100 protein-coding genes, 1 pseudogene and 2 riboswitches (2 of these 103 cut by a window edge) are annotated in these 114,333 nt (G+C 71.3%); of the genes and pseudogenes, 45 read left to right on the top strand and 56 right to left on the bottom strand.

Translation table 11 applies throughout. The features are described 5' to 3' along the window. The 5 genes in view from ACKTSN_RS34045 to rsmH are tightly spaced (at most 55 nt apart) and all read right to left on the bottom strand, a layout consistent with a single transcriptional unit that may run on beyond the window. A protein-coding gene (locus tag ACKTSN_RS34045; protein WP_409472629.1) for a UDP-N-acetylmuramoyl-tripeptide--D-alanyl-D-alanine ligase crosses the window boundary here: on the bottom strand, nt 1–1,320 show its 5' portion. It extends 87 nt beyond the left edge of the window; 1,320 of the gene's 1,407 nt are visible here — the first part of the coding sequence; it begins with the start codon at nt 1,318–1,320; its stop codon lies beyond the left edge, outside the window. A gap of 4 nt (nt 1,321–1,324) precedes the next feature. After that, nucleotides 1,325–2,983 carry a UDP-N-acetylmuramoyl-L-alanyl-D-glutamate--2,6-diaminopimelate ligase gene (locus tag ACKTSN_RS34040; protein WP_409472628.1) on the bottom strand — a complete coding sequence of 553 codons (1,659 nt, stop codon included), beginning with the start codon at nt 2,981–2,983 and terminating at the stop codon, nt 1,325–1,327. A gap of 55 nt (nt 2,984–3,038) precedes the next feature. Next, complete coding sequence (locus tag ACKTSN_RS34035) at nt 3,039–4,997, bottom strand: peptidoglycan D,D-transpeptidase FtsI family protein (protein ID WP_409472627.1); 1,959 nt, start codon at nt 4,995–4,997, stop codon at nt 3,039–3,041. A gap of 5 nt (nt 4,998–5,002) precedes the next feature. Next, nucleotides 5,003–5,587 (bottom strand): FtsB family cell division protein, encoded by a 585-nt coding sequence (locus ACKTSN_RS34030; RefSeq protein ID WP_409472626.1) that lies wholly within the window; start codon nt 5,585–5,587, stop codon nt 5,003–5,005. 48 nt (nt 5,588–5,635) lie between these two features. Next, a complete protein-coding gene (rsmH, locus tag ACKTSN_RS34025) occupies nt 5,636–6,592 on the bottom strand; it encodes a 16S rRNA (cytosine(1402)-N(4))-methyltransferase RsmH (protein WP_409472625.1) in 957 nt (318 codons plus the stop codon). A gap of 421 nt (nt 6,593–7,013) precedes the next feature. Here rsmH and ACKTSN_RS34020 point away from each other — a divergent pair, with 421 nt between their 5' ends. From ACKTSN_RS34020 to ACKTSN_RS34005, 4 genes are all read left to right on the top strand, one after another. After that, on the top strand, nt 7,014–7,562 hold the full coding sequence (locus ACKTSN_RS34020; protein ID WP_409472624.1) for a beta-class carbonic anhydrase: 549 nt from the start codon (nt 7,014–7,016) through the stop codon (nt 7,560–7,562). 241 nt (nt 7,563–7,803) lie between these two features. After that, nucleotides 7,804–8,838 (top strand): AAA family ATPase, encoded by a 1,035-nt coding sequence (locus tag ACKTSN_RS34015; protein ID WP_409472623.1) that lies wholly within the window; start codon nt 7,804–7,806, stop codon nt 8,836–8,838. Next, a complete protein-coding gene (locus ACKTSN_RS34010) occupies nt 8,838–10,211 on the top strand; it encodes a DUF58 domain-containing protein (RefSeq protein WP_409472622.1) in 1,374 nt (457 codons plus the stop codon). The genes ACKTSN_RS34015 and ACKTSN_RS34010 overlap by 1 nt, the downstream gene beginning before the upstream one ends. Further along, nucleotides 10,211–12,706 (top strand): transglutaminase TgpA family protein, encoded by a 2,496-nt coding sequence (locus ACKTSN_RS34005; protein ID WP_409472621.1) that lies wholly within the window; start codon nt 10,211–10,213, stop codon nt 12,704–12,706. The genes ACKTSN_RS34010 and ACKTSN_RS34005 overlap by 1 nt, the downstream gene beginning before the upstream one ends. 107 nt (nt 12,707–12,813) lie before the next feature. Here ACKTSN_RS34005 and ACKTSN_RS34000 read toward each other — a convergent pair whose 3' ends face one another. The 3 genes from ACKTSN_RS34000 to ACKTSN_RS33990 all read right to left on the bottom strand — a co-directional run bounded on the left by ACKTSN_RS34000 (nt 12,814) and on the right by ACKTSN_RS33990 (nt 14,957). After that, nucleotides 12,814–13,209, bottom strand: a complete 396-nt coding sequence (locus ACKTSN_RS34000; RefSeq protein ID WP_409472620.1) for a DUF3040 domain-containing protein — start codon at nt 13,207–13,209, stop codon at nt 12,814–12,816. A 276-nt stretch (nt 13,210–13,485) separates the two neighbouring features. Continuing rightward, nucleotides 13,486–14,256, bottom strand: a complete 771-nt coding sequence (locus tag ACKTSN_RS33995) for a methyltransferase (protein WP_409472619.1) — start codon at nt 14,254–14,256, stop codon at nt 13,486–13,488. A gap of 86 nt (nt 14,257–14,342) precedes the next feature. Next, complete coding sequence (locus ACKTSN_RS33990) at nt 14,343–14,957, bottom strand: SAV_6107 family HEPN domain-containing protein (protein WP_409472618.1); 615 nt, start codon at nt 14,955–14,957, stop codon at nt 14,343–14,345. Nucleotides 14,958–15,125: 168 nt separating this feature from the next. On the opposite strand from ACKTSN_RS33990, the gene ACKTSN_RS33985 reads away from it, so the two are divergent. The 5 genes from ACKTSN_RS33985 (at nt 15,126) to ACKTSN_RS33965 (ending at nt 21,280) form a co-directional block, all read left to right on the top strand. Beyond that, nucleotides 15,126–15,926 carry an ATP-binding cassette domain-containing protein gene (locus tag ACKTSN_RS33985; protein ID WP_409472617.1) on the top strand — a complete coding sequence of 267 codons (801 nt, stop codon included), beginning with the start codon at nt 15,126–15,128 and terminating at the stop codon, nt 15,924–15,926. Beyond that, nucleotides 15,898–17,982, top strand: coding sequence for a YhgE/Pip family protein (locus ACKTSN_RS33980; RefSeq protein ID WP_409472616.1), 2,085 nt, complete (start codon nt 15,898–15,900; stop codon nt 17,980–17,982). The genes ACKTSN_RS33985 and ACKTSN_RS33980 overlap by 29 nt, the downstream gene beginning before the upstream one ends. Before the next feature lie 50 nt (nt 17,983–18,032). Next, nucleotides 18,033–18,662 carry a TetR/AcrR family transcriptional regulator gene (locus tag ACKTSN_RS33975; RefSeq protein ID WP_409472615.1) on the top strand — a complete coding sequence of 210 codons (630 nt, stop codon included), beginning with the start codon at nt 18,033–18,035 and terminating at the stop codon, nt 18,660–18,662. A 411-nt stretch (nt 18,663–19,073) separates the two neighbouring features. Next, complete coding sequence (locus ACKTSN_RS33970; RefSeq protein WP_409472614.1) at nt 19,074–19,688, top strand: DUF4126 domain-containing protein; 615 nt, start codon at nt 19,074–19,076, stop codon at nt 19,686–19,688. A gap of 74 nt (nt 19,689–19,762) precedes the next feature. Further along, entirely contained in the window at nt 19,763–21,280 is a 1,518-nt protein-coding gene (locus tag ACKTSN_RS33965; RefSeq protein ID WP_409472613.1) for a phytoene desaturase family protein, read from the top strand. A 10-nt stretch (nt 21,281–21,290) separates the two neighbouring features. On the opposite strand, the gene ACKTSN_RS33960 is transcribed toward ACKTSN_RS33965, so the two are convergent. From ACKTSN_RS33960 to ACKTSN_RS33940, 5 genes are all read right to left on the bottom strand, one after another. Then, a complete protein-coding gene (locus tag ACKTSN_RS33960) occupies nt 21,291–22,229 on the bottom strand; it encodes a hypothetical protein (RefSeq protein ID WP_409472612.1) in 939 nt (312 codons plus the stop codon). Nucleotides 22,230–22,285: 56 nt separating this feature from the next. After that, nucleotides 22,286–23,209, bottom strand: coding sequence for a methylenetetrahydrofolate reductase [NAD(P)H] (gene metF / locus ACKTSN_RS33955; protein ID WP_409472611.1), 924 nt, complete (start codon nt 23,207–23,209; stop codon nt 22,286–22,288). A gap of 107 nt (nt 23,210–23,316) precedes the next feature. Beyond that, nucleotides 23,317–23,979 carry a thiamine phosphate synthase gene (thiE, locus tag ACKTSN_RS33950; RefSeq protein WP_409472610.1) on the bottom strand — a complete coding sequence of 221 codons (663 nt, stop codon included), beginning with the start codon at nt 23,977–23,979 and terminating at the stop codon, nt 23,317–23,319. A 100-nt stretch (nt 23,980–24,079) separates the two neighbouring features. After that, complete coding sequence (locus tag ACKTSN_RS33945; RefSeq protein ID WP_385258703.1) at nt 24,080–24,445, bottom strand: Rv2175c family DNA-binding protein; 366 nt, start codon at nt 24,443–24,445, stop codon at nt 24,080–24,082. A 106-nt stretch (nt 24,446–24,551) separates the two neighbouring features. Next, on the bottom strand, nt 24,552–25,802 hold the full coding sequence (locus ACKTSN_RS33940; RefSeq protein WP_409472609.1) for an NAD(P)/FAD-dependent oxidoreductase: 1,251 nt from the start codon (nt 25,800–25,802) through the stop codon (nt 24,552–24,554). 435 nt (nt 25,803–26,237) lie between these two features. Beyond that, a riboswitch (TPP riboswitch) is annotated at nt 26,238–26,350 on the top strand. On the opposite strand from ACKTSN_RS33940, the gene thiO reads away from it, so the two are divergent. From thiO to ACKTSN_RS33915, 5 genes are all read left to right on the top strand, one after another. Continuing rightward, nucleotides 26,347–27,513 carry a glycine oxidase ThiO gene (gene thiO, locus ACKTSN_RS33935; protein WP_409472608.1) on the top strand — a complete coding sequence of 389 codons (1,167 nt, stop codon included), beginning with the start codon at nt 26,347–26,349 and terminating at the stop codon, nt 27,511–27,513. It overlaps the preceding riboswitch by 4 nt. A gap of 20 nt (nt 27,514–27,533) precedes the next feature. After that, nucleotides 27,534–27,734: a sulfur carrier protein ThiS gene (gene thiS, locus ACKTSN_RS33930; protein ID WP_385258713.1), complete on the top strand. Its 201-nt coding sequence runs from the start codon at nt 27,534–27,536 to the stop codon at nt 27,732–27,734. 3 nt (nt 27,735–27,737) lie between these two features. Continuing rightward, complete coding sequence (locus tag ACKTSN_RS33925) at nt 27,738–28,532, top strand: thiazole synthase (protein ID WP_224739039.1); 795 nt, start codon at nt 27,738–27,740, stop codon at nt 28,530–28,532. Nucleotides 28,533–28,624: 92 nt separating this feature from the next. Continuing rightward, nucleotides 28,625–30,547 carry a Stk1 family PASTA domain-containing Ser/Thr kinase gene (gene pknB, locus ACKTSN_RS33920; protein WP_409472607.1) on the top strand — a complete coding sequence of 641 codons (1,923 nt, stop codon included), beginning with the start codon at nt 28,625–28,627 and terminating at the stop codon, nt 30,545–30,547. Between the two features lie 34 nt (nt 30,548–30,581). Then, a complete protein-coding gene (locus ACKTSN_RS33915; protein WP_409472606.1) occupies nt 30,582–31,454 on the top strand; it encodes a deoxyribonuclease IV in 873 nt (290 codons plus the stop codon). Nucleotides 31,455–31,463: 9 nt separating this feature from the next. On the opposite strand, the gene ACKTSN_RS33910 is transcribed toward ACKTSN_RS33915, so the two are convergent. Continuing rightward, complete coding sequence (locus tag ACKTSN_RS33910; protein WP_409472605.1) at nt 31,464–32,096, bottom strand: sulfite oxidase-like oxidoreductase; 633 nt, start codon at nt 32,094–32,096, stop codon at nt 31,464–31,466. Between the two features lie 174 nt (nt 32,097–32,270). Here ACKTSN_RS33910 and bfr point away from each other — a divergent pair, with 174 nt between their 5' ends. After that, nucleotides 32,271–32,750, top strand: a complete 480-nt coding sequence (gene bfr / locus ACKTSN_RS33905; protein ID WP_129797434.1) for a bacterioferritin — start codon at nt 32,271–32,273, stop codon at nt 32,748–32,750. A 15-nt stretch (nt 32,751–32,765) separates the two neighbouring features. Here bfr and ACKTSN_RS33900 read toward each other — a convergent pair whose 3' ends face one another. Together ACKTSN_RS33900 and ACKTSN_RS33895 are read right to left on the bottom strand one after the other, a co-directional pair. Then, nucleotides 32,766–32,999 (bottom strand): (2Fe-2S)-binding protein, encoded by a 234-nt coding sequence (locus ACKTSN_RS33900; RefSeq protein WP_224739035.1) that lies wholly within the window; start codon nt 32,997–32,999, stop codon nt 32,766–32,768. Between the two features lie 174 nt (nt 33,000–33,173). Further along, the gene (locus tag ACKTSN_RS33895) at nt 33,174–34,526 is read right to left on the bottom strand and encodes a class II 3-deoxy-7-phosphoheptulonate synthase (protein ID WP_409472604.1); all 1,353 of its coding nucleotides are present in this window, start codon (nt 34,524–34,526) and stop codon (nt 33,174–33,176) included. A gap of 84 nt (nt 34,527–34,610) precedes the next feature. On the opposite strand from ACKTSN_RS33895, the gene ACKTSN_RS33890 reads away from it, so the two are divergent. Both ACKTSN_RS33890 and ACKTSN_RS33885 read left to right on the top strand, forming a co-directional pair. Continuing rightward, the gene (locus ACKTSN_RS33890) at nt 34,611–34,679 is read left to right on the top strand and encodes a trp operon leader peptide (RefSeq protein WP_409474987.1); all 69 of its coding nucleotides are present in this window, start codon (nt 34,611–34,613) and stop codon (nt 34,677–34,679) included. Nucleotides 34,680–34,782: 103 nt separating this feature from the next. After that, complete coding sequence (locus ACKTSN_RS33885; protein ID WP_409472603.1) at nt 34,783–36,717, top strand: anthranilate synthase family protein; 1,935 nt, start codon at nt 34,783–34,785, stop codon at nt 36,715–36,717. A gap of 355 nt (nt 36,718–37,072) precedes the next feature. Here ACKTSN_RS33885 and ACKTSN_RS33880 read toward each other — a convergent pair. The 5 genes and pseudogenes from ACKTSN_RS33880 to ACKTSN_RS33860 form a co-directional block, all read right to left on the bottom strand. Next, nucleotides 37,073–37,609: pseudogene (locus tag ACKTSN_RS33880) on the bottom strand (NAD(P)-dependent oxidoreductase); the annotation flags it as partial. 288 nt (nt 37,610–37,897) lie between these two features. After that, on the bottom strand, nt 37,898–38,926 hold the full coding sequence (locus ACKTSN_RS33875) for a 6-phosphofructokinase (RefSeq protein ID WP_409472602.1): 1,029 nt from the start codon (nt 38,924–38,926) through the stop codon (nt 37,898–37,900). A gap of 146 nt (nt 38,927–39,072) precedes the next feature. Next, a complete protein-coding gene (locus ACKTSN_RS33870) occupies nt 39,073–39,756 on the bottom strand; it encodes a response regulator (protein WP_409472601.1) in 684 nt (227 codons plus the stop codon). Then, the gene (macS, locus tag ACKTSN_RS33865; RefSeq protein ID WP_409472600.1) at nt 39,753–40,970 is read right to left on the bottom strand and encodes a MacS family sensor histidine kinase; all 1,218 of its coding nucleotides are present in this window, start codon (nt 40,968–40,970) and stop codon (nt 39,753–39,755) included. Before macS ends, ACKTSN_RS33870 begins: the two co-directional genes overlap by 4 nt. Before the next feature lie 47 nt (nt 40,971–41,017). Beyond that, nucleotides 41,018–41,785 carry a lysophospholipid acyltransferase family protein gene (locus tag ACKTSN_RS33860; RefSeq protein ID WP_409472599.1) on the bottom strand — a complete coding sequence of 256 codons (768 nt, stop codon included), beginning with the start codon at nt 41,783–41,785 and terminating at the stop codon, nt 41,018–41,020. A 160-nt stretch (nt 41,786–41,945) separates the two neighbouring features. Between ACKTSN_RS33860 and ACKTSN_RS33855 the strand changes: the two genes are divergently transcribed. Together ACKTSN_RS33855 and ACKTSN_RS33850 are read left to right on the top strand one after the other, a co-directional pair. Beyond that, nucleotides 41,946–42,725, top strand: a complete 780-nt coding sequence (locus ACKTSN_RS33855; RefSeq protein ID WP_409472598.1) for an alpha/beta hydrolase — start codon at nt 41,946–41,948, stop codon at nt 42,723–42,725. After that, nucleotides 42,718–43,377, top strand: a complete 660-nt coding sequence (locus ACKTSN_RS33850; RefSeq protein WP_409472597.1) for a hypothetical protein — start codon at nt 42,718–42,720, stop codon at nt 43,375–43,377. The genes ACKTSN_RS33855 and ACKTSN_RS33850 overlap by 8 nt, the downstream gene beginning before the upstream one ends. 5 nt (nt 43,378–43,382) lie before the next feature. On the opposite strand, the gene ACKTSN_RS33845 is transcribed toward ACKTSN_RS33850, so the two are convergent. The 6 genes from ACKTSN_RS33845 to ACKTSN_RS33820 form a co-directional block, all read right to left on the bottom strand. Continuing rightward, complete coding sequence (locus ACKTSN_RS33845) at nt 43,383–44,171, bottom strand: endonuclease/exonuclease/phosphatase family protein (RefSeq protein WP_409472596.1); 789 nt, start codon at nt 44,169–44,171, stop codon at nt 43,383–43,385. Between the two features lie 73 nt (nt 44,172–44,244). Beyond that, nucleotides 44,245–45,198: an ROK family glucokinase gene (locus tag ACKTSN_RS33840; RefSeq protein WP_409472595.1), complete on the bottom strand. Its 954-nt coding sequence runs from the start codon at nt 45,196–45,198 to the stop codon at nt 44,245–44,247. 114 nt (nt 45,199–45,312) lie between these two features. After that, nucleotides 45,313–45,810 carry a DUF5304 domain-containing protein gene (locus tag ACKTSN_RS33835; RefSeq protein WP_409472594.1) on the bottom strand — a complete coding sequence of 166 codons (498 nt, stop codon included), beginning with the start codon at nt 45,808–45,810 and terminating at the stop codon, nt 45,313–45,315. A gap of 57 nt (nt 45,811–45,867) precedes the next feature. Beyond that, complete coding sequence (locus tag ACKTSN_RS33830) at nt 45,868–47,037, bottom strand: ArsA family ATPase (protein WP_409472593.1); 1,170 nt, start codon at nt 47,035–47,037, stop codon at nt 45,868–45,870. A 177-nt stretch (nt 47,038–47,214) separates the two neighbouring features. Further along, nucleotides 47,215–47,652 carry an SRPBCC family protein gene (locus ACKTSN_RS33825; RefSeq protein WP_409472592.1) on the bottom strand — a complete coding sequence of 146 codons (438 nt, stop codon included), beginning with the start codon at nt 47,650–47,652 and terminating at the stop codon, nt 47,215–47,217. Nucleotides 47,653–47,774: 122 nt separating this feature from the next. After that, complete coding sequence (locus ACKTSN_RS33820; RefSeq protein ID WP_409472591.1) at nt 47,775–48,572, bottom strand: metallophosphoesterase family protein; 798 nt, start codon at nt 48,570–48,572, stop codon at nt 47,775–47,777. Nucleotides 48,573–48,887: 315 nt separating this feature from the next. Here ACKTSN_RS33820 and ACKTSN_RS33815 point away from each other — a divergent pair, with 315 nt between their 5' ends. Further along, nucleotides 48,888–50,684: an AMP-dependent synthetase/ligase gene (locus tag ACKTSN_RS33815; protein WP_409472590.1), complete on the top strand. Its 1,797-nt coding sequence runs from the start codon at nt 48,888–48,890 to the stop codon at nt 50,682–50,684. 103 nt (nt 50,685–50,787) lie between these two features. On the opposite strand, the gene ACKTSN_RS33810 is transcribed toward ACKTSN_RS33815, so the two are convergent. Then, nucleotides 50,788–51,930 carry a glycosyltransferase family 4 protein gene (locus ACKTSN_RS33810; protein ID WP_409472589.1) on the bottom strand — a complete coding sequence of 381 codons (1,143 nt, stop codon included), beginning with the start codon at nt 51,928–51,930 and terminating at the stop codon, nt 50,788–50,790. Between the two features lie 142 nt (nt 51,931–52,072). Here ACKTSN_RS33810 and ACKTSN_RS33805 point away from each other — a divergent pair, with 142 nt between their 5' ends. Next, a complete protein-coding gene (locus ACKTSN_RS33805; RefSeq protein ID WP_409472588.1) occupies nt 52,073–53,311 on the top strand; it encodes a glycosyltransferase 87 family protein in 1,239 nt (412 codons plus the stop codon). Here ACKTSN_RS33805 and ACKTSN_RS33800 read toward each other — a convergent pair. Beyond that, nucleotides 53,272–54,594: an MATE family efflux transporter gene (locus ACKTSN_RS33800; protein WP_409472587.1), complete on the bottom strand. Its 1,323-nt coding sequence runs from the start codon at nt 54,592–54,594 to the stop codon at nt 53,272–53,274. The two genes, ACKTSN_RS33805 and ACKTSN_RS33800, sit on opposite strands and share 40 nt — an antisense overlap. 91 nt (nt 54,595–54,685) lie before the next feature. Between ACKTSN_RS33800 and ACKTSN_RS33795 the strand changes: the two genes are divergently transcribed. Then, nucleotides 54,686–55,222: a PadR family transcriptional regulator gene (locus ACKTSN_RS33795; RefSeq protein ID WP_409472586.1), complete on the top strand. Its 537-nt coding sequence runs from the start codon at nt 54,686–54,688 to the stop codon at nt 55,220–55,222. Here ACKTSN_RS33795 and ACKTSN_RS33790 read toward each other — a convergent pair. The 5 genes from ACKTSN_RS33790 to ACKTSN_RS33770 form a co-directional block, all read right to left on the bottom strand. After that, a complete protein-coding gene (locus ACKTSN_RS33790) occupies nt 55,210–56,409 on the bottom strand; it encodes a hypothetical protein (protein WP_409472585.1) in 1,200 nt (399 codons plus the stop codon). The genes ACKTSN_RS33795 and ACKTSN_RS33790 overlap by 13 nt on opposite strands. 30 nt (nt 56,410–56,439) lie before the next feature. Then, nucleotides 56,440–57,453: an NlpC/P60 family protein gene (locus tag ACKTSN_RS33785; RefSeq protein ID WP_409472584.1), complete on the bottom strand. Its 1,014-nt coding sequence runs from the start codon at nt 57,451–57,453 to the stop codon at nt 56,440–56,442. A gap of 248 nt (nt 57,454–57,701) precedes the next feature. Further along, the gene (locus tag ACKTSN_RS33780; protein WP_409472583.1) at nt 57,702–58,736 is read right to left on the bottom strand and encodes an NlpC/P60 family protein; all 1,035 of its coding nucleotides are present in this window, start codon (nt 58,734–58,736) and stop codon (nt 57,702–57,704) included. A gap of 268 nt (nt 58,737–59,004) precedes the next feature. Further along, nucleotides 59,005–60,354: an NYN domain-containing protein gene (locus ACKTSN_RS33775; protein WP_409472582.1), complete on the bottom strand. Its 1,350-nt coding sequence runs from the start codon at nt 60,352–60,354 to the stop codon at nt 59,005–59,007. A 35-nt stretch (nt 60,355–60,389) separates the two neighbouring features. Continuing rightward, nucleotides 60,390–60,629 (bottom strand): hypothetical protein, encoded by a 240-nt coding sequence (locus ACKTSN_RS33770; protein WP_055541554.1) that lies wholly within the window; start codon nt 60,627–60,629, stop codon nt 60,390–60,392. 157 nt (nt 60,630–60,786) lie between these two features. Between ACKTSN_RS33770 and ACKTSN_RS33765 the strand changes: the two genes are divergently transcribed. After that, on the top strand, nt 60,787–61,521 hold the full coding sequence (locus tag ACKTSN_RS33765) for a rhomboid family intramembrane serine protease (protein WP_409472581.1): 735 nt from the start codon (nt 60,787–60,789) through the stop codon (nt 61,519–61,521). Then, nucleotides 61,518–61,799, top strand: coding sequence for an Lrp/AsnC family transcriptional regulator (locus ACKTSN_RS33760; RefSeq protein ID WP_224734452.1), 282 nt, complete (start codon nt 61,518–61,520; stop codon nt 61,797–61,799). Before ACKTSN_RS33765 ends, ACKTSN_RS33760 begins: the two co-directional genes overlap by 4 nt. Before the next feature lie 19 nt (nt 61,800–61,818). Here the strand turns inward: ACKTSN_RS33760 and ACKTSN_RS33755 are convergent, their stop codons facing one another. The 6 genes from ACKTSN_RS33755 to ctaE all read right to left on the bottom strand — a co-directional run bounded on the left by ACKTSN_RS33755 (nt 61,819) and on the right by ctaE (nt 68,946). Beyond that, nucleotides 61,819–63,180, bottom strand: a complete 1,362-nt coding sequence (locus ACKTSN_RS33755) for an aminotransferase class V-fold PLP-dependent enzyme (RefSeq protein WP_409472580.1) — start codon at nt 63,178–63,180, stop codon at nt 61,819–61,821. A 180-nt stretch (nt 63,181–63,360) separates the two neighbouring features. Then, a riboswitch (SAM riboswitch) is annotated at nt 63,361–63,477 on the bottom strand. A gap of 86 nt (nt 63,478–63,563) precedes the next feature. Further along, nucleotides 63,564–64,628: an anthranilate phosphoribosyltransferase gene (trpD, locus tag ACKTSN_RS33750; RefSeq protein WP_409472579.1), complete on the bottom strand. Its 1,065-nt coding sequence runs from the start codon at nt 64,626–64,628 to the stop codon at nt 63,564–63,566. Nucleotides 64,629–64,764: 136 nt separating this feature from the next. After that, complete coding sequence (gene qcrB, locus ACKTSN_RS33745; RefSeq protein ID WP_409472578.1) at nt 64,765–66,402, bottom strand: cytochrome bc1 complex cytochrome b subunit; 1,638 nt, start codon at nt 66,400–66,402, stop codon at nt 64,765–64,767. Continuing rightward, the gene (gene qcrA / locus ACKTSN_RS33740; protein ID WP_409472577.1) at nt 66,399–67,448 is read right to left on the bottom strand and encodes a cytochrome bc1 complex Rieske iron-sulfur subunit; all 1,050 of its coding nucleotides are present in this window, start codon (nt 67,446–67,448) and stop codon (nt 66,399–66,401) included. The genes qcrB and qcrA overlap by 4 nt, the downstream gene beginning before the upstream one ends. Then, on the bottom strand, nt 67,445–68,257 hold the full coding sequence (gene qcrC, locus ACKTSN_RS33735; protein WP_409472576.1) for a cytochrome bc1 complex diheme cytochrome c subunit: 813 nt from the start codon (nt 68,255–68,257) through the stop codon (nt 67,445–67,447). The genes qcrA and qcrC overlap by 4 nt, the downstream gene beginning before the upstream one ends. 68 nt (nt 68,258–68,325) lie before the next feature. Continuing rightward, nucleotides 68,326–68,946, bottom strand: coding sequence for an aa3-type cytochrome oxidase subunit III (ctaE, locus tag ACKTSN_RS33730; RefSeq protein WP_409472575.1), 621 nt, complete (start codon nt 68,944–68,946; stop codon nt 68,326–68,328). 191 nt (nt 68,947–69,137) lie between these two features. Between ctaE and ACKTSN_RS33725 the strand changes: the two genes are divergently transcribed. Continuing rightward, nucleotides 69,138–69,539, top strand: a complete 402-nt coding sequence (locus ACKTSN_RS33725; RefSeq protein ID WP_409472574.1) for a hypothetical protein — start codon at nt 69,138–69,140, stop codon at nt 69,537–69,539. Between the two features lie 8 nt (nt 69,540–69,547). Here the strand turns inward: ACKTSN_RS33725 and ACKTSN_RS33720 are convergent, their stop codons facing one another. From ACKTSN_RS33720 to ctaC, 4 genes are all read right to left on the bottom strand, one after another. Then, the gene (locus ACKTSN_RS33720; RefSeq protein ID WP_409472573.1) at nt 69,548–70,819 is read right to left on the bottom strand and encodes a L,D-transpeptidase; all 1,272 of its coding nucleotides are present in this window, start codon (nt 70,817–70,819) and stop codon (nt 69,548–69,550) included. Between the two features lie 142 nt (nt 70,820–70,961). Beyond that, entirely contained in the window at nt 70,962–71,360 is a 399-nt protein-coding gene (locus tag ACKTSN_RS33715) for a cytochrome c oxidase subunit 4 (RefSeq protein ID WP_385509425.1), read from the bottom strand. Beyond that, nucleotides 71,357–73,090: an aa3-type cytochrome oxidase subunit I gene (gene ctaD / locus ACKTSN_RS33710; RefSeq protein ID WP_409472572.1), complete on the bottom strand. Its 1,734-nt coding sequence runs from the start codon at nt 73,088–73,090 to the stop codon at nt 71,357–71,359. The genes ACKTSN_RS33715 and ctaD overlap by 4 nt, the downstream gene beginning before the upstream one ends. Then, nucleotides 73,087–74,046 (bottom strand): aa3-type cytochrome oxidase subunit II, encoded by a 960-nt coding sequence (ctaC, locus tag ACKTSN_RS33705; RefSeq protein WP_224734462.1) that lies wholly within the window; start codon nt 74,044–74,046, stop codon nt 73,087–73,089. The genes ctaD and ctaC overlap by 4 nt, the downstream gene beginning before the upstream one ends. A gap of 268 nt (nt 74,047–74,314) precedes the next feature. On the opposite strand from ctaC, the gene ACKTSN_RS33700 reads away from it, so the two are divergent. Further along, nucleotides 74,315–75,691: a cysteine desulfurase/sulfurtransferase TusA family protein gene (locus tag ACKTSN_RS33700; RefSeq protein WP_409472571.1), complete on the top strand. Its 1,377-nt coding sequence runs from the start codon at nt 74,315–74,317 to the stop codon at nt 75,689–75,691. A 20-nt stretch (nt 75,692–75,711) separates the two neighbouring features. On the opposite strand, the gene ACKTSN_RS33695 is transcribed toward ACKTSN_RS33700, so the two are convergent. Then, a complete protein-coding gene (locus tag ACKTSN_RS33695; protein ID WP_409472570.1) occupies nt 75,712–76,686 on the bottom strand; it encodes a carbohydrate kinase family protein in 975 nt (324 codons plus the stop codon). Nucleotides 76,687–76,869: 183 nt separating this feature from the next. Between ACKTSN_RS33695 and ACKTSN_RS33690 the strand changes: the two genes are divergently transcribed. Both ACKTSN_RS33690 and ACKTSN_RS33685 read left to right on the top strand, forming a co-directional pair. Further along, on the top strand, nt 76,870–77,079 hold the full coding sequence (locus ACKTSN_RS33690) for a hypothetical protein (RefSeq protein ID WP_224734465.1): 210 nt from the start codon (nt 76,870–76,872) through the stop codon (nt 77,077–77,079). 145 nt (nt 77,080–77,224) lie between these two features. After that, nucleotides 77,225–78,940 (top strand): hypothetical protein, encoded by a 1,716-nt coding sequence (locus ACKTSN_RS33685; RefSeq protein ID WP_409472569.1) that lies wholly within the window; start codon nt 77,225–77,227, stop codon nt 78,938–78,940. Nucleotides 78,941–79,028: 88 nt separating this feature from the next. On the opposite strand, the gene ACKTSN_RS33680 is transcribed toward ACKTSN_RS33685, so the two are convergent. Beyond that, nucleotides 79,029–79,385 carry a HesB/IscA family protein gene (locus ACKTSN_RS33680; protein ID WP_006135694.1) on the bottom strand — a complete coding sequence of 119 codons (357 nt, stop codon included), beginning with the start codon at nt 79,383–79,385 and terminating at the stop codon, nt 79,029–79,031. Between the two features lie 331 nt (nt 79,386–79,716). Here ACKTSN_RS33680 and nadA point away from each other — a divergent pair, with 331 nt between their 5' ends. Further along, on the top strand, nt 79,717–80,901 hold the full coding sequence (nadA, locus tag ACKTSN_RS33675) for a quinolinate synthase NadA (RefSeq protein WP_409472568.1): 1,185 nt from the start codon (nt 79,717–79,719) through the stop codon (nt 80,899–80,901). 82 nt (nt 80,902–80,983) lie between these two features. Here the strand turns inward: nadA and ACKTSN_RS33670 are convergent, their stop codons facing one another. The 5 genes from ACKTSN_RS33670 to ACKTSN_RS33650 form a co-directional block, all read right to left on the bottom strand. Further along, the gene (locus ACKTSN_RS33670) at nt 80,984–84,109 is read right to left on the bottom strand and encodes an efflux RND transporter permease subunit (RefSeq protein ID WP_409472567.1); all 3,126 of its coding nucleotides are present in this window, start codon (nt 84,107–84,109) and stop codon (nt 80,984–80,986) included. 157 nt (nt 84,110–84,266) lie between these two features. Then, nucleotides 84,267–84,947, bottom strand: coding sequence for a response regulator (locus tag ACKTSN_RS33665; protein ID WP_409472566.1), 681 nt, complete (start codon nt 84,945–84,947; stop codon nt 84,267–84,269). Next, complete coding sequence (locus ACKTSN_RS33660; RefSeq protein WP_409472565.1) at nt 84,944–86,164, bottom strand: sensor histidine kinase; 1,221 nt, start codon at nt 86,162–86,164, stop codon at nt 84,944–84,946. Before ACKTSN_RS33660 ends, ACKTSN_RS33665 begins: the two co-directional genes overlap by 4 nt. Before the next feature lie 197 nt (nt 86,165–86,361). Further along, nucleotides 86,362–86,640 (bottom strand): PspA-associated protein PspAA, encoded by a 279-nt coding sequence (gene pspAA / locus ACKTSN_RS33655; protein WP_409472564.1) that lies wholly within the window; start codon nt 86,638–86,640, stop codon nt 86,362–86,364. A gap of 22 nt (nt 86,641–86,662) precedes the next feature. Next, nucleotides 86,663–87,466 (bottom strand): PspA/IM30 family protein, encoded by an 804-nt coding sequence (locus tag ACKTSN_RS33650; RefSeq protein WP_129803841.1) that lies wholly within the window; start codon nt 87,464–87,466, stop codon nt 86,663–86,665. Between the two features lie 262 nt (nt 87,467–87,728). Here ACKTSN_RS33650 and ACKTSN_RS33645 point away from each other — a divergent pair, with 262 nt between their 5' ends. From ACKTSN_RS33645 to ACKTSN_RS33635, 3 genes are all read left to right on the top strand, one after another. Then, nucleotides 87,729–88,358: a DUF3043 domain-containing protein gene (locus tag ACKTSN_RS33645; RefSeq protein WP_409472563.1), complete on the top strand. Its 630-nt coding sequence runs from the start codon at nt 87,729–87,731 to the stop codon at nt 88,356–88,358. 83 nt (nt 88,359–88,441) lie between these two features. Continuing rightward, nucleotides 88,442–89,143 (top strand): class I SAM-dependent methyltransferase, encoded by a 702-nt coding sequence (locus ACKTSN_RS33640; protein ID WP_409472562.1) that lies wholly within the window; start codon nt 88,442–88,444, stop codon nt 89,141–89,143. A gap of 70 nt (nt 89,144–89,213) precedes the next feature. Further along, on the top strand, nt 89,214–90,296 hold the full coding sequence (locus tag ACKTSN_RS33635) for a S1C family serine protease (protein ID WP_409472561.1): 1,083 nt from the start codon (nt 89,214–89,216) through the stop codon (nt 90,294–90,296). Nucleotides 90,297–90,336: 40 nt separating this feature from the next. Here the strand turns inward: ACKTSN_RS33635 and ACKTSN_RS33630 are convergent, their stop codons facing one another. Beyond that, on the bottom strand, nt 90,337–90,549 hold the full coding sequence (locus tag ACKTSN_RS33630) for a hypothetical protein (protein WP_224737563.1): 213 nt from the start codon (nt 90,547–90,549) through the stop codon (nt 90,337–90,339). Between the two features lie 299 nt (nt 90,550–90,848). On the opposite strand from ACKTSN_RS33630, the gene ACKTSN_RS33625 reads away from it, so the two are divergent. Further along, complete coding sequence (locus tag ACKTSN_RS33625; protein WP_409472560.1) at nt 90,849–92,057, top strand: bifunctional adenosylcobinamide kinase/adenosylcobinamide-phosphate guanylyltransferase; 1,209 nt, start codon at nt 90,849–90,851, stop codon at nt 92,055–92,057. A gap of 21 nt (nt 92,058–92,078) precedes the next feature. Here the strand turns inward: ACKTSN_RS33625 and ACKTSN_RS33620 are convergent, their stop codons facing one another. Continuing rightward, on the bottom strand, nt 92,079–93,116 hold the full coding sequence (locus ACKTSN_RS33620) for a class I SAM-dependent methyltransferase (RefSeq protein WP_409472559.1): 1,038 nt from the start codon (nt 93,114–93,116) through the stop codon (nt 92,079–92,081). Nucleotides 93,117–93,268: 152 nt separating this feature from the next. Between ACKTSN_RS33620 and cobT the strand changes: the two genes are divergently transcribed. After that, nucleotides 93,269–94,372 carry a nicotinate-nucleotide--dimethylbenzimidazole phosphoribosyltransferase gene (cobT, locus tag ACKTSN_RS33615; RefSeq protein WP_409472558.1) on the top strand — a complete coding sequence of 368 codons (1,104 nt, stop codon included), beginning with the start codon at nt 93,269–93,271 and terminating at the stop codon, nt 94,370–94,372. Between the two features lie 153 nt (nt 94,373–94,525). Here the strand turns inward: cobT and ACKTSN_RS33610 are convergent, their stop codons facing one another. Further along, a complete protein-coding gene (locus ACKTSN_RS33610; protein ID WP_409472557.1) occupies nt 94,526–95,290 on the bottom strand; it encodes a hypothetical protein in 765 nt (254 codons plus the stop codon). Between the two features lie 61 nt (nt 95,291–95,351). Between ACKTSN_RS33610 and ACKTSN_RS33605 the strand changes: the two genes are divergently transcribed. From ACKTSN_RS33605 to ACKTSN_RS33560, 10 genes are all read left to right on the top strand, one after another. Then, a complete protein-coding gene (locus ACKTSN_RS33605) occupies nt 95,352–96,134 on the top strand; it encodes an adenosylcobinamide-GDP ribazoletransferase (protein ID WP_409472556.1) in 783 nt (260 codons plus the stop codon). A 239-nt stretch (nt 96,135–96,373) separates the two neighbouring features. After that, nucleotides 96,374–97,921, top strand: coding sequence for a leucyl aminopeptidase (locus ACKTSN_RS33600; RefSeq protein ID WP_409472555.1), 1,548 nt, complete (start codon nt 96,374–96,376; stop codon nt 97,919–97,921). 268 nt (nt 97,922–98,189) lie between these two features. Beyond that, entirely contained in the window at nt 98,190–99,578 is a 1,389-nt protein-coding gene (gene lpdA / locus ACKTSN_RS33595; RefSeq protein ID WP_409472554.1) for a dihydrolipoyl dehydrogenase, read from the top strand. A gap of 62 nt (nt 99,579–99,640) precedes the next feature. Beyond that, nucleotides 99,641–101,443 (top strand): 2-oxoglutarate dehydrogenase, E2 component, dihydrolipoamide succinyltransferase, encoded by a 1,803-nt coding sequence (gene sucB / locus ACKTSN_RS33590; protein WP_409472553.1) that lies wholly within the window; start codon nt 99,641–99,643, stop codon nt 101,441–101,443. Between the two features lie 203 nt (nt 101,444–101,646). Then, nucleotides 101,647–102,285, top strand: a complete 639-nt coding sequence (locus ACKTSN_RS33585) for a GntR family transcriptional regulator (protein WP_224739404.1) — start codon at nt 101,647–101,649, stop codon at nt 102,283–102,285. Nucleotides 102,286–102,357: 72 nt separating this feature from the next. Further along, the gene (locus ACKTSN_RS33580; RefSeq protein ID WP_409472552.1) at nt 102,358–107,040 is read left to right on the top strand and encodes a cation-translocating P-type ATPase; all 4,683 of its coding nucleotides are present in this window, start codon (nt 102,358–102,360) and stop codon (nt 107,038–107,040) included. Between the two features lie 57 nt (nt 107,041–107,097). Next, nucleotides 107,098–107,229: a hypothetical protein gene (locus ACKTSN_RS33575; protein ID WP_409472551.1), complete on the top strand. Its 132-nt coding sequence runs from the start codon at nt 107,098–107,100 to the stop codon at nt 107,227–107,229. A gap of 349 nt (nt 107,230–107,578) precedes the next feature. Beyond that, on the top strand, nt 107,579–110,281 hold the full coding sequence (gene aceE / locus ACKTSN_RS33570; protein ID WP_409472550.1) for a pyruvate dehydrogenase (acetyl-transferring), homodimeric type: 2,703 nt from the start codon (nt 107,579–107,581) through the stop codon (nt 110,279–110,281). Nucleotides 110,282–110,352: 71 nt separating this feature from the next. After that, on the top strand, nt 110,353–111,384 hold the full coding sequence (locus ACKTSN_RS33565) for a helix-turn-helix transcriptional regulator (RefSeq protein ID WP_409472549.1): 1,032 nt from the start codon (nt 110,353–110,355) through the stop codon (nt 111,382–111,384). After that, entirely contained in the window at nt 111,384–111,902 is a 519-nt protein-coding gene (locus ACKTSN_RS33560) for a DUF4240 domain-containing protein (RefSeq protein WP_409474986.1), read from the top strand. The genes ACKTSN_RS33565 and ACKTSN_RS33560 overlap by 1 nt, the downstream gene beginning before the upstream one ends. 7 nt (nt 111,903–111,909) lie before the next feature. Here ACKTSN_RS33560 and ACKTSN_RS33555 read toward each other — a convergent pair whose 3' ends face one another. Both ACKTSN_RS33555 and ACKTSN_RS33550 read right to left on the bottom strand, forming a co-directional pair. Further along, complete coding sequence (locus ACKTSN_RS33555; protein ID WP_409472548.1) at nt 111,910–112,134, bottom strand: hypothetical protein; 225 nt, start codon at nt 112,132–112,134, stop codon at nt 111,910–111,912. 89 nt (nt 112,135–112,223) lie between these two features. Further along, the gene (locus ACKTSN_RS33550) at nt 112,224–113,048 is read right to left on the bottom strand and encodes a peptidoglycan recognition protein family protein (RefSeq protein ID WP_409472547.1); all 825 of its coding nucleotides are present in this window, start codon (nt 113,046–113,048) and stop codon (nt 112,224–112,226) included. A gap of 219 nt (nt 113,049–113,267) precedes the next feature. Between ACKTSN_RS33550 and ACKTSN_RS33545 the strand changes: the two genes are divergently transcribed. Next, on the top strand, nt 113,268–114,333 hold the 5' portion of the coding sequence (locus tag ACKTSN_RS33545) for a MarP family serine protease (protein WP_409472546.1). The gene runs 119 nt beyond the window's last position; the window shows 1,066 of its 1,185 coding nt (coding positions 1–1,066); its start codon is at nt 113,268–113,270; the stop codon falls past the right edge of the window.

Raw genomic sequence — 114,333 nt, 5'->3', positions numbered from 1 at the left:
GAGTACGACGTCTCCCGGGCGCAACTCGCTGCGCAACAGGTCGACCGCCGCCTGTGCGTCGGACACGTGCACCGACTCCTCACCCCACGAACCCTCGTTATATGCGCCCAGTTGCAGCCAGGACGCTTCCCTGCCCCCGACCGCGACGAGCTTGCTGACGTTGAGCCGGACGGCGAGCCGTCCGACCGCGTCGTGCTCGGCGAGCGCCTCGTCCCCGAGCTCGGCCATCTTGCCGAGCACCGCCCACGTACGGCGCCCCTTGCCCATGGCCACGAGGGCGCGCAGGGCGGCCCGCATGGACTCGGGGTTCGCGTTGTAGGCGTCGTTGACGACCGTCACGCCGTCCGGGCGCTCGGTGACCTCCATGCGCCAGCGGGAGAGGGAGCCTGCCTCGGAGAGCGCGGTGGCGATCTCTTCCGCGGGCATGTCCAGCTCATGGGCGACGGCGGCCGCGGCGAGCGCGTTCGACACGTGGTGCTCACCGTACAGGCGCATGGTCACATCACTGCACCCGGAGGGTGTGTGAAGGGTGAAAGAGGGCTGCCCGGTGTCCGTCAGGTGCACGTTCTCGGCGCGTACGTCCGCTTCGTCGGCCTCTCCGAAGAGGATCACCTTCGCCTTCGTACGGGATGCCATGGCGCGTACGAGGGGGTCGTCGGCGTTGAGGATCGCGGCTCCCTCTTCGGGGAGCGCCTCGACCAACTCGCCCTTCGCCTGGGCGATCTGCTCGCGGCCGCCGAACTCGCCGATGTGCGCGGTGCCGACGTTCAGCACCAGGCCGATGTGCGGGGGCGTCAGGCCGGTGAGGTAGCGGATGTGGCCGAGGCCGCGGGCACCCATCTCCAGGACGAGGAACCTCGTCTCCTCGGTGGCACTCAGTGCGGTCAGCGGCAGCCCGATCTCGTTGTTGAACGATCCCGGCGTCCACACCGTCGGTGCCTTGCGCTGGAGCACCTGGGCGATGAGGTCCTTGGTGCTGGTCTTGCCCGCGGAGCCGGTGAGCGCCACCAGGGTGGTGCCGAGCTTGCGTACGACGTGCCGGGCGAGGGCGCCGAGGGCCGTCTGGACGTCGTCGACGACGATCGCGGGCACACCGACGGGGCGGGAGCCCAGAATCGCGGCTGCGCCCGCCTCGATCACGGCCTCGGCGTAGTCGTGGCCGTCCACGCGCTCGCCGACGAAGGCGGCGAAGAGGCTGCCGGGCTCCACCTCGCGGGAGTCCCGGACGACCGGTCCGGTCACCTGCACCGACGGATCCGGTATGTCGTACGTCTGCCCGCCGACGACTTCTGCGATCTCGGCGAGAGAGAGGGCGATCACAAGTTCATCCCTGGGTCTTCTGGATAGCTTCGCGAAGCACCTGGCGGTCGTCGAAGGGACGGACCACCCCGGCGATGTCCTGGCCCTGCTCGTGGCCCTTGCCCGCGACCAGCACGGTGTCCCCGGGCTGTGCGCGGTCGACGGCGGCGGCGATCGCGGCGGCCCGGTCCTCGAAGAGGAGCACTTCGCCGCGTTCGTGCGCGGGCACCGACGCCGCGCCCTCGAGCATGGTCGCGAGGATCGCGAGGGGGTCCTCGGAGCGGGGGTTGTCGGAGGTCAGTACGGCGATGTCGGCGAGCCGGGCCGCGGCGGCGCCCATCGGGCCCCGCTTGTTCCTGTCCCGGTCGCCGCCGCAGCCGAGGACGACGTGCAGCCGGCCCTTGGTGACCTTGCGCAGCGCCTTGAGCACCGATTCGACCGCGTCGGTCTTGTGGGCGTAGTCGACGACCGCGAGGTACGGCTGTCCGGCGTCCACACGCTCCAGGCGGCCGGGCACGCCCGGCACGGCGGCGATGCCGTCGGCGGCGGTCTGCGGGTCGAGGCCGGCGGCGGCGAGGGCGACGATCGCGGCGAGGGTGTTGGCCACGTTGAAGGGGCCCGGCAGCGGCGACCTGGCGCCGATCCGCTCGCCGTTCGGGCCGATCACGGTGAACGGCGAGTCCAGCGGGCCGACCGTGACGTCCTCGGCGCGCCAGTCGGCGTCGGGGTGGCCCTCGGCGGAGTAGGTGACGACCGGGACGGTGGCCTCGCGGGCGAGCCTGCGGCCGTACTCGTCGTCGATGTTGACGACGCCGAGACGGCTGCGTTTCGGCGTGAACAGCTGTGCCTTGGCCCGGAAGTAGTCCTCCATGTCGGAGTGGAACTCCATGTGTTCCGGGCTGAGGTTGGTGAAGACGGCCACGTCGAAGATGCAGCCGTCGACCCGGCCGAGGACCAGCGCGTGGCTGGAGACCTCCATGGCGACCGCCTGGACGCCGCGTTCGCGCATGACGGCGAACAGGGCCTGGAGGTCGGTGGCTTCGGGGGTGGTGCGCTCGGACTTGATGCGCTCGTCGCCGATGCGCGTCTCGACGGTGCCGATCAGTCCGGCCGAACGGCCGCCCGTCCGCAGACCGCCCTCGACGAGGTAGGCGGTCGTGGTCTTGCCGGACGTGCCGGTGATGCCGATCTGCAGCAGATCGTGGCCGGGTCGGCCGTAGATCGTGGCCGCCAGTTCGCCCATCCGCGCGCGCGGGTCGTCGACGGTGAGGACCGGCAGGCCCGTGGCGGCGGCGCGTTCGGTGCCGGCCGGGTCGGTGAGCACGGCGACCGCGCCGAGGCCGACGGCCTGGGTGACGAAGTCGGCGCCGTGCACGCGGGCGCCGGGCAGGGCGGCGTACAGGTCGCCGGGGCGGACGGCCCGCGAGTCGTGGGTGATGCCGGTGACCTCGACGGTGTCGGCCGGTGCGGCGACACCCAGCTGGTCGGCGAGCTCCGCGAGGGGTGTGGCAGAGACCCGTTCCGGCCGTGGCGGGCCCGGATATGTCACGGGAACGCCCTTCTGGGTGGTTTGGGACTGATCAGCATGTGGCACGGCGGTGAGCGTACCGGGCGCACCCGCTCCGGAGCGAAGTGAGGGGCGAGGGACGCTCTGGTCCCCGGGATCGGGGGTGATCGTTGTCACGGGTGGTTCCTGGGTGCTCGGTGCTGAACGGATGGTTCCGGCTGCTCGCCGCTGATCAAGATTTGAAGGTGACCGGGAGTTTCGCAGGCGGCGTCCCGGTCGGCGGGACCTGGAGGGTCTTCAGGGCGAACTCCATCACCTTCTTGTAGACGGGGCCGCAGATCTGGCCGCCGAAGTAGCTGCCCTTGGTGGCGTTCTGGATGGCGCAGTACACGGTGACACGGGGCTTGTCCGCAGGTGCGAATCCGGCGAAGGACGAGGTGTAGCCGCGGTACTTGCCGGTGGCCGGATCCACGCGGTTGGCCGTGCCGGTCTTGCCCGCCACCCGGTAGCCGGGGATACGGGCCTTGGTGCCGGTGCCCTCCTCGTCGTCGACGACCGACTCCAGCATCCGGGCAAGCGTCCTGGCCGTCTTCTCGCTGACGACCCGCGTCTTCTCGGGCTTCGGGGCGGGCGTGAAGACGCCGTCGGGTCCCTGCGTGCCGCGCACGAGCGAGGGTTCGACGCGGACGCCGCCGTTGGCGATCGTCGAGTAGACGGACGCCGCCTGCATCGCGTTGATGGAGACGCCCTGGCCGAAAGGAATCGTGTACTGCTGCGACGTCGACCAGGTGTCCGGGGAGGCGAGGATGCCCTTGGTCTCGCCGGGGAAACCGAGCCCGCTGTAGCTGCCGATGCCGAACTTGCGCAGGTACTTGTACAGCACCCGGTTGGCCTCCACCTGGTTCTTGCCGAGCTGGCCGGTCGCCAGGATGGTGCCGATGTTGCTGGACTTGGCGAGCACGCCGTTGAGCGTCAGGTACCAGGTCTCGTGGTCGATGTCGTCCCGGAAGAGCCGGTCGCCGCGGTGCAGCCGGTTGGGTACGACGACATGCGTGGCGGGCGTGGCGACGTTCTCCTCCAGTACGGCGGCCATCGACATCACCTTGGCGGTGGAACCGGGCTCGTAGGCGTCCTGGACGGCCGCGTTGCCCATGGCGGTCGCGTCGGCCGTGGTGAGGTCGTTGGGGTCGAAGCCGGGTGAGTTGGCCATGGCGAGGATCTCGCCGGTGCGGGTGTCCTGCACGATGACATAGCCGCGGTCCGCCTTGGACTCCTTCACCTGTTCGGCGATGGCGTTCTGCGCGGCCCACTGGATGTCCCGGTCGATGGTCAGCTCGATGTCGGAGCCGGGCACCGCGGGGGTCTCGGTGGAGCCGACGGTGGGCACCTGGTGGCCGCCGGACTGGGCGTAGCGGATCTTGCCGTCCTCGCCGGCCAGCTGTTCGTTCAGCTGCTGCTCGATGCCGCCGCCGCCCTTGCCCTCGGCGTTGACCCAGCCCAGTATCCCGGCGGCCAGGTCGCCGTTCGGGTACACGCGCTTGCTGCTGGGTTCGGCGAGGACACCGGCGAGGACGTTGACCGTGCTCTTGTCGGTCTCCGCCTTGGCGGCGAGCGCGGTCCTGAGGTCCTTGATCTGCTTCCAGACCTGCGGGGTCTGCCGGCCGGCGAGCTTGACGTAGCGGAGCTTCTTGTCCTCGGGCCGGAGCTTGCGGGCGAGCTCGGCCTGGTCCTGGCCGAGGATCGGGGCGAGGAGGGCGGCCGCCTGCTCGGGCCCGTCGTCGATCTTCAGCTGCTCGGGGGTGAACAGCGTGGGGTCGGCCGTGATGTCGTACGCGTCCACGCTGGTCGCCAGGGCCACGCCGGTGCGGTCGGTGATCTCGCCGCGCTGGGCGGCGAGGGTGTGCACCACGTACCGGTTCCGCTCGGCCTTCGCGGCGTATGCGCTCGCATCGACGGCCTGCACCTGGAGCAGCCGTACGACGAACACGAGCAGTACGAGGGTCAGCGCCAGGCCGACCATGCGCAGGCGGGGCCGGGGGCTGCCGAGCCGGATGACGCGCGGTGCCGGAGAGCGGGGCGGGGCCGGACGGCGGGCCGGGCGGGCGCCGGGGCCGGGGCGCCGTGCGCTGCCGGAGCGGTCGGGCCGTGCGGGTCCGGGCACGCGGCGGTGCGGCGCTTCCCTGTCGGTCACTTCCGTCACCTGCCGGGGGTCGTGGTCGGGGTGGAGGTGGAGCGGGGTGTGGGGATGGATGCCGAGCGGGGTGTGGCGGGAGCCGTGCGAGTGGCCGGGGTGGGGCTCGGGGCCGGGGAGCCGAACGGCGTCGGGCTGGCCGCGCCCGGCGGGGGCTCGGCGGTCATCGCTTCCGGGGCCAGGACGAGGGGCGTGCGCGCGGAGGCCGGCTCGGCGGCGGAGGGGACGCCCTTGACGGTGCCGTCGGGGTCGAGGAAGGCGGGGTCTCCGCCGGGCACCATGCCGAGCTCGCGGGCGCGGCGCTGGAGGGCGTCGGGGGCGGAGTAGGCGTCGATGTCCCGCTGGAGGGCCTGTTCCTCGTCGGTGAGGTTCTTGGTCTCCTTCTGCAGGTCGTCGAGTCGGAACGACCCTTCGCTGAGTGCCGAGTTCAGCACCAGCAGTCCGATGAGACCGCCGCCCAGCAGAAGGACGACCAGCAGGACGAACGGAGTCCGGGCGGCCTGCCCCCGACCGGTGGGAAGAAGCCGCGCGAGGCGGGCGGCCCTCCCCTTCAGCTCGGGTTTCCTGGTCGGTTCGGGTTTCCTACTCACTCGCCCTCCCCCGGGCTCGGAACCCGAACGCCCGCCTCTGCCGCAGCCTCACTCGACGTCCTCCCTGATGCGCTGGGCCGCGCGCAGTCGCGCCGGGGCCGCCCTGCGGTTCTCGGCGACCTCTTCCTCGCTGGGAAGTTCGGCACCGCGCGTGAGCAGCTTGAGCCGGGGCTGGTACTGCTCGGGCACGACCGGCAGCCCGGGCGGCGCGGTGCTGGCGGCGCCGGCCGCGAACACCTGCTTGACCAGCCGGTCCTCCAGCGAGTGGTACGACAGCACGGCGATCCGCCCGCCCACGTCGAGGGCCTGCACAGCGGCCGGGATCGCGCGCTCCAGCACGGAGAGTTCGCCGTTGACCTCGATACGCAGGGCCTGGAAGGTGCGCTTGGCCGGGTTGCCGCCGGTTCGCTTGGCGGCCTGCGGCAGCGCGTCCCGGATCACCTCGACGAGCCGCCCGCTGTTCGTGAACGGCTCCTTCTCCCGTTCGCGTACGACGGCGGCGACGATCCGCTTGGCCTGCTTCTCCTCGCCGTACGCGCGCAGGATCCGCACCAGTTCGCCGGCCGGGTAGGTGTTGAGGACCTCGGCGGCGCTGATGCCGGTCGTCTGGTCCATGCGCATGTCGAGCGGGGCGTCCTGCGCGTAGGCAAAGCCGCGGTCGGCCTCGTCGAGCTGCATCGAGGAGACTCCGAGGTCGAACAGAACGCCCTGCACACGCGCGATGCCGAGCCGGTCGAGGACGTCGGGCAGCTCGTCGTAGACGGCGTGCACGAGCGTGGCGCGGTCGCCGTACGGGGCGAGGCGCTCGCCGGACAGGCGCAGCGCCTCCTTGTCGCGGTCGAGGGCGACGAGCCGGGCCTCGGGGAAGCGGGCGAGCAGCGCCTCGCTGTGGCCGCCGAGGCCGAGCGTGCAGTCGACGACGACCGCTCCGGGGGCCTGGAGGGCGGGGGCCAACAGGTCCAGGCACCGCTGGAGCATCACCGGGACGTGTCGACTCTTGCTCAAGGGGCCCTCTCAGGTCCGGCGGGCGGTACGCACCGCCGGGTCCCCGCCCGCTCGTGAAGGGGAGGCCTGCCGGCGCCGGAAGCGTCAGCCGGCCGGGAGCGGGTGGAGGCCGAGCCGTACGTACGCGCCGCGCACGTGGGGAGATCTCCGGCAGCAGCGCCGGGGTCTTCGGGAAGTTCAGTCCAGCGGGGAGAGCCTCGCCTCCCGCTTTCGCGTCACTTTAGTCCACCCTGTCTCGCGGTCAATCAACCGGCCTGCGCGTCGCGGCGGCCGACGGCGAGGAAGCGGCGAACCGGAAAGAACCACTCGAACGGGTGCGCCCTTCTCACACCTGTGGGTTAGCTCACAACACGGCGTGATGACGCTCTTTGTCCTCCCTCACAACAGGACCAGATCGCCGGTGACCAGTACCGTCGTCACCATGACGACTTCCGCATCGGTTCCCGCCGGCTCCGAGGACGCCATAACGCGCGTCGGCACTGTCACCGACCGTCTCGTCGAGGCGAACGAGCGGTATGCCGCCGCCTTCACCGACCCGGGTATGGACGCCCGTCCCGTCCTGCACGTGGCCGTCGTGGCCTGCATGGACGCCCGGCTCGACCTGCACGCCGCGCTCGGCCTGGAGCTCGGCGACTGTCACACCATCCGCAACGCGGGCGGTGTCGTCACCGACGACGTGATCCGCTCGCTCACCATCAGCCAGCGCAAGCTCGGCACGCGCAGCATCGTCCTCATCCACCACACCGGATGCGGTCTGGAGAGCCTCACCGAGGACTTCCGCACCGAGCTGGAGCTGGAGGTGGGCCAGCGCCCCGCCTGGGCGGTGGAGTCCTTCCGGAACGTCGACCAGGACGTACGGCAGTCGATGCAGCGCGTGCGCACCTCGCCGTTCCTGCTGCACACCGACGACGTGCGCGGCTTTGTCTTCGACGTGCGGACGGGTCTGCTGCGCGAGATCGACCCGGCGTGACCGTCACCCGGGGTTCTCGGTTTCCGAGAACCCCGGGCTTCGGATGGAACAAACTGTCGTAAGGCCTGACATATCGCGGCCAGTTGTCCACAGGCGAGTGACACGAATCGGTAACGGCAGCAAGAATGCGGGTTGTGGCGTCGCGCGGAACTTTTCACGCGTGGTGTCCGTGTTTCGGGGTGGGCCGGTTACGCGTCACAGAGCGTCGGCCCGTAAGAAAGAACGGGCCGAGGAGGGCCGGGTGACGACCTATGACGATCGAGCGAGCCTTACTGATCTGACTGCCACCGTGGATCGGGTCCGCAGTTCGGTGGAAGAAGTGATCGAGGGCAAGCCCGAGGTCGTACGGCTTTCGCTGACCGTACTGCTCGCCGAGGGGCACCTCCTGATCGAGGACGTCCCAGGGGTGGGCAAGACGATGCTGGCCAAGACGCTGGCGCGGTCCATCGACTGTTCGGTGCGGCGTATCCAGTTCACGCCCGACCTGCTGCCCTCGGACATCACCGGTGTGTCGATCTGGGATCAGCAGCGCCGGGATTTCGAGTTCAAGCCGGGCGCGATCTTCGCGCAGATCGTGATCGGCGACGAGATCAACCGCGCCTCGCCCAAGACGCAGTCCGCGCTGCTGGAGTCGATGGAGGAGCGTCAGGTCACCATCGACGGGCAGACCTACGAGCTGCCCAGCCCCTTCATGGTGGTGGCCACGCAGAACCCGGTCGAGATGGAGGGCACCTACCCGTTGCCGGAGGCCCAGCGCGACCGCTTCATGGCCCGTGTCTCCATCGGCTACCCCAGCGCGGAGGCCGAGCTGCAGATGCTGGACGTGCACGGCGGGGTGAACCCGCTGGACGACCTCCAGCCGGTGGCGCACGCGCACGAGGTCGTGAAGCTGATCGAGGCGGTACGCGGCGTCCACGTCGCCGACACGGTCCGGCGGTACGCCGTGGACCTGGTCGCCGCCACGCGCAACCACCCCGACCTCAGACTCGGCGCCTCCCCGCGCGCGACGCTGCACCTGCTGCGCGCGGCGAAGGCGTCCGCCGCCCTCAGCGGCCGGGAGTACGCCCTGCCGGACGACGTGCAGGCCCTCGCCGTCGCCGTGCTGGCCCACCGTCTGCTGCCCACCGCCCAGGCCCAGCTCAACCGCCGCACCGCGGAGCAGGTGGTCCAGGAGATCCTGCAGCACACCCCCGTGCCGGCGGCGCCCCAGCAGAACGGTTTCGGCCTGGGGCACGGCTCGCCGGCCTACGGCCAGCAGCCGCCCCGGAGGCTGTGATGTCCACCGCGGCGGGCCCGGGCCATGCCGAGACCGACCGGGGCGACAAGGGCGGCGTGCGCACGGCCCTGGCCGGTCTGACCACCCGCGGCCGCTCGTTCCTGGCCGCCGGGGTCGCCGCCGCCGTCTGCGCCTACGTCCTGGGCCAGAGCGACCTGCTCCGGGTGGGGCTGCTGCTGGCGGTCCTGCCGCTGGTGTGCGCGACGGTGCTGTACCGCACCCGCTACCGGGTCGCCGGCAGCCGCAGGCTCTCCCCCGCGCGCGTGTCCGCCGGTGCCGAGGCCCGCGTCCATCTGCGGATGGACAACGTCTCGCGGCTGCCCACGGGTCTGCTGATGCTCCAGGACCGGGTGCCGTACGTGCTCGGCCCGCGCCCCCGCTTCGTACTCGACCGGGTGGAGGCCGGCGGCCGCCGCGAGGTGTCGTACCGGGTCCGCTCCGATCTGCGCGGCCGCTATCCGCTGGGCCCGCTGCAGTTGCGCCTGACCGACCCGTTCGGGATGTGTGAGCTGACCCGGTCCTTCTCGACGTACGACACGCTGACGGTGATCCCGCGCGTGGAGCCGCTTCCGCCGGTGCGGTTCAGCGGGGAGGCGAAGGGGTACGGCGACGGGCGGCAGCGCTCGCTCGCCCTGGCCGGCGAGGACGACGTGATCCCGCGCGGCTACCGCTACGGCGACGACCTGCGCCGGGTGCACTGGCGCTCCACCGCCCGGTACGGCGAGTTGATGGTGCGCCGCGAGGAACAGCCGCAGCGTTCCCGCTGCACGGTGCTGCTCGACACCCGGGGCATAGCCTTCCGCGGTGCGGGCCCGGACTCGGCCTTCGAGTGGGCGGTGGGCGGCGCCGCGTCGGTGCTGGTGCACATGCTCGAACGGGGCTTCTCCGTACGGCTGTTGACGGACACCGGCAGCTCGGTGCCCGGTGAGGGTGCCGACGGGTTCGCGGGCGCGAGCCAGGAGTCGGCGGACGCGGCGGGGCTGATGATGGACACCCTCGCGGTGATCGACCACTCCGACGGCACCGGCCTGTCCCGTGCCTACGACGTGCTGCGCGGCGGGAACGAAGGGCTGTTGGTGGCCTTCTTCGGCGACCTCGACGAGGAGCAGGCCACGGTGGCCGCGAAGATGCGCCAGCGCAGCGGCGGCGCGCTCGCCTTCGTCCTGGACAGCGAGGCATGGCGGCGGGAACCGACCGATGTGCCCGGCCCGTTGGACGGGAACGAGGAGCGGCTGCGAATGCTGCGCGAGGCCGGCTGGACGGTCGTGAGCGTTCCGCGGGGCGCTTCGCTGCACGACCTGTGGCGTCAGGCCGACCGCGAGCGTACGGGCATTGTGGCGGCGGGCGGGGCCAGCGGCGGGGAGGGGCGTTGATGAGCGGGCAGGCACGTATGGCGCTGTGCGCGACGGCGGCGACGCTGATGGCCGCGTGCGCCCTGCTGCCGTTGGTCGACGAACCCATGTGGTTCCTGCAGGCGGCCGTGCTGCTCGCGATCCAGGCCGGCGTGGGCGCGGCGGCCCGGCGGGTGCCGCTGGCCCGCCCCCTGACGGTGGCCGTGCAGGCTCTGGTCACGCTGATGCTGCTGACCCTGGTGTTCGCCCGGGAGTACGCGCTCGCGGGGCTGCTCCCGGGTCCGGACGCCTTCGTGCACTTCGCCGACCTGCTCCAGCAGGGCACGGACGACGTCGGGCGGTATGCCATCCCCGCGCCGCTGTCCGACGGCATCAAGCTGATGCTCATCGGCGGTGTTCTGGTGATCGGCCTGGCCGTGGACGTCCTCGCGGTGACCTTCCGCAGCGCGGCTCCGGCCGGGCTGCCGCTGCTCGCGCTGTACTCGGTGGCCGCGGGGCTGTCCGACGGCGCCGGCGGCTGGGTGTGGTTCCTGATCGCGGCGGCCGGCTATCTGATGCTGCTGCTCGCCGAGGGGCGGGAGCGGCTCTCGCAGTGGGGCCGGGTCTTCGGCGGGGCACCGCGCACTCCGGGCGGGGAGCCCGGTTCTCCGGTGGCGCCGGTGCGCACCGGGCGGCGGATCGGCGTGGTCGCGCTGGGCGTCGCCCTGGTGGTGCCGCTGGCCCTGCCCGCCATGAACGGCGGACTGCTGGACAGCGCCGGGACGGGCGTGGGCTCGGGCAGCGGAGGCGGCGGCACGATCTCCGCGGTGAACCCGCTGGTGTCGCTGCGCGACAGTCTGAACGTCGACGAGGACCGCACGGTCATGACCGTGCGCACCAGCACCAACGACATCTCCAACCTGTACCTGCGGATCGTCTCGCTGGACGATTTCGACGGCACGACCTGGAAGCCGTCCCGCCGGAACATCGTCGCGGTGCCGGACGAGTTGCCCACGCCCACCGGCCTGGGACCCGACGTCCGGCGCTCGGAGGTCCGTACGCGCGTCGCTGCCGCGGACTGGTATGCGCAGGACTGGCTGCCGATGCCGTACCCGCCGAGCGGCGTGCAGGTCGACGGCAGCTGGCGGTACGAGCCGGTGGGTATGACGCTGGTCGGCGACCACGGTCAGAACACCCGGGGCGCGAACTACGAGGTGACCAGCCTCGATGTGCGCCCGACCGCCGAGCAGCTCGCCTCGGCGCCGGCGCCGCCCGGCGCCCTGGAGCGCGAGTTCACCGAGGTGCCCGATTCCCTGCCGTCCGTGGTGTCGAGGACGGCCCGCCAGATCACGGACGGCGCGGCCAACCCTTATGAGCAGGCGGTCAAGCTCCAGGAGCACTTCGCCCTGACCGGCGGGTTCCAGTACGACACCGAGGTGGAGGTCGGCGGCGGCTCCGACGCGATCGCCCGCTTCCTGCGGGACAAGCGGGGCTTCTGCGTCCACTTCTCCTTCGCGATGGCGTCAATGGCCCGCACGCTCGGGATACCGGCCCGCGTCGCGGTGGGCTTCGCACCCGGTACGCCGCAGGCGGACGGCACGGTGACGGTGGGGCTGCGCGACGCGCACGCATGGCCCGAGCTGTACTTCGAGGGCGTGGGCTGGACCCGCTTCGAGCCGACGCCGAACCGGGGCACGACGCCCACATACACGCAGCCGGAGATACCGGGCAGCAGTGTCCCGGACCTGCCGGAGGCCTCCAGCTCGGCGGACGCGGCTCCTTCGGCGGCGCCGTCGACGAGCGAGAGCTGCTCGGCGGACGACAAGCGGCTCGAGGTGTGCGGTGGGGCGCTGCCGCTGGACCCGGGGACCTCGGACGACGAGGGCCGGCCCTGGTATCAGACCGCGGGCTGGATACTCCTGGGGCTGGCGGTGGTCGTGATACCGCTGCTGCCGATGTTGTGGCGGCTGAGAAGGCGGTCGGTGCGGCTGGCGTCGGCCCGGCACACAGCGGCGGCAGCGCAGGGTGTGCTCACCAGGGAGCGGGGCGGCGCGGGCCGTGGCGACGTGGTGGAGGCGTCGGCTCTGCAGGTGGAGCCTTCCGAGCAGCACGTCGCCGAGGTGACCGCCGGACATGTGCTGGCGGTGTGGCGCGAACTCACGGACACGGCCTGGGACTACGGCATCGTGCCGGACGACGCGCTGACTCCGCGGAAGGCGGCCGCCCGGATCGTGCGGCTCGGGCATCTGGACGAACGGACGGCCGAGTCGGTGCACCGGGTGGCGAGTGCCGTGGAGCAGGTGCTGTTCGCACCACGGCCGCGGGCCGAGGCCGGGCTGGCGGACGAGGTGCGCAGGCTGCGCGTGGCGCTAGGGTCCAGGGCGGGCTGGCGGACCCGGGTGCGGGCGGTCGTCGCGCCCCGTTCGGCCATCCGCGCCGTCTGGGACCTCACCGACCGCTGGGCGGCCGTCAAGGCCCGTCTGGCCACCCGCTGGGCGGCGCTGGTACGGCGCCCGTCCGGTCAGCAGAGCGGCTGAGGCGACAGGGCGACAGACAGCCGTGGCCCCGTCAGGGCATGCGTGAGGGGTTGCCGCCCGTCGGGCGGCAACCCCTCACCTACGTCATCGGGAGCTGATCGTGGGAATCAATGGCCCTGTTGTTCGTCGCGGCGTCGCTGCCAGCGCTGTTCGATGCGATCCATCATCGAGCGTCGCTGGCGTCCCTGACGGCCGGCCTGCTGACCACCGTCGGCGGGCTGTTCCCCCGGCCTGGGGGCCTTGCGCCAGCCGGTCACGGCGAGTACCGCGCAGCCCAGCATGACCAGGAAGCCCACCACGCTGAGCCAGACCTGCTTGGCGACCATTCCGGCCATGAGGAGCGCGATACCTACGAGGAAGCCCGCGACCGCCTGGTAGACCCGTCGCCGGGTGTACGTACGCAGCCCGCTTCCCTCAAGCGCTGTCGCGAACTTGGGATCTTCGGCGTACAGCGCTCGCTCCATCTGCTCGAGCATGCGCTGCTCGTGCTCTGAGAGCGGCACGGAGTCCTCCTCATCGTGCAGTCGCCGGGGCGACCCGGGGGTCCCTTCAGGATAGGCAGGGAATCGCCCCCGTGAAACCCGCCCCTCTGCGCCATTTGGCCAACCGGAATCCGCCATGGTCGGACCGGCCCGCTGAGGCTTCCATTCCCCGACGGCCGCCCCGTCATGCCGGTCGGTCTCCCTCGATCATACGGCGGGAAGGCCCCGATCGGGGGGCCTGTGGCGTACTCCATCTGCAACCAACGCGCTGATCAGCGGCGCGCCCCGGCAGGCTGCTCAGGCTTCGGCAGCCCCTGGCGTCTCGCCGAGCACATGAAGCTGCGTGGCCACCGCGTGGAACGCCGGCACCTCGGCCGCCGCGGCCTCCAGCTTCAGCAGGGCGTCCATGGCTCCGGGCTCGGTGTCCACCAGCACTCCGGGCACGAGGTCGGCGAAGACCCGTACGCCGTGCACGGCGCCGACCCGGAGGCCGGCGGCCTCGACCAGTTCGGTCAGCTGGTCGGCGGTGAAGCGGCGGGGCATCGGATCGCCGGCTCCCCAGCGGCCGTGCGGATCGTCGAGGGCCTGCTTGGCCTCCTTGAAGTGGCCCGCGAGGGCGCGCGCGAGGACGGCACCGCCCAGACCGGCGGCGAGCAGGCTGAGGACGCCTTCGGGGCGCAGCGCGGCCACCGCGTTGCGGATGCCCTCGGCCGGGTCGTCGACGTACTCCAGGACGCCGTGGCACAGCACCGCGTCGTAGCCGCCGCGCTCGACCACGTCGAACAGGCCGTGGGCGTCGCCCTGCACACCCCGCACCCGGTCGGCGACGCCGGCCTCGGCGGCACGGCGCTCCAGGGCGAACAGCGCGTTCGGGCTGGGGTCCACGACCGTGACCCGGTGTCCGAGGCGGGCGACAGGCACCGCGAAGTTGCCACTGCCGCCTCCGGTGTCGAGGACGTCCAGCGACTCCCGGCCCGTGGCCTTGACCCGGCGGTCCAGGGCGTCCTGGAGGACCTCCCAGACCACGGCTGTACGGAGAGAAGCGCGGGGGCGCATCGGGTCCGACACGGCAGTTGACTCCATCGGCGCGGCACCGCCTCGGGGCGGAGCGAACGGGCTGCCTTCCCGGACCCGGGGTGCGGGAGGGGATGGCTTCAGGCGCTCTCCACCCTATTGCCTCCACGGCCCTGCCTGGTCACTCCTGTGGTCCCGCCCTGGTGGTGATCCGAGCCGGGGTCGCGGTCCGCCGCCTCGTCCGCGTCCGGACTTGGCTGGGGCAGGACCGGCTGGAGTACCAGCATCCGCTCGACGAGGCGGATGAACATCGCCACGTCGCGTATCAGGTCGTCGGCGTCCCGGCGGCTGGCCGCGCCCTTGATGCCCGCTTCGGCCCGGGCGCGGCGTCGGGCCCCCGAGGCGAACAGGGCGCTCCACTCCGTGAGTTCGGGCGCGATTTCGGGGAGCACTTCCCACGCGCTCCGGATCCGGGCCCGGCGTCGGGGGTTGGTCTCCGGGCGTCCCCGCGCGGCGAGGACGGCGGCGGCGGTGCGCAGGGCGGCGAGGTGGGCCGTCGCGTAGCGCTCGTTCGGCGTTTCGAGGACGGTTGCCTCGTCGAGTCCGGCACGGGCCTGGGCGAGCAGGTCGAGGGCGGCGGGCGGGGCCGTGGCCCGGCGGAGCACGGGGTGCACATCGCTCGCCGGGCCGGTCAGTGAGGGGGCAGGGCCGGTGGCGCGGCGCCGGCGTGCGGCGGCTGCGGACGAGTTGGCCATGACGAACCTCCTGTCGTCTGTGTGACGGCACGCCCTGATAAGGGGTGCCGTATGTGCCCATCGTGAGGTATGGCACTGACAATCCGTCTGACCTGGGCTTTTGCTTCGATCGAAGGTTCGGGCTAGATTTTGCACTGACCAGTCAGTTCAAAAATTCCTGGGGGAACTGTGGGGGGACTCGCCGTCACTGCCCGCGACTTCGGGCTCAGAGGGCCTCGCGGCTGGGCCTTCCGCGGCGTCTCCTTCACCACGGAGCCCGGCTCGCTGATCGCGGTCGCGGGACCGTCGGGCTCGGGCCGTACGAGCCTGCTGCTCGCGCTGACCGGACGGATGAAGGCCACCGAGGGGACGGCGACCGTCGGCGAGGCCCGGCTGCCGAAGCAGTCGGCGGCCCTGCGCCGGGTCAGCGGGCTCGCGCACGTTCCCGGCGTGACCGACCTCGACCCCGCCCTGACCGTGGCGGAGCACCTGCACGAACGGGCCTTGCTGCAGAGCCGCTTCGGGGACTCGCTGCGGGGGCTGCTGCGGCCGCGCGCCGAACGCGCGAACGAGGCGAAACTGCGGATCGACACCGCCCTGGCCGCCGCGGGCCTCGACCGGCAGGCCCTGCCCAAGGGCTCCCGGACCGCCGTACGCGACCTGGAGCGCCTGGAGGCGCTGCGCCTGTCCGTTGCCCTGGCCCTCATCGGACGCCCGCGACTGCTGGGCGTGGACGACACCGACCTGAAGCTCTCCCCCGCCGAACAGGGCGAGGTCTGGGCCCTGTTGAGGTCGATCGCCGAGGCCGGGACGACGGTGCTGGCGGTGTGCAGCGAGGCTCCGGAGGACGCGGTCGTGGTGTCCACGCAGACCCGCGACAACGACGTACGGGCGCCCGAAGACCAGCCGGAAGACCAGCCGGAAGACCAGGCTCTGGACCACGAGGTGAAGGAGGCGTCGAATGCGCTCGCCGAAACTGGCCGCTCTTGAGCTGCGCCGCTTCGGGCGCGGCAAGCTGCCCCGCGCCGCCCTGGTGGCGCTCCTGCTGCTGCCCCTGCTGTACGGCGCGCTCTACCTGTGGTCCTTCTGGGACCCGTACGGCCGCCTCGACCGGCTCCCCGTGGCGCTGGTCAACGACGACAAGGGGGCGACCGCGGACGGGAAGAAGGTCAACGCGGGCGACGACATCGTGGCGGGGCTGCGCGACAGCGAGGTCTTCGACTGGCATGAGGTGAGCGCCGCCGAGGCCCGCGCGGGCGTCGAGGACGGCACGTACTACCTGTCGCTGACCATGCCGGCCGACTTCAGTGCGCGCATCGCCTCCAGCGCGGGCGACTCTCCCGAGACGGGCGCCCTTCAGGTCCGTACGAACGACGCGAACAACTACATCGTCGGCCAGATCTCCCAAACGGTGTTCAGCGAGGTGCGTACGGCGGCGTCCACGAAGGCGTCGCGGTCGTTCCTGGACCGGATCTTCATTTCGTTCTCCGACATCCACGGCGAGACGGTCAAGGCCGCGAGCGGCGCCGACAAGCTCAGGAGCGGCATCGGCACGGCGGAGAAGGGCTCTAAGGATCTCGCTGACGGCCTGAAGGACGCCGAGGACGGCAGCGGGAAGCTGGCCAAGGGCCTGAAGAAGCTCAACAAGGGCGCCGACGACCTGGAGGACGGTTCGAAGCGGGTCGCGGAGGGGACGCAGGCTCTTGCGGACAAGGTGAACGGGGTCGCGGACAAGGTGGGGCCCTTCCTCAAGGACAACGAGAAGACCATCGGGGACACGGCCCAGCTCGTCGCCGACTCGTCCGGGGCGATCCGCGACAACCTCGAGACCCTGGTGAAGCGGGCGCCGACGGCCGCCAAGGATGCCCGGGCGGCCTCCGACACGCTGAACGACGTCCACAAGAGGCGCTGCGAGACTCCCGTACTGCCCGATGCGGCCTGCTCCGACCTGGAGAAGGCCAAGGACGCGGCGGCCGACGCGGCGACGATCGCCGACGACGTCAACACACTGATCACCGATCACGACAGCGACCTGAAGAAGCTGGACGACCATCTCGCCACCCTGGAGGAGCAGTCCCAGGCCCTCGCCGACCGCGCCCCGCACCTCTCCGAGAACCTCGACGACGCCGTCTCCAGGATCAACAAGCTGAACGAAGGGGCAGGAAAGGTCGCCACGGGTGCGAAGTCGCTGCACACCGGGCTCGGTACCGCCAAGACCGGCGCCGTGGACCTCGACAAGGGCGTCGGCGACCTCAGGACGGGCGCGGACGACCTCAGCGGTGGCATGTTCAAGCTCGTCGACGGTTCCGGGAAGCTCGCGAACGGGCTGCACGACGGCGCCGAGCAGATTCCCGACTACGACAAGCAGCAGCGCGACGCGCGGACGGAGGTCATGGCGGACCCCGTCCAGCTCGCCTCCAAGACGCTGCACAAGGCGCCCAACTACGGCACCGGTTTCGCCCCGTACTTCATCCCGCTGTCCCTGTGGGTGGGTGCGATGGTGGCGTACATGCTGATCCCGCCGCTCAACCGGCGGGCGCTGGCCACCGGCGCCTCGGCCTGGCGGATCGCCCTGGCGGGCTGGCTGCCGGTGCTGGCGATCGGCGTACTCCAGACGGTGGCCCTGATGTCGGTGCTGCACTGGGCGGTCGGGCTGGAGATGGCGCGGGCGGCCGGGACGGTGGGCTTCCTGTTCCTGGTGACGGCGTGCTTCGCGGCGCTGATCCAGTGGCTGAACGCCCGCTTCGGAGCCGCCGGCCGCATCCTGGTTCTCGCCCTGCTGATGCTGCAACTGACATCCGCGGGCGGCACCTATCCCGTGCAGACCAGCCCGGACTTCTTCAACGCGCTGCACCCCTTCTTACCGATGAGTCACGTCGTCGAGGCCCTCAGGAGGCTCATCTCGGGTGGTGGCCTGGAACCCGTGTGGCACGCGTGCGTGGTGCTGGCCGCCTTCACCGCGGGCGCCCTCGCGCTCACCGCGCTGTCGGCCCGGCGCCGGCAGGTGTGGACCCTGGACCGGCTGCACCCGGAGCTGAGCCTGTGAACGCACCTCCCGCCGCTGCGAGGGAGCGGCTTCCTGTGACAATCGGGGCCATGGAAAGCAGCAGCACCGCCTCGGGGGCCAGCACACGCCGAGAGGCCACCCGGCAGAAGCTCTACGAAGCGGCCGTCACGCTCATTGCGGAGCAGGGCTTCTCCGCCACCACGGTGGACGAGATCGCCGAGCGGGCCGGGGTCGCGAAGGGCACGGTCTACTACAACTTCGCCAGCAAGTCCGTCCTCTTCGAGGAGCTGCTGCGGCACGGCGTGGGCCTCCTCACCGCCTCCCTCCGGGAGGCGGCCGAGCAGACGGCGAAGGAGGGCGGCACCAAGGTGGCCGCCCTGGATGCGATGATCCGGGCCGGGCTCGTCTTCATCGACCGGTATCCGGCCTTCACCCAGCTGTACGTGGCCGAGCTGTGGCGTACCAACCGGGCCTGGCAGTCCACCCTGCTGGTGGTCCGGCAGAAGGCGGTGGCGGTCGTCGAGGACGTGCTGCGCGAGGGCATCGAGAACGGCGAGTTCAGCGAGGAGATCGACGTGCCGCTGACGGCGGCGGCGCTCGTCGGCATGGTGCTGGTGGCCGCACTGGACTGGCAGGCGTTCCAGCCGGAGCGTTCCCTGGACGACGTCCACGCAGCCCTCTCACGGCTGCTCCAGGGGCGGGTCAGCGGGCGCCCCTAGGCAGCGGGTCAACGGGCGCCCTTAGGCAGCACGAACAGGCAGCACGAAAGCGCCGGTCCGAGATGGCCGCGTCCCCCGCGGGCCACTCGAACCGGCGCTTCCCTGTGCGCCCCCGTTTCCCCCGTTGGGCCCTCTTCTCCCCCGTCGGGCCCCTTCGGTCCTCCCCCGGACTCCCCCGTGCCTCGCTCCCGCCGACCGGGGCCGGCGGAAGGAGCGGATCGTGGGCCGGGCCGTTCCGGCGCCCCGTGTCGCCGGTGCCGGCGCCGTGCCCCTCTCCGTGCCTCCACTCTCTCGTTCGCGCAGGTCGGCCCCCATCCGCGCGCGTACTCATCTCGTCGCCTGAGTACGGATACTCAGCCGTACGCACTCGCCCCCAGGACGCGTCGGCCACGGCTGGTCACGATCGCGTCCGTGTCCGTGCTCCCCCTGGTGTTCACCAGCGGCTGGGCCAGCGGCGTCAACGCGTACGCGGTGGTGCTGGTGCTCGGCTTCTTCGGTGCGACGGGACTGAGCGACGAGGTCCCCGAGTCGCTGCAGCGCCCCGAGGTGCTGATCACGGCGGGTGTGCTGTTCCTGGGCGAGGCGGTCGCCGACAAGATCCCCTACGTCGACTCGGCGTGGGACTCGGTGCACACGCTGATCCGGCCGGCCAGCGGGGCCTGGATCGGGGCGCTGCTCGCGGGCCAGAGCGGTTCGCTTTCCGATCTGACGGCGGGCGCCATCGGCGGTTCGACGGCGCCGGCCAGCCATGCGGTCAAGGCCGGCACGCGGATGGCGGTCAACAGCTCGCCGGAACCCATCAGCAACGTGATCATCAGCGTGGCCGAGGATCTCGGGGTCGGTGGGATCGTCACGTTCGCGATGTTCCATCCGGAGGCGGCGGCCGTCATCGCCGGCGTGCTGCTGGTCGCCGGGCTGATCATGCTGTACTTCCTCGTCTCTCGTATCCGCCGCTTCCAGCGCCGCAGGGCGCAGCGCCGGGAGGAACGGCGACTGGCGGCGCGGGCCGGACCACCGCCCAGCTGACCTCCGGGCCATGGGAGCGTGCAGGTCACAGGCCCGCGGGCGGATTGTCAGCGGCGGCCGATAAAGTCGCAGGCATGGCACGGATTGCGGTGATCGGCGCCGGGATGGGCGCGATGGCGGCTGCTGCCCGGCTGGCCGTCGCGGGCCACCGGGTTGCGGTGTACGAGCGGACGGAGACGTACGGCGGCGCGGTGCGCCGACTGGAGCGGGAGGGGTTCTCCTTCGACACCGGCCCCGGGCTGCTGCCTCTGCCCGCGGTCCACCGCGACCTGTTCCTCAAGACCGGCAAGGAGCCGCTGGAGGCGTGCGTCGAGCTGATCCAGGTCGACCCGTCGGCCCGGCATGTCTTCGCGGACGGCACCGAGGTGTCGCTGCCGAACGCCTCGCGCGCGGGAGCGGTCGCCGCCCTGGACGAGGCGCTGGGGTCGGGGGCGGGCGGACGCTGGGGCGACTTCCTGGTGCGGGCCCGCGAGGCCTGGGACCGGACCCGCAGGCCTCTCCTGGAGGAGCCCCTGTGGCCGAACTGGCCGGTGCTGGCAGAGCGTGAGCCCTACCCCGCCGTCCCGCACAAGCGGCTGCTGCGCACCCGCCGGGCCGGCACGCTCGCCGAGGTCGGCGCCTGGGAGCTGCGCGATCCCCGGCTGATCGCCCTGCTGGAGAGCCAGGCCCTCGCGTACGGCCTGGACCCGCGCGTCGCTCCGGCCGCCGCCGCCGTGCTGCCGTACATGGATCACGCCTTCGGCACCTGGTACGTGCGCGGTGGCATCCGGGAGCTCGCACGCGCGGTGTACGAGCGTTGCCTGGCCCGGCGGGTCGAGTTCGTCTTCGACGCCGAGGTGACGACGGTGCTGGAGAAGGACGGCCGGGCCGCGGGGGTGGAACTCGCCGACGGGACGGTGGCGGAGGCGGACTTCGTGGTCGCCGGTGTCGCACCGGAGGTGCTGAGCCGTGCCGTGCCCGCTACGGCGATACGGGGGGCAGGCGAGGTCCCGGGGCAGCGCGGGCTGCCGAGCCGTCTGACGGTGCTGCTGGCGCTGCGCGGCAGGCGTCCGGAGGGGACGGTTCATCGGACGGTGGTGCACGCGGAGGACCGCGAGCTCGAGCTGGAGTCCCTGTTCGGCACGCCCGCGGGGATGGCCGCCCGTCCCACGGTCACGGTGCTGCGGCCCGACGATCCCCAGCTGGTCCCGGACCCCGCGCACGAGGCGGTCACGCTGACCGCCACGGTCGCCTCCATGCCGGGTGAGCGGAGCCGGGCCGACGCGGAGGTCCTCGACCGGCACACAGAGGCCATGATCACCGTCGCCGAACGCGTCATACCCGACCTGCGGGACCGCCTCCTCTGGCGCGAGCTGCGTACTCCGGCCGACATCGCGGAGGTGACCGGCGCGGAGGGCGGGGCGGTGCCGGCACCGGCTCTGGCGGCGGCCGGGGGCCGGCTGCTGCACCCGTCGAACACGACCGGGCTGCCTGGCCTGTTCACCGTCGGCGGCTGGTCTCACCCGGGCGGCGGTCTCCCCCATGCCGGCATGTCGGGCGCCCTGGTGGCGGGGCTGATCGTGGAGGGTCCTGACTTCCGCGGATCTCAGTGAGAGGCGGCGTTCAGAAGCGGTACCGCTCGTCGTACTCGTTCCCCTGCGCCTGACCGTCGCCCTGGTACGGGTAGGGCTGCTCGGGCGGGAGTTCCCCGCCGTAGGCGTCGTCGGTGCTGCGCTGCTGCGGTACCCACACGCCGCCGGGCGGCGTGTGGCCGCCGTAGCTGCCGGTGGCGTACTGGTCCTGGCCGTAGGCCTGCTGACCGTACTGCTGCTGGTCGTAGCCGGTGTCGTACGCGGCACCGCCGTAGGTCTGGGTGCCGATGTACGGGTCGGAGTACGCGGCGTACTGCTGCTGGCCGGTGGTGTCGTAGCCGTACTGCTGCTGGCCGTAGGAGTAACCGTCGTAGGCGTAGTTCTGATCGGCACTCTGGGCGGCCGTCGCGTACTGGTCCTGGGTCTGCCCCGCGGCGTACGCGGTGTCGCCGTATATGCCGTACGAGCCGGTGTCGTCGGGCATCGGCTGCGGTTCGTACACGGCGGTGGTTTCGGCGGCCGCGGAAGCGGCGGCGGAGCGGGCGGGTGTGAAGACGTCGTCGCGGTCGTGGTCGTCCTGGCCTTGGGCGCCGCCCGCGTGACCGTACTGGGCGTCGGCGTCGCCGTAGTCGCCCGCTTCCAGATCGGAGACCTCGAGGGTCGGGTCCTGGTGCTCCGGCTCGCCGCGGCGGCGCTTGCTGCCGCCCAGGCCCGAACGCCCGGTGACCGCCCAGCCGGCGGCGAAACCGCGGCGGAACGACAGCGTGACGTATGTCTGCCCGACCGCGAAGGCGGCGGCGCCCAGTCCGATCACGACGACGGACGGGATCAGTACACCGACGACGACACCGAGGAAGCCGACGAACGCCAGCAGCCGCCAGCGAAGCCGTGCCTTGTACTGCAGCAGCACCTCGCCGAGCAGCCACAGCGCGACGATGCCGAACGCGATGTAGAGGACCGTCCAGCCCATGTACGCCCCTCTCCCAGTGGCCGCTACGCAGTGTGTCGTATGAGCGTGCGACCGGTCTAGGCCCGCGGTGGGTGGTGCAGGCCCAGATTCTCGTAGATTTCCAGCGTCGCCGTGGAGTTGTTGAGCGTGATGAAGTGCAGTCCGGGCACTCCCTCGGCCAGCAGCCGCGCGCAGAACTCCGTGGCGAACTCGATCCCCATGGAGCGTACAGCGGCCGGATTGTCTTTTGCTGTGAGGATTCGCTCTTTCAAGGTGGACGGAAGGTGAGCGTTACTGAGCTGCGGCAGTCGTTCCAGCATCCGGAGGCTGGTCACGGGCATGACCTCCGGGATGACCGGGGTCTCACAGCCGGCCACCGCGACCCGGTCGCGCAGCCGGAGATAGGACTCCGGCTGGAAGAACATCTGGGTGATCGCGTAGTCGGCGCCGGCGCGGCACTTGTCGACGAAGTGCGTGACGTCCGTGTCCCAGTCGCTGGAGCGTGGGTGCATCTCCGGGAAAGCCGCGACGCCGACGCAGAAGTCGCCCGACTCCTTGATGAGCCGGACAAGTTCGGCGGCGTAGGTGAGGCCCTTGGGATGCGGCACCCACTCTCCCATCGGGTCGCCGGGCGGGTCGCCGCGCAGAGCGAGCATGTTGCGGATGCCGGCGTCGGCGAACTGGCCGATGACGTTGCGCAGTTCGGTGATGGAGTGGTCGACCGCGGTGAGGTGGGCGACCGGGGTGAGGGTGGTGTCGGCGACGATCTGCTCGGTCTCCTTGACCGTGCTCGCGCGCGTTGAACCGCCGGCACCGTACGTCACGGAGACGAAGTCGGGGGCCACCGCCTCGACCCTGCGGAGGGCGTTCCACAGGCTGCGCTCACCCTTGGCGGTCTTCGGCGCGTAGAACTCGAACGAGTACGTCGTCTTGCCGGTGGCGAGCATGTCGCGCACGGTACGTGCGCGATCAGTCCTGGTGGATGCAGTTCCGAGGGCCATACGGGCAGGTTAGCCAGGGGGCGGCGGTCCCCCAACCGGATGCCGTAAATTTGCCCGATTTGTCGGCTTGTTGTCCATCCCTTGGACACCTTGGACAAACGTGCGTGTCACGCCTGCCGCAGCCGCTTGGCGAACTCCGCCGCGGCCGCACCAGGGTCGTCCGCCTCCGTGATGGCCCGTACGACCACGACCCGGCGGGCGCCCGCGTCGAGCACCTGGTCGAGGTTGCCGAGGTCGATGCCGCCGATGGCGAACCAGGGGCGGTCGGTGCCGAGCCCCGCCGTGTACCGCACCAGGTCGAGGCCGGGGGCATGGCGGCCGGGCTTGGTGGGGGTGGGCCAGCAGGGGCCGGTGCAGAAGTAGTCCACGCCGTCCTGGACGTCGGCCGCGGCGGCCTCGGACTCCGCGTGTGTGGAACGGCCTATGAGGATGTCGTCGCCGAGGATCGCCCGGGCGGCGGGGACAGGGAGATCGCCCTGGCCGAGGTGGAGTACGTCCGAGCCGGCGGCGTGCGCGACATCCGCGCGGTCGTTGACCGCGAGGAGCCTGCCGTGCCGGGCGCAGGCCTCGGCGAACACCTTCAGGTGCTCCAGCTCCTCGGCCGCCTCCATGTCCTTGTCGCGCAGCTGCACGATGTCGACCCCGCCCGCCAGGACCGCGTCCAGGAACTCCGGCAGATCGCCCTGGCGCTTGCGCGCGTCCGTGCACAGGTACACCCGGGCGTCGGCGAGCCTGGCGCGGGCGGTGGCGGCGGTGGCGGTGGCGGTCATGTGTCCCCCGTTGTGGGTGGCGTACGGGCTGCGGGTGAGCGCGCTGGACAGCGGCCGTGGCCTGCGCGCGCCGCGGCCCGTACGCCGGACGGTTTTCGGATCAGACGGCGAGCGCCTGGGCGCGGCGCTTCACCTCCGTGCCGCGATTCTCGCTCAGCGCCTGCGCGGGGGTGCCGGGCAGGGTGGGGTCGGGGGTGAACAGCCACTCCAGCATCTCTTCGACCGTGAAGCCGTCGTCCCGCAGGAGCGTCAGGGTCCCGGACAGGCCCTTGACGACCTTGTCCCCGTCGATAAAGGCGGCGGGGACGTGCAGCGCGCGGTTCTCGCCGCGGCGTACGGCGATGAGCTGGCCATCCTTGACCAGCTGTCGCACGCGCGTCACCTCGACACCGAGCTTTTCGGCGATATCGGGAAGGGTGAGCCAGGCGGGGACGAGAGCGTCGATCTTTGTGTCAATCTCGGTCACGGAAACTAGCCTGCCATCCCCCACTGACAGTCGGAAGCCAGACCGGTCCGACCTGGGGCGACGACCACTGGGACGGACCGGGAGCAAGGGGCCGTCCGGGCGGTGCCTACGACGGCTGCGCCACCGCAGATTTCAGCGGCCGCGCCGGGTCCGCCAGCAGTTCCGGGTTCATCGGTGTGCCGGCCTCGATCAGCCGTCGTCCCTGGGCCAGATCCCTCGGGCGGCCCACCGCCAGCAGGGCGACGAGCCGGTTCTCGCGCAGCCAGCAGACGGTCCAGGCGGGGCCGGACGGGTCGCCGCGCCATACGGTGCGGTCGGCGGACGTGTGGTGGCCGGCGTACTGGACGAAGCGGCCGAACTGCTCGGACCAGAAGTACGGCACCGGGTCGTAGACCACCGGGGCCTCGCCGGTCGCCTCGCCGATGATGTTCGCGGCCACCGTACGAGGGCCCTGCAGGGCGTTGTCCCAGTGGTGGACCAGAAGGCGCTCGCCATACCTTCCCGAAGGGAAGGAGGCGCAGTCTCCCACCGCGTAGACGTCCGGCGCGGAGGTGCGCAGGTGCTGGTCGGCCACGACCTCGCCGGATGCGCCGAGCTCGATGTCGGCGCCGGTGAGCCAGGCGGTGGCGGGCCGGGCGCCGATACCGACCACGACCGCACCGGCGGGCAGCCGCGAACCGTCGTCGAGCACGACCGCGCCGGGCTCGATCCGCGCCACGCGCGCGTGCGTGCGCAGTACGGCACCGCTGTCCGCGTACCAGTCCGCCATCGGCGCGGCCACCTCGGCGGGCAGCGCCCCGGCGAGCGGGCGGTCCGCGGCCTCCACGACCGTCACGGCGCAGCCCGCCTCGCGCGCGGCCGTGGCGAACTCCGCGCCGATCCAGCCCGCACCGACCACGACGATGTCGTGCTGGCGGGCGAGCACGGGCCGCAGCCGCTCGGCGTCGTCCAGGGTGCGCAGCAGATGCACGCCGGGGACGCCCTCCGCGCCCGGCAGCGTGATCGGTTCGGCACCGGTCGCGAGGACCAGGACGTCGTACGGCACCGGCCCGGCGGCCGTGTCGAGCTCGTGCTCGTCGGGGCGGACGCCGAGGACGTCGCGCCCGAGGTGCAGCTCGATGTCGAGCGCCTCGAAGTCGACATCGAAGGCGGAGCCCTCCGCCGTGCCGAGCAGGACGGCCTTGGACAGCGGCGGACGGTCGTACGGCTGGTGGGGCTCGGCGCCGATCAGTGTCACGGTGCCGGTGAAGCCCTGTTCCCGCAGGGCGACCGCGGTCTGCACACCGGCCATGCCCGCACCGACCACGACCACGCGCCGCGGCTGCGACAGCCCCGTCTCCTGCGTCTGCTCGCTCACTTGATCACCATAGTCAACTGACTTTCTGTCAGTCAGGGGGTGGGCTCGGTGACCTGCTCCACAGCGCCGGAAGTCCAGGCGATCGCCGGGCCGAGCACCGGGTCAGATGGCTGCCCGCGCACTCGGCCCAGATATCGCGCGCGTGTCCCGCTCGTGGTACTTGAACCCTCCCCCTGCTGAAGACAGGGGGATTCCTGGCTCAGGAAGCCGCCCGAAGCAGCGCCTCGGAAGGTCTTACTCCCTCAACACCAGCCGGGTTGGAACCAGCCCGGTTGCCCCAGAGACTGGGAGGTTGTTGCACTGGCTTGGTTCTCGCACAGCACGCCGTAACACTACCACTACCGCGCGTAGGTGTAAGCGAGGCCGTCGAGCGGGCGGGGCATGACAACAGGCTCCCTTACAGAGGCGTGGATTCAGAGGCTAGGGTGGCCAACGTAGAGCACTCGCGGGAGCCCGGACGCACCGGGCTGAGAGGGAGGCTGGCGGCCTCCGACCGTACGAACCTGATCCGGGTCATGCCGGCGAAGGGAGGGGCGCAGCGCCTGTGTCGTCATCCACACGTACGTCAGAAGTCCTCGTCATCGGGGGCGGAATCATCGGTCTGGTCACGGCCTGGCGGGCCGCGCAACGCGGCTTCGCCACCGCCGTCGTGGACCCCGAACCCGGCGGCGGGGCCGCCCAGGTGGCGGCGGGGATGCTGGCCGCCGTCACGGAACTGCACTACGGCGAGCAGACCCTGCTCGGCCTGAACCTGGCCTCGGCCCGCCGCTATCCGGACTTCGCGGCCGAGCTCACCGACCTCACCGGCCACGACCTCGGCTACCGCCAGTGCGGCACGCTCGCCGTCGCCCTGGACGCCGACGACCGCGCCCATCTGCGGGAACTGCACGCACTGCAACGGCAGTCGGGCCTGGACTCGGAGTGGCTGTCCGGACGGGACTGCCGGCGCCTGGAACCGATGCTCGCGCCGGGGGTGCGCGGCGGGCTGCGGGTCGACGGCGACCACCAGATCGACCCGCGGCGGCTCACGGGGGCGCTGGTGACCGCGTGCGAGCGGGCGGGCGTGGTCTTCCGCCGGGAGTGGGCGGAAAGGCTCGTGGTCGTACGGGACCGGGCCGCGGGAGCCGTCACGCGCGCGGGCACCTACCTGGCCGCCGGGCAGGTGGTCCTGGCCGCGGGGAGCCTCAGCGGGCGGCTCGCGGGCGTCCCGGACGCCGTCCTGCCTCCGGTACGGCCCGTGAAGGGACAGGTGCTGCGGCTGACCGTGCCGAAGCGGTACGCGCCGTTCCTGAGCCGGACCGTGCGCGCGGTCGTCCGCGGCAGCCATGTCTACCTGGTGCCGCGCGAGAGCGGCGAGCTGGTCGTCGGGGCGACCAGTGAGGAGCTCGGCTGGGACACGACGGTCACGGCCGGGGGCGTGTACCAGCTGCTGCGGGACGCGCACGAGCTGGTGCCCGGCATCACCGAGCTGCCGCTGACCGAGACGCGGGCCGGACTGCGCCCCGGCTCGCCCGACAACGCGCCCCTGCTCGGACCGACCGGGCTGGACGGACTGCTGCTGGCCACCGGGCACTACCGCAACGGCGTCCTGCTGACCCCCGTCACCGGCGACGTCATGGCGCATCTGCTCACCACCGGCGAACTCCCGGACGTGGCCCGCCCCTTCACCCCGAAACGCTTCAGCGCAGTACTCACGGAGCAGCCCGCATGAACATGCACGGAGCAGCCCGCATGACCATCTCCGTCAACGGCGAGCCGCGCGAGGTCGAGCCCGGCACGGCTCTCGACGTCCTGGTGAAGACCCTCACGGCAGCCCCCTCCGGAGTGGCCGCCGCCCTCAACGAAACCGTCGTCCCGCGCGCGCAGTGGCCGACCACACCCCTCTCCGAGGGGGACCGTGTCGAAGTCCTCACCGCCGTCCAAGGAGGCTGACCCATGGCCGACGATCCCTTTGTCCTGGGTGGTACGACCTTCACGTCCCGGCTGATCATGGGCACCGGGGGTGCGCCCAGCCTCGACGTGCTGGAGCGGGCGCTGGTGGCTTCCGGAACGGAGCTGACCACGGTGGCCATGCGGCGGGTGAATCCCGACGTGCACGGGTCCGTGCTGTCGGTGCTGGACCGGCTGGGGATTCGGGTGCTGCCGAACACCGCGGGGTGTTTCACCGCGGGTGAGGCCGTGCTCACGGCCCGGCTGGCGCGGGAGGCGCTCGGGACGGAGCTGGTCAAGCTGGAGGTCATCGCCGACGAGCGGACGCTGCTGCCGGATCCGATCGAGCTGCTGGAGGCGGCGGAGACGCTGGTGGACGACGGGTTCACGGTGCTGCCGTACACGAACGACGATCCCGTGCTGGCGCGGAAGCTTCAGGACGTGGGGTGTGCCGCGATCATGCCGCTGGGGTCGCCGATCGGGTCGGGGCTCGGGATTCGCAATCCGCACAACTTCCAGTTGATCGTGGAGCACGCGCGTGTGCCGGTGATTCTGGATGCGGGGGCCGGTACGGCGTCGGACGCGGCGTTCGCGATGGAGCTGGGGTGCGCGGGTGTGATGCTCGCCTCGGCCGTGACGCGGGCGCAGGAGCCGGTGCTGATGGCTGACGCCATGCGGCATGCGGTGGAGGCGGGGCGGCTGGCGTTCCGGGCGGGGCGGATCCCTCGGCGGCACTTCGCGGAGGCGTCTTCTCCTGTGGAGGGGATCGCTGCGCTGGACCCTGAGCGGCCTGCCTTTTGAGTTCGTGGGTTCCGTCACAGGTGCGCTTCAAGTGGGCCCTCAACGGGGCTGAACGGGGCGGCGTGTCGGTGGCTGCTCGTACACTCGCCTGCGTGGACACGACCCTTCAGGACCCTCTGGTCGGGCAGCTGCTCGACGGCCGTTATCGCGTCGACGCGAGGATCGCGGTCGGCGGGATGGCCACGGTCTACCGGGCCGTGGACACCCGTCTGGACCGCGTCCTCGCGCTCAAGGTGATGCACCCGGCGCTCGCGACGGACGGCACGTTCGTCGAGCGGTTCATCCGCGAGGCCAAGTCGGTCGCCCGGCTCGCCCACCCCAATGTCGTCCAGGTGTTCGACCAGGGCGCCGACGGGTCGTACGTCTATCTGGCCATGGAGTACGTCTCCGGCTGCACCCTGCGTGATGTGCTGCGCGAGCGCGGAGCACTGCAGCCGCGGGCCGCGCTGGACATCCTGGAGCCGGTCCTCGCCGCGCTCGGCGCCGCGCACCGCGCCGGGTTCGTGCACCGCGACATGAAGCCGGAGAACGTCCTGATAGGGGACGACGGCCGGGTCAAGGTCGCCGACTTCGGGCTGGTCCGGGCGGTGGACACGGTCACCAGCACCACCGGGTCCGTCCTCGGCACGGTGTCCTACCTCGCACCGGAGCAGATCGAGCAGGGCAGCGCCGACCCCCGCGTCGACGTGTACGCGTGCGGTGTCGTGCTGTACGAGATGCTGACCGGCGCCAAGCCGCACTCCGGGGACTCCCCCGCCCAGGTGCTCTACAAGCACATCCACGACGACGTCCCGCCGCCCTCGGCCGCCGTGCCGGGCCTGGCGTACGAGCTGGACGAGCTGGTCGCCTCGGCGACCTCGCGCACCCCGGACGTCCGCCCGCACGACGCGGTGGCGCTGCTCGCCCAGGTCCGCGAGGCGCGCGGCGCGCTCGGCGCGGACCAGCTCGACGCGATCCCGCCGCAGGCGCTCACCGCGGAACACGACAACGCCGACGACCGTACGAGCGTGATCCCGCGCGCGCTGACCGCGCTGCGGCAGCTGCCCGTCAACGAGGACGACGAACCCCGGCTCAACCGGACCAGCCGACTGCAGGCCCCGCCGGCTCCGGCTCCGCGGCGCTCGGCCCCGCCCCGGCGCACGATGTTCACGATCATCGCCGCCGTCCTGCTGGTGCTCGGCGTCGGCACGGGTGTCTGGTACATCAACTCCGGCCAGTTCACCAAGGTCCCGCCGCTGCTGGCGAAGACCGAGGCCGAGGCCAAGGACCGGCTCGCGGACGCCGGGCTGGAGGTCGGGCAGATCGAGCACGCCTACAGCGACACCGTGAAGCGCGGCACGGTCATCAGCACCGACCCGGCGCCGGGCGCCCGGATCCGGCAGAACGACTCCGTCGCACTCACCATCTCCGACGGCCCGGAGATCGTGAAGGTGCCTGATCTGGCGGGCTACCGGCTGGACAAGGCGCGCGACCTGCTGAAGGACAGCGGGTTGGAGCCGGGCATGGTGACCCGGGAGTTCAGCGACGACGTCACCAAGGGGTTCGTGATCAGCTCGGACCCGCAGACGGGCACGAAGACCCGCGCGGGCACGGCGATCGCGCTCACCGTCAGCAAGGGCAGCCCGGTGGACGTCCCGGACGTCACCGGCCGCGACCTTGACGACGCCCGGGACGAACTCCAGGAGGCCGGCCTCAAGGTGCGCATCGCGTCCCAGCGGGTCAACTCGGAGTACGACGCGGGCCAGGTCGCCCGGCAGTCGCCGCAGGCCGACAGCCGGGCCGCCGAGGGCGACACGGTGACGCTGACGCTGTCCAAGGGCCCGGAGATGGTCGAGGTTCCGGACGTGGTCGGTGACAGCGTCGACGAGGCCAGGCAGCAGCTGGAGGACGCCGGCTTCCAGGTCGACGAGGACCGCGGTCTGCTCGGGCTGTTCGGCGACGAGGTGCAGGGCCAGTCGGTGGAGGGCGGCGAGACGGCTCCCAAGGGGTCGACGATCACCATCGAGATCGGCTGACGGGGCACGCTCGGGGACGTGACACCCTGAACGCGTGAAGAGTCAACACCCCTCCCGCAATCCCGTCGGCGGTCACGTCCCCGTCGCCGGCGGCCTGCACTCCGTAGGCCTGACGTACGCCCACGATCTCAAGGCCGAGACCGTGCAGGTCTTCGTCGCCAACCCGCGCGGCTGGGCCACGCCCGTCGGGAACCCGGCACAGGACGAGGAGTTCCGGGCGACGTGCGCAGCAGAGTCGATACCGGCGTATGTGCATGCGCCGTACCTGATCAACTTCGGCTCACACACCGAGGCCACCGTGGAGAGGTCGGTGGAGTCGCTGCGGCACTCGCTGCGGCGTGGACGGGAGATCGGCGCGCTGGGTGTGGTCGTGCACACCGGGAGCGCGACCGGTGGCCGGGACCGCTCGGTGGCCCTGAAGCAGGTACGGGAGTACCTGCTGCCGCTGCTGGACGAGCTCACCCATGACGACGATCCGTACCTGCTGCTGGAGTCCACGGCGGGACAGGGCGCCTCCCTGTGTTCGCGCACCTGGGACTTCGGGCCGTACTTCGAGGCCCTGGACGCCCATCCGAAGCTGGGGGTCTGTCTCGACACCTGCCATGTCTTCGCCGCCGGACACGACCTGACCGGCCCGAGCGGCATGCACCAGACGCTGGACCTGCTGGTGGACACGGTCGGCGAGGGCCGGCTGAAACTGATCCATGCCAACGACTCCAAGGACGTGGTGGGCGCACACAAGGACCGGCACGAGAACATTGGCGCCGGACACATCGGCGAGGACCCGTTCCGGGCGCTGATGGCCCACCCCGCCACCGAGGGCGTACCGCTGATCATCGAGACACCCGGCGGCAAGGAGGGGCACGCGGCGGACGTGGCCCGGCTGAAGAGGCTCAGGGACGGCTGACGCCGAACGTCACAGCTCGGGGCCGTCCCCGGGCTCCTCCTGGTAGGAGTAGCGCTGTTCCTTCCAGGGGTCGCCGATGTTGTGGTAGCCGCGCTCCTCCCAGAAGCCACGGCGGTCGGTGGTCATGTACTCCACCCCGCGGACCCACTTGGGGCCTTTCCAGGCGTACAGGTGCGGGACGATGAGCCGCAGCGGGAAGCCGTGCTCCGCGGTCAGCAGTTCGCCGTCCTTGTGGGTGGCGAAAATCGTGCGCTCGGACGCGAAGTCCGACAGGCGCAGATTGGAGCTGAAGCCGTACTCCGCCCACACCATCACATGGGTGACATTCGGGGCGGGCGGGGCGATCTCCAGGATCGTCCGCGCGGGGATTCCACCCCACTCCGCGCCGAGCATGCTGAACTTCGTGACGCAGTGCAGATCGGCCACTACGGTGGTGTAGGGCAGGGCCGTGAACTCGTCGTGGTTCCAGCAGTGCTTCTCACCGTCGGCGGTGGCGCCGAAGACCCTGAACTCCCACCGCTCGGGCCGGAACTTGGGCACCGGCCCGTAGTGCGTGACCGGCCAGCCGCGCTGCACTCGCTGCCCCGGTGGAAGCTCGCACTGTGCTGCTTCTCCAGATTCGCGCTCCACCGGATGACCCATGGCTCCATCCTGACAGACCCGACACAGTGCACTTGACCAGGCCGGTCCAGAATCGGGCAACCCGCACTAAGCATGGACTTACTTACTAAGTCCTCACTTACTGGACGGTCTTCGACACCCGGTGCAATCATGCGGCGGCAACCTCCCATTCCTCACGCGGAAGGAGCCACTGCCATGCAGGGCGACCCTGAGGTCATCGAGTTTCTCAACGAGCAGCTCACCGGCGAGCTGACCGCGATCAACCAGTACTTCCTGCACGCGAAGATGCAGGAGAACCTCGGCTGGTACAAGCTCGCGAAGTACACCCGGAGCGAGTCGTTCGACGAGATGAAGCACGCCGAGATGCTCACCGACCGGATCCTGTTCCTGGAGGGACTGCCCAACTACCAGCGGCTGTTCCACGTACGGGTGGGGCAGACCGTCAAGGAGATGTTCGAGGCGGACCGGCAGGTCGAGGTGGAGGCGATGGACCGGCTCAAGCGCGGTATCGAGGTGATGCGCAACAAGGGCGACATCACGTCCGCGAACATCTTCGAATCGATCCTCGCGGACGAGGAACACCACATCGACTATCTCGACACCCAGCTGGATCTGGTGGAGAAGCTCGGTGAGGCGCTGTACATCTCGCAGCTGGTCGAGCAGCCGGACAGCTGAGCGACCGCCCGAAGGCTACGCGGCCTCGTCCAGGCCTGCGATCTCGGACAGCACCGGCTTGCCCTGGTCGGCCAGCTCCCGGCGCGGGCACGCACCCCTGCCCAGGAGCGCCTGGATCCGGCGTACGCACGAGCCGCAGTCGGTGCCCGCCTTGCAGGCCGACGCTATCTGGCGTGGGGTGCAGGCGCCGTTCTCCGCGTGCTGCTTGACCTGCTGCTCGGTGATGCCGAAGCAACTGCAGACGAACACGCGGTCCACCTCCCGCCGGGATCAAAGGTTCGTGCCGTAACCGATGGAGCACGGGCCCGCTTGATCGGTGAGGCAAACCTAACCTTACCCGTCGCGGGGGTGCCGTAAAAGTGGGAGGGGGCGCGGATCGTATGTGATCCACGCCCCACCACACCGTCCGTAACAGGTCGACCGCTACTGGTCCCGGTACATCTCCGCGACGAGGAACGCCAGGTCCAGCGACTGGCTGCGGTTCAGCCGCGGGTCGCAAGCCGTCTCGTAGCGCTGGTGCAGATCGTCGACGAAGATCTCGTCGCCGCCGCCCACGCACTCGGTGACGTCGTCGCCGGTCAGCTCCACGTGGATGCCGCCCGGGTGGGTGCCCAGCGCCTTGTGGACCTCGAAGAAGCCCTTGACCTCGTCGAGCACGTCGTCGAAGCGGCGGGTCTTGTGACCGGAGGCCGCCTCGAAGGTGTTGCCGTGCATCGGGTCGGTCACCCAGGCCACGGTCGCGCCCGAGGCGGTGACCTTCTCGACCAGCTCGGGCAGCTTGTCGCGGACCTTGTCGGCGCCCATGCGGACGATGAAGGTCAGTCGGCCCGGCTCACGCTCCGGGTCGAGGCGCTCGATGTACTGCAGCGTCTCCTCGGCCGTCGTCGTCGGGCCGAGCTTGACGCCGATCGGGTTGCGGATCTTCGACGCGAACTCGATGTGCGCGCCGTCCAGCTGGCGGGTGCGCTCACCGATCCACACCATGTGCCCGGAGACGTCGTACAGCTGCCCGGTGCGCGAGTCGACCCTGGTGAGGGCGGACTCGTAGTCGAGCAGCAGCGCCTCGTGCGAGGAGTAGAACTCGACGGTCTTGAACTCCTCCGGGTCGGCCCCGCAGGCGTGCATGAAGTTCAGCGCCTGGTCGATCTCGCGCGCCAGCTGCTCGTAGCGCTGCCCGGACGGGGACGACTTCACGAAGTCCTGGTTCCAGGCGTGCACCTGGCGCAGGTCGGCGTAGCCGCCGGTGGTGAAGGCGCGCACCAGGTTCAGCGTGGAGGCGGACGCGTGGTACATCCGCTTCAGCCGCTCGGGGTCCGGGACGCGGGCCGCCTCCGTGAAGTCGAAGCCGTTGACGGAGTCGCCGCGGTAGGACGGCAGCGTCACGCCGTCACGGGTCTCGGTCGGCTTGGAGCGCGGCTTGGAGTACTGGCCGGCGATCCGGCCCACCTTCACGACGGGCACGGACGCGGCGTACGTCAGCACCGCGCCCATCTGGAGCAGGGTCTTGAGCTTGTTGCGGATCTGGTCCGCGGACACCGCGTCGAAGGCCTCGGCGCAGTCGCCGCCCTGGAGGAGGAACGCCTCTCCCTTGGCGACGGCCGCCATCCGGGCGCGCAGCTGGTCGCACTCGCCCGCGAAGACGAGCGGCGGATACGACTCGAGGTCCGCGATCACTGCGCGCAGAGCCTCGGCGTCGGGGTACTCGGGCTGCTGCGCCGCGGGCAGGTTTCGCCAGGTGTTGCCAGCGCTCGCGCTGGTCTTAGCGTTCACGGTCACGACGTCAACATTACGGGGTGATGTCCGGCTTCCGGCCCCGTGCCCAGCAAATGAGACGCCAGTTACGGTCTGCGGACATGGGGTATGGTTCGGCTCATGTTCGCGCACTCGCACCAGACCTGGTGGTGGACCGCTTCTCCGGCGGCCCACTGACTGCGCGTACGCAAGACTTCGCGAAGGCCGCCCGAGGGGCGGCCTTCGGTGTTTTCGCGACCGGGCCGCTCCTCTCTCAGAGACCCTCAGAGAAGGAGCTCCCGTGAACCTGCTCGAACTGCTCGACGATCCCCGCCCCTTCGCCCTGCTCCGCCGCCGCACTCCCGGCCACGACCACGACGTGGTGGAGCTGCTGCTCGGCCCGGTCAGGACGTACGACCGGCTCGCCGACCTCCCCGACGAGGGCCTGGCCCTGGTGCCCTTCCGTCAGATCCGCGAGCGTGGTTTCGACGTCCGCGACGACGGCACGCCGCTGGTGGCGCTGACGCCGGAGGAGACGTACGAGATCCCGCTCGCCGAGGCCCTGACCCGGCTCCCGGCGCACGAGGTGCGGGTCGAGGGCGGCGGGTTCGACGTCGGCGACGAGGAGTACGCGGAGATCGTCGGGCGTGTGCTGCGGGAGGAGATCGGGCGGGGCGAGGGCGCGAACTTCGTGATCCGGCGGACGTACGGAGGCCGGATCCCGGGGTTCGGCAGGGCCGATGCCCTCGCTCTCTTCCGGCGGCTCCTCGAGGGCGAGCGGGGCGCGTACTGGACGTTCGTCGTGCACACCGGAAATCAAAAAGGGCCCGAAGGGCCTTCCTTGGAAGGGCGGGGGCGGGAGACGGGTGGGCGCACGCTGGTCGGCGCCAGCCCCGAAGTACATGTACGCATGTCGGGCGGCACGGTCGTGATGAACCCGATCAGCGGGACGTACCGCTATCCCGCCGAAGGGCCGACGCCCGAGCACCTGCTCGGCTTTCTCGCCGACGGCAAGGAGATCGAGGAGCTGTCGATGGTCGTCGACGAGGAGCTGAAGATGATGTGCACCGTCGGCGACATGGGCGGGGTCGTCGTCGGGCCTCGACTGAAGGAGATGGCGCACCTCGCGCACACCGAGTACGAGCTGCGCGGGCGGTCGTCGCTGGATGTGCGGGAGGTGCTGAAGGAGACCATGTTCGCGGCGACCGTGACCGGCTCACCCGTGCAGAACGCCTGCCGGGTCATCGAGCGGCACGAGATCGGCGGGCGGGGTTACTACGCCGGTGCGCTGGCGCTGATCGGGCGTGACGCCGGGGGTGCCCAGACCCTCGACTCCCCCATCCTCATCCGCACCGCCGACATCGACGCGGACGGGCGGCTGCGGGTGCCGGTCGGCGCGACGCTGGTACGGGGCTCGGACCCGGCGGGCGAGGTCGCGGAGACGCACGCGAAGGCGGCGGGCGTGCTGACGGCTCTGGGGGTACGGCCGTCCAGGCCACGCGAGGAGCGGGCGCGGCCCCGGCTGGCCGACGACCCTCGGGTGCGGGCGGCGCTGGACGGGCGGCGGGCCGCGCTCGCACCCTTCTGGCTGCGGATGCAGAAGAGGTCGGACGCCCTGGCGGGCCACGCGCTGGTCGTCGACGGCGAGGACACCTTCACGGCCATGCTCGCGCATGTGCTGCGGTCGTCGGGGCTCACGGTCACCGTGCGGCGGTACGACGAGCCGGGGCTGCGGGATGCCGTGCTCGCGCACGAGGGGCCGCTCGTGCTCGGCCCCGGGCCCGGTGACCCGTCCGACCTGACCGATCCCAAGATGCGGTTCCTGCGGGACCTCACCGCCGAGGTGTTGCGGGGACACCGGCACGGTGTGCTCGGTGTGTGCCTCGGGCACGAGCTGATCGCGGCCGAGCTGGGCCTGGAGATCGTACGGAAGGACGTGCCGTACCAGGGGGCGCAGACGACGATCGACCTGTTCGGGCGGGCCGAGACCGTCGGCTTCTACAACAGCTTCGTGGCGCGCTGCGACGACGAGGCGGCCGTGGAGCTGGCCGCGCACGGCATCGAGCTCAGCCGGAGCGCGACCGGCGAGGTGCACGCGCTGCGCGGGCCCTCCTTTGCCGGGGTGCAGTTCCACCCGGAGTCGCTGCTGACGCTGAACGGCGCCGCGGTCGTGGAGGAGCTGGTCGGTCAGCTGCGCGGCACCAGCACGTTCTCGGAGCGGCGGCCCGTCGTGTAGTCGAGGACGCTGTGCGCTGAGGGCGCCGCCGATGTAATCGACGACGCCCTCCGCATGGCGTGCGGTTGTGTACGCCTGATGGGAGTTGAACCCTCCCCCTCGGTATCCGAGGGGGATTCCTGGCTCACGCCGCTCGGTCGCTCAGCGAACGGCCAAGTCTTACGCGATCGACACCAGCCGGGTTGGAACCAGCCCGGTTTCCCTAAGGAATGAGGGTTGCTGTGCCAGCTTGGTTCTCGCTTGGCACGCTGTGACCGTACCAGCCGAGAGGACGCCCCACTCCGGCCTGATCGGAGCTGACGGGTCCTGCTCCCTGAGGGCCTAATTCACGATGCTTCGTGCCGAGTTCCGCTCAGGCGGGGTTCTCGGCGATGTCCCAGCCGAGCAGCCGCATGCCGAAGCCGTGCGCGATCCGGGCGAACGCCTCGCCGATCTTGCCGGTGCCGAGGACGCCCGCGGTGCGGCCGTGCATGTCGCGGCCCATCAGGCCGTCGAGGCGGAAGTCGAAGTCGCGGGTGCGGGTGGAGGCGCGGACGATACGGCGGTTGACCGCCATGGCGAGGGTCCAGGCGAACTCGGCGACCGCGTACGGGGAGTAGTACGAGACACGGGCGACCGTCATGCCGAGGCGTTCGGCGACGGTGAGGTCGATGTTGTTGAAGCCGGTGGAACGCTGGGCGATCATGCGGGTTCCGGCTGCGGCGAGGGCTTCCAGGACGCGCGGGCCGAGGTCGGCGTTGACGCTGGTGGAGATCACCTCGTGGCCGGCCGCGATGGGGGCGGTGTCCTCGTTGAGGAAGACGTCCAGACAGCGGACCTCGTGGTGGGCCTGGAAGGCCTGCTCGATCAGGGGCTTTTCGTCGGCCTGTACGCCGAAGGCCAGGATCTCCACGGGTGCCCTCCGGGGATTCACCGGAATTGTTGCCGTACGAGGCGAATATACGGGGCTGTGGGTGGGCGTGCTCGGGGGTTGGTTCGCTTGCCGGCGCCGGCAGGGGGCCGCCTGAGTGGCGGCGAGGACGACCACAGCGTGCTCGGGCGACCCCGCATCCGTACCCCGGCCCGCCCTGGCCGCCGCCCGGACCAGCGCGGTGAGCGCACGTGCCTGGGGCGGGATCCGGGGCGGGCAGGGCCGTGCCGTCGCGCACGGCGGGCCGGACGGTGGCGAGTTGACGAGGTGTCAGCCGAAGAACACCCCGACCTCCTCGTACAGCTTCAGGTCGACCGTCTTCAGCCGGGCCGTGGCCTCGGCGATCGGGACGCGGACGATGTCCGTGCCGCGCAGGGCGACCATCGTGCCGAAGTCGCCGTCGCGGACGCAGTCGATGGCGTGCAGTCCGAAGCGGGTGGCGAGCCAGCGGTCGAAGGCGCTGGGGGTGCCGCCGCGCTGGACGTGCCCGAGGACCGTGGTGCGGGCCTCCTTGCCGGTCCGTTTCTCGATCTCCTTGGCCAGCCACTCGCCGACGCCGGACAGTCGCACATGCCCGAAGGAGTCGAGGGACTCGTCCTTGAGCACCATGTCGCCGTCCTTCGGCACGGCCCCTTCCGCGACGACCACGATGGGCGCGTACGACGCCTTGAAGCGGGAGGTCACCCAGGCGCACACCTGGTCGACGTCGAAACGCTGCTCGGGGATGAGGATGACGTTGGCGCCGCCGGCCAGTCCCGAGTGGATCGCTATCCAGCCGGTGTGACGGCCCATCACCTCAACGACCAGGACGCGCATATGGGACTCGGCGGTGGTGTGCAGCCGGTCGATGGCCTCGGTCGCGATGCCGACCGCCGTGTTGAAGCCGAAGGTGTAGTCCGTGGCGGACAGGTCGTTGTCTATCGTCTTCGGGACCCCGACGCAGGGCACGCCGTACTCGTCGGACAGCCGTGCGGCGACGCCCAGGGTGTCCTCGCCGCCGATCGTGATGAGCGCGTCGACCTCCTGCTTGGCGAGGTTCTCCTTGATCCGGGCGATACCGCCCTCGTGCTGGAACGGATTTGTGCGCGAGGAGCCGAGGATGGTGCCGCCGCGGGGCAGGATGCCGCGCACGGCCGGGATGTCGAGGCGCATGAGGTCACCGTCGAGCGGACCGCGCCAGCCGTCCCGGTAACCGACGAAGTCATAGCCGTACTCCTGCACGCCCTTGCGGACGATGCCCCGGATGACGGCGTTGAGCCCGGGGCAGTCGCCGCCTCCGGTCAGTACTCCGACCCGCATGGAATTGTCCCTTCGCCGCGGTGGTCGTATGCCCTGCGAGCACGCTAATGGTGATGCAGGTCACTACGGCATGGTCCGTGCGGGCAATTCCGGGAAATGGCCCAGCGGTTGGAGCCACGTGGCTCACTCCTCGGAGCCCAGGCGGATCACTCCTCGTCGAGTCCACGCTCTATCGCGTACCGCACCAGCTCCACCCGGTTGTGCAACTGGAGCTTGCCGAGGGTGTTCTGGACGTGGTTCTGCACCGTGCGGTGGGAGATCACCAGTCGTTCCGCGATCTGCTTGTAGCTCAGGCCCTTGGCGACCAGCCGCAGCACCTCGGTCTCGCGTTCGGTCAGCCGCGGCGCCCTGGGCTCGTCGGTGTCCGGTCCCGCGCCGGGTGCCGGGTCGGAGGCGAGGCGGCGGTACTCGCCGAGGACCAGGCCGGCGAGGCCCGGTGTGAAGACCGGGTCGCCGACCGCCGTGCGGCGCACCGCGTCCAGCAGCTCCTCGGTGGAGGCCGACTTCAGCAGATAGCCGGTGGCGCCGGACTTCACGGCCTCCAGTACGTCGGCGTGCTCGCCGCTCGCGGACAGGACCAGGACCCGCAGGGCGGGGTTGTGGGCCACCAGCTCCTTGCAGACCTGGACGCCGGGCTTGGCGGGCAGATTGAGGTCGAGGACGAGGACGTCGGGCGCGGCGGCCCGGGCACGCCGGACCGCCTGTTCGCCGTCGCCCGCGGTGGCGACCACCTCGAAGCCGGACTCGGTCAGGTCGCGGGCGACGGCATCGCGCCACATGGGGTGGTCGTCGACCACCATCACCTTGATCGTGCCCTGTTGCTCACTCATCGCCGCCCCCGCGCCATCGTCGTGTCCTTCGGTACCTTCAGCTCGACTTCCGTGCCCTGTCCAGGTGTTGAGACCAGCTCGGTCGTGCCGCCCAGGTCGCGCAGCCGGCCGCGGATCGACAGGGCCACCCCGAGCCGCCCCTCACCCTCGGCCTGGGCGAGCCGGCCCTCGGGGATGCCCGGTCCGTCGTCGCGTACGGTCACGATCACCGAGTCGGGTTCGTCCTCGACGAGGATCCAGGCCCGGGCGCCCTCCCCGGCGTGCTTGCGGACGTTGTCCAGGGCGGCCGCGACGGCCGCGGCCAGCTCCCGCGCGGCGGTCGGCGGCAGCAGCACGGGGGCGCCGGGCTCGGCGAGGCTGGTCCGGGCGTCGGCATACGGGACGAGCAGCGCGCGCACATCGACCGGGCCGTCGGCCTCCGGTTCCTCGACGGTGCGTACGACCGCCCCCTCGGCGGCGTCCTCCGACACCCGGGAGACGGGCACCAGCCCGCCGGAGACCAGGGTGCGCAGCGCCACCTCCTGCTCGCCGGCCAGCCGGCCCAGCTCGGCCGCCTCACCGCCGATCACCGCTCCGCGCCGCTGCACCATCGCCAGCACCTGGAGGACGCTGTCATGGATGTCCCGGGCGAGCCGTTCCCGCTCCCGGGTCGCGGCCTCGATCTCCAGGGCGCGGGCGAGGGTGCGCTCGGAGGCGCGGGCGACCTCGACGACGTAGCCGATGGCGATGGAGGCGATCCAGACGAGCAGCACCATGTGGACGGTGTCGCGGGTCGGTACGCCGGACCGGTGGACCAGGTTGGCGGCGGCGACCAGCGTGGAGGCGAAGGCCGCCCAGCGCCAGCCCCCCTTGATCGCGAACGCCAGCACGGCACCCGCGGTCCAGATCGACGGCAGGGTCGGCGCACTGGCGTCGATCCGCTCGGGGGTCTCGGCGACCCGGGTGAGCAGGATGCCGGTCAGGGCGATGGTGAGGTCGACGGTGAGGAAGGGCTTGGTGCAGCTCGCGGCGCTCGCGACCCTGGGCAGGGTGGCCAGGGTCCAGACGGCCAGTACCGCGAAGTAGGCGATGGCCACCCGAGGGCGGGCGACCTCGTCGTACGCGCTGATGAAGAGCCCGATCGCGTACACCATCGTCAGGACGCGGTAGCCCATGAGCGCACGCCACAGCGGCTGCTCGACCGACATCCTCATGACTCGCTCGCGCCTGGCCATGTCCCCCCCCACCCCGGCTCGGCCCGTCCCTGCTGGAAGGCCTGTTCCTACTGGTCGGCCTGATCCTTTTCCTTCTGCGCCTGTTCCTTCTCGGCCTGCGCGAGCGCGGCCTTGGCCGCCTTGGCCGCTTCCTTCTCCGCCTTGGCCGCCTCCGCGATCTGCCGCTTGGCGGCGGTCGCGTACATGTCGACGTACTCCTGGCCGGAGAGCTTCATGATTTCGTACATGACCTCGTCGGTCACCGCGCGGAGCACGAATCGGTCGTGCTCCATGCCCTGGTAGCGGCTGAAGTCCAGCGGCTTGCCGATGCGGATGCCCGGCCGCATCAGCTTCGGCATGACCTTCCCGGGCGGCTGGATCTTCTCCGTGTCGATCATCGCGACCGGGATGACGGGCGCACCGGTGGCCAGCGCGACGCGCGCGAGGCCGCCGGGCTTGCCGCGGTAGAGGCGACCGTCCGGTGAGCGGGTGCCCTCCGGATAGATGCCGAACAGCTCACCTCGCTCGATGACCTCGATCCCGCTCCTGATCGCCGCCTCGCCCGCGCCGCGGGCGCCGGAACGGTCCACCGGCAGCTGGCCGAGGCCCTTGAAGATGGCGGCGGTCAGCCGGCCCTTGATGCCGGGGGTGGTGAAGTACTCGGCCTTCGCGATGAAGGTGACCTTGCGGTCGAGGACCGCGGGCAGGAAGAACGAGTCGGAGAAGGAGAGGTGATTGCTCGCCAGGATCGCGGGGCCCTCGGCGGGTACGTTCTCCAGGCCCTCCACCCAGGGCCGGAAGACGAGCTTCAGCGGACCCCCGACGGAAACCTTCATCGCGCCGTACAACAACCGAGTGCCTCCTGTGTCTGTAAATCAGACCTTAACCCGGCGGCCGGGCGAAGAGTCCGACGGCCCTGGTCGGTGTCAGTGCGGTCGCGTACGGTGATGCACACCTGGACTCGTTCTCGCCCCTCTCATGAACAGGAGACCGAAGGTGCCGGTCCTTCCTGGAGCCGAGCCGTACCGCCATGACGGCGGGGAGGTCGGCGTCCTGCTCTGCCACGGCTTCACCGGTTCACCCCAGTCACTGCGCCCCTGGGCGGAGTATCTCGCCGGGCACGGTCTGACCGTCGCCCTGCCGCTGCTTCCCGGGCACGGCACACGCTGGGAGGACATGCAGCTCACGGGCTGGCAGGACTGGTACGCCGAGGTGGACCGCGAGCTGCGTGCCCTGCGCGAGCGCTGCGCGCAGGTGTTCGTGTTCGGCCTGTCCATGGGCGGCGCCCTGGCCCTGCGGCTCGCCGCCAGGCACGGGGACGCGGTCAGCGGCGTCGTGGTCGTCAACCCGGGGAACAAGGTGCACGGCCTGTCGGCGTACGCCCTTCCGGTGGCCCGGCATCTCGTCCGGACGACGAAGGGCATCACCAGCGACATAGCCAAGCCGGGCATGGAGGAGATCGGCTACGACCGGGTGCCACTGCACGCGGCGCACTCCCTGCGGACCTTCTTCCGCCTGGTCGACGGCGAGTTGCCGCAGGTCACCCAGCCGCTGCTGCTTCTGCACAGCCCGCAGGACCATGTGGTGCCGCCGGCCGACTCGGCGCGCATCCTCAGCCGGGTCTCGTCGACGGACGTGACGGAGCTGCTGCTGGAACAGAGCTACCACGTGGCGACGTTGGACCACGATGCGGACCGGATCTTCGAGGAGAGTCTCGCGTTCATCGGCCGGCTCGCACCCAGTGTCGGCAAGGAAGGGACGGCGGCAGGTGGCTGAGCACGACTCCGACCGCGAGGACCGCGAGGAGCGCGACGAGCGGCAGGAGCGGGAGGACCGCGCCGGCCGGCCGGACCGGGAGCATCGCGAGCCCGGCGAGCAGAACGTGCCGTTCGACGAGGAGGCCGCCTGGGCGGCGATCGTCGCCGGATACGGGGAGGAGCCGCCGGACCCGCCGGGCGCCAAGCCGTTCAAGTCGGTCGAGGACCTGGCGCTGCTGGAGCCCGAGACCAACGACAGCAAGGGCAGCAGCAAGGGCGACACGGCCCAGAATGAGCCGGAGCCCAAGCAGGAGACGCCCAAGCCGCTCGGCAGCTCCGTCAGCTTCGCCCCCGGCGTGAGCGGCGGCCCGCGCGACTACAGCCTGCAGGAGCCGTCCGACGACGACCTCGGTGAGGACGACGAGGGCCACTTCGTGCCGCCGGAGCCGCCACCGCTGCCCTCCGCCGACGCCACCGCCAAGTTCGCGTGGCTGGGTGTGATCGGCGGCCCCGTACTGCTTCTGCTGGCGGTGCTGCTCGGCTGGGACATGACGTGGTGGCTGACCACACTCGGCATCGGCGGCTTCCTGGGCGGCTTCGCGACGCTGGTGACGCGGATGCGCACGGACGACGAGGACGACGACGATCCGGGTCGGGGCGCGGTGGTCTGACCCGCTTACGCCGGTGGAATTCTGAGGGCGGCGAGGACCGGAAGGTGATCCGTGGCCGCCCTCAAATCTCGCTCCGTCACCCCCCGGTACCCATGGGGGTCCCCCCGCTCGAGCGGAGCCGAGAGTGGGGGAGGAACCCCACAGCCCAGGACTTCGATGCCCTCGGTCGCGAAGATCGCGTCGATGCGCTGATGGGGGTCGGTCGGTGTCGAGGTGTACTCGCTGCCCCAGGGGGCGACGGCCCAGCAGTCCTGGAGTCTGTCGGCCAGGCGTCGGAAGGTGGGTCCGCCGGGGCGTTCGTTGAGGTCGCCGCCGGCGATGGCGTGCTCGACTCCCAGCCCGGCGAGCCGGTCCAGGAGCATGCCGCCCTGCTCGTACCGCTCGTCCTTCTGCAGCGAGAGATGGCAGCTCAGGACGCCGAGGCGGGCGCCGCCGAAGCGGACCACCGCGGTCGCGAAACCTCGCCGGTGCAGGCCGGGGGTGAGCGGCAGCAGGACGTCCTCGGTGCGCTCGACCGTGGCGCGCAGGGAGCACAGCAGGGCGGGCCCCGCCGCGGGGGCGCCGCCCGAGAGGATCACCTGTCCCGACGCGGCCGCGAGCCGGGCCAGCTTCTTGCGCCAGCGGAAGAACCGCGGGGCCTCCTGAACGAGGACGAGGTCGGGCTCGCAGGCGCTGATCACCCGGGCGAGCGCGTCGGTGTCGTCGCGCATGGAGCGGATGTTGTAGCTGAGCACCCGGATCACGGCCGAACCGTCGGCTCCGGTACCGGAGTTGGGCAGCAGACTCGTCGCCATGGCGATCAAGATACGACGGAACCCGCCGTCCCCGGGCGGGGCTCGGCGGGCACGGTCGTACCGGACTGCGGCGTCACATGATCGGGTCGGGCTCGCGGGCCAGGTCCGCGGCGCCGACCAGGCCGGCCTTGTTGCCGAGCTGCGCGGCGATCACATCGGCGACCGGGCGCCAGTTGCCGCCGACCAGCCAGCGCTTGTACGACTTGCGGATGGGGTCGAGGACCAGCTCGCCCTCCTCCGACAGGCCGCCGCCGACGATGAAGGCGGAGGGGTCGAAGAGGGAGGCCAGGTCGGCGAGGCCGGCGCCGGCCCAGCGGGCGAGCTCGCGGTAGGAGTCGACGGCGACCGGGTCGCCCTGGCGGGCGGCCATGGAGATGTGCTTGCCCTCGATGCCCTCGGGGGTGCCGTCACCGAGGGAGAGCAGCAGCTCGGCGTTCTCGGGGGTGGCGTTGGCGCGCTGCTTGGCGTACCGGACGAGGGCGCGCCCGGAGGCGTACTGCTCCCAGCAGCCCTGCGAGCCGCAGCCGCACAGCAGACCGTCCGGCACCATCCGGATGTGGCCGAACTCGGCGGCCACGCCGTAGTGCCCGCGGCGCAGCTTGTTGCCGATGATGATGCCGCCGCCGAGGCCGGTGCCGAGCGTGATGCAGATGACGTTGCGGTGGCCCTTGCCCGCGCCGAACTTGTACTCGCCCCAGGCGGCGGCGTTGGCGTCGTTCTCCACGACGACGGGCAGGTCGACGCGCGCCTCGACCTTCTCCTTCAGCGGCTCCTGGCGCCAGTCGATGTTGGGCGCGAAGTAGACCGTCGAGCGCTGGCGGTTGACGTACCCGGCGGCACCGATGCCCACGCCGACGATCTCGTGCCCCGCGCGTGCGCCCTCCACCGCCGAGGCGATGGCGTCCACGATGGCCTCGGGCGTGGTGGGGGTCGGCACCTTGAAGGTCGAGAGGATGTTGCCTTCCTCGTCGACCACGCCGGCCGCGATCTTCGTGCCGCCGATGTCGACGCCGATGGTGAGTCCCATGAATCCCTCAGTTTCGGTCGAGCCCCGCTATGGCCAACCGTACCCGAGGCCCTGTCGTCGGGTGCCCGCCGTCCGCCCGGAGGGCGGGACCGGTGACGACCGGGTCAGTGGCCGTCAGTCCAAGTCGATGCGTTGGCCGGGGCCGGTGCCCTCGCCCCGGTCGTCGCGGTCGTCGGTCTCGTCCAGCTCGTCCATGCGGCCGGTCCAGCGGCGCTCCTGTGCCTCGACCGCGGAGCGGTAGGCGGCGAGCAGCTCGTTGCCGGCCGCTGCCAGGTGCTCGAAGACATCCGGATTGCGTTCGATGACGGGCTCGACGGCGGCCCTCGCCTGCTGGACGACCTGCTGCAGCACCTGCTGGGCGGCGGGCCCGGCGACCGCCCCGAGCAGCGGGGACTGCAGGCCGGACAGCTTGTCTGCGACGGTGTCGACGAGCCGGCGCAGCTCCTCGGCGGCCGAGCCCGCGGGCGGACCGTACTGGGCACGGATGCGGGCCTTCTCCGCTGCGAGGTCCTCGGCACACGCGGTCGCCCAGGCGTCGTCCTCGGTGACCGACGGCACCTCGTCGGCCGCCTGCTCCTGAGCGGCGTCGGACGGGGGGCGCTCTTCGCTCATGGTGGACTCCTGACTACGGCTTGTCCCTACGACGTTACCCGAACGGCGGTAGCCGCTTCACCGTGCCGCGGGCCACAGCCCGGGGTCCGGTGCGAAGCGGATGCGTAGCTCGTCGTCGCGCAGGGCCGCGCCGTCGACGGTGCAGCGGCGCAGGGCGGACGGCAGTGGGAGGACTCGGCGGAACTGTCCGGCGGTGACGACGAGTTCGTCGCCGCGCCGGACGAGGTCGAGGTCCTCGCGTACGGCTCCGGGCAGCGGGATGTGCCAGACCAGCACGCCGTCCGGGGCGAGCCGGTCGACGACGGGCCAGTCGACCCTGGCGTCGGCCGGCCCGGCCTCCGGTACGGCGAGCGCCAGCAGATCGTCAGGGCCGCGCGGGTCGCGGCCCAGGTGGGCGACGGTGCGGACGTCGTACGACGTCTGCCATTCGTCGATGACCTTGCGCTGCTGGGCGAGCGGACCGGCGAGCCAGCCGTCCCCTCCCTCTTCCGGGAACACCCGGTTGGCGATCAGCCGGTCCGGGCGCAGGCCGCGCAGGGCGAGGCCGAGGGCGGCGGTGTGGACGGCTTCGGCGCCCGCCGGGGAAGGTTCGGCGACCAGCCGTACGGTCGTGTCCCGGTCCGCGAGGACCGCCTCCACGGCGGCGAGTTCGACGTCCCAGCGGGCGGCCGTCTCGTACAGCCACTCCGCGGGCATGGGGACGCCGGCGAGCCGGCCGAGGACGGGGCGCAGGGCGCGGGCCGCCTGGCGTTCGGGCGGAAGCAGACGGCGCAGATAGCGGCGGAGTTCCTCAGGGAGGGCGAGCAGGTCGAGGGCGTGTGGGAGGGGCGGCAGGTCCACGACGAGGAGGTCGTGGCTCTCGGCGAGGGCGGCGTCGCGCAGGGCGCGGAGTACGGCGATCTCCTCGGCGCCGGGCAGGGGGGTGAGCTCCTCCGGGTCGAGGCGGGGGGCGCCGAGGAGGTCGAGGGCGGCGGAGGCGCGGTCCTGGAGGGCGGCGAGGTCGTCCCGGAAGCCGGCGACCGGGTCGGGGCGCCAGGCGGCGAGGTGCGGGGCGATCTCCACCGGGGCCGGGCCGGTCGCCGCGCCCAGGGCCGCGCCGAGGGTGTCGGTGCGGTCGGTGCCCAGGAGGAGGGTGCGGGTGCCCTCGCGGGCGGCGGCGAGCGCGGTGGCTGCGGCGACGGTGGTACGGCCGGTGCCGCCTGGGCCGGTGATCAGGATGGTGCGCATGGGGCTGAACGGTAACGGACGTTGCCGCTCAACCCGGTTTCGTGGACACCCGGCGTCGCAGCTGAGCGCGGGGCGTTGCGCAGCCCGGCGCTACGGGGTGCCGCCTGCGCCCACCCGTGCCGCCCTGGGGGTCCCCCAGGCCGTTCAGGCACCGGGGGAGGCACGACTGCCCGCAGGCTACGCCGACTCCACGCGCTTCTTCAGGCCCGCCAGTGCCCGGTCGATGATGACCTTCTCGGCCTTGCGCTTGATCATGCCCAGCATGGGGATCTTGACGTCGACGGTGAGCTGGTAGGTCACCTCGGTGGCGCCCGTGCCCGCCGGCTTCAGGAGGTACGAGCCGTCCAGCGACCGCAGCATCTGGGACTTCACCAGCGTCCAGGAGACCTCGTGGTCGCCGGTCCAGGTGTACGCCAGCACCTGGTCGTCCTTGATCGCGCCGGCGTCCATGACGAGGCGGACCTGCTCGGCGCGTCCCTGGGCGTCGGTCTCGAGGACCGCGGCCTCCTTCACCTCACCGGTCCAGTCCGGGTAGCGGGCGAAGTCGGCGATCACCGCCATGACGTCGGCCGGGGACGCCTCGATCTCGATGCTCGAGCTGGTGTGTTCCGCCATCGCCGTGGCTCCTCCAGATGCGGTCCGGCAAGAGGTGGTCGTGCGCACGTGTGTGCAGCGTGAAGGCTACCGCGCGCCGACCGGCCCGACGTCACCCCTACCTGGGCATACCGGAGGCGGACTCACCATTCCAGCGCCCACGGCCGCCCCGTCCCGGCGAAGTGCCCCACGTTCACGCACTCGGTCGCCCCGATCCGCATCCGCGAGGCGAGCGGCTGGTGCACATGGCCGAAGAGTGAATAGCGGGGCCGGGTGCGGCGGATGGCGTCGAGCAACGCCCGGCTGCCCCGCTCGAAGCGCCGCGCCACCGTGTCGTAGACCAGCTCCGGCACCTCCGGCGGGATGTGCGTGCACAGCACGTCGACCTCGCCCACCGCCTCGATCTTCGCCGCGTACTCCTCGTCGCTGATCTCGTACGGCGTCCGCATCGGTGTGCGCAGCCCGCCGCCGACGAAGCCGAAGACCCAGCCCCCGATCTCCACCCGCTCCCCGTCGAGCACGGTCGTACCGGGACCGGCGTACTCCCGCCACAGTGGCGGCATGTCGACATTGCCGTAGGTGGCGTACGTCGGCGTGGGGAACGCGGCGAACAGTTCGGCGTACTGCTTGCGCACCGCCTGTTCGATCACCACCGCCCGGTCCTCCCCGACCCCGGCCCACAGCCGGGCACCGAACTCACGTGCCTCCTCGTAGCGGCGGGCAGTGCGCAGGGCGACGATGCGGTCCGCGTTCTCGACGCCGAACAGGTCGGGGAAGATGCCGCGCGAGTGGTCGGCGTAGTCGAGGAAGAGGACCAGGTCCCCGAGGCAGACGAGCGCGTCCGCGCCGTCCCCGGCCCGTGCCAGGTCACGCGCGTTGCCGTGCACATCGCTGACCACGTGGATGCGCGTCCTGCGGTTACCGGCTGGTGTGGGTGCCATGGCGATCAAGGGTAAGCGTGTGGGACATACGTGAACAGTGACGGCCGGACCTGCGATTACTCGCCAGTGGGGAAATCCGTGGACTACTGTGCGCGCAGGAATACCAATCAGTGTGACGCAGCGAACATCTCGCCGGGCCCCCCTGTCGTAGACGCCATACCGGCGGGTAACGTCCGGGCGGTCCAGTCGTGCTCAGGTTTTCAACAAGTGGGCCCCACGGCTCATGCCGGATCCCTGAGCACCTGCCCGAGCCTTGGACCGGACCGTCGCATCACACAACGTCGTGGCGCCGGCGCCCTATGAGGAGCAGCAGTCTTGCGCGAGTTCAGCCTTCCGGCTTTGTACGAGGTCCCCTCGGACGGCAACCTGACCGACATCGTCCGCAGAAACGCCGCGCAGCATCCCGACGTCGCCGTGATCGCCCGCAAGGTCGGCGGCAGCTGGCAGGACGTGACGGCCACCGCCTTCCTCGCCGAGGTACGAGCCGCCGCCAAGGGGCTCATCGCCGCCGGCGTCCAGCCGGGCGACCGGGTCGGCCTGATGTCCCGGACGCGTTACGAGTGGACGCTCCTCGACTTCGCGATCTGGAGCGCGGGCGCGGTCACCGTGCCGGTGTACGAGACCAGTTCGCCGGAGCAGGTGGCCTGGATCCTCGGCGACTCGGGCGCGACGGCCTGCATCGTGGAGCTGGACGGCCACGCGGCCGCCGTCGAGTCGGTGCGCGACCGGCTGCCCGCCCTCAAGCACGTCTGGCAGATCGAGGCCAGCGGTGTCGAGGAGCTGGGCCGCCTGGGCAGGGACCTCAGCGACGACACGGTCGAGGAGCGCAGCTCGCTGGCGAAGGCCGACGACCCGGCGACGATCGTCTACACCTCCGGCACCACCGGCCGCCCCAAGGGCTGTGTGCTCACCCACCGCAGCTTCTTCGCCGAGTGCGGCAACATCGTCGAGCGGCTGCGCCCGCTGTTCCGTACCGGCGAGTGCAGCGTGCTGCTGTTCCTGCCGCTGGCGCATGTCTTCGGCCGGCTGGTCCAGGTCGCGCCGATGATGGCGCCGATCAAGCTGGGCTGCGTCCCGGACATCAAGAACCTCACCGACGAACTGGCCGCGTTCCGGCCGACGCTGATCCTGGGCGTGCCGCGCGTCTTCGAGAAGGTCTACAACTCCGCCCGCGCCAAGGCCCAGGCGGACGGCAAGGGCAAGATCTTCGACAAGGTGGCGGACACGGCGATCGCGTACAGCAAGGCGCTGGACACCCCGTCCGGTCCGTCGCTCGGTCTGAAGATCAAGCACAAGGCCTTCGACAAGCTCGTCTACAGCAAGCTGCGCGCGGTGCTCGGCGGTCGTGGTGAGTACGCCATCTCCGGCGGCGCCCCGCTGGGCGAGCGCCTCGGCCACTTCTTCCGCGGTATCGGCTTCACGGTCCTGGAGGGCTACGGCCTGACCGAGTCCTGTGCCGCCACCGCCTTCAACCCCTGGGACCGGCAGAAGATCGGCACGGTCGGCCAGCCGCTGCCGGGTTCGGTGGTGCGGATCGCGGACGACGGGGAGGTGCTGCTGCACGGTGAGCACCTGTTCAAGGGGTACTGGAACAACCCGGGCGCGACCGAGGAGGCCCTGGCCGACGGCTGGTTCCACACCGGCGACATCGGCACTCTCGACGAGGACGGCTACCTCAGGATCACCGGCCGCAAGAAGGAGATCATCGTCACCGCCGGCGGCAAGAACGTCGCCCCGGCCGTGATCGAGGACCGTATCCGCGCGCACGCCCTCGTGGCGGAGTGCATGGTGGTCGGCGACGCGCGGCCGTTCGTGGGCGCGCTGGTCACCATCGACGAGGAGTTCCTGGGCCGTTGGGTGGCCGAGCACGGCAAGCCGGCCGGTTCCACCGCGGCCTCGCTGAAGGACGACCCCGATCTGCTGACCGCGATCCAGGCCGCGGTCGACGACGGCAACGCCGCGGTGTCCAAGGCGGAGTCGGTGCGCAAGTTCCGCATCCTGCCCTCGCAGTTCACCGAGGAGTCGGGCCACCTCACGCCGTCGCTGAAGCTGAAGCGGAACGTGGTGGCGAAGGACTTCGCGGCCGAGATCGAGGCGATCTACCAGAAGTAGCAAGGCATGTGACGCAACGGCATGGCGCGGGCCCCCGGGTGAGGGGATCCGCGCCATCGTGCGCAGGGGCTGCTCAGCGCTCCGCTGAAAGAGCCCGCTCTGCTCAGAGCAGCTCCTCGAGCCGCTCCGCGAGCAGATCCCAGCGCCACTTCTCCTCGACCCAACTCCGGCCCCGCTCCCCCATCCTGTGGCGCAGTTCGGGGTCCCCGAGGAGGGTGATGATCCGGTCGGCGGCGTCCTCGGCGGAGTCGCCCCGTACGACCCAGCCGGTCTCCCCGTCGAGCACCGCGTCGGGCGCGCCGCCGGAGTCCCCGGCGACGACGGGCAGACCGGTCGCGGACGCCTCCAGGTAGACGATGCCGAGGCCCTCGACGTCGAGCCCGCCGCGCCGGGTGCGGCACGGCATGGCGAAGACGTCGCCGGCGCCGTAGTGGGCGGGCAGCTCCGACCAGGGCACCGCGCCGGTGAAGACGACCGACTCCTCGACCCGGGTCTCCCGCGCGAGTTTGCGCAGCTCCTTCTCGTACGGCCCGCCGCCGACGATCAGCAGGACCGCGTCGGGCTCCTTGGCCAGGATCCGCGGCATGGCGAGGATGAGCGTGTCCTGGCCCTTGCGCGGCACGAGCCGGGAGACGCACACGACCACCGGCCGGTCGGTGAGCCCGAGCCGGGCGCGCACCCGGCCGCCGCCGGAGTCCGGATGGAAGGTCTTCTCGTCGACCCCGGGCGGCAGCTGCACCATGCGGGCGGCGGCGTCCGGGGTCAGCGCGGTGGCGATCCGCGACCGGGTGTACTCGCCGAGGTAGGTGATGGTGTCCGTGGACTCGCCGATCCGGCGCAGCAGTTGTCGCGCGGCGGGCAGTTGGGCCCAGCCGGCCTCGTGCCCGTGGGTGGTGGCCACCAGCCGCTCGGCGCCCGCCCTGCGCAGCGCCGGTGCCATCAGCCCGAGCGGCGCCGCCGCCCCGAACCACACCGACGTACATCCGTGCGCCCGCAGCAGCGCGACGGCCTGGCGGGTCGCGGCGGGCGTCGGCAGCAGCATGGTCGTCCGGTCGCGCACGACGGTGAAGGGCTGCTCGGCGTCGAAGGCGGCCGTCGCCTCGAGGCCCTCCCGGCTGCGCTTCCAGGTGGAGGCGTAGACGACGAGCCGCTCGGGGTCGAGCCGGAGTGCCATGTTGTGCAGGAATGCCTGAATACCGCCCGGCCGGGGCGGGAAGTCATTCGTCACGATCAGGGTCTTGCGCATCGACGCCGACCTTACCCAACGTACACTCGCAGCTCGGTACGGCCGCGCTGCACGGCTCTCGCACAGGCGGCCGGGAGATCATGGCCCCGCACACGAGGGGCAGCGCCCCGAAGACGGACACGGACCACGAACAGGGGCTTCGGTGGACAGGACGCAGGGCACGCGGTCCCTGGCAGGGCTGCTGGTGATCTGGGGACTGACCCGCCTGGCACTGCTCCTGTTCGTCTTCAAGGTCCTCGTCTTCCCCGGCCCGGACGTCACCAGCGACGTCTCCGTGATCTACCAGGGCTGGTACGAGGTGCTGCGCACCGGAACGTTCCCGCTGGACGACGTCACCTGGCAGTACCCGCCCGCCGCCGCGCTGCCGATCCTCTCCCCGGCGCTGCTGTTCTTCCTCGACTACGCGCAGGCCTTCTTCGTCCTCGCCTGCCTCGCCGACCTCGTCGTCCTCGCCCTGCTGCTGTACGCGGGCCTGCGGCCGGGCCGGTCGGTGCGCGGCGCCTGGGTGTGGGTGGTGGGCGTACCGCTGCTCGGGCCGACCGTGTACGCGCGCTACGACGTGATGGTCACCGCCGTCGCGGTGGCCGCGCTCCTGGCGGGCCAGCGACATCCCCGGCTGATGGGGGCGCTGGCCGGGTTCGGGGCGATGCTGAAGGTGTGGCCGGTACTGCTGTTGATCGGTGCCGTGCGGCGCCGGGCGTGGGCCGCGGCGACGGTGACGGCCGGGGCGCTCGCGGCGCTGTTCGCGCTCGCCATGCCCGGCGCGTTCGCCTTCCTGACCTTCCAGCGCGACCGGGGCACCGAGGTGGAGTCGCTGGGCGCCCTCGTCTTCCATGTGGCGCGGCACTACGGCTGGGACGGGCAGGTGCTGCTCAACTACGGCTCGGTGGAGTTCCTCGGCCCGTACGTCGACGTCGTGAGCTCCGCCGCGCTGGCGCTCACCGGGATGGCGTTCGGCTGGCTGCTGCTGTGGCGGCTGATGGCCTCGCGGTTCCTGTCGCACACGCTCGCGGATGCGGCGTTCGTGGCGGTGCTGATGTTCACGACCACGAGCCGGGTGATCAGCCCGCAGTACATGGTGTGGCTGGTCGGTCTCGCGGCGGTGTGCCTGTGCTTTCCCCGCAGCGGGATGCGGCTGCCGGCCGGCCTTGTGCTGGCGGCGTCCTTCGTGACGGTGCTGGAGTTCCCGCTCTGGTTCTCGCACGTCGTCGCGAGCGACGCCCTCGGCATCACCCTCCTGTTCCTCCGCAACGGCCTCCTGGTCCTCGCCACACTCACCGCGGCCCGCACCCTGTGGCGCTCGACGGTGCCCCGGCCCACCACGAAAGCCCCGTTCCCCAGTCACCCGGCCCGCACCGAGGAGACCCCGGTCTCCTCCTGACACCGCGCCCGCCGGAAGAGCACCAGGACCGCCGCGCACTGGACTCCCATCGCGAGCGCCGACGCCAGGCACACGCCCGGCAGCCCGAGTCCGGACAGCCCGTACGCCAGCACCGGCTGGAGTCCCGTGCCGACCGCCGTCACCCGTAGCAGCACGGGCGCGCCACCGCTCCCCTCGAAGACCCCGCCGAGCGCGATGAAGCAGGCCATGAGCAGGAGGTAGGGCCCGATGCAGCGCAGGAAGAGCACCCCGTCGTGGGCGACGGCGGGCCCGGCGCCGAAGGCGGCCATGATCCAGGGCGCTGCGACCCCCAGCACCGCCACGGCCGCCAGCCCCACCGCCCCGGCCACGAGCACGGCCTCCCGCCCGATCGCCGCCCGCTCCTCGCGGCGTCCGGCGCCGAGCAGGTGCGCGGTGTGGATGGCGGCGGCCTGCCGCACCGCGTAGAACGCCATGGTCGCCACGTACATGACCTTGTATGCGATCGAGTACGCGGCCACGGCCGGCACCCCGATCCGCGCCACGATCGCGACCAGCACCAGTGCCCCGCCCTGCCGCACGGTGAAGTCGGCGGCCATGGGCAGCCCGGTCCGCAGCGTGCGGCGCAGCGCGGCCCTCGTCCGGGGTCTCGGCCCCGTCCCCGCGCACTCCCGCAGGAGCGCGTTCCGGCGCAGCGCCACCAGCCCGACCGCCAGGGCCACGGACCGGCACAGCACGGTCGAGGCGGCGGCGCCCTGGACGCCGTACAGACGGATCAGCCAGGGATCGCAGACCAGGATCAGCCCGTTGGCCAGCAGCGCGAGCCGCATCGAGGTCTTCGTGTCGCCGGCGCCCTTGAGGATCCCGTCGACGAGGTTCTGCGCGAAGAAGACGGTCATGCCCGGCAGGGAGACGGCGAAGTAGCCGACCGCCAGGGGGAGAGCACCGCTCTCGCCGCCGAGGACCAGCCGGGCCAGCGGCTCGCGGAGCAGGAACCCGCCCATCGCGACCACCGGCGTGACCACCGCCCACAACGCCCAGCCGCCCCGCACTGCCGCCCGCACCGCGGCCGGATCCCGCGCGCCCCGGGCGTGGGCAACGAGCACGGTCGTACCGGAGCCGAAGACGAGGGCGATGCCGAGGAGCACGTTTTCGGTGTTGGTCGCGACGGCGACGGCGGCCACCGCCGGTCCGCCGAGCCGGGCGACCCAGACGGTGTTGATGATTCCGGCGGCGACGGAGGCGAGGAGCGAGAGGTAGACGGGGTGGGCGAGCGAGATGAGTTGCTTGCGGTGTGCGTTCACGGCGGCCCCCTTGGCTGGATACCTCGATTAGAGGTATCTCGATAAGAGGTATCATCGCCGTACGACACCCGCAAGGAGGGACCGAAGCCTGATGCTGGAGCTGACGATCCTGGGCTTCCTCGCCGAAGAGCCGCTGCACGGCTATGTACTCAAGGAGCGCATCAAGGCCCTGACCGGCCACGTCCGCCCGGTCAGCGACGGAGCCCTCTACCCGGCGATCAGCCGGCTGGTCGCGGCCGGCAAGCTCGACCAGCACACCGAGCCGGGCACGAGCGCGGCGCCCCGCCGCATGCTGTCCCTCACCGACCAGGGCCGCGCGGACCTGCTGGAGCGGTTGCGTCACCCCAAGCCGGCGGAGATCACGGACCAGGTGCGCTTCAACACGGTGCTGGCCTTCCTGCGTCACCTGCCGGACCGCCGGGAGCAGGCCGCCGTACTCCGCCGCCGCCTCGACTTCCTGCAGACCCCGGCGAGTTTCTTCTACCGGGACGGCGATCCCGTACGGGCGGAGGAGGCGGACGACCTGTTCCGCCAGGGCATGTTGCGGGTGGCCCGGGCCACGGGCGAGGCGGAGCGGGCGTGGCTGGAAGAGGCCATCGCTCGGCTGGACCCGCCTCAGCCGAACTGATCCCGCAGATACTGCCGCCACTGCGCCGTGAACTCCTCCGGCGTCGTCCCGAGCACGTCCTTCAGCGCACCCTCGACCGCCCCCGCCCGCTTCTCGTGGGCACCGACCGCCCGGTAGAACTCGCCCAGCCGCGCCTCGCCCCACCGGTCCGCGATCATCCGGCAGGCCATCCAGCCGCCCTCGTACGCCCGGGCCAGCGAGGTGGAAGCGCCGGTGAAGCCGAAGTCGGCGTCGGTCGGCAGCGCGGCCGGGACGTCACCCGAGGTCACGGCGTGGGCGAGTTCCGGCGCGGCCTGGACCGGGGGGCGCCCGCTGTCGCGGTAGCCGACCCAGTCGGCGTATCCCTCGGACACCCACAGCGGGGTCGCGGTGTTGGTATGGGCGCGGGTGGCGACATGGGTCGCCTCGTGGGTGAGGACGACCTGCTTGCCGACGTCGCCGAGCACCCCGTACGCGTCGGGGTTGACAATGATCCGGTCGGCGGGCGCCTGTTCCGCCCCCGTCTCGCCGGTCGTCACGGCGGCGATCCCGCGGTAGGAGGAGGCGGGCGAGCCGAGCAGCCCCGCCATCCCCTCCAGCGACCTGGGCACGAGCAGCACGACCTGCCGACTCCAGGCGGTGCCCCAGGCGTCCGTCACGGCGGGCACCGCGCGGTCCCCCAGCTCGGCGAAGGCGTGCAGCGCCGCGCGGGACCGGCCGACGCCCAGCACGAGGCTGTGCTCGCCCCGTACCACCGTCACCGGGCCCTGGTCCCACAGCTGCTGGCCGGACGTGCGGGCGGGCCGGTCGGAGACCACGGTCCACTGCCCGTCGGCGGCACGGTCGAGGCCCAGGGTGCGGCCTGCGGTGACCGGCGCCTTGTCGTGGCCGTCGAGGCGGTAGCGCAGTTCGGCGTCGGCGGTGGCCGTGTCGCCGGTGCGGTGCACGGCGGTGACCTCGTACGACCAGTCGGCGAGCGGCACCGCGCGCAGGTTGGTGAAGCCCACCGCCGTACCGGTCCGCCGGTAGGCGCTCTCGTCGTGGTCGAGGAGCGCGGCCGCCCGCCGGTCGAGCAGCCGCTGCACTTCGGCCTCGGCGCGGTCGGCGGCGGGCCGGCCGCCGCAGGCGACCAGCGAGCCGAGCAGGGAGACGAGCAGCAGACAGAGCGCCACGACTCCGGATCCCGACGCACGCCCTCGACCAGCCATCCTCCCGATCGTACGGGGCAATGTGCCCGGTCAGACCCTGGTGACCGCCGAGACCGGCATCATCCCGACCGGGTCGTAGCGCACGGGCGCGCCGGGGTAGGGGGCGTGGATCACCTGGCCGTTGCCCATGTACATCGCGACATGGCTGGCGTCGGAGCGGTAGGTGACCAGGTCGCCGGGCCGGGCCTCGGAGAGCGGGACCTGCCGGCCCGCCGCCCGCTGGGCCTGCGAGGTGCGCGGCAGGGCCACCCCGGCCTGCGCGTACGACCACTGCATGAGGCCGGAACAGTCGAAGCCGCTGGGACCGTTCGCGCCCCACACGTACGGCTTGCCGAGCGCGGACATGGCGGCCACGGCCGCGGCGGCCGCACGGCCGGAGGCAGGGACGGCGCTGCCGAAGTCGGGCATGTCGGAGCGGCCGGAACGGGAGGCCCGCTCGTAGGCGGCGCGTTCGTCGTCCGGGAGGGCGTTGAGGAGCCGGCGGGCCTTGGCGAGCTTCTTCTCGACGGTGCGTTTGTGGGAGGCGACGGCCTTGCGGCTCTTCTCCAGTTCGCCGAGCTTCTCGGCCGCCTCCGCTCGCTCCTGGCTGAGTTCGCGCATGGCCTCCTGAAGGTCCCTCAACTGCCCGGCCTGGTGGGCGTTGATCCGGTTCAGGACGGACGCCTTGTCGAGGTATTCGTCCGGGTCCTCGGAGAGCAGCAGCGCGAGGGAGGGGTCGATGCCGCCCGAGCGGTACTGCGCGCCGGCCAGCGAACCCAGCGCTTCCCGCAGGGTGTTGATGCGCTCCTGCTGCCGGGCGACCCGGTCCTGCGCCCGGCTCACCTGCCCGCGCAGTGCGTCGGTGCGCTCGTCGGCCTTGTTGTAGGCCTCGGTGGCCTTCTCGGCCTCCGCGTAGAGGCGGTCCACCTCGGCGCGGGTGTCGTCGTGCGGCGCGGCCTGCGCCGGGAGAGTGCCGAGGGCGGCCGCGGTGGCCGACAGGACGGACAGCGCCACGCAGGCGCCCCGGTCGAACCCGGACGGTGCAAGGCGGCGATGGGACCCCACGGGTAGCCGCGCTCCTTCCACTGGCGGACAGGAAAATCCCCCGGTGCCGGGACGGGAGCCCGGCGGTGGGGAAACGCGGCAGACAGTAGCCCCGTCGCGGGGTGCCGGCCAAAGAGATCCGCGGCCACACAACGTGACGCCCCGCCGCTGACGCAGGTCACCGGCGGGGCGTGGGGTCAGTCGCGGTTGCCGTAATTCGCCCGTTCGGGCGGCACACCGTGCTGATCTTGAAGGGTCGCGGCCGTGGATCAGATCCGGACGCCGAACTGGTACGGCATGTTGTTGATCGACTCGTAGCGCACGACCGTGCCGGTGCGCGGGGCGTGCAGCACCTGGCCGTTGCCCGCGTAGAAGCCGACGTGGTGCAGGTCGCCGTAGAAGATGACCAGGTCACCGACCTTGAGGTCGGACTGGCTGTAGATGCGCGTACCGGCGTTGGCCTGGTCCTGCGAGATGCGCGGTATGGCGACGCCGGCCTGGGCGAAGGCCCAGGAGGTCAGGCCCGAGCAGTCGAAGGAGGACGGGCCGGAGGCGCCGTAGACGTAGGGCGAGCCGATCTTGCTCTGGGCGGCCTGGAAGGCGGCCATGGCCCGGCCGGAGGCGGCGCCGGTGTTGCCGAGTTCCACGCGGGCTTCGGAGGACCGGCTGGCGCGCTCCTCCTCGGCGGCGAGGGCGGCCTTCTCGGCGGCCGTCAGCGTGTTGAGCAGCTTCTGCGCCTCGGCGAGCTTGGCCTGAACTTCCTTCTTCTTCTTGCCCAGTTCGGTGCGGGTGGAGGCGAGGTCCTTGAGCTTGTCGGAGGCCTCGGCGCGCTCCTGGGCGAGTTCGCGCTGCTTCTCCTGGATCTTCTTGAGCGCCTCGACCTGCTGGCTGCTCAACTGGTCGAGCGTGGAGGCCTTGTCGAGGTAGTCGTCCGGGTCGGCGGAGAGGAAGAGCTGGACGGACGGGTCGATGCCGCCGGAGCGGTACTGGGCGGTGGCCATCGAACCGAGGCCGTCGCGCAGCTCGTTGACCTCTTCCTGGCCGCGGGCGACGTTGTCCTGGATGGTGGAGATCTCCTTCTGGAGCTTCTCCTGCTTCTCCTTGGCCCCGTTGTACCTCTCGGTGGCCTGCTCGGCCTCTTCGTAGAGCTTGTCGACCTTGGTCTTGACCTCGTCCTTGCTCGGCTTCTCGCTCGGCGCGGCGTTGGCGGCCTGCGAGCTCAGGGCCACGGCAGCGGCGGCTGCGGTGGTCAGCACGGTCACTCGTGCGCGACTCGGCTGCTTGGGTCGACGGTGGGACGCCACGGGGGCGAGCTCCTTCATGTGAGTGATCACCCGGTCGGAGGTTCGAGCAGACCCTAGTGACCCGACTGTGATCAGTTCAAATCCTCAGCTGAAAAATCCCGTCACACCCTGCATTCTTTACTCACAACTCACATGCTGTGACGCCTGCTTGACGCTACGTTGTGCACAGATATGACCAATTCGGGCAAGCGGTCCGTACGTTGCGATTGGGGCGTTACGTTGAACACGGGGCGTACGCCGCGCAGGCTCAAACCCGTTGAAAACAGACTCAAGCTCGCTGGAATCGCTTGAGAAGCACCGCCGACGCCACCGGCCGTGCCCCCACCCGCGCCACACCGTCGGCCACCTCACGGTCGGTCGAGACGACGACGACCGGACGGCCCGGCGGCTCGGCGCGCACCAGCTGGCGGATCAACTCATCCGCGGTGACGCCCGGTTTGGAGAACAGCACCCGCACCCCGCGCGGCGGTGCCAGCAGCACCGGCGCGGCCAGCTCGGCCCCGTCGAAGACACAGGTCACCTCGGCACCGGACTGGGCGGCGAGCTGCGAGAGCTGCCCGAGCAGCCTCAACCGCTGCTTCTCCAGGGGCATTTGGGGATAGCCGGTCTTGGTGACGTTGTAGCCGTCGACGACCAGATGCGCCTGCGGCAGCGCGAGGAGCTGGTCGAGGATCGCGGGGTCGCTCTCGGACAGGGCCCGCGCGGCGATGTCCTTCGGGGTCATTCGTCCCGGTTCGACCGCGTCCACGGTCTCGGCGGGACGTACGGACACCGGCGGCAGCGCCAACTCCCGCCTGAGCCCCTGCGCCGCGTCCAGCACGGTGTCGAGCAGCAGCCGCACCCGCATGTCCTCGACGCTGCGCCCCTCGCGCGCGGCCTTCCGGGTGGCCTCCAGGGCGGCCTCGGCCTCCCCCAGCCGCGCCTTGAGCCGCCGCGACTCGCTCTCGGCGGCGGACACCTGCGCGTGCCCCTCGGCGCGTACGGCCTCGATCTCGCCCTGCACCTTGCGCAGGGCCGCCTCACCGCGCTTGACGTCGCTGAGCGCGGCACGCAGCTTGCGGTGAAGCGATTCGGCTTCCTTCTTGGCGGCTTCCAGCTCGGCGCGCAGCCGCTCGGTCTCGGCGCGGGTGTGGTCGCGGGCGGCGGCGAGTTCGGCGCGCAGCCGCTCCAGTTCGGCCCGGCTCTCCTCATCGGCGCGCTCGGCGTCCGCCCGCAGGGCCTCCTCGCCGGCGGCGGTCACGAGCTTGACCCAGCCGGTGGGGCGCAGCACATAGGCCGCGGCGGCCACGTCCAGCGGATCCGCGGCCGGCGGCGGCGCACCGGAGTCGAGGACGCCCGCGAGCTCCGGTTGAGCCTCCCTCAGCTTCTCGCCGATGCGCTGCCGGAACAGCGGGTCCGTCTCCAGCGCCGCGGCCATGGCGTTGCCCGCGAACTTGGCGCGCCGGTTCGGGGCGAACCGGGCGTACTGCCTCAGTTGTGTGGGCAACTCGGCGACGGTCAGCCCGCCGAAGCCGTCGGAGACGATCTGCACGACCCTCCGGCGCACCCCTTCGGGCAGCGGTCGGTCGAGCACCTCAGCGGCGCCGTCGCCCGGCCCCCCGCCTGCGGTCTCCACCATCCGTCACCCCAATGCCCGTAGGGGCCCGCTCCCGGTCAGGAGCCGGCGCCCGGCCTGTCCACGAGTTCCACCTGGTCCACGGCGTTGCACCACCGGCAGCGCACCGACTCGATGGTCTCACTGACCACCTCGCGCTCCTCGACCTTCGGCTCACCGGCCAGATCGAGGTGGACGTATTCGACGACCTTCGACGAGCGGGTCACATCGAACCGGGTGAGGTTGCCGCAGAGCGTGCAGCGCCACCGCGTGGTGGCGGTGGGCAGGGGAACCGTCATCGTGGCTGTTCGCTTTCCTTCTAGTCTCCGTGATGCGCCAGTTTCCCTGGAGCGTGTGGCTCGTAACCCTACGGCCTGGCGCGTACTCGCCGCCGGTCTGTTCCCGGCGGCGAGGCGGTCTGTGCTGTTGCGTCCACTTACGTCATGCTCTGTGTTCATGATCAGCAAGTGGAGTGCGGTGGCCCGCCGGGCGGTCCGGCGGCCGGCGGCGCCGGTGACGTACGGACTGATCGCCCTGTGCTGCCTGATCTTCCTGACCGGCCCCGCCTCGGGCCTCGGGCCGGCGTACGGCTCCGGCGACGCGCTGCTCGCCGCGCAGCAGGCCTACTTCCGCCACTGGGGCGTCGTGCCCGCAGAACTGTTCGAGGGTTCCCCGAGGACAGCCCTGACCCCGGCCACGGCCCTCTTCGTCCATGGCAGCTGGCTGCATCTGCTCGGCAACATGCTCTTCCTCTATGTCTTCGGGGTGATGACCGAGGAACGGATGGGCCGGGTCGGGTTCACCTGCTTCTACGTCGGCTGCGGCTACCTCGCCCTGCTCGGGTACGCGGGCGCCCACGCCGGCTCCGAGCAGTCGCTGGTCGGCGCCTCGGGAGCGATCTCGGCGGTGCTGGGCGCGTTCCTGTTCCTTTTCCCCCGCGCCCGGGTGACCAGCCTCCTGCCCTTCCTGTTCTTCCTGCCGCTGCGCTTCCCGGCGTGGGTGGTGCTGCCGTTCTGGGTGGCCCTGCAGTGGCTGGCGGCGGGACAGGAGACCGGCGGGCCGGGGGTGGCCTACCTGGCCCACCTGGTGGGCTTCGCGCTGGGCTTCCTCTACGCGTGGGCGCGGTTCGGCCGGACAGCTAGAGTGAAGGCCGCCCCAGCTCCGGCCACCGAGGGAGAGAACCAGCCGTGATCACCGCGATCGTCCTGATCAAGACCAGCGTGGACCGGATCCCCGAGATCGCCGAGCAGATCGCCTCGCTCGACTCCGTCAGCGAGGTCTTCTCGGTCACGGGCACCTACGACCTGATCGCGATGGTCCGGGTCAAGCAGCACGAGAACCTGGCCGACGTCATCCCCGGCCGGATCAGCAAGATCCCCGGCGTGGAGGCGACGGACACGCACGTGGCGTTCCGGACGTACTCGCAGCACGACCTGGAGGCGGCCTTCGCCATCGGCCTGGACTCGTGAGCCGCCCCCAAGACCTGTCCTAGACCACGGGCACGCAGCGGCCCTCCTCCGTCCGGTACTGCCACTTCGCGCCGTGCCGGACGAGTTCCTTCACGGCCTTCACGAAGCGCTCCACATGCTCGTCCGGCGTCCCCGCGCCGAAGCTGACGCGGATCGCGTTGAGGGACTTCTCGCCGGACGCGGCCTCGGGGGCACCGCACTCACCCTGGCTCTGCGGGTCGCTGCCCAGCAGGGTGCGGACGAGCGGGTGGGCGCAGAAGAGGCCGTCGCGGACGCCGATGCCGTACTCGGCGGACAGCGCGGCGGCGAAGTGGGAGCTGTTCCAGCCGTCGACCACGAAGGAGATCACGCCGACCCGCGGGGCGTCGTCGCCGAACAGGGACAGCACCCTGACCTCCGGGACCTCGGCGAGCCCCGCACGCACGGTGTCGATCAGGTGCCGCTCACGGGCGACGAGGGTGTCGAAGCCGGCCTCGGTGAGCGCCTTGCATGCGGAGGCGACGGCGTAGGCGCCGATGACATTGGGCGACCCGGCCTCGTGCCGCGCGGCGCTCTCGTGCCACTCCACGTCCACTCCCCCGTCCGCCCGCCGGGTGACCTTGCGGCTGGCGCCGCCGCCCGCGAGGTACGGCTCGGCCGCGCGCAGCCAGTCGGCACGGCCGGCCAGCACGCCGGAGCCGAACGGGGCGTACAGCTTGTGCCCGGAGAAGGCGACCCAGTCGACGTCGAGGTCCTGCACCGACACCGGGTGGTGCGGGGCGAGTTGGGCGGCGTCCAGGACGATCCGGGCGCCGTGCGCGTGCGCGGCCGCGGCGAGTTCCCGTACGGGCCACAGCTCGCCGGTGACGTTGGAGGCCCCGGTGACGCACACGAGGGCGGGGCCGTGGGGGTCGCGGTCGGCCAGGGCGCGCTCCAGGGTCTCCACGGCCTGCTGCGGGGTGCGCGGGGCGTCGAGGTAGCTGACGCGGGCGTCCTGCCAGGGCAGCAGCGAGGCGTGGTGCTCGGTCTCGAAGACGAAGACCTGGCAGTCGGCGGGGAGCGCGGCGGCGAGCAGGTTGAGCGAGTCGGTGGTGGACCGGGTGAACACCACCTGGTCGTCCGCCCGGCAGTCGAGGAACTCGGCGACGGTCCTGCGGGCGTTCTCGAAGAGGTCGGTGGACAGCTGGGAGAGGTATCCGGCGCCGCGGTGGACACTGCCGTAGTACGGCGCGTACGCCGCCACGTCGTCCCAGACCCGCTGCAGCGCGGGCGCGCTGGCGGCGTAGTCGAGCGCGGCGTAGGTGACTTCGCCACCCGTGACGAGCGGCACGGTGACATCCCGGCCCAGAACGGGCAGGGGGGCGCAAACGGACTGGGCGGCGGCAGCGGTGGAGACGGACATGGGTGTACTCCCGTAATCGCAGGCGAGGATGATCGCGCGAGCGGCACGGCTCAAGCGCGGGGAAGGGTGAAAAGGGTGTGCGGAGGCGGGGCTCTGCGGCCCTATCGCATTCGCTTGCTCACGGAAGGCTCCCTCGACGACCAGGACCCCTGGTCCACACTCGTTCAAAAGTGTGCGAGGGGTCCGCGCTTGTCGTAGACCTCGCTGCCTACGACCTGGTCTTCACCCGGGGCACCCCGCCACGGACGGAGGGTTGCCGGACAGCCGGCCGGGGCCTTTCAGCTGTCGCTCATGACCTGGTACAGCATCCTGCCATACGATCTTCGATGCGCAAGGGCGCAGTCCAGGATCCGGACTGCGCCCTGCATCACACCGGCTCGGTCTCAGGCGTTGCTGGCGGCCACCCACCGCTCCAGGACCCGCTTCGCCGCCCCGGAGTCGATCGCCTCCGCCGCCTTCGCCATCCCCGCGCGGATCTGCTCGGTCAGCGGCCCTTCACCCGGCTCCAGCGCCACCAGCGCCGCCGCCGAGTTCAGCAGCACCGCATCCCGCACCGGGCCCTGCTCCCCGTCGAGCAGCCGCCGGGCGACCTCGGCGTTGTACGAGGCGTCGGCGCCGCGCAGCGCCTCCAGCGGCACCAGCTCGATCCCGACGTCCCGCGGGTCGAGGCTCTCCTCGGTCACCTTGCCGTCCCGGACGACCCAGACCCGGGAGGTGGACGCGGTCGTCAGCTCGTCGAGGCCGTCGTCGCCGCGGAACACCAGGGAGGAGTTGCCGCGCTCGGCGAAGACGCCGGCCATGATGGGCGCCATCCTGAGGTCGGCGACGCCCACCGCCTGTGCCTTCACCTTGGCCGGGTTGGTCAGCGGACCGAGGAAGTTGAACGTCGTCCGGATGCCCAACTGCCCGCGTGCCGCCGCCACATGACGCAGCGCCGGGTGGAACTTCACCGCGAAGCAGAAGGTGATCCCGGCCTCCTCGGCGACCTCCGCGACCCGCTGCGGCGTCAGCTCCAGATTGACGCCGAGCTTCTCCAGGACATCGGACGCCCCGGACGCCGAGGACGCGGCCCGGTTGCCGTGCTTGACGACCTTCGCACCGGTGCCGGCGATGACGATCGCGGACATCGTGGAGATGTTGACGGTCTTCGCGCCGTCGCCGCCGGTGCCGACGATGTCGACGGTGTCGCCCGGCACCTCGATCACGTTCGCGTGGTCGTACATCGCCCGGACGAATCCCGCGATCTCCTCGACGGTCTCGCCCTTGGCACGCAGTGCCACCGCGAACCCGGCGATCTGGGCGTCCGTCGCCTCGCCGCGCATGATCAGGTCCATCGCCCAGGCGGTGTCGTCCGCGCTGAGGTCGCGGCCCTGAAGCAGGCCGTTCAGCAGGGCGGGCCAGGAACGGCCCGCCGCGGTGTCGCCTCCAGCGGGGGTCACAGCGCTCATAAGCCGCTCCTGGGTCAGTCCCGTACACCGGGACACGAGTCTCGAACAGGTCCACCCTATCCAGCCGCGGGCACGGCGAAGGGCCCCGTCCGAACAACGGACGGGGCCCTTCGCTGTGGCGTGGCGAACGCAGTGATCAGTGGTGGCCGTGGCCGCTCGTGATCTCCTTGTACTCCTCGACGGTGGGCTTGGGGATCTGGGCGTCCTCACCGAAGTACGCCTTGCTGAGCTTGACGCGCAGCTTCTCGGAGCCCTTCACCTTGCGCTCGACGCCGTGCTCGTCGACCGCCGGGCCGATCTCGGCCGGCTGGTACTGCTCGTGTGCCGTGATCGTGTGCAGCTGCTCCTGGCTGAGCGGCTCGTGCACCTCGATGAACTCACCGTGCGGCAGGCGCTTGATGGTGCCGGTCTCCCGGCCGTGCAGCACCTTGTCCCTGTCCCGGCGCTGCAGGCCGAGGCAGATCCGCTTGGTGACGATGAACGCGATGACCGGTCCGGCGAAGAAGCCGATCCGGACGAACCAGGTGACCGCGTTGATCGACAGGTGGAAGTGGGTGGCGATCAGGTCGTTGCCACCACCGACCAGCGTGATCATGTACAGCGTGATCCAGGCGACGCCGAACGCGGTGCGCGTCGGAGCGTTGCGCGGGCGGTCCAGGATGTGGTGCTCGCGCTTGTCGCCGGTGATCCAGGCCTCGATGAACGGGTAGAGCGCGAGCACCACCAGGACCAGACCGAAGAGCACCAGCGGGATGAACACGCCCAGGACGAGCGTGTGGCCCCAGAAGTTGATCTCCCAGCCCGGGAAGTAGCGGACCAGACCCTCGGCGAAGCCCATGTACCAGTCGGGCTGGGCGCCGGTGGACACCTGGTCCGGACGGTAGGGGCCCATGGCCCAGATCGGGTTGATCTGCGCGATCGCCGCGATGGCCGCGATGACACCGAAGACCAGGAAGAAGAAGCCTCCGGCCTTGGCGATGTAGACCGGCATGAACGGCATGCCGACGACGTTCTTGTTGGTCTTTCCGGGGCCCGCGAACTGCGTGTGCTTGTGGTAGAAGACCAGGATCAGGTGGCCGACCACCAGGCCGAGCATGATGCCCGGCAGCAGCAGGATGTGGATCGAGTAGAAGCGGGCCACGAAGTCGGTGCCCGGGAACTCGCCGCCGAACAGGAAGAACGAGATGTACGTGCCGACGATCGGCATGGACAGGATCGCGCCCTGCGTGAAGCGGACACCGGTGCCGGAGAGCAGGTCGTCCGGGAGCGAGTAGCCGGTGAAACCGGTGAACATGCCGAGGACGAACAGCAGGAAGCCGAACAGCCAGTTGATCTCACGCGGCTTGCGGAACGCGCCGGTGAAGAACACCCGGAACATGTGCACGAACATCGCGGCCAGGAAGATCAGCGCGGCCCAGTGGTGGATCTGCCGGATGAGCAGACCGCCCCGGACGTCGAAGCTGATGTCCAGCGTCGAGGCGAACGCCTCCGACATGAGCTGGCCCTGCAGCGGGACGTAGCTGCCGTGGTACTCCACCTCGTTCATCGACGGGTGGAAGAACAGCGTCAGGTACACACCCGTGAGGATGATGATGATGAAGCTGTAGAGCGCGACCTCGCCCAGCATGAAGGACCAGTGGTCCGGGAAGATCTTGCGCATGTTGGCCTTGGCCAGGGAGTAGATCCCCAGCCGGCCGTCGGCCCAGTCGGCGACGCGCTCGCCGGCCGGTGCCTTCCCGCGAGAGCGGGAGTCCGTGGTCGTCGTAGTACTCATCCGCGCTCCCAGAATGCAGGACCGACGGGCTCTTCGAAGTCGCCGAGCGCCTCGAGGTAACCCTCGTCGTTCACGCCGATCCGCAGCTGCGGCAGGGCGTGGCCGGCGGGGCCGAAGATGACCCGGGCACCGTCGGAGAGGTCGAAGGTGGACTGGTGGCAGGGGCACAGCACGTGGTGCGTCTGCTGCTCGTACAGCGAGATCGGGCAGCCGACGTGGGTGCAGATCTTCGAGTACGCCACGATGCCCTCGTGCGACCACTCGAGCTCGCGCTTGTCCTTGATGTCGCCCGGCTGGAGCCGCACGATCATCAGGGCCGCCTTGGCGATCTCGTTCTGGAAGTCGTGGTCGTGCTCCTCCAGGCCCTCGGGCTTGGCGAACGTGAGCGAGCCGACGGCGACGTCCGAGGGACGCAGCGGCTCGTTCGTGTTCATGTTGACGAGGAGCTTGCCCCTCTTCCACAGGGTGTGGCGGAGCTTTTCCTCGGGCAGCGGGCCGAGGTCGCGCAGCAGGACGACGCCGGAGAGCGGCACCAGGGTGAGTGCGCCGAGCATCGTGTTGCGGATCAGCTTGCGGCGGCCGAGCGCCGACTCCTTGGCGCCCTGCTTGAAGTCCGCGTGGACCTTCGCACGGACCTCGGGGGACGCCTCGATCGGGTGCCGCTCGTCGGCGATCTCCACGTCGGACATCAGGGTGCGGGCCCAGTGGACCGCGCCCGCGCCGATGCAGAACAGCGCGATGCCGAGCGTCAGACCCAGCGCGAAGTTCAGGGCGCTGAGGTGACCGATCGGGAAGACGAAGATCGACTTGTCGACCGGGATCGTCACATACGCGGCGATGAAGCCGATGGTGGCCAGCATCGACACCGTGAACAGCAGGGCGACCGCACGCTCGGACCGCTTGGCGGCCCGCTCGTCGATGTCCTGGATCCGGTGCTCGTGGGGCGGCAGGCCCGGGTCGGCGAACGGGGCCTTCTCGTCCGCGACCGCTACGGCGCGGTCCTGCTCAGCGGGCAGGTTCTCTTCTGGAATGTCTTGGCTACTCATGACTTCTTGGCCTTTGCGGTCCGAGCGGCGACCCAGACGGCGACCGCGACGAGCGAGCCCAGACCGAAGACCCACGAGAACAGGCCCTCACTGACCGGCCCGAGGCCGCCCAGCTCCAGACCGCCGGGGTTCTCCGTGTGCTCGCTGTTGACCGCCTCCAGGTACGCGATGATGTCCTTCTTGTTCTGCTCGGACAGCGTCGTGTCGGGGAAGGAGGGCATGTTCTGCGGGCCGGTCTGCATGGCCTCGTAGATGTGCTTCGGGTCCACGCCTTCGAGGGTCGGCGCGTACTTGCCCTTGGTGAGCGCACCGCCCTTGCCGGTGAAGTTGTGGCACTGCGCGCAGTTGGTGCGGAAGAGCTCGCCGCCCTTGCCGATGTCCGCGCCCTCCGTACCGTACTGCTCCTTGGTCGGGATGTTCGGACCGGCGCCGAGCGAGGAGATGTACGCCGCGAGCTGGTCGATCTCGGCCTGCGTGTAGATGACCTTCTTCCGCGGAACCTGGGCGCCCTGCGAGGTCGCGGCCGGCATGCGTCCGGTGCCGACCTGGAAGTCGACCGCCGCCGCGCCCACGCCGACCAGGCTCGGACCGTCGGAGGTGCCCTGACCGCCGGTGCCGTGGCAGCTGGCACAGCCGACGGCGTAGAGCTTCTTGCCCTCGTCGATGGCGAGGGACTGGGCGGTCTCATCGGCCTGCGCGTTGCCCACGGGGGCGAGCGCGGTGTACAGCCCCCCAGTGGCCGCCAGCGCGAGGAGTAGGACGACGACCGCCGCCAGCGGATGGCGTCGTCGTGCGGAGAGCTTTTTCACGGATTACCCCGGTGTCAGGATCTTCTGCGTCGATGCTTCTGGAATGGGTGCTCGGGAGTCGGTCCCGGCTACTTGATCATGTAGATCGTGGCGAAGAGGCCGATCCAGACGACATCGACGAAGTGCCAGTAGTAGGACACGACGATGGCGGCGGTCGCCTGCTCGTGAGTGAACCTCCGAGCCGCGTAGGTACGGCCGAGGACCAGCAGGAAGGCGATGAGACCGCCCGTCACGTGCAGGCCGTGGAAGCCGGTGGTCAGGTAGAACACCGAGCCGTACGGGTCGGAGGACAGCGAGAGGCCCTCGTGCTTGACCAGCTCGGTGTACTCGTAGACCTGACCGCCGATGAAGATCGCACCCATGACGAAGGTGAGGATGAACCAGCCCCGGAGCTTCTTCACGTCACCGCGCTCGGCGGCGAACACGCCGAGCTGGCAGGTGAGGGAGGAGAGCACCAGGATCGTGGTGTTCGTCGCCGAGAACGGGAAGTTCAAGGCCGCGGCCTTCTCACTCCAGAACTCGGGTCCGGTCACCGATCGCAGGGTGAAGTACATCGCGAAGAGGGCCGCGAAGAACATCAGCTCGGAACTCAGCCAGATGATGGTTCCGACGCTGGTGAGGTTCGGCCGGTTGACCGACGGGTGCGCGTGCCCGGTATCTACTGTCGTTGCTGTCGCCACGACCGACATTATGTCGGTCGCTTATCCCGCCCTCACTCCGGGGGGTGCCGTTCGGAGGGTTCGCAGCGTGTGGACTGCCCGTATGGCCCACCGAAGGCGTGTCCGAACCGGTGTTGACGAGCTGTTCAAGGGAGTAGCATCCGCGGCAACGGGCCTTTCCGTCCGGCCTTTCCGTACGACACTGACGTCTCGGAGGAAGCATGCAGCCGACCGCCACGGTGCTGGTCTACAGCGACGACTCCAACACGCGCGCGCAGGTGCGGTTGGCCTCCGGCCGGAGGCCGGCTCCTGACGTCCCTGTCGTGGAGTTCGTCGAGTGTGCGACTCCGGGTGCCGTCATCAGGGAGCTGGAAAAGGGCGGGATCGACGTCTGTGTGCTGGACGGTGAGGCCGTGCCCATGGGGGGTATGGGGGTGTGCCGGCAGATCAAGGACGAGGTGTTCAACTGTCCACCGGTGCTGCTGCTCATCGGGCGGCCTCAGGATGCGTGGCTGGCTACGTGGAGTCGGGCTGACGCGGCGGTGACGTTGCCGGTGGAGCCGGTGGAGTTTGCGGGGGCGTTGGCTTCTCTGTTGCGGCGGAAGAGGTTGGCTACCGCCTGAGGGGGCGCTCACACAGCCGTTGGTCGCAGTCTTGGCGTCTCCTTGGAGCCCGGGGCCTCCGGGTTGCCCGCCAGTAGGGCGCTGCCCTGGCGCCACTTCTTCCAGTCGACGTTCCAGTCGCCGTAGCCGTTGCCGAAGGGTTCCATCATCTTGCCGTTGGAGTTGACGACCTGGACCACGTCGCCCTCGCGGACGTTCTCGTAGAACCAGCCCGCGTTGGTGGTGTTCATGCCGATGCAGCCATGGCTGACGTTGGCGGAGCCCTGGTCGCCGACGGACCAGGGGGCGGCGTGCACGTACTCGCCGCTCCAGGTGACCCGGGTCGCGTAGTAGACGGGCAGGTCGTACGACTCCGAGGTGCCCTCGGCGATGCCGACCGTGGTGCCGCGCATGCGTACGAAGTACTCCTTGCCCAGGACGACCTTGACGCCGTTGCGGGTCTCGAAGCCCGACTTGCCCATGGTGATCGGGATGGAGTTGATCTCCTTGCCGTTCTTGTAGATCGTCATCCGGTGGGTGTTGGCGTCCCCGACGGCGATGACCTGGTCACCTGTGGTGATCTTCAGGGGCTTCGCCGGGCCGCCCCAGAGGCGGTCGCTGATCTTGATGCCGTCCAGGTTGCTGCGGATCCGGATGGTGGCGCGGGCGGGCCAGTAGTCCTTGGGACGGTAGTGGAGCTTCTTGTCGTCGACCCAGTGCCAGGAGCCCTCCACCGTGGGGGTGGACTCCACCTTGAGGGCGCGTTCGACGATGGCGCGCTGAGCCCTGTCCCTGACGGGCCGGTTCAGGTCGGCGGTGATGGGCTGGCCGACGCCGTACGTGCCCGCCACGGGACCGAAGGTGACGTTCAGTCGCGTCTTGGCGCGGGGCTTGCCGGTGTCGAAGGTGAGGACCCGGCGGCCGGGTGCCCCGTCCTCGTCCTCGGTGCTCACGCGGACCGTGTAGTGGGCACCCGCGGCCAGCGGGGAGGTGCTGTGCCAGCGGCCGCCGTCCGCGGAGAGTTCGCCGGGGACGCGGCGTCCTGCGGCGTCCATGGCCGTGACGTCCGTGATACGGCCCTCTGAGGCGTCGGCGGTGACCTCCAGGGGCTTGTCCGGGTCGGCCTTCTTCCCGGTGTCGACGGGGCCGTTGAAGGCGATCAGCTTCGCCGCGTCGTAGGGCGTGGCGGACAGCGGGTGGCCATCGCTGCCGCAGGCGGTGACGCCCGCACCGAGAGCGATGACCACCAGCGTGCAACCGGCGACTCTGCGGGTGCCCCGAAGGTGTTCAGTGTGGCTCATGACCTCACGCTATGGAGCTTCGTCAACGTCGGCGCGGTGAGTCGTCCGGACGAGGGAGTGAGGGGCTGAGAAAGGGTTGGGGAAAGGGGGAAGCCCGGACGCTCCTGACGGAGTGTCCGGGCTTCCCGACGCTCAGTGCGTCCTACTGGGTGCGGTTCTCACCGCGGTAGTACTCGAAGACCCAGCCCCACAGGCCGATCAGCAGCAGCGGCGCGGAGAAGTACATCAGCCACCAGCCGACCGCGATACCGAGGAAGGCGAGGGCGCCACCGATGGCCAGCGAGAGCGGCTGCCAGCTGTGCGGGCTGAAGAAGCCCAGCTCGCCGGCGTCGTCCGCGACATCGGCCTCCTTGTCGTCCTGTGCACCCGCGTCGACCCGCCGGGCCGTGAAGCCCAGGTAGAAGCCGATCATGATGGACAGGCCGAAGGCCAGGAAGAGGGCGGTGGTGCCGGCCGGCTCCTTCGACCACACGCCATAGACGATCGCCATGGCGAGGATGAAGACGCTCAGCCACATGAACATCTTGCCCTGGATTCTCACTTGCCGGCCTCCTTGCTACCCGCCAGGGCGCTGGCACCGTGACCGCCGTGCCCGAGTTCCTCGAGGGCGGCGATTTCGGGGTGGTGCAGGTCGAACGCCGGGGATTCGCTGCGGATCCGCGGCAGGGTGAGGAAGTTGTGCCGCGGCGGCGGGGAGGAGGTGGCCCACTCCAGGGAGCGGCCGTAGCCCCACGGGTCGTCGACGCCGACCGGCTTGCCGTACTTGGCCGTCTTCCACACGTTGTAGAAGAACGGCAGGACCGACAGGCCGAGCACGAACGAGGCGATCGTCGAGATGGTGTTCAGGGCGGTGAAGCCGTCGGCGGCCAGGTAGTCGGCGTAACGGCGCGGCATGCCCTCGGCGCCCAGCCAGTGCTGGACCAGGAAGGTGCCGTGGAAGCCGATGAACAGCGTCCAGAAGGTGATCTTGCCGAGGCGCTCGTCGAGCAGCTTGCCGGTGAACTTCGGCCACCAGAAGTGGAATCCGGCGAACATCGCGAAGACGACCGTACCGAAGACGACGTAGTGGAAGTGGGCCACCACGAAGTACGAGTCGGAGATGTGGAAGTCCATCGGCGGCGAGGCCAGGATGACACCGGTCAGACCACCGAAGGTGAAGGTGATCAGGAAGCCGGTCGCCCAGAGCATCGGTGTCTCGAAGGACAGCGAGCCCTTCCACATCGTGCCGATCCAGTTGAAGAACTTCACGCCGGTCGGGACGGCGATGAGGAACGTCATGAAGGCGAAGAACGGCAGGAGCACACCGCCGGTGACGTACATGTGGTGGGCCCACACGGTCACGGACAGACCCGCGATGGCGATGGTCGCCGCGATCAGACCCGTGTAGCCGAACATCGGCTTGCGGGAGAAGACCGGGATGATCTCACTGATGATGCCGAAGAACGGCAGCGCGATGATGTACACCTCTGGGTGGCCGAAGAACCAGAAGAGGTGCTGCCAGAGCAGGGCTCCGCCGTTGGCCGCGTCGAAGATGTGCGAGCCGAACTTGCGGTCCGCCTCCAGCGCGAACAGGGCCGCGGCCAGGACCGGGAAGGCCAGCAGGACCAGGACACCGGTCAGCAGCACGTTCCAGGTGAAGATCGGCATGCGGAACATCGTCATGCCGGGAGCGCGCATGCAGATGATCGTGGTGATGAAGTTGACCGAGCCGAGGATGGTGCCGAAGCCGGAGAAGGCCAGACCCATGATCCACATGTCCGCGCCGACACCCGGCGAGCGGACCGCGTCCGACAGCGGCGAGTAGGCGAACCAGCCGAAGTCGGCCGCACCCTGCGGGGTGAGGAAGCCGCCCACCGCGATGAGCGAGCCGAACAGGTACAGCCAGTAGGCGAACATGTTCAGCCGCGGGAACGCCACGTCCGGGGCGCCGATCTGCAGCGGCATGATCCAGTTCGCGAAACCGGCGAACAGCGGCGTCGCGAACATCAGCAGCATGATCGTGCCGTGCATCGTGAACGCCTGGTTGAACTGCTCGTTCGACATGATCTGCGTGCCCGGGCGGGCGAGCTCGGCGCGCATGAAGAGCGCCATCACGCCGCCGATGCAGAAGAACGCGAACGACGTGACGAGATACAGGGTGCCGATCGTCTTGTGGTCGGTGGTCGTCAGCCACTTCACCACGACGTTGCCGGGCTGCTTGCGCCGGACGGGCAGCTCGTTCTCGTAGGAGCCGGCCGCGGCGGCACCCGCGGGTTCGTTGAGGATGCTCACAGCTGGTTCGTCTCCCGGTTCTTCTCGTGGCTCGTCTGCGCGATGCCGGCGGGAACGTAACCGGTCTGCCCCTTCTTGGCGAGGTCCTTGAGGTGCTGCTCGTAGCGCTCCGGCGAGACGACCTTCACGTTGAACAGCATCCGGGAGTGGTCGACGCCGCACAGTTCGGCGCACTTGCCCAGGAAGGTGCCCTGCTTGTTGGGGGTCACCTGGAAGGCGTTGGTGTGGCCCGGGATGACGTCCTGCTTCATCAGGAACGGCACCACCCAGAAGGAGTGGATGACGTCACGCGAGGTGAGGACGAAGCGGACCGTCTTGCCCTCGGGCAGCCACAGCGTGGGGCCGGGGTTGCCGGTCTGCGGGTTCCGCTCACCCGGCGTACCGCAGGTGTAGACCCCGCCCGCGTCCGCGGGGAAGTCCTTCTTGTACCGGTCCGGAACGGCGTCGAGTTCCTTGGCGGTCTTGGCGTCGCCCGTGGAACCCTCGACGTTCTCGATGTAGTTGAAGCACCAGCTCCACTGGAAGCCGACCACGTTGACCGTGACGTCGGGCTTCTTCGACATGTCGAGGAGCTTCGACTCGTCGCGGGCCGTGAAGTAGAAGAGGACCGAGACGATGATGATCGGGACCACCGTGTACAGCGCCTCGATGGGCACGTTGTACCGCGTCTGCGGAGGAACCTCGACCTTGGTGCGGCTGCGCCGGTGGAAGATGGCACTCCACAGGATCAAGCCCCACACCAGCACGCCGACGGCGAGCGCGGCAGCCCAGGATCCCTGCCACAGGGAGAGGATCCGCGGAGCCTCTTCCGTGGTGGGGGTGGGCATACCAAGGCGGGGGAAGTCCTCGTATGTGCAACCGGTAGCGGTCGCCAGGACCAGGCCCGCGGTCAGTGCCTGCAGCAGCTTCCGCCGCATCGGGCGCCGCGGCGAGCGGTCGGAGCCGTTGGGACTCACGTAGCGCCTTCCCGAGAGTCTCGCCCGCGCGTCGGCTGCGGCCTTCTCGCTGGTCGGTCGCCGCCCTGCGTCGGGCAGGGGTTTGGATGTTTATGCGGACCAAACCCTACTGGACGCTATTTGGGGTCGCGCGGGGAGGGTACCCAACGCGCCGCGGGTCACCCCGAAGGAAGGCTGTGCCCGTCCGGGGAACGCCCCCCAGGCCCCGGAGTGCCCGCCTTCGGACCGGTTCTGACACCTCCTCCGGAGCAGGAGTTAGCGTGGTCACGTGCCGTACTTCGATGCCGCTTCCTCGGCCCCGCTCCATCCCGTGGCCCGCCAGGCCCTGCAGGCCTCCCTCGATGAGGGGTGGGCCGATCCCGCGCGTCTGTATCGAGAGGGGCGCCGGGCCCGCATGTTGCTGGACGCGGCGCGGGAGGCGGCCGCGGAGGCCGTGGGGTGCCGGGCGGACGAGCTGGTGTTCACCACCTCCGGGACCCGTGCCGTGCATGCCGGTGTCGCGGGGGCGCTGGCGGGGCGGCGGCGGGTCGGACGTCACCTGATCGTGTCGTCGGTCGAACACTCCTCGGTCCTGCACGCGGCGGAGGTGCACGAGGCGGACGGTGGGACGGTCACCCAGGTCGCGGTGGGCCGGACGGGGGTCGTGACACCGGAGGCGTACGCCGCGGCGCTGCGGCCCGACACGGCGCTGGCGTGTCTGCAGTCGGCCAACCACGAGGTCGGCACCGTGCAGCCGGTGGCCGAAGTGGCCGACGTGTGCCGGGAGGCGGGGGTGCCGCTGCTGGTGGACGCGGCGCAGTCGCTGGGCTGGGGCCCGGTGGTGGGCGACTGGTCGTTGCTGACCGCGAGCGCCCACAAGTGGGGCGGGCCCTCGGGCGTCGGACTGCTGGTGGTCCGCAAGGGAGTGCGCTTCGCGCCGCAAGGGCCCGCGGACGAGCGGGAGTCGGGGCGGGCGGCCGGGTTCGAGAACATTCCGGCGATCGTGGCCGCGGCCGCTTCCCTGCGCGCCGTACAGGCGGAGGCTGCCGAGGAGGCGGTACGGCTGCGGGAGCTGACGGACCGGATCCGGGCGCGGGTGCCGGAGGCTGTGGGGGATGTGGAGGTGGTGGGTGACCCGGTGCGCCGGCTGCCCGGAATCGTCACCTTCTCCTGTCTCTATGTCGACGGGGAGACTCTGCTGCACGAGCTGGACCGCTCCGGCTTCTCCGTCTCGTCCGGGTCGTCGTGTACGAGCAGCACGCTGACGCCGAGCCACGTGCTCAAGGCGATGGGGGTGCTGAGCGAGGGCAACGTTCGGGTGTCACTGCCGTCCGGGGCGTCGGCGGAGGATGTCGAGCGGTTCCTGCAGGTGCTGCCCGGGGCGGTCGCGGGGGTCCGGGAGAAGCTGGGGGCGCCCGCTCCCGAGACGGCTGTACGGGGGGACTTCCTCGTCGTGGACGCGGTGGGCAAGCTCTGCCCGATCCCGGTCATCGAACTGGCCAAGGTCATCGGCGACGTGCCGGTGGGCGGCACCGTGCGGGTACTGGCGGACGACGAGGCGGCGCGCCTGGACATCCCGGCGTGGTGCGCGATGCGGGGGCAGGAGTACGTGGGTGAGGAACCGGCGGACCAGGGCTCTGCCTATGTGGTCCGCCGGTTGGCCTAGGGTCCCCTCGCGGACCCTGGTCAGCTCAGGTGTGCCTTGACGTCGTCGGCGGCGTCAAGGCCGTACGCCTTGGTGAAGCGGTCCATGAAATGGGCGCGGCGCAGCGCGTACTCCTGGGTGCCGACCGTCTCGATGACCAGCGTGGCCAGCATGCAGCCGACCTGCGCGGCGCGCTCCAGGGAGACGCCCCAGGCGAGGCCGGAGAGGAAACCGGCGCGGAAGGCGTCGCCGACGCCGGTGGGGTCGGCCTTGCGCTCCTCCTCCGGGCAGCCGACCTCGATGGGGTCCTCGCCGGCCCGCTCGATGCGTACGCCGCGGGAGCCGAGGGTGGTGACGCGGTGGCCGACCTTGCCGAGGATCTCCTCGTCCGTCCAGCCGGTCTTGGACTCGATGAGGCCCTTCTCGTACTCGTTGGAGAAGAGGTACGTCGCCCCGTCCAGCAGTATCCGGATCTCCTCGCCGTCCATCCGGGCGATCTGCTGGGAGAAGTCGGCGGCGAACGGGATGGACCGGGAGCGGCACTCCTCGGTGTGCCGGAGCATCGCCTCCGGGTCGTCGGCGCCGATGAGGACGAGGTCGAGGCCGCCGACGCGGTCCGCGACGGTCTTCAGCTCGATCAGGCGGGCCTCGCTCATGGCACCGGTGTAGAAGGAGCCGATCTGGTTGTGGTCGGCGTCGGTGGTGCAGACGAAGCGGGCGGTGTGCAGCGTCTCGGAGATGCGCACGGAGGCGGTGTCGACGCCGTGCCGGTCCAGCCAGGCCCGGTACTCGTCGAAGTCGGAGCCCGCGGCGCCGACCAGGACCGGCCGGGTGCCGAGCTGGCCCATGCCGAAGGCGATGTTGGCGCCCACGCCGCCCCGGCGTACATCGAGCTTGTCGACCAGGAACGACAGCGAGACCGTGTGCAGCTGGTCCGCGACGAGCTGGTCGGCGAAGCGGCCGGGGAAGGTCATGAGGTGGTCGGTGGCGATGGAGCCGGTGACTGCGATGCGCACGGCGTGGAATCTCCCGGGTGGAGGGGGTTGACAGTCCACGCTACCGAATGGGGGCGGCGGCGCTGAAGCGGATGGCCGAGGGTGGCCGGTTGTGCCGCAACGGGCGTGGGTGACGCTGAAGCAGGTAAAACTACCCGATAGTAGATCTTTCTTCGCGGGCCTCGACGTGCCTACGGTTTCATCATGACCAACATCGACGCCCCTGCTCCCGCCCCAGCCGATCTGGAAGGCGACCTGGCGTCGCTGCGCGGCGACTGCGCCCGGATGGCTCCGCACTGGACGGTCCCCGACCGGATCGCCACCCGCCCGGTCCCGCCCTCGCTCATCCACGGCGTGACCGTGCCGCCGAAGTCGGCGCGGCTGCTGGAGGCGATGTCGGACTACGGCGACTGAGCCGACCCGCCCGGGAACCGTGTGCTCCCCCGCTGCGTCCCATCGCTGTCCCCTGTAAAGGGGATACGGGATACGACCCATCAGCGGCCCCCTTCCGGCAGGGCCGGGTCACCAGGGACAGCTGTGCAGCCGAAGGAGCGATGCGGTGAACACCGAGCGACCCGACAACGACGACGTCTCGGGCGAGACCGGCACCACCGAGCCGGCCGAGGACGCGCGGGGCGCTGCGGAGGCTTCGGGGACGGCGGATGCGTCTGTTTCGGAGGCGCGGGAGCCTATTTCGGAGGCCTCGGATACGGCGGATACGTCTGTTTCGAAGGCGCCGGAGCCTGCTTCGGACGAGTCGGACACGGTGGACGTGTCTGTTTCGGAGGCGTCGGACACGAGCACCGGTGAGTCCGAGGGCCACGGCGACCCCCGGCCTGCCCGGCGTCGCTCCCCCGCGGTCATCGCGTCGGTCGCCGCCGCGGTGCTGCTCGTCGGGGGTGGCGGGGCGTATCTCGCGGCGTCCGCCGGTGGTGGGGCGGGCGGTGGTGCGGGGTCCGGGGTGCCGGCCGGGGACGGTACTCCCCCGCCGTTGGCCCTCGACGGCTACTCCGAGGGCGCCACGAACGGCATCGCCCCCGGTGAGCCCGACCCGAACGGCGTCACCTACCGGGCCTCCGGCGCACTCCCGGACGGTCCCGGCTCGGCGCCCGTGTACCGGGCGACGGGTGAGGTCACCAAGGCGGAGGTGACGCGGCTGGCCAAGGCGCTCGGCCTCGACGGGACGCCGGTCAGCGAGGGGCAGGCGTGGCGGATCGGGGGCCAGGACGGTCAGGGGCCCAGCCTTCAGGTGAACCGGCAGGCGCCCGGGACCTGGACGTTCAGCCGGTACGTCCCCGGCACCGACAACTGCGGGAGCACCACCGTGTGCGCCAAGGATCCCGGCGCCCCGGCCGCCGACCCGGTGAGCGAGGCGACGGCGAGGAAGGCGGCCGCGCCCGTCCTGAAGGCGGTCGGGCAGGACGACGCCGAGGTGGACGCCGGCCAGGTCATGGGTGCCCAGCGGGTGGTGAACGCCGAGCCGGAGATCGGCGGGCTCGCCACATACGGCTGGCCGACCGGGATCACCGTCGGCGCCGGGGGCGAAGTGGTCGCCGGCAGCGGTCAGTTGAAGGCGCCGGTGAAGGGCGACACGTATCCCGTGCTCAGCGCGGCCGAGACGCTGAAGCTGATGAACGCGGCGCAGGAGCCGGGCCACCGGGTCGGCATCGGCGGCTGCGCCAGTCCCGTACCGCTGGAGGACCGGCCGGCCGCGCCCTGCGGAGAGTCGACGGGCGCTCCGAGCGGCCCCGCCCGGCCGGAGCCGATCGAGGTCGAGGACGCGGTGTTCGGGCTGGCCTCGCACTTCGTCCAGGCACGGCAGACGCTGGTGCCGTCCTGGCTGTTCGAGGTACGGGCGCCCGGTGCCGAGGACGGCTTCACGGTCACGTATCCCGCGATCGACCCGAAGTACCTCACCTCGACGACGCCGAGCGCGCAGCCCAGCCCGCGGCCGAGCGCGCCGGGTGACGAGCCGACGTCGGCGCCGACCACGCGGGACGTGCGGGTGGAGGGCTACACCGCCGAGGGCCGGGAGCTGACCGTGAGCTTCACGGGCGGGGTGTGCGCCGACTACGAGGCGAAGGCGACCGAGAGCGCCGACCGGGTGACGGTGACCGTGACCGAGACGCCCTGGAAGGACAAGGTCTGCATCCTGATCGCCAAGGTCCATCACCGCACCGTGCAGCTCGACGAGCCGCTCGGCGACCGGAAGGTGGTCGGGTCGGACGGCAAGGGGATCCCGCTGGAGAAGCCGGGGGCCCGGCTGCCCGAGTAGGAGCGAGTCGTACAGACATGAAGGCGGCGCCCCCGTCTCGGGGCCGCCGCCTTCATGCTGTGTTCAGTTGTTCAGCTCGGTGCACGGCTCAGCTGAAGGAGTCGCCGCAGGCGCAGGAACCGGTCGCGTTCGGGTTGTCGATCGTGAAGCCCTGCTTCTCGATCGTGTCCACGAAGTCGATGGTGGCGCCGCCCAGGTACGGAGCGCTCATACGGTCGGTGACGACCTTGACCCCGCCGAAGTCCTTCTCCACGTCACCGTCGAGGGAACGCTCGTCGAAGAAGAGCTGGTACCGCAGGCCGGAGCAGCCGCCGGGCTGGACGGCGACGCGCAGCGCGAGGTCGTCGCGGCCTTCCTGGTCGAGCAGCGCCTTGACCTTGGACGCGGCGGCGTCGGTCAGGATGATGCCGTCGGTGACGGTGGTGGTCTCGTCCGATACGGACATCTACATCTCTCCCGGGTTGTACGGAGACTGCTTGCCGACGAGTGCAACCGGCAAGGCCGCGGATTCATTCCGGGCCGAGCACTTGCCTTTCTTCTTCATGCTCGCACATGCGTGGCAGGCCGCACAGCGCCCTGTGGACAACGCGACAACGCCGCGCGACGCCCAGGTGTCGGGATTCACGTCACATCGACGCTATGGCCATCGTCAAACTGACGTGAAGCGGTTATGATAGATAGCGTCATTTCGACGAAAAGTCGAAAAGGTGTCCCGTATGTCCCGCCGGCCCGGATCCCCCGGGTCGGCGAGCCGCAGAAAAGAAAGGGTGCGTGTCGTGACCACCGCCCAGACCCAGGAGCTCGACGTACAGCCGACGCCCCTCGCCCTGCTGCTGCTCGGCCGTGAGGCCGACCCGAGGAGCGAGCGGGGCGTGGAGTGTCCCGGCGACCTGCCCTCGCCGTCCGACCCGGACCTGGTCGAGCGCGCCCGCGCGGCCAAGGAGAAGCTGGGCGACAAGGTCTTCGTGCTCGGCCATCACTACCAGCGCGACGAGGTCATCCAGTTCGCCGACGTCACGGGCGACTCCTTCAAGCTGGCCCGGGACGCCGCCGCGCGCCCCGAGGCCGAGTACATCGTCTTCTGCGGTGTGCACTTCATGGCGGAGTCCGCGGACATCCTGACGAGCGACGACCAGAAGGTCGTGCTGCCCGACCTGGCCGCCGGCTGCTCGATGGCCGACATGGCGACGGCCGAGCAGGTCGCCGAGTGCTGGGACGTGCTGACCGAGGCCGGGATCGCCGAGCAGGTCGTGCCGGTCTCATACATGAACTCGTCCGCGGACATCAAGGCGTTCACGGGCAAGCACGGCGGCACGATCTGCACGTCGTCGAACGCCAAGCGCGCCCTGGACTGGGCCTTCGAGCAGGGCGAGAAGGTGCTGTTCCTGCCCGACCAGCACCTCGGCCGCAACACCGCCGTCCGCGACATGGGCATGTCACTGGAGGACTGTGTCGTCTACAACCCGCACAAGCCGAACGGCGGGCTGACCGCCGACGAGCTGCGCGCCGCGAAGATGATCCTGTGGCGGGGCCACTGCTCGGTGCACGGCCGCTTCAACCTCGACTCGGTCAACGACGTGCGCGAGCGCATCCCGGGCGTCAACGTCCTGGTCCACCCCGAGTGCAAGCACGAGGTGGTGTCGGCCGCGGACTACGTCGGTTCGACGGAATACATCATCAAGACGCTCGAGGCGGCGCCGGCCGGGTCCAAGTGGGCCATCGGCACCGAGCTGAACCTGGTCCGCCGGCTGGCGAACCGTTTCGCGCCCGAGGGCAAGGAGGTCGTCTTCCTCGACCGGACGGTGTGCTTCTGCTCGACCATGAACCGCATCGACCTGCCGCACCTCGTCTGGGCGCTGGAGTCCCTCGCCGAGGGCAACCTCGTCAACCACATCGAGGTGGACAAGGAGACGGAGGCGTTCGCGAAGCTGGCGCTGGAGCGGATGCTGGCACTGCCGTAAACGCCGATCCGGCTCTGCCGTAGAGGCCGATAAGGGGTGCCCTCCCAGGGAGGGCACCCCTTACTCATGCGATCGGTGAGCCTCAGACTCCGGCCGGCTCCGGGGACTTGTCCTCGTCGGCCAGGGGTGCCGCGCCGGACTTCTTCGCCCGCTTCACCGCCCGCTTCTTCGCCCGGCGCTCCTTGCGGAGCTCCAGCATCGCGTACAGCGTCGGGACCAGGAGCAGGGTCAGCAGCGTGGAGCTGATCAGACCGCCGATCACGACCACCGCCAGCGGCTGGGCGATGAAGCCGCCCTCGCCGGTGATGCCCAGGGCCATCGGGAGCAGGGCGAAGATCGTCGCCAGGGCCGTCATGAGGATCGGGCGCAGCCGGTGGCGACCGCCCTCGACCACGGCCTCGACGACGCCGTAACCCTGCCTGCGGTACTGGTTGATGAGGTCGATCAGCACGATCGCGTTGGTCACCACGATGCCGATCAGCATCAACATGCCGATCATCGCGGGGACACCCATCGGGGTGTCCGTGGCGACCAGCAGGCCGATCGCGCCCGTCGCGGCGAACGGGATCGACACCAGCAGGATCAGCGGCTGGGCGAGCGAACGGAACGTCGCGACCAGCAGCATGAACACGATCGCGATCGCCGCCAGCATGGCCAGGCCCAGGTTGGCGAAGGCCTCGTCCTGGTCCTCGGAGACACCGCCGATCTCGGCCGTGGCGCCCTCCGGGAGGTCCAGCGCGTTGATCTCCGACTGGAGGTCGGCGCTCACCGCACCCGTGTTGTCGCCGGTCGGCCTGGCGGTGATGGTCGCCGCGCGCTGACCGTCGATCCGGGTCATGGAGACCGGCCCGTCGACGAGCCGCACGGTCGCGATGTCACCCAGCTTCACCGGGCCCAGAGAGAGGTTCTTCAGCTGGGCCATGGTCTCGGCGGGCTTCTCCGACTTGATGACGACGTCCCGCTCGGTGTCGTCCAGCGTCGCCTTCGCCGCGGTCGTGCCGCGCACCGCCTGCGCCACCGCGGCGCCCAGCGTCTGGTCGTTGAAGCCGGCGGCGGCCGCCTCGTCGTTCGCCTTCACGGAGATGCGGGGCACGCTCTGCGCCAGGTCGCTGGTGACGTCGGTGACATCGTCCAGGCCGGCCACCGCCTTGCGGACCTCCTCCGAGGCCGTGCGCAGCACATCCGCGTCGGCCGCCTTGACGACCACGCTCAGGTCCTGGCTGCCGAAGCCGTCACCGGCGGCGATGGTGGTCGTACCGATTCCGGAGAGGTCCGCCAGGCCCTTCTCGATGCGGTCGTGGACGTCCTCGTAGGAGGCCGAGTCGTCCAGCATGACCGAGTACGAGGCCTGGTTGGTGTCCGTGCCGCCGCCGAAGGCGGCCATGAAGCCGGACGAACCGACCGTGACCTGGTAGTCCTTGACGCCCTCGGTGTCGGCGAGGAGCTGCTCGACCTTCTGCGCCTGGGCGTCGGTCGCCGCCAGGCTGGTGCCCGGCTTCAACTCCTGCTTGACGGTGAGGACTTCCTGCTCGCCCTGGTCGAAGAAGTTGGTCTTCAGCAGCGGCGCCATGCCGAAGGTGCCGATGAGGACCACGACCGCGATCGCCACGCTGGTCAGACGGCGACGGGTGGCGAAGCGCAGGACGGGGACGTAGAAGCGCTGGAGCCTGCTCTTCGCCTCCTTCTCCTCCGCCTGCCGGCGCGCCTCGTCGGCGTCCTCGGGGGTGCCCTTCGGGGCGCGCAGGAACCAGTACGACAGGACCGGCACGACCGTCAGCGAGACCAGCAGGGACGCCAGCAGGGCGGCCGTGACGGTCAGGCTGAACGAGCCGAACAGGGCGCCCACCATGCCGCCGACCAGGCCGATCGGCAGGAACACCGCGACCGTGGTGAGGGTCGAGGAGGTGACCGCGCCCGCGACTTCGCGGACCGCCTTGAGGATCGCCTCCTGGCGCTCCTCGCCGTAGCCGAGGTGCCGCTTGATGTTCTCCAGGACCACGATCGAGTCGTCGACGACCCGGCCGATCGCGATGGTCAGGGCGCCCAGGGTGAGCATGTTCAGGGACAGGTCCCGCGTCCACAGCACGATCAGGGCCAGGACGACGGAGAGCGGGATGCTCACCGCCGTGACCAGGGTCGAGCGGATCGACGCCAGGAAGACCAGGATGACGAGGACCGCGAAGACCAGCCCCAGCGCGCCCTCCGTCGTCAGACCCTCGATGGACTTCGACACCGCCGGACCCTGGTCGCTGACGACCGTGACGGTGGCGCCGGAGCCGAGGTCCTCACGCATCTCGGGCAGCTTTTCCTCGACCGCGTTGGAGATGGCGACCGCGCTGCCGTCGTGGTCCATGGTGACGGCGACGGCGAGGCTGGGCTTGCCGTTGGTGCGGGTGAGGGAGTCGGCGGTGGCCGGCTCCTCCTTCACCGTGGCGACATCGCCCAGGCGTACGGGCTTGTCGACACCCTCGCCGGTGATCATCAGGTCCTTGATCTGCTTCAGCGAGGTGAAGGCGCTGCCGACCTGCACGGTGCGGTTGCTGCCGTCCTCGTCGAAGGAGCCGGCCGGGACGGTGGCGCCGCCCGCCTGGAGGGCCTGTGCGAGGGTCTGCGTGGTGAGGCCGGCCTTGGCCAGCTCCCGGTCGTCCGGGGTGACGGCGACCTGGAGGTCCCGTACGCCCTCGACGGAGACCTGGCGGACACCGTCGATGTTCTTCAGATCCGGGACGACGGTCCGGTCGAGCCGGTCGGCGAGGGCCTGCTGGTCCTCGTCGGAGGTGACGGCGAGGACGACGGTCGGCATGTCGTCCGTGGAACCGGCGACGACCTGCGGGTCCACGTCGTCGGGAAGCTGCACGCGGGCCCGGTTGACGGCCTGCTGGACATCGGCGACGAGCTGCTTGGTGTCGTTGCCGTAGTCGAAGGACGCCATGATCACGGCGTTGCCCTCGCTCGCCGTGGAGGTGACGCCGGTGATGCCGTCGACGGCCTCGAGGTTGTCCTCGATGGGCTCGACGACCTGCTTCTCGACCACGTCCGGGGACGCGCCCTGGTACGGCGCGAGGACCGACACCATGGGCAGTTCGATAGTGGGCAACAGCTGCTGCTTGAGCTGCGGGACCGCGATCGCACCGAAGGCGAGCGCGATGATGGACATCAGCCCTGTCAGGGCCCGTTGCGCGAGGCTGAATCTTGACAGCCAGGACATGGGTCAGCGTCTCTCTTCCGTGGCCTGAGCGGAGCTGCGGGCGCACAGGTGAGCGCCCACCCCACCACCCTGAGCCATGGGAAACCGCCGATCCGTCGCCCCCAGGTCCATTTCCTTATACGGCGCATACTGCGGGTGGAGTAGGGACGCGATGCGGTCAGTCCATCCTTGGACGTACCAGCCCCGACTCGTACGCGATCACCACGAGCTGCGCCCGGTCACGCGCGCCGAGCTTGGCCATGGCCCGGTTGACGTGCGTCTTCACCGTGAGCGGGCTGACCTCCAGCCGCTCGGCGATCTCGTCGTTGGAGTGCCCGCCCGCGACCTGGACAAGCACCTCGCGCTCGCGCCCGGTGAGTGCGTCGAGCCGCTCGGAGCGGGCGGGATCGCGGTCCGGGAAGTCGCCGCCCTGGGCGAGGAAGCGGGCGATCAGGCCCTTGGTGGCGACCGGGGAGAGCAGCGCCTCCCCGTCGGCCGCGACCCGGATCGCGGTGAGCAGTTCGTCCGGCTCGGAGCCCTTGCCGAGGAAGCCGGAGGCGCCCGCGCGCAGCGACTGCACCACATAGTCGTCGACCTCGAACGTCGTCAGGATGACGATCCGGACATGGGCGAGAGCGGGGTCCGCACTGATCATGCGGGTGGCGGCGAGACCGTCCGTGCCGGGCATCCGGATGTCCATCAGGACGACGTCGGCCCGCTGTTCCTTCGCCAGCCGTACCGCCTCCGCGCCGTCGGACGCCTCGCCGACCACCTCCATGTCGGGCTCGGAGTCGACGAGCACGCGAAAGGCGCTGCGGAGCAGCGCCTGGTCGTCGGCGAGCAGGACACGGATCGTCATACGGGGTCCTTCGCTGGGCTGCTGCGGGTCTTGACCGGCAGGATCGCATGGACGCGGAAACCGCCGCCGTAGCGGGGACCGGTGGTGAGGGTGCCGCGCAGGGCGGTGACCCGCTCGCGCATGCCGAGCAGTCCGTGGCCGCCGCCCGTCACCGGGCCGTCGTCCTCGCCGGTGCCGTTGTCGAGGACGGTGATCTCGATGTTCGGTCCCACGCGGACGACGCTGACCTCGGCCTTCGCGGCGGCGCCGGCGTGCTTCTGCACATTGGTGAGGGCTTCCTGGATGACGCGGTAGGCGGCCAGGTCGACGGCGGCCGGCAGGGTCGTGCCGTGGTCGGCGCGGGCGACCTCGATGTGCAGGCCGGCGCTGCGGAAGGTGCCGACGAGTTCCTCGAGGCGGTCCAGGCCCGGGGCCGGTTCCGTGGGGGCCTCGGGGTCGTCGGACTGGCGGAGCAGGCCAACGGTGGCGCGCAGCTCGTTGAGCGCGGAGCGGCTGGCTTCGCGTACGTGCGCGAGGGCCTCCTTGGCCTGGTCGGGGCGCTTGTCCATGACGTGGGCGGCGACCCCGGCCTGGACGTTGACCAGGGCGATGTGATGGGCGACGACGTCGTGCAGGTCACGAGCGATACGCAGCCGCTCCTCGGCGACGCGACGGCGGGCCTCCTCCTCACGGGTGCGTTCCGCCTTCTCGGCGCGCTCGCGGATGGCGTGCACGAAGTCGCGGCGGCTGCGGACGGCGTCGCCACCGGCGGCGGCCATGCCGGTCCAGGCGAAGATGGCGAGGTTCTCCTGCGCGTACCAGGGCAGGGGGCCGGCGAGCATGGCCGCGCCGGTCAGCACGGTCATGGTGAGCAGGCCGACGCGCCAGGTGGTGGGGCGGTCGGTGGTGGAGGCGACGGTGTAGAGGGCGACCACCGCGGACATCGCGACGGGGGCTCTGGGATCGCCGGTGATGCCCTCGACGACGGAGAGGGTGCCGGTGAGGACGAGGATCCGCAGGGGGGCGCGGCGGCGGAACACCAGGGCGGCGGCGCCGAGGGCCATGAGGACGAGGCTGAAGGTGTCCGGGGTGCGTACGCCCCAGCTGACGGCGTCCTTGCCGTGCGGGTCCACGAACGAGCCGGCCACCATGCAGATCAGTACGCCGGCCGCCAGTGCCGCGTCCAGCGCCATGGGGTGCGCCTTCAGTTGGCGGCGGGCGCGTTCGAGGGTGGTCACGGCTGTTTACGGTAGCTGGGGTGGAGGTCGCTGCGAACGGTGCCCGGCGTTCGGTGGGGGTGGGAGCGCGGCCCGGCGCTTACGGGGTGCCTCCCCCACTCTCGGCTTCGCTCGAGCGGGGGACCCCATCGCCCACCCGTGCCGCCCTGGGGGTCCTCCCTCTGGGGGGAGGCACGACTGCCCGCGGGTCATCACGCTCAGCCCGGGATCAGGCCGCCGTCGCTGAGTAGTTCGCGGACCTGCTCCAAGGTCGCGTCGGGGGACGGGAGGATCAGTTCCGACGGTTCGAGGGAGTCGTCCGGCAGCGGTTCGCCCAGTTCGCGGACCGTGGTCAGGAGGGCCTGGAGGGTGCGGCGGAAGCCGGGGCCGTCGCCGTTCTCCATTTCGGCCAGGAGCTCGTCGTCCAGCTTGTTCAGCTCGGCGAGGTGGCTGTCGGCCAGCCTCACCTGCCCCTCCCCCATGATCCGTACGATCATGTCGCCCTCCTCGGCGTGGGCCCTACTGCTTGTCGAAGCGTGGGGTGTCCTGCGGCTGCTGCTGGGACTGCTCCTGCGACTGGCCCGTGCCGCCTTCGATGGCCTGCTGGCCACCGGACGTGCCCCCTGCCAGCTCCGCCTTCATGCGCTGCAGTTCCAGCTCTACATCCGTACCACCGGAGAGCCGGTCCAGCTCGGCCTGGATGTCGTCCTTGGCCATGCCGGTGGGGTCGTCGAGGGCACCGGAGGCGAGGAGTTCGTCGATCGCGCCGGCGCGGGCCTGGAGCTGCGCCGTCTTGTCCTCCGCGCGCTGGATGGCCAGACCGACGTCACCCATCTCCTCGGAGATGCCGGTGAACGCCTCACCGATGCGGGTCTGGGCCTGCGCGGCCGTGTACGTCGCCTTGATCGTCTCCTTCTTCGTGCGGAAGGCGTCGACCTTGGCCTGGAGGCGCTGCGCCGCCAGGGTCAGCTTCTCCTCCTCGCCCTGGAGCGTCGCGTGCTGCGTCTCGAGGTCCGTCACCTGCTGCTGGAGCGCGGCGCGGCGGGACAGCGCCTCGCGGGCCAGGTCCTCGCGGCCCAGCGCCAGCGCCTTGCGGCCCTGGTCCTCCAGCTTGGTGGACTGTGACTGGAGCTGGTTGAGCTGCAGCTCCAGGCGCTTGCGCGAGGTCGCGACGTCCGCGACTCCGCGGCGCACCTTCTGGAGCAGCTCCAGCTGCTTCTGGTACGAGTAATCGAGGGTCTCGCGCGGGTCTTCGGCCCGGTCAAGGGCTTTGTTCGCCTTCGCGCGGAAGATCATCCCCATACGCTTCATGACACCGCTCATGGGCTTCGCGCGCCCCCTTCTGACGGACTCCAGCTCACAGGTCTGCGACAGAACCCACAGTACGGGCCCTGCATCCATTGACGCACTGTTCGGGGACGGATGCGCTCATCCCCAAGGACGACTGGGTACGCTCCTGCTCCGGCGTAGGGAGTAGGTGGTCCCCGGGTATGCCCCGAGGGGACCCGAGGGCGTACGCATCGTCCCCTCTGTCCCCTTACAGACGACTGGTGTTGCGGGATCGTTCCCCGCCGGACTGGGGTCCATGCCCCGGTACCCCGTACCCTTGGGTTTTGTGTTCCGTAGCCGTGCCAAGGAAGAGAAGGCCGCAGTCGCCGACAAGGCGCCGCTGACCGACTCCAAGCAGACCCGTGACCCGCAGGCCCCGAAGGGCCGGCCGACGCCCAAGCGCAGTGAGGCCCAGTCCCAGCGCCGCAGCGTCGCCAATACGTCGATGACGCGCAAGGAGGCCGCCAAGCGGCAGCGCGAGGAGCGCCGTGCCGCGCTGGACCGGCAGCGCCAGGCGCTGGCCACCGGCGACGAGCGGTATCTGCCGGCGCGGGACAAGGGGCCGGTCCGCAAGCTGGCGCGCGACTTCATCGACTCGCGGTTCAACATCGCGGAGTTCTTCCTGCCGATGGCCGTGGTCATCCTGGTGCTGAGCATGGTGCGGGTGCCCGCGCTGCAGACCATCGCGCTGCTGCTGTGGCTCGTCGTGATCGTGCTGATCGTGCTCGACTCGTTTGTCACCGGCTACCGCCTGAAGAAGCGGCTCGCCGAGCGCTTCCCCGACGACAACAAGCGCGGTGCGGTCGCCTACGCGCTGATGCGCTCCCTCCAGATGCGCCGACTCCGGCTGCCGAAGCCGCAGGTCAAGCGCGGAGAGCGGCCCTGAGCGCGGCTTCGTTCTCCGGGGGTGCGGCGGGTGCCTGGCTCAGCGGTCTCGGCGGGCTGCGGGATGTCGTATCACTGGAACTGGTGGCCCGGCAGCTCGACGAGCAGATAGCCGGGCGGTTCCCGGTCGGGCAGCGGCTGCGGGTGCTCGACGTGGGGATGGGCCAGGGGACGCAGGCGCTGCGGCTGGCCCGGGCCGGGCACCAGGTGACGGGGACAGAGAAGGACTCCGCGATGCTGTCCGCGGCGCGGACGGCGCTCGCCGCGGAACCGGAGGGGATCCGGGAGCGGGTGCGGCTCGTCGAGGGAGACGGGCGGGACACGGGGGTGCACTTCCTGCCGGGCAGCTTCGACGTGGTGCTCTGTCATGGCGTGCTCATGTACGTCGACGATCCCGATCCGCTGCTGGCAGGGCTGGCGCGGATGCTCGCTCCGGGCGGGCTGCTGTCGCTGCTGGTGCGCAACGGTGACGCGTTGGCCATGCGGCCGGGGCTGTCCGGGGACTGGAGTGCCGCACTGGCGGCCTTCGACACGACCGCGTACCGCAATCGGCTGGGGCTCGATGTACGGGCGGACCGGCTGGGCACGCTGACCGCCACCCTCGCCGGGATCGGTGCGCCGCTGCACGCGTGGTACGGGGTGCGGGTCTTCACGGACACCGCTACGGGCGGGGCGGAGCTGCCGGCCGACGTGTCGGAGCTGCTGGCGGCCGAGGAGCGGGCCGGGCGGACGGATCCGTATCGGGGGGTCGCTGCGTTGCTGCATCTCTGCGGAGTGCGCGGATAGCAGGCTGAGGGCGGCCCGTTCGGGCGAGTAGCGCAGGGCGGACGCGTCGTGCCGAGGGGAGACTCGGGGCATGGACGCTCCCCCGTTCTTGATCGTGACCCGTGGCCTGCGCCGTCTTGTCCTCGTCGGTGCCTTCTCGGCCGCCCTTGCGCTCGTCGCCGGGTGCACCGGCTCCGATTCGTCGGGCGAGCGGGAGTCGACGACCAGGCAGGCCGCGCTGCCGGTGGCCGCCAAGGACCTGCAGGACGACTACCAGAGGGTGATCGAGGACGTCCTGCCGTCGGTCGTGCAGATCCAGGGGCGCGACGAGCTGGGATCGGGCGTGGTGTACGACGACCGGGGGCACATCGTCACCAACGCGCATGTCGTCGGCAAGGGGAGGACGTTCGCCGTGACGACGGCGAACAGCGAGGACGTACTCACCGCCGAGCTCGTCTACTCGTACCCGGAGCAGGACCTCGCCGTCATCAAGCTGGACAAGGCCCCGAAGGGCCTGAAGGCGGCGGCCTTCGCGGACTCGGCCAAGATCGAGGTGGGGCAGATCGTGCTGGCGATGGGTTCGCCGCTGGGACTGTCGTCGAGCGTGACGCAGGGGATCGTGTCGGCGACCGGACGGACCGTCACCGAGGGCAGCAGCGGCGGCGGTACGGGCGCGACGATCCCCAACATGGTGCAGACGTCGGCCGCCATCAACCCCGGCAACAGCGGCGGCGCGCTCGTGAACCTCGACGGACGGGTCATCGGCATCCCGACGCTCGCCGCCGTCGACCCCGCCCACGGGGACAGCGCGGCGGCCGGCATCGGGTTCGCGATCCCGGCGTCGATGGTGAAGACGGTCGCCGATCAGATCGTCAAGGAAGGCAGGGTCACCGAGTCGGGCCGGGCGGCGCTCGGTATCACCGGCCGTACGGTCGTGGACGACGCGTACCGGCCCGACGGGGTGGCCGTCGTCGAGGTGATCGAAGGCGGTGCGGCCGACCGGGCGGGGATCAGGTCCGGAGACATCATCACGCGGCTGGGCGACGACGACATCACCACCATCACCTCGCTCGCCGAGGCGCTGGCGACCGCGCAGCCGGGGGACCGGACCACGGTGACGTTCACCCGGAACGGCGACGAGCGGACCGTCGACGTGAAGCTGGGCGAGCAGTGAGAACGGGGGCGACCCGGCCGCCGGCCGCCCCTTGCCCCGGCTACGCCTCGTCCGCGTGCAGGCTCATCGGTCCGTAGATCTCCGTGGCGTCCTCGAACAGCCGCACCTGGTCCGCGCCCCCGGCGAGCAGTTCCTTCCAGTGCTCCCCGATCCAGGACTCGGCGTCCCCCTGCGTGGTGAACTCCTCGGGCTGCACCGCGGGCTGGACCTCCGTCCCGTCGGCCTTCTCGAACCGCCACGTCCATGCCGCCATGTACGCCTCCCAGGTGTCAGCACGCCGGATCTTGGCCCGGCTCCCGCCCTGAGCCTATGCGCTCCGCCGGGTGCCGTCTTGGGGCTGCGGGTGATCTGTCACCGTGCGGGTTGTGGGGGCTGGTCCCGGCCTTTTCGCTCGCCCGCGCCTGCGGGGTGCCTCCCCCACTCTCGGCTTCGCTCGAGCGGGGGGACCCCCATCGCCCACCCGTGCCGCCCCAGCGGCACGACTGCCCGCAGCTGCATAGGTGGGGCGTCCCGGGCGCGCAGTACTGGCGGCTACCGGTGAAAATCGGGTTCGTGGAACTGACTCTGCTCGGCACCGGTGCCCCGGCGGGACTGCCCCGCCCCGACTGTCCCTGCGCGGCCTGCGCGACCGCGCTCGGCGTGGATGCGCGGGCGGCCACCGCCGCCCTGGTGGACGGGGCGCTGCTGCTCGATCTGACGCCGGGTGCGGCGTTCGCGGCGGCGCGGGCGGGGCGTTCGCTGTCGGGCGTACGGCAGGTGCTGCTGTCGCATCCGCACGACGGGCCGCCGGTGGAGGTGCCGGCCGGGCTGCCGCAGCCCGGGCGGGTGCCGGACGGGCGGGAGTTGGCGCTGCTGACGGGGCATCGGGTGCGGGCGGTGGCGATGGACTCGCCGGGCACGGGGTACGCGGTCACCGGGCCGGACGGCCAGCGGGTGCTGTATCTGCCGCCGGGCGGCGCGCCGGCGGGGCTGGAGGAGGGCTCCGCCCAGGCCGAGCCGTACGACATGCTGCTCGCGGACGTGGTGGGGCGGCCGGACGGCCTGGCCCGGTTGCGGGCGGTGGGCGCGGTGGGGCCGACGACCGATGTCGTCGCCGTCCATCTGGACCACGACGTGCCGCCGGGGGCCGAGTTGCGGCGGCGGCTGGCGGCGGCCGGGGCGCGCGCGGTGCCGGACGGGACGACGCTGGCGGTGGGGGCGTACGAGGACGTGCCGGACGTGCCGCGCCGGACGCTGGTGCTGGGCGGGGCGCGGTCGGGGAAGTCGGTGGAGGCGGAGCGGCGGCTGGAGGCGTTCCCCGATGTGCTGTACGTCGCGACGGGCGGCACCCGGAACGGGGACGGCGAGTGGGCGGAGCGGGTCGCCGCGCACCGGGAACGGCGGCCCGGGTCGTGGCGGACGGCGGAGACGTGCGATCTGGTGCCGTTGCTGAAGGAGGACGGGCCACCGCTGCTGATCGACTGTCTGTCGCTGTGGCTGACCGACGCGATGGACTCCGTCGGGGCGTGGGACGACGCCGAGTGGGCCGACGGGGGTGAACGTGCGTTGCGGGAGCGGGTGCGCGAGCTGACGGAGGCGGTGCGGCAGACCCGGCGGGTCGTGGTCGCCGTGTCCAACGAGGTCGGGTCGGGGATCGTGCCGGCCACGGCGTCGGGGCGGCGGTACCGGGACGAACTCGGGCGGCTCAACGCGGCGTTCGCGGGCGAGTGCGAGCAGGTGCTGCTGGTGGTGGCGGGGCAGGCGGTGCTGCTGCGGGGGTGACCGTCCGCCGCCGCTGCAGGGTCAGGTGCGGCGGGCGATGATCCGGTAGGCGTTGGCGAAGCGGGTGCGGCGGAGCAGGGGCGCCAGGGTGTGGTCCGCGGCGCCGGCTGCCGCCGTCAGGGGCAGGGCGGCGCACCGGAAGGTCGTACGGACTGTCTGCTGGAGCGGGGTCGGTGCGATCGGCCGCCACGGGGTGTCCGGGGCCGGCAGGACATGGGACACAGCCAGGGACAGGGCTGTTGACAGGTCGTGGGGCCGATGGGCCGGGCGGTGGTCGACGGTGACGATCGTGCAGCCATGGGACTCCAGTTCCCGGCGGAGGTTGTCCAGCGGGATCAGGTGCAGATGGCGGGGCAGGGTGTGCGGGAGCCACCACTTGCCGAACAGCCTGGCGAACGCGCACTGCGGGTCGGGGGCTTCGAGGAGGAGGTGGCCGCCGGGGCGCAGCGCGGTGACGGCGGCCCGGAGTTCCGCACGGGGGGCGGGGGTGCGGTCCAGTTGGTGGAGCAGGCTGACGACGTCGTAGCGGACGCGCAGGCGTGCGGTGAGGTCGGGGGCGGCGAGGTGGCCGACGTACGCCTCCTCGATCCGGCCGGCCTCGCGGGCCCGCAGCACGCGGTGGGTGGGGTCGACGCCGTCGAACGCCGTGTACGGGAAGAGTTCCCGCGCCGCCTGCGGAAAGTGCGCGTCGCCCGTGCCGACGTCCAGCCAGCTCTCCGGCTCCGGGAAGGGCAGCAGCGCACGGGCGGCCGCCCGGAGCCGGCGCCGGCCCGGCCGGGCGTCGTCCGGGTACCGGTGGTGGAAGGCGAGGCCCTCGGGTGAGAGAGGCGGGTTCAGGAAGGTGTGGCCGCAGTCCCGGCACTCGTCGAGCATGAAGGTGCCCGGCTTGTGCTGGAGCAGGTCGGGGGCGGTGAAGCGGGTGAGCAGGCGGGCCGAGCCGCACCAGGGGCAGTCGGCGCGGCGCGGGGCGTGGAAGCGGTCGGTGCCCAGGGCGAGTTCGGCGAAACAGGCGGCACGGCGTCGGTCGGCCGCCGCTGTGGCGGGGGGCGTGGGTGGCATCGGCGGCTCCCGGGAGACGACGGACGGAGTCCTACGACAATCCGCTGCAAAACGGAACGTATGGGATCACGATCTTGGGTGCAATGACGTCATGGGGTCGTGCTGGCCATGTGGCGCCGTTCTGTTCGATCGAGGCCGGTACTGTTCGGCGAATGAGCTCGCTTAATCTCGACGACTTCACCGATCTGATCGAGCGCCCCGACGGCGGGGTGCGCCGCGACGCCGAGGCGCGCCGGGAGCGTCAGATCGTGCCGCCCGGTTCGCTCGGGCGCCTCGACGACCTGGGTGAGTGGCTGGCCGCGGCGCAGGGCGCCGTACCGGTGCGGCCGGTGGAACAGCCGCGCGTGGTGCTGTTCGCCGGTGACCACGGCGTCGCGGAGTTGGGAGTGTCGGCGCGGCCCGCGGGCAGCGCCGCGGAGTTGGCGCGGGAGGTGCTGGAGGGCGGCCGGCCGGTGTCCGTGCTCGCCCGGCGGCTCGGTGTGCCGGTGCGGGTCGTCGACATGGCACTGGACTGCGATCCGGGGACGCTGCCCGAGGACGTCGTACGGCATCGGGTGCGGCGCGGCAGCGGCCGGATCGACATCGAGGACGCGCTGACGGCCGAGGAGGCGGAGGCCGCCTTCCGGGCCGGGGTCGCGGTGGCCGACGAGGAGGCCGACTCCGGTACGGATCTGGTCGTGCTGGGCGATGTGAGCGTGGGCGGCACGACGGCAGCCGGGGTGCTGGTCGCCGCGCTGTGCGGAACCGACGCCTCCGTGGTGACCGGGCGGGGCGGCCTGGCGATCGACGACCTGGCGTGGATGCGCAAGTGCGCCGCGATCCGGGACGCGCTGCGGCGGGCGCGGCCGGTGCTGGGAGACCAGTTGCAGCTCCTGGCGACGGTGGGCGGTGCCGACCTCGCCGCGATGACCGGGTTCCTGCTGCAGAGCGCCGTGCGGAAGATGCCGGTGATCCTGGACGGGGTGGTCGTCGCCGCGTGTGCGCTGGTGGCCCAGCGGATCGCGTTCCGGGCACCGGACTGGTGGCTGGCCGGGCACAACAGCGGGGAGCCGGGACAGGCCAAGGCGCTGGACCGGATGGCCCTGGAGCCGCTCCTCGACCACGGGGTGAAGGTCGGCGAGGGCGCGGGCGCCCTGCTGGCACTGCCCCTGGTACAGGCCGCGGCGGCACTGGCGGCGGAGCTGCCCGAGCAGGAGGAGCCCGAGAAGGCGGACTCGGTGACGGAGGAGCAGGCGGAGGTCGGCGAGACGGAGTAGCCGGCGCAGGCGGCGCAGTCGGCTGCGGATGAGTCGGCTGGTGCGCTGGGCCCGCGCCGAGTGGGGCCGCTGTACGGCAGCGTGCGCGTGGCGCTGTGCAGGCGGCGGGCGCAGGCGTGCTCATGGCGGTCGGTGCGCGGTCTCCGCGCTGCGTCAGCGGCGTTCGAGGGCGTGAGTCGGGTCCGGGTCGGGCGTGCCGCCGATCCAGTCCTGGAGTCTGCGGCTGGGGCCCGCCCAGCGGCGGTCGTGGTGATAGGCGCGCAGCTGGGCCCGGGCGCGGGCGCGGGGGCGGCGACGGTAGAGGCGTTTCGCCCAGGGGGAGCCGGGGCGGGCCAGACGGATCGCGCCGAAGAGGGCGACGAAGGGAAGGACCACCCCGAAGATCGCGACACGCACCTTGCCCTTGGCGAGGGCGATGAGGGCGAGCAGGAAGTTCCCGGCGATCGCGCTGATCGCCGACCCGCGGTCCTGGAGGTCGTCCTCGCTGAGGTCGTTCACCCCGAACGGCACGAAGCCGAGGAGAAGCAGGCCGACCAGGGCGGTGGTGAGGACGACCGCCTCGACGCTCTTGCGGCCGGCCTCGGTCCAGTAGACGTCCGCCAGATGCAGGATCAGCGCGAACTCGTCCAGGACCAGGCCCGCGCCGATCCCGAAGACGACGGCGGCGAGGGCCGAGCCGAAGCCGTGCTGCCCGCCGGCGACGGCACAGAAGCCGCCGATGACCGTGAGGACCACGCCGGGGACGACGTGATGGATGTGCACGCCACCCGCGCTGACGTTGCCGAAGGGGCCCTTGCCCGCCCGGATGAGGCGGGTGATGACCCGGGTGATCACGAAGGTGACGACGAAGGCGGTCAGGGCGAGAAGCAGGGGGAGTTTGCCGGGTTCGACGATGTTGCGCTCCAGCCACACTCCCATGCGTCCAGTTTGACCGGGTTCTCCCCGAGGTGCTCCACAAGTCCTCGCGTACGCTGCCGGGATGCCCGAGTTCCCGCCCCTGCACGGCCTTCGCTTCGCCTTCGGCACCCTCACCGTCCTTCCCGTCACGGTGATCCGCTGGGACCGGGGAGCGGCGCGGGGCGGAATGCTGTGCGCGCCGGTCGTCGGGCTCGTCGTCGGGGGCTGCGCCGCGGGGGTCGGTCTGCTGCTGCTCCTGCTCGGCGCCGGTCCGCTGCTCGCCGCCGTCGGCGGTGTCGCCGTGCCGGCGGCGCTCACCCGGGGGCTGCATCTCGACGGGCTGGCCGACACCGCGGACGGGCTGGGCAGCGGCAGGCCCGCCGAGGACGCGCTGCGGATCATGAAGCAGTCGGACATCGGGCCGTTCGGGGTGATCACGCTCGTCTTCGTGCTGCTCGCCCAGGTGGCGGCGCTGGCGCAGCTCTACGACGCCTCCTGGGCGCGCGGTGCGCTCGCCGCCGTCGTCTCGGCGGCCGCCGCCCGGCTGGCGCTGACCCTGGCCGCCCGTGGCGGGGTGCCGCCGGCCCGGCCGGAGGGGCTGGGCGCGGCCGTCGCCGGAGTCGTCCCGGCGCGTGGGGCGCTCGGCGCGGCCCTCGCGGTCACGGGGGCCGCCGCTGCCCTGGGGGCGCTCTTCGGGCCGTACGACATCGCCCGTACCGCCCTCGCGGTCGTCGCCTCCGTCACGGTCGCCGAACTCCTGCTGCGCCACTGCATCCGCCGCTTCGGCGGAGTCACCGGCGACGTCTTCGGCGGCCTCGCCGAGACAGCGGCGACGACCGCACTGGTGGTTCTCGCACTCGGCTAGGAACCCCACGGGTGTGACCCGGTTCATGAAGTGCGAGGATCGGGACATGGCGACGACGCCACCCAGAGGTGAACGCCTGCAGGCATGAGGGAAAGCCTGCCGGGCGTAGTCTCGTGTCCGGTGTCCACCTGCCCGGACAAATACCGCGCGTGAGGTGCACCTGGGGTCGGCTGTCGGGCCCGGTCGACCCACCCCGTTCGACCCCTGCAACTTCACATCGGAAGCGAGATTTCACCACCGTGACTGCTCTGACTCTCAGCACCGCCGCGGCGCCCGGCCTGCGGGCCGACGCGATCGTGATCGGTGTCTCCAAGGGCGACAAGGGCCCGGTCGTCGCACCGGGCGCGGAGGCCGTGGACCAGGCGTACGACGGCGGGCTGGCCGGCGTCCTCGAGACCCTCGGTGCCTCCGGGGCCGAGGGCGAGATCACGAAGCTGCCCGCGCCGGCCGGCTTCAGGACGCCGCTCGTGGTGGCGGTGGGCCTGGGCGCACTGCCCGAGAAGGACGTCAACGGGGGCGCGTACGACGCGGAGGCGCTGCGCAAGGCCTCCGGCGTCGCCGCCCGCGCGCTGGCCGGCTCCAAGAAGGCGGCGTTCGCCCTGCCGATCGTGGACGCGGCCGCCGTCGGCGCGATCGGCGAGGGCGCCCTGCTCGGCGCGTACTCCTTCGACGTGTACAAGGAGAACGCGCAGAACGGCAACGCCGCCAAGGGCAAGAAGAACGGCAAGGCCCCGCTCGCCGAGGCCGTCGTGCTCGGCGCCAAGCCCCGCGACAAGGCGCACAAGGCGGCCGTCGAGCGTGCCACCGCCGTGTCCGAGGAGCTGAACCGCGCCCGCGACCTGGTCAACACCCCGCCGAACGACCTCAACCCGGAGGCCTTCGCCGCGGTCGCCCAGGCCGCGGCCAAGGAGAACGGCATCAAGGTGCAGGTGCTCGACGAGAAGGCGCTGGCCAAGGGCGGCTACGGCGGCATCCTCGGCGTCGGCTCCGGCTCGGCGTCGGCGCCGCGCCTGGTGAAGCTGTCGTACACCCACTCCAAGGCGAAGAAGCACCTCGCCTTCGTCGGCAAGGGCATCACCTACGACTCGGGCGGCATCTCGCTGAAGCCCGCCGGTCACAACGAGACGATGAAGTGCGACATGAGTGGCGCGGCCGCGGTGTTCGCGGCCGTCGTCACCGCCGCGCGACTCGGGCTGGAGGTCAACGTCACCGGGTGGCTGGCGCTGGCCGAGAACATGCCGTCCGGTTCGGCGACCCGTCCCGGTGACGTGCTGCGGATGTACAGCGGCAAGACCGTGGAGGTGCTGAACACCGACGCGGAGGGGCGGCTGGTCCTCGCCGACGCGCTGTGGGCGGCGTCCGAGGAGAAGCCGGACGCGATCGTGGACGTGGCGACGCTGACCGGCGCGATGGTGCTGGCGCTGGGCAACCGGACGTTCGGTGTCATGGCCAACGACGAAGCGTTCCGCTCCGCGGTGCACGAGGCCGCGGAGGAGGTCGGGGAGCCGGCCTGGCCGATGCCGCTGCCGGAGCACCTGCGCAAGGGGATGGACTCGCCGACCGCCGACATCGCGAACATGGGTGAGCGGATGGGCGGCGGACTGGTCGCCGGGCTGTTCCTGCGGGAGTTCGTGGGTGAGGGGATCACCTGGGCGCACCTCGACATCGCCGGGCCCGCCTTCAACGAGCAGGGACCGTTCGGATACACGCCGAAGGGTGGCACGGGGTCCGGGGTGCGGACGCTCGTCCGGCTTGCCGAGCTGACCGCTTCGGGTGATCTGGGCTGAGGTCCGCCCACTGACTCGGGTCTCCTTGTCGTACGGCGGCTCCGCCGCGTGCGGGCCGGTCGCGCCCGCGCGGCGGAGCCGCACATCGACAAACGAGCATGCGACGTATCACACTCCGGCCCCGCGTCTCGTCCCGCGGTGACAAGTGCGAAGATGGGGCTCGGCAGGACAGGGCCCCACCGAAGGGCCGAAGTAGAGCGGCCGGACACCAGCCGCCCAGCCGGTCATCGTCGACCGGCGTACGGCGCACATGCATGGAGGACGTGACGTGGCGAACGACGCCAGCACCGTTTTCGACCTAGTGATCCTCGGCGGTGGTAGCGGTGGTTACGCCGCGGCCCTGCGCGGGGCGCAGCTGGGCCTGGACGTCGCCCTGATCGAGAAGGACAAGGTCGGCGGCACCTGCCTGCACCGGGGTTGCATCCCCACCAAGGCCCTGCTTCACGCGGGCGAGATCGCCGACCAGGCTCGCGAGAGCGAGCAGTTCGGCGTCAAGGCGAGCTTCGAGGGCATCGACGTCGCCGGTGTGCACAAGTACAAGGACGAGGTGATCTCCGGCCTGTACAAGGGTCTGCAGGGGCTCATCGCCTCCCGGAAGGTCACCTACATCGCGGGTGAGGGCCGGCTGTCCTCCCCCACCTCGGTGGACGTGAACGGTCAGCGGATCCAGGGCCGCCACGTGCTGCTGGCCACCGGCTCCGTGCCGAAGTCGCTGCCGGGCCTGGAGATCGACGGCAACCGCATCATCTCCTCGGATCACGCCCTGGTCCTGGACCGCGTGCCGAAGTCGGCGATCGTGCTCGGCGGCGGTGTCATCGGCGTCGAGTTCGCCTCCGCGTGGAAGTCCTTCGGTACGGACGTCACGGTCATCGAGGGCCTGAAGCACCTCGTCCCCGTCGAGGACGAGAACAGCTCGAAGCTGCTCGAGCGCGCCTTCCGCAAGCGCGGCATCAAGTTCAACCTGGGCACCTTCTTCCAGAAGGCCGAGTACACGGCCGACGGTGTCAAGGTCATCCTCGCCGACGGCAAGGAGTTCGAGGCCGAGGTCCTCCTCGTCGCCGTCGGCCGCGGCCCGGTCTCCCAGGGCCTGGGCTACGAGGAGGCCGGGGTCGCCATGGACCGCGGCTATGTCCTCGTCGACGAGTACATGCGGACGAACGTCCCGACGATCTCCGCGGTCGGCGACCTGGTCCCGACCCTCCAGCTCGCGCACGTCGGCTTCGCCGAGGGCATCCTGGTGGCGGAGCGGCTGGCCGGTCTGAAGGTCGTCCCGATCGACTACGACGGCGTGCCCCGGGTGACGTACTGCCACCCCGAGGTCGCCTCCGTCGGTATCACCGAGGCCAAGGCCAAGGAGATCTACGGCGCGGACAAGGTCGTCGCCCTGAAGTACAACCTGGCGGGCAACGGCAAGAGCAAGATCCTCAAGACCGCGGGCGAGATCAAGCTCGTCCAGGTCAAGGACGGTGCGGTGGTCGGCGTCCACATGGTCGGCGACCGCATGGGCGAGCAGGTCGGCGAGGCCCAGCTGGTCTACAACTGGGAGGCGCTGCCCTCCGAGGTCGCCCAGCTCATCCACGCCCACCCGACGCAGAACGAGGCCCTCGGCGAGGCCCACCTGGCCCTGGCCGGCAAGCCGCTGCACTCCCACGACTGACGCTCTCGGTCATCGGGCGCGACGACACAGACTTCCGCAATTCGTAAGGAGCAACCGAAACCATGGCGGTTTCCGTAACCCTTCCGGCGCTCGGCGAGAGCGTCACCGAGGGCACTGTCACCCGCTGGCTGAAGGCCGAGGGTGAGCGCGTCGAGGCCGACGAGCCGCTGCTCGAGGTCTCCACCGACAAGGTCGACACCGAGATCCCGGCCCCGGCCGCCGGTGTCCTGGCCTCCATCAAGGTCGCCGAGGACGAGACCGTCGAGGTCGGCGCCGAGCTGGCCGTGATCGACGACGGCACGGGCGCGCCCGCTGCCGCCCCGGCCCCGGCCGTCGAGGAGGTGCCCGCTCCGCCGGCTCCCGAACCGGCCCCGGCTCCGGTCGCCGAGGCCCCGGCCGCCCCGGCCCCGGCCCCGGCTGCCGCCCCCGCGGCTCCGGCCGGTGGCGCCGCCGAGGGCACGGACGTCGTCCTGCCCGCGCTCGGCGAGTCCGTCACCGAGGGCACCGTCACCCGCTGGCTGAAGTCGGTCGGTGACACCGTCGAGGCCGACGAGCCGCTGCTCGAGGTGTCCACCGACAAGGTCGACACCGAGATCCCGGCGCCCACCTCGGGTGTGCTGCTGGAGATCACGGTCGGCGAGGACGAGACCGCCGAGGTCGGCGCCAAGCTGGCCGTCATCGGCGCTCCCGGCGCGGCTCCGGCCGCTGCTCCGGCCCCGGCCGCCCCGGCTCCGGCTGCTGCTCCGGCCCCGGCCGCCCCCGCCGCACCGACTCCGGCACCCGCCGCGCCCGCCGCTGCCGCCCCGGCTCCCGCGGCCCCGGCTCCCGCGGCCCCGGCTCCGGCCCAGCCCGCTGCTCCGGTGCCCGCGCCGGCCGCTCCGGCTCCGGTCACGCCGACGGCTCCGGCACCCGCCGCCGCTCAGCCGACCGACGAGGGCGCCTACGTCACCCCGCTGGTGCGCAAGCTCGCCGCCGAGAACGGCGTCGACCTGTCCACCGTCAAGGGCACCGGCGTCGGCGGCCGGATCCGCAAGCAGGACGTCATCGCCGCCGCCGAGGCCGCGAAGGCCGCCGCCGCTGCTCCGGCTCCGGCCGCCGCTGCTCCGGCCGCCGCGAAGAAGGCGCCGGTCCTGGAGGTCTCCCCGCTGCGCGGCCAGACCATCAAGATGCCGCGGATCCGCAAGGTCATCGGCGACAACATGGTCAAGGCCCTGCACGAGCAGGCCCAGCTGTCCTCGGTCGTCGAGGTCGACGTGACCCGCCTGATGCGTCTGCGCGCCCAGGCCAAGGACTCGTTCGCGGCGCGCGAGGGTGTCAAGCTCTCCCCGATGCCGTTCTTCGTCAAGGCCGCCGCGCAGGCGCTGAAGGCCCACCCGGTCATCAACGCCAAGATCAACGAGGCCGAGGGGACCATCACCTACTTCGACACCGAGAACATCGGTATCGCGGTGGACTCCGAGAAGGGCCTGATGACCCCGGTCATCAAGAACGCCGGTGACCTCAACATCGCCGGTATCGCCAAGGCCACGGCCGACCTGGCGGGCAAGGTCCGCGGCAACAAGATCACGCCGGACGAGCTCGCGGGCGCGACCTTCACCATCTCCAACACCGGCTCGCGCGGTGCGCTGTTCGACACGATCATCGTGCCGCCGGGTCAGGTCGCGATCCTCGGCATCGGTGCCACGGTCAAGCGCCCGGCCGTCATCGAGACCGAGGAGGGCACGGTCATCGGCGTCCGCGACATGACCTACCTGACGCTCTCCTACGACCACCGCCTGGTGGACGGCGCCGACGCGGCCCGTTACCTGACGGCGGTCAAGGGGATCCTGGAGGCGGGCGAGTTCGAGGTCGAGCTCGGCCTCTGATCTCTCTGACAGGACCTGACAGGTAGTACGGTGCCCCCACCCGGAGCTTTCCGGGTGGGGGCACCGTGCGTTGCCGGGGCGTGTAAGTCTCGTCTCACCTGCGCGAAAGCGCCCCCGCGCGCCCCTCCGGGACGGTCCGGCGGCCTTATTGTCTAAACGTCAAACGCCCCGGGGTCTGGATTGCCCCTCCCTAAGGAGCCCTCATGACCGCGCCCGTCGTCCACTCGCTGCGCGAACAGATCCGCGAGCACATCCTCGAGGGGATCATCAGCGGACGCTGGCAGCCGGGCGAGCGGATCGTGGAGCGGCGCATCGCCACCGAACTGGAGGTCAGCCAGACGCCGGTGCGGGAGGCGCTGCGCGAGCTGGAGTCGCTGCGGCTGATCGAGTCGGCGCCGAACAAGGGCGTACGGGTGCGGAATCTGACGGCGGCCGACCTGGAGGAGAGCTACCCGGTCCGGGCCGGCCTGGAGGCGATCGCTGCGGAGCTGGCGGCGGAGCGGCTGTCCCAGGACTGCTCGGCCCTGCAGCCGCATGTCGCCGCCCTGTACGAGGCCGACCGCAAGTCCGACGGCACGGCCCAGGTGCGGCACACGGTCGCCTTCCACCGCGAGCTGGTCCGGGCGGCCGGCAACTCGGTGCTGCTGCACACCTGGGAGGGCCTCGGCATCGAGGTCTTCACGACGCTTTCCATCCGCTGGCTGGGCACGGTCCAGCAGTCCTACGCCGAGGAGCACGAGGAGTTGGTCGAGGCGTTCCGGCGGCGCGATCCGGACATCGGCCGCCTGGTGAAGGAGCACGTGCTGGGCTGCGCGCCGCGCGCCGCCGACGATCACGCCTGATTTCCGGATTCGCTCATGCCGTAGCGGGCACTCGGCCACTCTCCCCCCGTCGGCAGATGGTGGAGGCCACGCGTGATCTGGCCACAGCTGCCCTCCGTGCTCACCAGGTCCGTGCTGCCCGCGTCCGTGGTGCCCTCGACGACGGCCGCCGTCGCCTCGACGGTCCGGGCCGTCGCGCAGGGGCTGACCGGCGTACCGGCGGCGCTGCCGGTGGTCGGGCCGATGCTGCGGCCCCGCGGGCCCCGGCTCTGGCGGACCCCCGGAGGCGTGCAGATCGAGGTACGGCGCCTGGGACGGCCCGGGACGGCATCCGCGGCGCGTGAGCTGGAGGCCGCGCTGCGCCGGGTGACGGGGGTGAGCCGGGCCGAGGTGAACGGCACGCTGGGCTGCGTGTACGTGGGCTGTGGGCCGGAGACCGATCCGGAGACCCTGGTCGACGTCGTCGCCGCCGCGGACGCGGCCGCCGAGGAGGAGGCGCTCCGTGCCGGGGGCGTGGATGCGGGGCGGCCGCCGGTGGGCTACCCCGGGGCGGCGGGGGCACGGATCGGCGCGGCCGTACGGCTCGGAGCGGGCCTGGTGGCGGTGGGCGTGGCGTCGGTGGGGAACGCCGTCGGGCTGCGGGGCCTGCCGCCGGTGGTGATCTCGGCGCTCCAGCTCGTGGAGTCGATGCCGCCGCTGCGTGAGGGCCTCGCCCGCCGGATCGGCGAGCCGGCCGCGGAGCGGGGCTTCGCCGCGGCGAACCTGGTGGTGACGACGCTGACGTACCGGCCGCTGGGCGCGATGGTGGCCGCCGTACTGGCCGCCGCCCGGTACGCGGAGGTGCAGGCCCGCCGCGCGGCGTGGGAGAACTGGGCGCGCAGGCTGGCCGTGCACGAGGGCACGTACCGCCACGACGCCGTCCCGGGCTACGAGCGGCCCGCACCGCTGCCCCCGGGCCCGGGCGAGCGGTACGCGAACGTGGCGGCGCCGGCCTCCCTCGCGGCCTACGGGCTCACCACGCTCGGCAGGCTCGGCCACGACCGCGCGCTGGCGCTGCTGATCGCGGGGACGCCGAGAGGCCCGCGGTTCGGCCGGGAGGCGTTCGCGTCCTCGGTGGGCCGGGCCGTCTCCGACCGCGGGGCCCTGGTGCTGCGGCCGGAGCCGCTGCGCCGGCTGGACCGCATCGACACGGTGGTGCTCGACGCCCGGGTACTGGCCGACGGCGCCTGGACGGTGGAGAACGTCCTGCGCCTGCCCCCGCCCGGCCCCCTGAGGCCGGGCCCGCCGGACCCCGGGGGACACACCGACGGCACCCCGCAGACCGGCGATCCCGAGGGCGACGGGCCGGGAGACGACGAGATTCACGCACGTGTCCACGAGCTGATCGCGCCCGACGGGCCGCCGCCCAGGTGGCGGGCCCGGCACGGTGGAGTGCCGTTGCCTGCGCGGCAGCTGGGTGGTTGGGAGGTGCGGCCGTTGACGGGAGCGGCCATCGCTCCGGGCGGTACCGGCGTACCCGCGGCGACGGCCGCACAGGCCCGGCAGTGGGCCGAGGAGGGTGCGCAGGTGATGCTCGTGCTGCGGGCGGGCACGCCGGTGGCCGTGGTCGCCCTGGTGCCCCAACTGCACCCGCTCGCCCACCACTTGGTGCGCGCGGCGCGGGAGTGCGGGCAGGTGCGGCTGGTGGGCGGCCCGCCCGGTCTGCACCGCCGGTTCGGGCTCGCTCAGGCCGCGCCCACCGGGCATCGGCGTACGGCCGCCCTGGTGCGCTCCCTCCAGGCCGACGGGCACGGTGTCACGGTGGTCTCGGCACGGACCCGGCGCGCACTCGTCCGCGCGGACCTGGGCATCGGGGTGATCACCGTCACCCGGCACGTGCCGTGGGACGCCGATGTCGCCGCCCCGCCCGATGTCGTCCACCTGCTGCTGACGACCCTGCCGGAGGCCCGGCGGATCAGCCGGCTGTGCACCCGGCTGGAGGTCGCCGGCGCCGTGCTGGGGTCGGGCCTCGCCCTCCTGGTGCCCCGCCCGCGGGCCTGGGTACGGGCCCGCCTGGTGACCGACGGAGTGACCATCGCCGGGATCGCGGCGGGCTTCTGGGCGGGCTGGCAGTTGCACGGCCGTCCCGCTCCGGCCGCCGCCGAGCGCACGCCCTGGCACGCCATGACGGTACGTCAGGTGATGGCCCGTCTGGGCACCACGTCCCGCGGGCTGGACGAGGCCGAGGCCGCCCGGCGCAGGCAGTTCGAGGGCCATGACCGGCACGACGGCGCCGTCACCCTGGTCGGCCGGGTCGCGGAGGAACTGGCCAATCCGCTCACGCCCGTTCTGGCGATCGGCGGCGGCATCTCGGCGGCGCTCGGCTCCGTGCTGGACTCCCTGCTGATCGGCGGGGTGCTCGGCGTGGACGCGCTGGTCGGCGGGGTGCAGCGGCAACAGGCCCACGAGGCGGCGGAACGGCTGGTCGAGGCGACCTCGGCGCGGGTGCGGGTGCGGCGGCCCGGCCGGGCCGAGACGGTGGAGGCGGCCGGTGAGCACCTGGTGCGCGGCGACGTGATCGAGCTGCGGGCCGGGGACGCGGTTCCGGCGGACTGCCGGGTGGTGCGGGCGACGGGTCTGGAGGTGGACGAGTCCAGTCTCACCGGTGAGTCGCTGCCGGTCGTGAAGAGCGCCGCGCCGACCGCGGCCCGGACGGTCGCGGACCGGACGTCGATGCTCTACCAGGGGACGACGGTGGCGGCCGGCCATGCCCTCGCCGTGGTCGTCGCCACCGGGACGGCCACCGAGGCGGGCAGTGCGGCGGAGGCGGGCCCCGAGGGCGGGCCGCCGGAGAGCGGTGTGGAGCGTCGGCTGAAGGCGCTGGGCCGGTGGTTCCTGCCGCTGTCCATCGCCGCCGGGGTCGTCCTGTTCGCCGTCGAACTGCTGCGCAGGCGACCCGCGGGCGCCGCCCTGGGCTCCGCGGTCAGCCTGTGTGTCGCGGCCGTACCGGAGGGGCTGCCCTTCGTCGCCACGGTCGCGGAGCTGGCCGCGGCGCGCCGGCTGTCCACCCGCGACACCCTTGTCCGCAGCGCCTCCACCATCGAGGCGCTGGGCCGCACCGACGTCCTGTGCTTCGACAAGACCGGCACGCTCACCGAGGGCCGGATCAGTCTTCAGCAGGTTTCCGACGCCCTGGAACGCCGTCCGCCCGACCGGCTCACCCCGGCGCTGCGCCGGATCGTCGCCACGGCGGCCCTGGCGGGTCCGCGGGGCCCGGCCGCGACGCTCGCCCACCCCACCGACCGTGCCATCGCGGCGGGGGCCGAGCTGCTCGGCGCCTCCCCGGAGCGGGCGGCCGGGCTCGGCTCGGACAGCTGGGAGCAGCTGGCGGAGCTGCCGTTCGAGCCGGGGCGCGGCTTCCACGCCGTGCTGGGGCGGACCGACTCCGAGGCGCGGCTCGCCGTCAAGGGCGCACCCGAGGTGGTACTGGCCCGCTGTGACCGTATCCGCCGGGGTGCCGCCGAGCCGTATGCCACCGAGCCGTTCGGGGACCCGCTGCGGGAGGAGATCGAGGCGGAGATCGACCGGCTGGCCCGGCGCGGTCTGCGGGTCCTCGCGGTCGCCGAGCACGTCCTGCCGACGGGCGCGCCGCGGGAAGGTCCCGCCGAGCTCGGCGACGAGGACGTCGACGGGCTGTGTCTGCTGGGCCTGCTGGGCCTGGCGGACCCGGTGCGGGCCACGGCCGCGGAGAGCGTGGACCGGCTGTCCCGGGCCGGGGTGCGCATCGTCATGCTCACCGGGGACCATCCCAGCACCGCCGCCGCGATCGCCCGGGAACTGCGGCCCGAGGAGGAGCCCCGGCTGATGACCGGGGCGGAGCTGGACGCCCTGGACGACGACGCGCTCGCCCGGACGCTGCCGGACATCACGGTGTTCGCCCGGGTCACCCCGGCCCACAAGGTCCGTATCGTCACCGCGCTGCGCTCGGCCGGCCGGATCGTCGCCGTCACCGGCGACGGCGCCAACGACGCGCCCGCCATCCGGATCGCCGACGTCGGTATCGCCCTCGGCTCGCGGGCCACCCCGGCCGCCCGCGCCGCCGCCGACGTCGTCGTCACCGACGACCGCATCGAGACGATCGTCGACGCCTTCGTCGAGGGCCGGGCCATGTGGGCCTCGGTGCGCAAGGCGCTCGGCATCCTGCTCGGCGGCAACCTGGGCGAGATCGTCTTCACCCTGGCGACCACGCTGCTCACCGGGCGCAGCGCGCTGAACGCACGCCAGCTCCTCCTGGTGAACCTGCTCACCGACATGCTGCCCGCCATGGCGATCGCCGCCCGGCCGCCCGCCGACCACGCCGGCCGGCTGCTCGCGGAGGGGCCGGAGGCCTCGCTCGGCAGGGCGCTGACCCGGCACATCCGGCTGCGCGCCGTCCTCACCACGGCGGCGGCCACCGTCGCCTGGGTGCTCGCCCGGGCGACTGGCACCCGGGGGCACGCCGACACGGTCGCCCTGGTCGCCCTGGTGACGTCCCAGTTGCTCCAGACGCTGGTGGACGCGGGCCGCGATCCGGTGGTCGCGTCGGCCGTGGCGGGGTCCCTGGCGGTGCTGGGTGTGGTGGTGAGCGTGCCCGGGCTCAGCCACTTCTTCGGCAGCCGGCCGCTGGGCCCCGTGGGCTGGACGATCGCGCTGGCCTCGGCGGCGGGGTCGGTTGTCGTGCCGTCCGCGGCGCAGGGCATCGCCGGGATGCAAGGCAGATTTCACCTGATGGACACCATCAGGCAGCCTCGTGGATGACATCGACCCGGACAAAGGAGCCGTACCCCGCACACTGCACACGAAAGGCGGCTCACCATGCCGCACATCCTCACCACCATCGTCACCCAGGTCGCCGTCGCCCTGATCGAGGCCGCCCTGGTGCGCCTGTTCACGCAGCTCTGGAAGTCGTTCGGCGCCACGGCACGTCCTGCGGCCGCCTACGCCTGACCGGAGCACGAAGCCCCTCGCCGGATACCCCTGAACGCACCGGCCGTTCAGGGGACCAGCCCAAGTCAGCCGCCCACACCTCATCTGAGCAGGGAGAACACGGCACCGCGTGCCTGCCGTAAAGGCACCGCGTGCCGACTTTCTCGCGATCAAGAGGTTTTCGCCCTCACCCCTTTGATCGATCATCGATCAGGGAGTTACAGTCGCCGACGGGCCACGCGGCGGAAGCCGCAAGGTGTCACAGCACCAAGGCCTCACGCCCTGTCCTGCCAAAGACCAAGGGCATCCGAACCCTTAACCGATGAGGGAAACCCCCTCGGCTTCCCCTTCGACTGAGGAAGGCGGCGACATGACCGACCCCAACGCCATCCAGCCGAGCGAGCTCGACCAGCTCCCGGACCGCGACCCGGAGGAGACCGCCGAATGGCAGGCCTCCCTGGACGCCGTCGCCAAGGCGGCCGGGCCGCACCGTGCCGCGTACCTGATGCGCCGCACGCTGGAGCGCGCCGAGGGCGCCGGCATCGCGCTGCCCAAGCTGCTCGAGACCGACTACGTCAACACCATCCCCACCGCCGCCGAGCCGTCCGTGCCCGGTGACGAGGAGATGGAGGCCCGGATCACCGCGTGGAACCGCTGGAACGCGGCCGCCATGGTGACCCGCGGCTCGAAATACGGCGTCGGCGGCCACATCGCCACCTTCGCCTCCGCGGCCTGGCTGTACGAGACCGGCTTCAACCACTTCTTCAAGGGCAAGGAGGCCGACGGGTCCGGCGACCAGCTCTACATCCAGGGCCACGCCTCCCCCGGCATCTACGCCCGCGCCTTCCTCGACGGCCGGCTCAGCGAGCACCACCTCGACAACTTCCGCCGCGAGTCCGGCGGCAACGGCCTCCCGTCGTACCCGCACCCACGCCGCCTCCCCTGGCTGTGGGAGTTCCCGACGGTGTCGATGGGCCTCGGCCCGCTCTCCGCGATCTACCAGGCGCGCTTCAACCGCTACCTCACCAACCGCGGCATCAAGGACGTCTCCGCCTCCCACGTCTGGGCCTTCCTCGGCGACGGCGAGATGGACGAGCCGGAGTCGACGGCGGCCCTCGCGCTGGCCGCCCGTGAGGAGCTGGACAACCTCACCTTCGTCATCAACTGCAACCTGCAGCGCCTCGACGGCCCGGTCCGCGCCAACTTCAAGATCGTGCAGGAGCTGGAGGCCCAGTTCCGCGGCGCCGGCTGGAACGTCGTCAAGACGCTGTGGGGCTCCGCCTGGGACGAGCTGTTCCAGCTCGACACCACGGGCGCGCTCGTACGCCGCCTGCGCCAGGTACCCGACGCCCAGGTGCAGACGTACCAGACGCGCGACGCCGCCTACATCCGCCAGGACTTCTTCGGCACCGACCCGGCGCTGGCCGAGATGGCGAAGCTGATCGGCGACGACAAGATCCTCGACTGCTTCCACTTCTCCCGTGGTGGTCACGAGCCGCGCAAGGTGTACGCCGCGTACAAGGCCGCCGTCGAGCACAAGGGCGCCCCGACCGTGATCCTGGCCCAGACGGTCAAGGGCCACACCCTCGGCCAGGGCTTCGCGTCGAAGAACGCCAACCACCAGATGAAGAAGCTGTCGGTGGACGAGTTCAAGACGATGCGGGACCTGCTGGGTCTGCCCATCGCCGACAGCGCGTTCACCGACGGTGTGGTGCCTTACGGCCACCCCGGCGCCGACTCCCCCGAGGTGCGCTACCTCCAGGAGCGCCGTGCCGCCCTCGGCGGTCCGGCCCCGGCGCGCCGTGTGCACCCGGTCGCGCCGCTGCCCGCGCCCGCCGAGAAGGCCTTCGCCTCCTTCGACAAGGGCTCCGGCTCGCAGAACGTGGCGACCACGATGGCCTTCGTCCGCCTGGTCAAGGACCTGGTCCGCGACAAGGAGACGGGTAAGCGCTGGGTGCCGATCGTCCCCGACGAGGCGCGCACCTTCGGTATGGAGAGCCTGTTCCCCTCCCTCGGCATCTACTCGCCCAAGGGCCAGACGTACGAGCCGGTCGACCGCGACCAGCTGATGTACTACAAGGAGGCCAAGAACGGTCAGATCCTCAACGAGGGGATCACCGAGGCCGGTTCGATGGCCGACTTCATCGCCGCGTCCACGTCGTACGCGACGCACGGCGAGGCGATGATCCCGTTCTACATCTTCTACTCGATGTTCGGCTGGCAGCGCACGGCCGACCAGATGTGGCAGCTCGGCGACCAGCTCGGCCGCGGCTTCCTCGTCGGCGCCACGGCCGGCCGTACGACGCTGACCGGTGAAGGCCTCCAGCACGCCGACGGCCACTCCCCCGTCATCGCCGCGACCAACCCGGCCGCGCTGACGTACGACCCGGCGTTCGCGTACGAGATCGCGACGATCGTGAAGGACGGTCTGCGCCGCATGTACGGCGAGGCCGCGCCCGGCGAGGACCCGGACGTCTTCTACTACCTCACCGTCTACAACGAGCCGCTGCCGCAGCCCGCGAAGCCGTCGGGCCTCGGCATCGACGAGGGCATCGTCAAGGGCCTGTACCGCTTCAACACGGCGGAGTCGGCGGGGCTGTCCCCGGCGGCGAACGCCCCGCGGATCCAGCTGCTGGGCTCCGGCACGGCGATCCACTGGGCGCTCAAGGCGCAGCAGCTGCTCGCCGAGGAGTGGGGCGTGGCCGCCGACGTGTGGTCCGCGACCTCGTGGAGCGAGCTGCGCCGGGACGCGCTGGAGGCCGACGAGGCGCTACTGCGCGGCGAGGAGCGGGTGCCGTACGTCCGTCAGGCGCTGCAGGGCGCCGAAGGGCCGGTGCTGGCGGTGTCCGACTACATGCGTCAGGTGCCGGACCAGATCGCGCAGTGGGTCGAGCAGGACTACTCCTCGCTGGGCGCCGACGGCTTCGGCCTGTCGGACACCCGTGAGGCCGCTCGCCGCCACTTCGGCGTCGACGCCGAGTCGATCGTCGTGGCCGCGCTGGCCCAACTGGCCAAGCGGGGCGAGGTCAAGGCGACGGCCGTGAAGGAGGCGCGCGAGCGCTACGGCCTGTAAAGCGGGCTGCACCATGAAGGGGACCGGCACCACGTGGGTGCCGGTCCCCTTCTGCGCGCCATGATGAACCCATGCGCGCTGCCCGGCTCATCAAGATGGTGCTGCTGCTCCAGTCCCGGCCCTCCATGACCGCCGCCGAACTCGCCCGCGAACTGGAGGTGTCGGAGCGGACTGTCACCCGGGATGCTCAGGCGCTGTCGGAGGCGGGTGTTCCGGTGTACGCCGACCGGGGGCGGGCCGGCGGGTACCGGCTGATCGGCGGGTACCGGACGCGGCTGACGGGACTGCACCGCAGCGAGGCCGAGGCGCTGTTCCTGTCGGGCGTGCCCGGCGCGTTGCGCGAGATGGGGCTTCAGGACGCGGCCTCCGCGGCCCGGCTGAAGGTGTCGGCGGCCCTGCTGCCCTCCCTGCGCGACGCCTCCCGTACGGCCGCCCAGCGGTTCCATCTGGACGCGCCGAACTGGTTCAAGGAGCCCGAGACGCCCGAGCTGCTGCCGGTCGTCGCGGATGCCGTGTGGGACGACCGGAGGATCACCGCCCGCTACCGCAGGGGCGAGGGCGAGGTGGAGCGCGAGCTGGAGCCGTACGGGCTCGTGCTCAAGGCGGGTGTCTGGTACCTGTGCGCGCGGGCCGCGCCCCACGGGTCCCACCGGGTGTACCGGATCGACCGGTTCACGGCCGTGGAGGCCGGGGCGGAGCGTTTCACCCGTGACGAGGAGTTCGACCTGCCCGGCTTCTGGGAGGAGCGGGCCGAGCAGTTCGCGCGGTCCATCCTGCGGGCCGAGGTCGTGGTGCGGCTGTCCGCGGCGGGCGTGCGCAGGCTGCTGTATGCCGTCGATCCGCTCTCCGCGCGGGAGGCGCTTCAGGGGGCGGGCGCCCCGGACGCCGACGGGTGGGTGACGCTGACCCTCCCCGTGGAGTCCGAGGAGGTCGCCCACACGCAGCTCACGGCGCTCGGGCCGGAGGTCGAGGTGCTGGCCCCGGAAGGGCTGCGGGAACGGTTCGCGCAGGACGCCGCCCGGCTCGCGGACCTCTACCGCCGACAACAATCCGCCGCACTCCACGTGCGTCCCATCCGTCCAGGCCCGATGCTTGACCCGTGATGGACGAGACGGAGTTCTGGGAACTCGTGGACACCACCCGCGAGGCCGCCGAGGGCGACCCCGAGGAACAGGCCGACCTGCTCGTCGACCGGCTCGCGCAGATGGACCCCGAGGCGGTGCTCGACTTCGCCCGTCACTTCGAGGCCCGCTACAACCGCTCCTACCGCTGGGACCTGTGGGGCGCCGCCTGGGTACTGCTCGACGGGGCCAGCGACGACGCCTTCGACTTCTTCCGGTGCTGGCTGATCGGCCAGGGCCGGGAGGTGTTCGAGGGTGCCCTGCACGACCCGGACTCGCTCGCCGACCTGCTGGGCGAGTTCGACGAGGAGATCGACGGTGACGGCGAGGAGCTCGGCTACGCGGCCGACGAGGCCTACGAGCAGCTCACCGGTACCGTCGCCCCGGATCTCGGCGTTCCGCCCGCCCCCGCGGAACCGGAGGGCACACCGATCGACCTCGAGGACGATCGAGTGCTGGCCGAGCGGTATCCACGGCTGTGGGACCGCTTCAAGGAGTGACGCCCACTCAGGCGGCCCTGCGCCGGCTCGGGTCCGACGGGATGTACGCCTGCGTCTGATCGGCCTTCACCGCGTGGTGCGGCGGGGCCGCGTTGGCCTGGTCGAGCGCGGAGGCGGTGACCGCGGCCGGGCCGAGGACGACCGTCGCGACCGCGCAGAGCACCGTCCAGGGGCCGCGCAGGGCCCCGGCCCACGTGGACGTGCCGGTTTCCGTACGACTGCTGCTGCTCATGATCCCCACCTCCGGTCGGCCTGTGGCCACGACGGTAGGGCGGCCGCCTCTGAGCGGGCTGCGGCGCGGCTGTGGCCTCCCTGTGGGCCTCATGACCTGCCCTGGAGCCGTGCGGCGCGTTCCCTGATCTCCGGCAGGCGCGCGATCAGGGCCGCGCCCGGACAGCTGGTCTGGAAGCCGTCGGTGTGGCCGGCCAGGGCGGGCAGTTTGGCGGCGGTACCGCGGGTGAAGCGGCTCTTGCTGTTGCTGGAGACCAGACGGACCCGGGTACGCGGGTCGGTGTCCGACAGGCCCAGCTTCCAGGCGGCCAGGGCGGCTATCGCGTCGGTCATCGCCTTCGGCGTCTCGACACCCGCGGTGAAGGTGCCGATGGCGGCTATGCCGGCGGTGCGGTGGTTGAAGCCCTGGGTATGGGCGCCGGTGACGGGGCGGTCGACGCCGCCCGCGCGGCCCTCGTAGATCGTGCCGCAGCGGTCGACGAGGAAGTTGTAGCCGATGTCGTCCCAGTGGCGGTCGCCGGTCTGGCCCGTGTACAGGTGACGGATGACGCGGGGGGCGTCGGCGCACTTGTAGCCGTTGGGCGAGTCGGTGTGGTGCACGAACACGGCGACGACCTTGTCGTCGTAGCGCGGCGGTGGCTGCCGGCCCGGGGCCCCGCCCAGCTTCAGCCATACCGACCTCGGAACGACCCGCGGCTTGGGCGCGGTGTACGGAGCGGCGTGGCGGGCCACGAGCGAACGGTCGGGCCGGGCGGCCGTGCCGGAGCGGTCCACGCCGTGGGCGAACAGCGCCAGGACGGCCACCGCGCTGAGCCCGGGCAGGCAGCCCAGCAGCGTCACCGCGCTGCCGGGCCGTCGCAGGGCACGCAGTCGAGCACCTCGCCCTCGCCAAGGGCCTTGGGAGAAGACGCACATGGTCCCACTGTCGGTCGGATGCGGTCCGCCCGCGATGTGTGGTGTGCCACCCGGTGGAACCATCGTCCGGGTCCGCGGCGTTTTCCGAGGTACATGCACGCGTGGCCGGTTCCCGACCGACACGCGCGCGTGGCTGATCACTGGGCCCTTCTCACGCGTACTAAGGCGTGCCGGGCGCGTACCGACGCGTACCGACGGGTCCTAGAGAAAGGCGGCTCCGTGGACCTGCTCGACATCCTGCTGATGCTGGTGATCCTGGTCTACGCCGGTTCCGGGTACCGGCGCGGACTGGTGGCCGGCTGTGTCTCGCTCGCCGGGTTCGTGGGCGGTGCGGTCATCGGCGTGTGGATCCTGCCGTGGGTGATGGACCTGGTGACGCCGGGGACGACGGCGGCGACGGTGACCGCGGTGCTCACGGTGCTGGTTCCGGCGGCGGTGGGTCATGAGCTGGCCGGGCGGCTGGCGCTCAGGCTGCGCCGCGAGCTGAACCGGGGGCCGCTCAGGGTGGCCGACGGGATCGGCGGGGCCGCGGCCAACTCGGTGGCCGTGCTGATCGTGGCATGGGTGGCGGCGAGTGTGCTGGCCGCGTCCTCGTCGCCGCTGCTGACCTCGGCGATACGGGACTCACGGCTGCTCGGGGCGGTGCAGAACGCGATGCCGGACACCACGCCCGCATGGTTCTCGCAGGCCACGTCGGCGCTCACCGAGGCGGGCTTCCCGCAGGTCTTCAACCCCTTCGAGAACGAGTCGACCGCCGAGGTGGCCAGGCCCTCCGGGGACAGCGTCACGGCGCGCGCCACGAACGCCGCCAAGCTGAGCACGGTGAAGGTGGAGGGCGTCGCGGGCGGCCAGGGCCGCGAGGGCAGCGGGTTCGTGTACGCCGCGGAGCATGTGATGACCAACGCCCATGTGGTGGCGGGCATCGACGCCCCCACCGTGCGGGTCGGCGGGATCGGGCAGGCGTACGAGGCGCGGGTGGTGCTCTTCGCCCCCGACCGGGATGTGGCGGTGCTCCACGTGCCCGATCTGCGCGCCCCCGTCCTGGACTTCGTCGACGACGCCGAGCGCGGCGAGGCGGCCGTGGTGGCCGGCTATCCGCAGGACGGCGGCCTGGACCTGCAGGCGGCCACGGTGGCGAACCGGGTGCGGGCGACCGGCCAGAACATCTACAACGACGAGAGCGTCACCCGCGAGATCTACTCGATCCGCTCCACGGTCCGCCCCGGAAACTCCGGCGGCCCGCTGCTGACCACCGACGGCCGGGTGTACGGCGTGGTCTTCGCGC

The sequence above is a fragment of the Streptomyces flavusporus genome (assembly GCF_046267975.1).
Classification (GTDB): Bacteria; Actinomycetota; Actinomycetes; order Streptomycetales; family Streptomycetaceae; genus Streptomyces; species Streptomyces flavusporus.
The sequence above is the reverse complement of the archived record's forward strand: the minus strand, read 5'-3'. Positions and strand labels throughout refer to the sequence as shown.

Coding starts and splice junctions, on each gene's coding strand:
- ACKTSN_RS34020 (WP_409472624.1), top strand. CDS start 7,014: ATGACGACTTCCGCATCGGTTCCCGCCGGCTCCGAGGACGCCATAACG.
- ACKTSN_RS34010 (WP_409472622.1), top strand. CDS start 8,838: ATGTCCACCGCGGCGGGCCCGGGCCATGCCGAGACCGACCGGGGCGAC.
- ACKTSN_RS34005 (WP_409472621.1), top strand. CDS start 10,211: ATGAGCGGGCAGGCACGTATGGCGCTGTGCGCGACGGCGGCGACGCTG.
- ACKTSN_RS33990 (WP_409472618.1), bottom strand. CDS start 14,957: ATGGCCAACTCGTCCGCAGCCGCCGCACGCCGGCGCCGCGCCACCGGC.
- ACKTSN_RS33980 (WP_409472616.1), top strand. CDS start 15,898: ATGCGCTCGCCGAAACTGGCCGCTCTTGAGCTGCGCCGCTTCGGGCGC.
- ACKTSN_RS33975 (WP_409472615.1), top strand. CDS start 18,033: ATGGAAAGCAGCAGCACCGCCTCGGGGGCCAGCACACGCCGAGAGGCC.
- ACKTSN_RS33965 (WP_409472613.1), top strand. CDS start 19,763: ATGGCACGGATTGCGGTGATCGGCGCCGGGATGGGCGCGATGGCGGCT.
- ACKTSN_RS33960 (WP_409472612.1), bottom strand. CDS start 22,229: ATGGGCTGGACGGTCCTCTACATCGCGTTCGGCATCGTCGCGCTGTGG.
- metF (WP_409472611.1), bottom strand. CDS start 23,209: ATGGCCCTCGGAACTGCATCCACCAGGACTGATCGCGCACGTACCGTG.
- thiE (WP_409472610.1), bottom strand. CDS start 23,979: ATGACCGCCACCGCCACCGCCGCCACCGCCCGCGCCAGGCTCGCCGAC.
- thiS (WP_385258713.1), top strand. CDS start 27,534: ATGACCATCTCCGTCAACGGCGAGCCGCGCGAGGTCGAGCCCGGCACG.
- ACKTSN_RS33925 (WP_224739039.1), top strand. CDS start 27,738: ATGGCCGACGATCCCTTTGTCCTGGGTGGTACGACCTTCACGTCCCGG.
- ACKTSN_RS33910 (WP_409472605.1), bottom strand. CDS start 32,096: ATGGGTCATCCGGTGGAGCGCGAATCTGGAGAAGCAGCACAGTGCGAG.
- bfr (WP_129797434.1), top strand. CDS start 32,271: ATGCAGGGCGACCCTGAGGTCATCGAGTTTCTCAACGAGCAGCTCACC.
- ACKTSN_RS33875 (WP_409472602.1), bottom strand. CDS start 38,926: ATGCGGGTCGGAGTACTGACCGGAGGCGGCGACTGCCCCGGGCTCAAC.
- ACKTSN_RS33870 (WP_409472601.1), bottom strand. CDS start 39,756: ATGAGTGAGCAACAGGGCACGATCAAGGTGATGGTGGTCGACGACCAC.
- macS (WP_409472600.1), bottom strand. CDS start 40,970: ATGGCCAGGCGCGAGCGAGTCATGAGGATGTCGGTCGAGCAGCCGCTG.
- ACKTSN_RS33860 (WP_409472599.1), bottom strand. CDS start 41,785: ATGAAGGTTTCCGTCGGGGGTCCGCTGAAGCTCGTCTTCCGGCCCTGG.
- ACKTSN_RS33845 (WP_409472596.1), bottom strand. CDS start 44,171: ATGGCGACGAGTCTGCTGCCCAACTCCGGTACCGGAGCCGACGGTTCG.
- ACKTSN_RS33840 (WP_409472595.1), bottom strand. CDS start 45,198: ATGGGACTCACCATCGGCGTCGACATCGGCGGCACGAAGATCGCGGCC.
- ACKTSN_RS33835 (WP_409472594.1), bottom strand. CDS start 45,810: ATGAGCGAAGAGCGCCCCCCGTCCGACGCCGCTCAGGAGCAGGCGGCC.
- ACKTSN_RS33830 (WP_409472593.1), bottom strand. CDS start 47,037: ATGCGCACCATCCTGATCACCGGCCCAGGCGGCACCGGCCGTACCACC.
- ACKTSN_RS33825 (WP_409472592.1), bottom strand. CDS start 47,652: ATGGCGGAACACACCAGCTCGAGCATCGAGATCGAGGCGTCCCCGGCC.
- ACKTSN_RS33820 (WP_409472591.1), bottom strand. CDS start 48,572: ATGGCACCCACACCAGCCGGTAACCGCAGGACGCGCATCCACGTGGTC.
- ACKTSN_RS33810 (WP_409472589.1), bottom strand. CDS start 51,930: ATGCGCAAGACCCTGATCGTGACGAATGACTTCCCGCCCCGGCCGGGC.
- ACKTSN_RS33795 (WP_409472586.1), top strand. CDS start 54,686: ATGCTGGAGCTGACGATCCTGGGCTTCCTCGCCGAAGAGCCGCTGCAC.
- ACKTSN_RS33790 (WP_409472585.1), bottom strand. CDS start 56,409: ATGGCTGGTCGAGGGCGTGCGTCGGGATCCGGAGTCGTGGCGCTCTGT.
- ACKTSN_RS33775 (WP_409472582.1), bottom strand. CDS start 60,354: ATGGTGGAGACCGCAGGCGGGGGGCCGGGCGACGGCGCCGCTGAGGTG.
- ACKTSN_RS33770 (WP_055541554.1), bottom strand. CDS start 60,629: ATGACGGTTCCCCTGCCCACCGCCACCACGCGGTGGCGCTGCACGCTC.
- ACKTSN_RS33765 (WP_409472581.1), top strand. CDS start 60,787: ATGATCAGCAAGTGGAGTGCGGTGGCCCGCCGGGCGGTCCGGCGGCCG.
- ACKTSN_RS33755 (WP_409472580.1), bottom strand. CDS start 63,180: ATGTCCGTCTCCACCGCTGCCGCCGCCCAGTCCGTTTGCGCCCCCCTG.
- trpD (WP_409472579.1), bottom strand. CDS start 64,628: ATGAGCGCTGTGACCCCCGCTGGAGGCGACACCGCGGCGGGCCGTTCC.
- qcrB (WP_409472578.1), bottom strand. CDS start 66,402: ATGAGTACTACGACGACCACGGACTCCCGCTCTCGCGGGAAGGCACCG.
- qcrA (WP_409472577.1), bottom strand. CDS start 67,448: ATGAGTAGCCAAGACATTCCAGAAGAGAACCTGCCCGCTGAGCAGGAC.
- ctaE (WP_409472575.1), bottom strand. CDS start 68,946: ATGTCGGTCGTGGCGACAGCAACGACAGTAGATACCGGGCACGCGCAC.
- ACKTSN_RS33725 (WP_409472574.1), top strand. CDS start 69,138: ATGCAGCCGACCGCCACGGTGCTGGTCTACAGCGACGACTCCAACACG.
- ACKTSN_RS33720 (WP_409472573.1), bottom strand. CDS start 70,819: ATGAGCCACACTGAACACCTTCGGGGCACCCGCAGAGTCGCCGGTTGC.
- ACKTSN_RS33690 (WP_224734465.1), top strand. CDS start 76,870: ATGACCAACATCGACGCCCCTGCTCCCGCCCCAGCCGATCTGGAAGGC.
- ACKTSN_RS33680 (WP_006135694.1), bottom strand. CDS start 79,385: ATGTCCGTATCGGACGAGACCACCACCGTCACCGACGGCATCATCCTG.
- ACKTSN_RS33670 (WP_409472567.1), bottom strand. CDS start 84,109: ATGTCCTGGCTGTCAAGATTCAGCCTCGCGCAACGGGCCCTGACAGGG.
- ACKTSN_RS33665 (WP_409472566.1), bottom strand. CDS start 84,947: ATGACGATCCGTGTCCTGCTCGCCGACGACCAGGCGCTGCTCCGCAGC.
- pspAA (WP_409472564.1), bottom strand. CDS start 86,640: ATGATCGTACGGATCATGGGGGAGGGGCAGGTGAGGCTGGCCGACAGC.
- ACKTSN_RS33650 (WP_129803841.1), bottom strand. CDS start 87,466: ATGAGCGGTGTCATGAAGCGTATGGGGATGATCTTCCGCGCGAAGGCG.
- ACKTSN_RS33645 (WP_409472563.1), top strand. CDS start 87,729: ATGCCCCGGTACCCCGTACCCTTGGGTTTTGTGTTCCGTAGCCGTGCC.
- ACKTSN_RS33635 (WP_409472561.1), top strand. CDS start 89,214: ATGGACGCTCCCCCGTTCTTGATCGTGACCCGTGGCCTGCGCCGTCTT.
- ACKTSN_RS33630 (WP_224737563.1), bottom strand. CDS start 90,549: ATGGCGGCATGGACGTGGCGGTTCGAGAAGGCCGACGGGACGGAGGTC.
- ACKTSN_RS33620 (WP_409472559.1), bottom strand. CDS start 93,116: ATGCCACCCACGCCCCCCGCCACAGCGGCGGCCGACCGACGCCGTGCC.
- cobT (WP_409472558.1), top strand. CDS start 93,269: ATGAGCTCGCTTAATCTCGACGACTTCACCGATCTGATCGAGCGCCCC.
- ACKTSN_RS33610 (WP_409472557.1), bottom strand. CDS start 95,290: ATGGGAGTGTGGCTGGAGCGCAACATCGTCGAACCCGGCAAACTCCCC.
- ACKTSN_RS33605 (WP_409472556.1), top strand. CDS start 95,352: ATGCCCGAGTTCCCGCCCCTGCACGGCCTTCGCTTCGCCTTCGGCACC.
- sucB (WP_409472553.1), top strand. CDS start 99,641: ATGGCGGTTTCCGTAACCCTTCCGGCGCTCGGCGAGAGCGTCACCGAG.
- ACKTSN_RS33585 (WP_224739404.1), top strand. CDS start 101,647: ATGACCGCGCCCGTCGTCCACTCGCTGCGCGAACAGATCCGCGAGCAC.
- ACKTSN_RS33575 (WP_409472551.1), top strand. CDS start 107,098: ATGCCGCACATCCTCACCACCATCGTCACCCAGGTCGCCGTCGCCCTG.
- aceE (WP_409472550.1), top strand. CDS start 107,579: ATGACCGACCCCAACGCCATCCAGCCGAGCGAGCTCGACCAGCTCCCG.
- ACKTSN_RS33565 (WP_409472549.1), top strand. CDS start 110,353: ATGCGCGCTGCCCGGCTCATCAAGATGGTGCTGCTGCTCCAGTCCCGG.
- ACKTSN_RS33560 (WP_409474986.1), top strand. CDS start 111,384: ATGGACGAGACGGAGTTCTGGGAACTCGTGGACACCACCCGCGAGGCC.
- ACKTSN_RS33555 (WP_409472548.1), bottom strand. CDS start 112,134: ATGAGCAGCAGCAGTCGTACGGAAACCGGCACGTCCACGTGGGCCGGG.
- ACKTSN_RS33550 (WP_409472547.1), bottom strand. CDS start 113,048: ATGTGCGTCTTCTCCCAAGGCCCTTGGCGAGGGCGAGGTGCTCGACTG.